At 55.3% G+C, this 91489-nt stretch carries 71 protein-coding genes; 8 read left to right on the plus strand and 63 right to left on the minus strand.

Going from position 1 to position 91489, the window contains the following annotated elements:
* Window positions 1-79 precede the first annotated feature (79 nt).
* The 9 genes from ACFFIY_RS07385 to ACFFIY_RS07425 all read right to left on the minus strand — a co-directional run bounded on the left by ACFFIY_RS07385 (window position 80) and on the right by ACFFIY_RS07425 (window position 15998).
* Window positions 80-724, minus strand: a complete 645-nt coding sequence (locus ACFFIY_RS07385) for a hypothetical protein (RefSeq protein ID WP_354196510.1) — start codon at window positions 722-724, stop codon at window positions 80-82.
* Between the two features lie 130 nt (window positions 725-854).
* Window positions 855-1925 (minus strand): SEC-C metal-binding domain-containing protein, encoded by a 1071-nt coding sequence (locus tag ACFFIY_RS07390; protein ID WP_354196511.1) that lies wholly within the window; start codon window positions 1923-1925, stop codon window positions 855-857.
* A 437-nt stretch (window positions 1926-2362) separates the two neighbouring features.
* Window positions 2363-6253, minus strand: coding sequence for a S8 family serine peptidase (locus ACFFIY_RS07395; protein ID WP_354196513.1), 3891 nt, complete (start codon window positions 6251-6253; stop codon window positions 2363-2365).
* Between the two features lie 381 nt (window positions 6254-6634).
* Window positions 6635-8239, minus strand: coding sequence for a SulP family inorganic anion transporter (locus ACFFIY_RS07400; RefSeq protein ID WP_354196515.1), 1605 nt, complete (start codon window positions 8237-8239; stop codon window positions 6635-6637).
* A gap of 129 nt (window positions 8240-8368) precedes the next feature.
* The gene (gene murJ, locus ACFFIY_RS07405; RefSeq protein ID WP_354196517.1) at window positions 8369-9877 is read right to left on the minus strand and encodes a murein biosynthesis integral membrane protein MurJ; all 1509 of its coding nucleotides are present in this window, start codon (window positions 9875-9877) and stop codon (window positions 8369-8371) included.
* Window positions 9874-10968 carry a glycosyltransferase gene (locus ACFFIY_RS07410; protein ID WP_354196519.1) on the minus strand — a complete coding sequence of 365 codons (1095 nt, stop codon included), beginning with the start codon at window positions 10966-10968 and terminating at the stop codon, window positions 9874-9876. The genes murJ (ACFFIY_RS07405) and ACFFIY_RS07410 overlap by 4 nt, the downstream gene beginning before the upstream one ends.
* A complete protein-coding gene (locus tag ACFFIY_RS07415; RefSeq protein ID WP_354196521.1) occupies window positions 10965-12122 on the minus strand; it encodes a polysaccharide pyruvyl transferase family protein in 1158 nt (385 codons plus the stop codon). Before ACFFIY_RS07415 ends, ACFFIY_RS07410 begins: the two co-directional genes overlap by 4 nt.
* Window positions 12123-12317: 195 nt before the next feature.
* On the minus strand, window positions 12318-13409 hold the full coding sequence (locus tag ACFFIY_RS07420; RefSeq protein WP_354196523.1) for an acyltransferase: 1092 nt from the start codon (window positions 13407-13409) through the stop codon (window positions 12318-12320).
* Between the two features lie 93 nt (window positions 13410-13502).
* Complete coding sequence (locus ACFFIY_RS07425; RefSeq protein ID WP_354196525.1) at window positions 13503-15998, minus strand: phosphodiester glycosidase family protein; 2496 nt, start codon at window positions 15996-15998, stop codon at window positions 13503-13505.
* A 391-nt stretch (window positions 15999-16389) separates the two neighbouring features.
* On the opposite strand from ACFFIY_RS07425, the gene ACFFIY_RS07430 reads away from it, so the two are divergent.
* Together ACFFIY_RS07430 and ACFFIY_RS07435 are read left to right on the plus strand one after the other, a co-directional pair.
* On the plus strand, window positions 16390-17325 hold the full coding sequence (locus tag ACFFIY_RS07430) for a C40 family peptidase (RefSeq protein WP_354196527.1): 936 nt from the start codon (window positions 16390-16392) through the stop codon (window positions 17323-17325).
* 147 nt (window positions 17326-17472) lie between these two features.
* Window positions 17473-19371, plus strand: a complete 1899-nt coding sequence (locus ACFFIY_RS07435) for an N-acetylmuramoyl-L-alanine amidase (protein ID WP_354196529.1) — start codon at window positions 17473-17475, stop codon at window positions 19369-19371.
* Between the two features lie 138 nt (window positions 19372-19509).
* Here ACFFIY_RS07435 and ACFFIY_RS07440 read toward each other — a convergent pair whose 3' ends face one another.
* On the minus strand, window positions 19510-20703 hold the full coding sequence (locus ACFFIY_RS07440) for a polysaccharide deacetylase family protein (RefSeq protein WP_354196531.1): 1194 nt from the start codon (window positions 20701-20703) through the stop codon (window positions 19510-19512).
* A gap of 258 nt (window positions 20704-20961) precedes the next feature.
* Window positions 20962-23139 carry a 5'-nucleotidase C-terminal domain-containing protein gene (locus tag ACFFIY_RS07445; protein WP_354196533.1) on the minus strand — a complete coding sequence of 726 codons (2178 nt, stop codon included), beginning with the start codon at window positions 23137-23139 and terminating at the stop codon, window positions 20962-20964.
* Window positions 23140-23421: 282 nt separating this feature from the next.
* Between ACFFIY_RS07445 and ACFFIY_RS07450 the strand changes: the two genes are divergently transcribed.
* A complete protein-coding gene (locus tag ACFFIY_RS07450; protein WP_354196535.1) occupies window positions 23422-24738 on the plus strand; it encodes a C40 family peptidase in 1317 nt (438 codons plus the stop codon).
* A gap of 149 nt (window positions 24739-24887) precedes the next feature.
* Here the strand turns inward: ACFFIY_RS07450 and ACFFIY_RS07455 are convergent, their stop codons facing one another.
* From ACFFIY_RS07455 to ACFFIY_RS07530, 16 genes are all read right to left on the minus strand, one after another.
* A complete protein-coding gene (locus tag ACFFIY_RS07455) occupies window positions 24888-26753 on the minus strand; it encodes an LTA synthase family protein (RefSeq protein ID WP_354196537.1) in 1866 nt (621 codons plus the stop codon).
* Between the two features lie 63 nt (window positions 26754-26816).
* Entirely contained in the window at window positions 26817-28133 is a 1317-nt protein-coding gene (locus tag ACFFIY_RS07460; protein WP_354196539.1) for an ArnT family glycosyltransferase, read from the minus strand.
* Window positions 28134-28148: 15 nt separating this feature from the next.
* Entirely contained in the window at window positions 28149-28490 is a 342-nt protein-coding gene (locus ACFFIY_RS07465) for an EamA family transporter (protein WP_040227717.1), read from the minus strand.
* A gap of 4 nt (window positions 28491-28494) precedes the next feature.
* A complete protein-coding gene (locus ACFFIY_RS07470) occupies window positions 28495-28833 on the minus strand; it encodes a DUF2304 domain-containing protein (RefSeq protein WP_354196541.1) in 339 nt (112 codons plus the stop codon).
* Window position 28834: 1 nt separating this feature from the next.
* Entirely contained in the window at window positions 28835-29569 is a 735-nt protein-coding gene (locus ACFFIY_RS07475) for a glycosyltransferase family 2 protein (protein WP_354196543.1), read from the minus strand.
* 346 nt (window positions 29570-29915) lie between these two features.
* Window positions 29916-31892 carry an S-layer homology domain-containing protein gene (locus tag ACFFIY_RS07480; RefSeq protein WP_354196545.1) on the minus strand — a complete coding sequence of 659 codons (1977 nt, stop codon included), beginning with the start codon at window positions 31890-31892 and terminating at the stop codon, window positions 29916-29918.
* Between the two features lie 148 nt (window positions 31893-32040).
* Complete coding sequence (locus tag ACFFIY_RS07485; RefSeq protein WP_354196547.1) at window positions 32041-33150, minus strand: S-layer homology domain-containing protein; 1110 nt, start codon at window positions 33148-33150, stop codon at window positions 32041-32043.
* A gap of 187 nt (window positions 33151-33337) precedes the next feature.
* The gene (locus ACFFIY_RS07490; protein WP_354196549.1) at window positions 33338-33952 is read right to left on the minus strand and encodes an S-layer homology domain-containing protein; all 615 of its coding nucleotides are present in this window, start codon (window positions 33950-33952) and stop codon (window positions 33338-33340) included.
* Between the two features lie 232 nt (window positions 33953-34184).
* Entirely contained in the window at window positions 34185-38723 is a 4539-nt protein-coding gene (locus ACFFIY_RS07495; RefSeq protein WP_354196551.1) for an endonuclease, read from the minus strand.
* A gap of 184 nt (window positions 38724-38907) precedes the next feature.
* A complete protein-coding gene (locus ACFFIY_RS07500) occupies window positions 38908-41205 on the minus strand; it encodes an S-layer homology domain-containing protein (RefSeq protein WP_354196553.1) in 2298 nt (765 codons plus the stop codon).
* Between the two features lie 307 nt (window positions 41206-41512).
* Window positions 41513-44572 (minus strand): S-layer homology domain-containing protein, encoded by a 3060-nt coding sequence (locus ACFFIY_RS07505; protein ID WP_354196555.1) that lies wholly within the window; start codon window positions 44570-44572, stop codon window positions 41513-41515.
* A gap of 448 nt (window positions 44573-45020) precedes the next feature.
* Window positions 45021-46313, minus strand: a complete 1293-nt coding sequence (locus ACFFIY_RS07510; RefSeq protein WP_354196557.1) for an oligosaccharide repeat unit polymerase — start codon at window positions 46311-46313, stop codon at window positions 45021-45023.
* A gap of 13 nt (window positions 46314-46326) precedes the next feature.
* Window positions 46327-47856, minus strand: a complete 1530-nt coding sequence (gene murJ, locus ACFFIY_RS07515; RefSeq protein WP_354196559.1) for a murein biosynthesis integral membrane protein MurJ — start codon at window positions 47854-47856, stop codon at window positions 46327-46329.
* Window positions 47849-48589, minus strand: coding sequence for a WecB/TagA/CpsF family glycosyltransferase (locus ACFFIY_RS07520; protein ID WP_354196561.1), 741 nt, complete (start codon window positions 48587-48589; stop codon window positions 47849-47851). The genes murJ (ACFFIY_RS07515) and ACFFIY_RS07520 overlap by 8 nt, the downstream gene beginning before the upstream one ends.
* Before the next feature lie 27 nt (window positions 48590-48616).
* On the minus strand, window positions 48617-49894 hold the full coding sequence (locus ACFFIY_RS07525) for a nucleotide sugar dehydrogenase (RefSeq protein WP_354196563.1): 1278 nt from the start codon (window positions 49892-49894) through the stop codon (window positions 48617-48619).
* Between the two features lie 193 nt (window positions 49895-50087).
* Window positions 50088-51272, minus strand: a complete 1185-nt coding sequence (locus tag ACFFIY_RS07530) for a S41 family peptidase (RefSeq protein WP_354196565.1) — start codon at window positions 51270-51272, stop codon at window positions 50088-50090.
* Between the two features lie 276 nt (window positions 51273-51548).
* On the opposite strand from ACFFIY_RS07530, the gene ACFFIY_RS07535 reads away from it, so the two are divergent.
* The gene (locus tag ACFFIY_RS07535) at window positions 51549-52406 is read left to right on the plus strand and encodes a hypothetical protein (protein WP_354196567.1); all 858 of its coding nucleotides are present in this window, start codon (window positions 51549-51551) and stop codon (window positions 52404-52406) included.
* A gap of 31 nt (window positions 52407-52437) precedes the next feature.
* Here ACFFIY_RS07535 and ACFFIY_RS07540 read toward each other — a convergent pair whose 3' ends face one another.
* The 13 genes from ACFFIY_RS07540 to ACFFIY_RS07600 all read right to left on the minus strand — a co-directional run bounded on the left by ACFFIY_RS07540 (window position 52438) and on the right by ACFFIY_RS07600 (window position 67529).
* Window positions 52438-52929: a VanZ family protein gene (locus ACFFIY_RS07540; protein ID WP_354196569.1), complete on the minus strand. Its 492-nt coding sequence runs from the start codon at window positions 52927-52929 to the stop codon at window positions 52438-52440.
* Between the two features lie 51 nt (window positions 52930-52980).
* On the minus strand, window positions 52981-54081 hold the full coding sequence (locus ACFFIY_RS07545) for a CAP and S-layer homology domain-containing protein (RefSeq protein ID WP_354196571.1): 1101 nt from the start codon (window positions 54079-54081) through the stop codon (window positions 52981-52983).
* 161 nt (window positions 54082-54242) lie between these two features.
* Entirely contained in the window at window positions 54243-55445 is a 1203-nt protein-coding gene (locus ACFFIY_RS07550) for an aminotransferase class I/II-fold pyridoxal phosphate-dependent enzyme (protein WP_354196573.1), read from the minus strand.
* A 120-nt stretch (window positions 55446-55565) separates the two neighbouring features.
* Window positions 55566-56642, minus strand: a complete 1077-nt coding sequence (locus ACFFIY_RS07555; RefSeq protein ID WP_354196575.1) for a nuclease-related domain-containing protein — start codon at window positions 56640-56642, stop codon at window positions 55566-55568.
* A gap of 251 nt (window positions 56643-56893) precedes the next feature.
* Window positions 56894-57817 (minus strand): DMT family transporter, encoded by a 924-nt coding sequence (locus ACFFIY_RS07560; RefSeq protein WP_354196577.1) that lies wholly within the window; start codon window positions 57815-57817, stop codon window positions 56894-56896.
* Window positions 57818-57945: 128 nt separating this feature from the next.
* Complete coding sequence (locus ACFFIY_RS07565) at window positions 57946-58563, minus strand: 3'-5' exonuclease (protein ID WP_354196579.1); 618 nt, start codon at window positions 58561-58563, stop codon at window positions 57946-57948.
* A 124-nt stretch (window positions 58564-58687) separates the two neighbouring features.
* A complete protein-coding gene (locus ACFFIY_RS07570; RefSeq protein WP_354196581.1) occupies window positions 58688-62296 on the minus strand; it encodes a S8 family serine peptidase in 3609 nt (1202 codons plus the stop codon).
* Between the two features lie 149 nt (window positions 62297-62445).
* Complete coding sequence (locus ACFFIY_RS07575; RefSeq protein ID WP_354196583.1) at window positions 62446-63150, minus strand: YetF domain-containing protein; 705 nt, start codon at window positions 63148-63150, stop codon at window positions 62446-62448.
* Between the two features lie 112 nt (window positions 63151-63262).
* Window positions 63263-63811, minus strand: coding sequence for a general stress protein (locus ACFFIY_RS07580; RefSeq protein WP_354196585.1), 549 nt, complete (start codon window positions 63809-63811; stop codon window positions 63263-63265).
* Window positions 63812-64318: 507 nt separating this feature from the next.
* Entirely contained in the window at window positions 64319-65638 is a 1320-nt protein-coding gene (locus ACFFIY_RS07585; RefSeq protein ID WP_354196587.1) for an HlyD family secretion protein, read from the minus strand.
* On the minus strand, window positions 65631-66323 hold the full coding sequence (locus ACFFIY_RS07590; protein ID WP_354196589.1) for a hypothetical protein: 693 nt from the start codon (window positions 66321-66323) through the stop codon (window positions 65631-65633). The genes ACFFIY_RS07585 and ACFFIY_RS07590 overlap by 8 nt, the downstream gene beginning before the upstream one ends.
* Window positions 66324-66615: 292 nt before the next feature.
* The gene (locus ACFFIY_RS07595) at window positions 66616-67065 is read right to left on the minus strand and encodes an IDEAL domain-containing protein (RefSeq protein ID WP_354196590.1); all 450 of its coding nucleotides are present in this window, start codon (window positions 67063-67065) and stop codon (window positions 66616-66618) included.
* A gap of 110 nt (window positions 67066-67175) precedes the next feature.
* On the minus strand, window positions 67176-67529 hold the full coding sequence (locus tag ACFFIY_RS07600) for a hypothetical protein (protein ID WP_354196592.1): 354 nt from the start codon (window positions 67527-67529) through the stop codon (window positions 67176-67178).
* A gap of 171 nt (window positions 67530-67700) precedes the next feature.
* On the opposite strand from ACFFIY_RS07600, the gene ACFFIY_RS07605 reads away from it, so the two are divergent.
* The 3 genes from ACFFIY_RS07605 (at window position 67701) to ACFFIY_RS07615 (ending at window position 72603) form a co-directional block, all read left to right on the plus strand.
* Window positions 67701-68141, plus strand: a complete 441-nt coding sequence (locus tag ACFFIY_RS07605; protein ID WP_354196594.1) for a helix-turn-helix domain-containing protein — start codon at window positions 67701-67703, stop codon at window positions 68139-68141.
* Window positions 68142-68227: 86 nt separating this feature from the next.
* A complete protein-coding gene (locus ACFFIY_RS07610) occupies window positions 68228-69850 on the plus strand; it encodes a hypothetical protein (protein WP_354196596.1) in 1623 nt (540 codons plus the stop codon).
* Complete coding sequence (locus ACFFIY_RS07615; protein WP_354196598.1) at window positions 69847-72603, plus strand: DEAD/DEAH box helicase; 2757 nt, start codon at window positions 69847-69849, stop codon at window positions 72601-72603. Before ACFFIY_RS07610 ends, ACFFIY_RS07615 begins: the two co-directional genes overlap by 4 nt.
* A gap of 81 nt (window positions 72604-72684) precedes the next feature.
* Here ACFFIY_RS07615 and ACFFIY_RS07620 read toward each other — a convergent pair whose 3' ends face one another.
* Both ACFFIY_RS07620 and ACFFIY_RS07625 read right to left on the minus strand, forming a co-directional pair.
* The gene (locus ACFFIY_RS07620) at window positions 72685-72849 is read right to left on the minus strand and encodes a hypothetical protein (protein WP_354196600.1); all 165 of its coding nucleotides are present in this window, start codon (window positions 72847-72849) and stop codon (window positions 72685-72687) included.
* A 139-nt stretch (window positions 72850-72988) separates the two neighbouring features.
* Window positions 72989-73687 (minus strand): single-stranded DNA-binding protein, encoded by a 699-nt coding sequence (locus tag ACFFIY_RS07625; protein WP_354196602.1) that lies wholly within the window; start codon window positions 73685-73687, stop codon window positions 72989-72991.
* Between the two features lie 323 nt (window positions 73688-74010).
* Here ACFFIY_RS07625 and ACFFIY_RS07630 point away from each other — a divergent pair, with 323 nt between their 5' ends.
* Entirely contained in the window at window positions 74011-74460 is a 450-nt protein-coding gene (locus ACFFIY_RS07630) for a YwpF family protein (RefSeq protein WP_354196604.1), read from the plus strand.
* Window positions 74461-74518: 58 nt separating this feature from the next.
* Here ACFFIY_RS07630 and ACFFIY_RS07635 read toward each other — a convergent pair whose 3' ends face one another.
* The 21 genes from ACFFIY_RS07635 to upp form a co-directional block, all read right to left on the minus strand.
* The gene (locus ACFFIY_RS07635) at window positions 74519-74881 is read right to left on the minus strand and encodes a hypothetical protein (RefSeq protein ID WP_354196606.1); all 363 of its coding nucleotides are present in this window, start codon (window positions 74879-74881) and stop codon (window positions 74519-74521) included.
* A gap of 93 nt (window positions 74882-74974) precedes the next feature.
* Window positions 74975-75358 carry a hypothetical protein gene (locus tag ACFFIY_RS07640; protein WP_354196608.1) on the minus strand — a complete coding sequence of 128 codons (384 nt, stop codon included), beginning with the start codon at window positions 75356-75358 and terminating at the stop codon, window positions 74975-74977.
* Complete coding sequence (fabZ, locus tag ACFFIY_RS07645; protein WP_354196610.1) at window positions 75358-75807, minus strand: 3-hydroxyacyl-ACP dehydratase FabZ; 450 nt, start codon at window positions 75805-75807, stop codon at window positions 75358-75360. The genes ACFFIY_RS07640 and fabZ overlap by 1 nt, the downstream gene beginning before the upstream one ends.
* Window positions 75808-75845: 38 nt before the next feature.
* Window positions 75846-76292 (minus strand): DNA-directed RNA polymerase subunit beta, encoded by a 447-nt coding sequence (locus ACFFIY_RS07650; RefSeq protein WP_354196612.1) that lies wholly within the window; start codon window positions 76290-76292, stop codon window positions 75846-75848.
* 66 nt (window positions 76293-76358) lie between these two features.
* Window positions 76359-77354 carry a rod shape-determining protein gene (locus ACFFIY_RS07655; RefSeq protein WP_354196614.1) on the minus strand — a complete coding sequence of 332 codons (996 nt, stop codon included), beginning with the start codon at window positions 77352-77354 and terminating at the stop codon, window positions 76359-76361.
* A gap of 247 nt (window positions 77355-77601) precedes the next feature.
* The gene (locus ACFFIY_RS07660; RefSeq protein WP_354196616.1) at window positions 77602-77886 is read right to left on the minus strand and encodes a sporulation transcriptional regulator SpoIIID; all 285 of its coding nucleotides are present in this window, start codon (window positions 77884-77886) and stop codon (window positions 77602-77604) included.
* Between the two features lie 303 nt (window positions 77887-78189).
* Entirely contained in the window at window positions 78190-78855 is a 666-nt protein-coding gene (locus ACFFIY_RS07665) for a peptidoglycan DD-metalloendopeptidase family protein (protein ID WP_354196618.1), read from the minus strand.
* Window positions 78856-78885: 30 nt separating this feature from the next.
* A complete protein-coding gene (gene spoIID / locus ACFFIY_RS07670) occupies window positions 78886-79818 on the minus strand; it encodes a stage II sporulation protein D (RefSeq protein WP_354196644.1) in 933 nt (310 codons plus the stop codon).
* Window positions 79819-80168: 350 nt separating this feature from the next.
* Complete coding sequence (murA, locus tag ACFFIY_RS07675) at window positions 80169-81470, minus strand: UDP-N-acetylglucosamine 1-carboxyvinyltransferase (RefSeq protein ID WP_354196620.1); 1302 nt, start codon at window positions 81468-81470, stop codon at window positions 80169-80171.
* Between the two features lie 402 nt (window positions 81471-81872).
* Window positions 81873-82109 carry a DUF1146 family protein gene (locus ACFFIY_RS07680; protein ID WP_354196646.1) on the minus strand — a complete coding sequence of 79 codons (237 nt, stop codon included), beginning with the start codon at window positions 82107-82109 and terminating at the stop codon, window positions 81873-81875.
* Window positions 82110-82210: 101 nt separating this feature from the next.
* Entirely contained in the window at window positions 82211-82615 is a 405-nt protein-coding gene (locus ACFFIY_RS07685; RefSeq protein WP_354196622.1) for a F0F1 ATP synthase subunit epsilon, read from the minus strand.
* A gap of 24 nt (window positions 82616-82639) precedes the next feature.
* Window positions 82640-84055, minus strand: a complete 1416-nt coding sequence (gene atpD, locus ACFFIY_RS07690; RefSeq protein WP_354196624.1) for a F0F1 ATP synthase subunit beta — start codon at window positions 84053-84055, stop codon at window positions 82640-82642.
* 57 nt (window positions 84056-84112) lie between these two features.
* The gene (gene atpG, locus ACFFIY_RS07695) at window positions 84113-84970 is read right to left on the minus strand and encodes an ATP synthase F1 subunit gamma (protein ID WP_354196626.1); all 858 of its coding nucleotides are present in this window, start codon (window positions 84968-84970) and stop codon (window positions 84113-84115) included.
* A gap of 42 nt (window positions 84971-85012) precedes the next feature.
* Window positions 85013-86524, minus strand: a complete 1512-nt coding sequence (gene atpA / locus ACFFIY_RS07700; protein WP_354196628.1) for a F0F1 ATP synthase subunit alpha — start codon at window positions 86522-86524, stop codon at window positions 85013-85015.
* A gap of 27 nt (window positions 86525-86551) precedes the next feature.
* Window positions 86552-87091: a F0F1 ATP synthase subunit delta gene (locus tag ACFFIY_RS07705; RefSeq protein WP_354196630.1), complete on the minus strand. Its 540-nt coding sequence runs from the start codon at window positions 87089-87091 to the stop codon at window positions 86552-86554.
* Window positions 87088-87624 carry a F0F1 ATP synthase subunit B gene (atpF, locus tag ACFFIY_RS07710; protein ID WP_354196632.1) on the minus strand — a complete coding sequence of 179 codons (537 nt, stop codon included), beginning with the start codon at window positions 87622-87624 and terminating at the stop codon, window positions 87088-87090. Before atpF ends, ACFFIY_RS07705 begins: the two co-directional genes overlap by 4 nt.
* A 141-nt stretch (window positions 87625-87765) precedes the next feature.
* The gene (atpE, locus tag ACFFIY_RS07715; protein ID WP_354196634.1) at window positions 87766-87978 is read right to left on the minus strand and encodes a F0F1 ATP synthase subunit C; all 213 of its coding nucleotides are present in this window, start codon (window positions 87976-87978) and stop codon (window positions 87766-87768) included.
* A gap of 62 nt (window positions 87979-88040) precedes the next feature.
* Entirely contained in the window at window positions 88041-88751 is a 711-nt protein-coding gene (atpB, locus tag ACFFIY_RS07720) for a F0F1 ATP synthase subunit A (protein ID WP_354196636.1), read from the minus strand.
* 8 nt (window positions 88752-88759) lie between these two features.
* Entirely contained in the window at window positions 88760-89152 is a 393-nt protein-coding gene (locus ACFFIY_RS07725; RefSeq protein ID WP_354196638.1) for an ATP synthase subunit I, read from the minus strand.
* A gap of 362 nt (window positions 89153-89514) precedes the next feature.
* Window positions 89515-90636 carry a non-hydrolyzing UDP-N-acetylglucosamine 2-epimerase gene (wecB, locus tag ACFFIY_RS07730; RefSeq protein WP_354196640.1) on the minus strand — a complete coding sequence of 374 codons (1122 nt, stop codon included), beginning with the start codon at window positions 90634-90636 and terminating at the stop codon, window positions 89515-89517.
* A gap of 35 nt (window positions 90637-90671) precedes the next feature.
* Window positions 90672-91301 (minus strand): uracil phosphoribosyltransferase, encoded by a 630-nt coding sequence (gene upp / locus ACFFIY_RS07735; protein WP_354196642.1) that lies wholly within the window; start codon window positions 91299-91301, stop codon window positions 90672-90674.
* Window positions 91302-91489: the final 188 nt, after the last annotated feature.

Here is a 91489-nt window from a genome sequence, read left to right on the forward strand (position 1 = left end):
TTGGAAATTCATGTGGCCTAAAAAAGAGTGAGGACGATGTCCTCACCCCAACAATTGACGTAGGGCCCTTTTTTCGAGGTTACATGAACCGTTCCCGATGACGGTCGTCGATATGGTCGCGTGCGGGGCTTCGGTCCACTTCATCCACGGCCGGATCGCCAAACGGTGCAGGGCCGAGGTTAGGGTCTGCCGCTCCCGTGCGAACGCCGGAAAACGGTTCCTCCTCTCCGCCCATTTCAGGCGGCAGCCTGCCTTCTGATACGGCATTGTCGGCCCCGCGATTCAACTCTTCATTTTTCAGTTCCCGGTAATCCGCACCGATACTGACAGAGCCGTCGTCCGGCCGGCGATCAACGCCCCTGGAGTTGACCGACCCGTCATCGATGCCGATCACCTCGTCGTCCAAATGTTCGGCGTCTCTTTCATGAAGGCGGACTTTCCGGTTCCCGCGGGCAACGGCATCAGGTTCTGCCGCAACAGCGCTTTCTCGCCCGGCAGTTCCTTCCACATAGTCTCCTTCATCCTCCAGCCGTCCTTCTGCTTCCGCTTCAAGGCGGTCTTCCTCGTTAAAGAATCCCCGCTGGCCGACGCTCTCTTCAAGCACCGCTTCAGACGGAATGACCGAGTCATTGATCTCCCGTTCAAACTCCGGATGACGATCGGCGAACGACTGTCCTTCCAACGAATCGGCTGTTTCTTCGGGGCTGTGATTTTCACGCTTCATCGCAATTCCCTCCTGTTGGGGTAGTATGCATTAAGTACCCTGTAGGGACGGCCGTTAAAACCAAGACGGATTTTCCGGGACTGAAAGCATAAAAAAAACCCGCCCCATTGTTTAATGGAACGGGCTGCGGTCAAAAGACCTTTTCTTCTTCTTTGTGGAACTTCAGCATGTCATCGGCATACTTTTGCACGGTGGAAGGAGAGACATCAAACTCTTCGGCGATTTTCGTCCGGGCGACTTCAAATTCCCCGAGCAGCCCGGTCATCTGGCCAAAGCGGATGGCGCCCGCCGCAACGCCTTCAAGTTTTCGCGCTTTCGGATTCACTTCATCCAGGAAACGTTCCGTCTTTTGCTCCAGCTCTGCCGATTTGATCTGGTTTTCATCCAGGTAACGACCGACAAGGCCGAGGATCGTTTCGTCCGTGTCTGCTGCACCGTTTTCCTTCGGTTCCTCTTTCGGAGCCTTCTCTTCCGGCGAGTCACCGCCCTCATCATGACCGGCAACGATCCGGTCGCCGGCTTCTGACTCGCCGTGGCCGATCATTTCATACAGGTCGAGCATGTACCGCTGGAGGAACCTGCGGCTGTCCAGATGCTTCTTTAATGAGCGGAGACGGGCAGCCTGTTCGGAGATGCCTTCCAGTCCGGGGTCAACGAATGCCAGGCTGTTCATGAGCAGAACGGCCTCTTTTTCGCCCGCGAGCAGGAAGTGGCCGAACACGGATTCACCTTTCACGATCTCCATGTCTTCTGGGACGTTCCAGCGGTAAGTGCCGCCTTGGAGCACGTCGCGGAGGACGGCCACTCCGTCACTGACCGAGTCCACCACCGCGAACAGCGTGAGCGGCTGCTCCCAGTTTGAAAGGATCCGTCGGACTGTCGGCCGTTCCGCCTTCGTCTTGGCAGAACGGATGTGTTCCTGCCAGGCAACCGGCTCTTTGATCAAATAAAGATACTCGATGGCCTGGCTATGTATCGTTTCCCGGTCATAGTAAGGCGCCAGCCGACGCTCCCATTCCGTAAACAGATCTGCGTTTGTCCGGATGTCAGCCGGTTTCGGATGGGTCGTAAAGAACCTGCTGATGACCTGTTCCAACTCCTGGCCGATCAATTGATTGACCGTGGCCTGATCGACCGCGCCATGGCACTTCTTGTACTTTTTACCGCTGCCGCAAGGGCACGGCTGATTGCGTCCCACCATGTTCTCACCTCATTCAACACGATTGTATCATATATCAGAGAATCGGGATGTCTTCCATTCAAGCTCCGTGAAACCTTATTGTACCATATTTCTAAGGACCTGTTCATAGGCACAATTACCCAGCGCCTTCTACCCTCTTATTTCCTGGCCTTTCCGTTCTTCCCCTCTACTGTATCGCCGGCCGGCCGCCGTGTCCATGAGTCGCGGGGGCTATTATTTGTCTTCACGGATCAAGAGCCTTTCCGCCTATCCTTGGTCTCCAGGCAAACTTGCGCCACTCGGAGCCGAACTCGCGCCACTCGGACTTAAACTTGCGCCACTCGAGCTCAAACTTGCGCCACTCAGCGCCAAACTCGCGCCACTCGCCCTTTCCCCCTCTCCTGACTCAAAAAGAAGGAAGCGCCCGGTAATGAGCGCTTCCTTTCTTGATTCCCTTTTTAGAAGAACTGGACTCCCTTGCCGGGTGCACCAGGCAGTCCCGGTTTGCCCGGCTGGACCGGGTTCAGAACCGGTTTGCCCGGGTTTGCCGGCTTCCCTGGAGGGTTGCCCGGCGTCACTGGATTACCGGGGTTGGCCGGTTTTCCAGGAGGCGTCAATGGAGGCGTTCCCGGGTTTGGATTGCCCGGTTTTCCAGGCTTGTCCGGTTTCTCGCCTTTTGGCAGTTTGCGTTCAATGGTGACGGTCTGGACGGTTTCGTGGCCGCCGAGGTCCACCACCTTGAACGTGTAGTCGAACTTGCCTTCAACAAGCGGAACGGTCAGGTCGATCGTCTCGTTGAAGCTCTTTTTGCCGTACGGTTCGCTCAGGTCATTGGCGAACACTTCGCTGTCATTCACATAGATGCGGATGTCGTCGAAGTTGTCTTTCACCTTGAGCGACACGCCGATTTCCGGTTCTTCCGTCTTCTTCGGAAGCTTGGTCAGGATGTCGAGCTCAGCCGGCGTGGAGTCGACGAAGAAGCGGCGCATGATCGACATTTCGTTTCCATGCTCGTCTTTCGCAGCGACTTTCACGGACTGGAACCCGTCTTTGAGCGTCAGCGTGTGGGAGAAGTTGCGGCCGTCGAATTCGGAGGCATTCTCGCCGTTCACCGTTACGGAAACGACTTCGGATTCATCGGTGACATAGCCGCTTACGGTCACTTTGCCGTCGTCATAGACCGAGAAGTTCGTCGGATCATTGATGTAGATGACCGGCGGGTTCGTTTCCGCAGGCTCGTCCTTCAACTCGTAGTCGCGGTGGTTCTTCGCAAAGTCCCAGACGCGTGCAACGAGTTCATCGTCTTCTCCGACTTCCTGGCCGACCGTGAATTCTCTTTCATCAGGAGAAAGCATTTCGACCTCCTCTGTTGCCGGGTCGTCCGTCAGCGATTTGCCGTTCAGGAGGACTTCCCATGCCTCGACGCCCGTTCCTTCGTCACGGAAGTCAGAAGCGGTGATCTTGCCGGTTTTGCTGTCGAAGTCAAAGTCGGCTTCCGGTGCAACCGTGTCGATTTTGACCGGGAACTTGATCGACTGCCATTCGGCGCCGTCAAAGTCGATGACAGCCTTCAGTTCGATGAAGTACTGGCCGTCTTCGGCAACCTGGCCGTTGACCTTGCCGTCCCATGCATAGTTCATGCTGTACGTGTACGGCGGGTTCGTTTCAGAATTGATATAATGCTTGCGAAGATCCGCAGCCGAGCGGATCGTGCGGACTTTTTTGCCGTCCGCGTCCAGCACGTTCACTTCCATCTGCTTGGCGTTCCGGAAGAGGGAGAACACCGGCACCGCCTCATCGCGGAGTCCGTCTCCGTCCGGGGAGATTCCGAAGCGTTCCGGATTGAAGTCTCCGCCGCCGTCGAGGAAGTAGCCCTGCTCATCGGCAAGCGCCGTGTAGCCCCAGTACGTGCGCGCGTCCCATGCAAAGTAGTCAAAGATCGGTGCATCGTCCCAGCTGCCGTCGAATCCGAAGAACGGAACGGAAAGCGGAACGTTGCCAGTGATGTCTTCATCCGGATCTTCAAGGAAGACGAAGCCGTCCACGAAGAGTCCGTTTGTGAAGAACGACTTCAGGTACTCAATGTCCGAGAGGTCAATCGAGACATTGATCGTTGCTTTGCCATTTGCCGGAACCGTCACGGATTCCGGTCCGTCGAATGCCACTTCGTCTGTCAGCACCATCGATCCGATGACATTGGACGCCGTAACGAGGTCATCGTCGAGCTGTGCGAGGTTGTCCGCCTGCACCGCGTACGAGACATTGTACGTCTTTTCTTCATCCGAGAAGTTCTCGGCGGTCAGCTCGAGGCTGATCCGGCTGTTCGTGATTTCTTTGAGTGCGACTTTCGCTTCGCCCGTCGCCTTGTCGGTCACCACGACTTCCGTGTTGAGCGCGTTGGCGAGCTGCATGAGCCCGGCACCCTGCCGGCGAGGGGAAACATAGTCGCCTGATTCCTCATCGAAGACGACCGGCTTGGCCGTGTTCATGAGAAGTTTTTTCGTCATCTCGGAGCGTTCGCGCCCGGTCAAACCGAACTCTTCGTCGATGCGCTCAAAGAGCAACGCCGCTCCGCCCGCAACGTGAGGCGCCGCCATCGACGTACCGCTCATGATGCCGTACTGGTTGTCTTCCAGCGTCGAGAAGATGTTGCCGCCCGGAGCCGTGATTTCCGGCTTGAAGTCCAGGTTCGGCGTCGGACCCCATGAAGTGAAGTCGCTCATCTGGCCGGCCATAGCGTTCGGCGTGTCGACGTACTGGCCGTCGAACGTCACAGTCACGGTCTTGCCTGCCTTGAGTGCATTGGCCATTTCAACGCCTTCGTTTTGCAGGATGGACATGTACGGGATTTTGATTGCCGGATCGGACGCCATGTTGATCGTCCCTGCCGTGTTGTTGTAGATGATGACGCCTGCCGCACCCGCCGCCTGTGCATTCAGGCCCTTTTCCGTGAAGGCGATGTCGCCGCGGGAAATGAGCGCGTATTTGCCGGTGAAGTCTTTTCCTTCGAAGTCTTTCGGATTGCCGAAGCCGGCATCCATCACTTCAATGCCCTTGTGGCCCTTCTTCACCGGATCGGCGTCATTTGCAAGCAGATAGCCGCTGCGCTTTTCTTTGCCATCAATCGTGTAGCCGAAGCTCATCGTGCGGATGGAATCGTTTTCAAACGAAGCCACGCCGAGGGAGTCATACGAGACGCTCGGTGCGCCGGTGAGCCCGTAGTCCTGGTTTTCCGCGTAGTTGTAATAGTATCCGTCGCCGTAGAGCGCGGAGTTGCCCGCCGAAATGGCGACGAGGAGACCGTTTTCAACGGCCCGCTTCACTGCCTGCTGCTCAGGGCTTTCCTCGTCCACGTAGCCGGCCGTCGAGCCGAGCGAAAGGTTCAGGACGTCCGCCCCGAGCTTGATCGCATCGTCCATCGCCTTGACGTAGATGTCCCCGTATGTGGATGGGTAGAGCGGGTCGTTCCCGAACACTTTCAGGGCAAGCAGCTGCGTTTCCGGAGCCACGCCCTGGATGCCGCCGTTTTCTTCGTTGCCGTTCGCACCGACCGTTCCGGCTACGTGCATGCCGTGCATCGAAGCATCCGGCGCGATGTCGCGGATGATGTCGTTTTCATCCATGTAGTTGTAGCCGAACGGAACTTTTTCCGTGTAATACTTTCCGCCTTGCAGATTGCCCGCCGACAGTTCACGGTCGACGTCCGCCTTCGACAGCGCTGCGGTCGAAGGGTCTGTAAGGACCATGTCCTTGTGTGCCGGGTCAATGCCGGTGTCGATGATTCCGACCACCATGCCTTCACCCTTGAAGCCGTATTCCTCCCAGAACTGTCGTGCCTGGATGAGGTCCTTGGACGAGACCATTTCCGGCTTTTCGACCGGACGCTCGTATTCAGTCGCTTCGTGGACCGCCTTGACGCCCGGAAGCGCAGCGATGACTTTCGCTTCCTTCGCCTTGACGCTTGCCGAGAACCCGTTGAATACGGTCGTGAATTCCTTCTTCACCTTCATGCTCGGCGCTTTGAGCTTCGCCGTGTTCATGACATTCTTCTGGGCATTCTTGATCTGCTTCTGCGCCTGTGCCTGCTGGGCTTTCGGCAGATCCTTGTAAAGGATTCCCTTGTCCGTCGCCTGCTCAATCGCCGGCTTTTCATTCAGCTCGACGATGATCCGCACTTCTTCTTCCGGTTTTTCCGGTTTCGCCAGCTTGTCCGGCAGCTTTGTGGCCGGTTTCTCAAGCGTCAGTTTCGGCGATGCTGCCGGGACTTTCCCCGACTGAGGCGCCGCTGCAAATGCCGCCGTACTGAGCGAAAGCACGAAGACCAGTGCCAAAAGCAGGACTCGTTTCATCTTCCTCACTCCTTTTTCCCCCTTGCCGTTCAGATTTCACTCTTTTTAAATAGAGTGGCAATTATGAATTTATCATTATCTGCATATATTTGGTATGCGTCCTTTTAATCAACTTTTTCTCACCCAGCCGGTCTGATAGTCACAAAGCAACGAGCAAGACAGCGCCCAAAGTCCCAACCCAGCAGAAGAAGAACCCTTCCCGCAACAGTCCCCGTTGCCAACGAATCCACCCGGCCGGCCTATGCGCTCACTAAAGGCTCCTATGATTCCACTCGCGCCGTCTATGCGCTCACTCGCAGCTCCTATGATTCCACTCACCTCCCTCCCTCCCTCCTGTTTTCCTCAATGAAAAAACAGCCCGTTCCCGGACTGCTTCCTTGATCACTTCACAATATTCCGTTCCCCGATTTTCTCAATCAACCCGCTTTTCCTGAGCAGCGTCCGTTTCTCCAGCGGCAGGTTCTGCAGCAGGATCCGGATGCCGGTGCGGTCGGCTTTGTCGAGCATTTCCGACATGGCGGCCACACCGCCCGCATCCAGCACGGTCAGGCCTCGCAGGCGGAGAATGAGCGCATCGGGCTTTTTATCCAGCAGCTTTTCCATTTCCCGCTCAAACGTCTGGATGGTGCCGAAAAAGAGCGGACCGTCGACGTTCACTGCCGTGAACGTCAGACCCGGTTCGACATTGCCGTACAAGTAATCATCTTCATTCGCCGGCTTCGCCTTTAAGTTCAGCTTGCCGCTCATTTTCCGCAGGAACATGAGGACGGCGAGGAGGAAGCCGACTTCGACGCCGACGGTCAGATTGACGAACACCGTCAGGAGGAAAGTGGCCCACAGGACAACCGAGTCCCCGGAACGCATTTCAGCAATCTGGACGAACGGCCGGATGCCGCTCATGTTCCAGGCGACGAACATCAGGATCGGCGCCATGCTCGCGAGCGGGACGTGCGAGGCGAACGGGGCGAACAGCAGCAGCACGAGCAAAACAAAGACGCTCTGCACGACGCCGGACATCGGACTGATCGCGCCGGACCGGATGTTCGTCGCCGTCCGGGCAATTGCTCCCGTGGCGGGGATTCCGCCGAACAGCGGCACGGTCATGTTGGCGATTCCCTGGCCGAACAGTTCCCGGTTGGACTTTGTCTGGGAGCCGCCCGCCATGCCGTCCGCCACGACGGCGGACAGCAGCGACTCAATGGCGCCGAGTGCCGCGATGATCAAGGCCGGCTGCCAGAGCTCGACAATCTTCGGGAACGTGATGTGCGGAAAAGCGAATTCCGGCAGTTTCTGCGGAATGCCGCTGTACGCCGTCCCGATGGTCGCCACTTGTCCCGGGAAGAAGAAATACGCGATCAGTGTCGGGATGAGAAGGGCGACGAGGAAAGCGGGAACTTTCGGAGCGAAGCGGGTGAGTACGAGGATCACCGCAAGCCCGATCACGGCCGTGAGGATCGAGAATCCGTTCACCGTTCCGATGTTCCGGAAGATCTCCATCATGTCGAGATGGAAGAATTCCTGCTGCTCGACGCCTTCCAATCCGAGAAAGTTCGCTATCTGTCCGGCGAAGATGATGACGGCGATTCCGGCGGTGAATCCGACCGTCACCGCCCTCGGGACAAAATGGATCAGGTCGCCGATTTTCAAAAACGACATGATGAGCAGAAAGACCCCCGCCATGAATCCGGCGATGAGCAGGTCTTCGTACCCGTACTGGAGGACAATGCCGAGAAGGATCGGGATGAACGCCCCCGTCGGACCCGCAATCTGAAAACGCGAGCCTCCGAGCAGCGCCACGAGCAGTCCTGCGATGATTGTGGTATAAATCCCGTATTCCGGCTTCACGCCGGAGGCAATCGCAAAAGCCATCCCGAGCGGAATGGCCACAATACCGACAGTGATGCCGGCCACAATATCATGCTTGAGCGTCTTTCGGCTCAGCAATTCAAAACGGTTGTCTCTGATGAACATTGCTTCACGCTCCACAAGTTATTTACAGAGCATTCACTCTCTCATCCTATTCTATCGTAGATCAGGAAGTTTGTGCAAAAACTGATTATAACAACAAATGGCGATGTCAGCGGAAGGCAATGGAACTGTCCGGGAGCCTGTTGATCACGCTTTTCCCCGCCGCAAAAGACGACCCAGAAGAAGATCGATTTCCTTCACTCCGGCCAATTTCATCAGAGCCGCCGCAATCACACCGAACACGGCAAGGCCGCCGACCGCGGCAACCAGGTCTCCCGCCCAGCGAAACAACCAGCCTGACAGGGCGCCGGCCGGAACGAGCAACAGGAGGACGAGCGGCAGCCGCCAGCCGGACGCGTGCCGGGAGAAGATCGACAGGCCCATTTTTTTGGATGCATACCCGATCAACAATCCCGAATTCACTGCGGACGACACGCCGGTCCCCCAGGCGACGGCACCGACGCCGAGCGGGCCGATGAGCAGCTTGATGACGGCGATATTCACCGCGAACACGCTCACGATCGAGAACAGGACGGGCACGGCGGAGTTCCCTTCCGCATAGTAAAACCGCGTAATGTACGTATTGAGCGAGATGAAGAAGATCGACAGGCCGAACAGCCTGACGATCGGCGCTGTAAAGGCGACCGATTCCGCGGTGAAACTGCCTCGGCCGAACACGAGACCGGTCACCGGCCCTGCGAAGAACCAGATATAGATCGCCGCCGGAATGAGAAGCAGCGCGAGCAGCCGCAGTCCCCGTCCGTAAAGCGACTCGACCGCCGACCGGTCCCCCTCCCCGACTTTCTGGCTGAGCAGCGGGTAGATCACCGTCGTGACGGCGGTCATGAGGATCGCCTGCGGAAACTGCGTCAGCTTCGACGCGTAGTTCACCGCGGCGACCGCCCCTTCACCGAGCTGTGATGAATAAATCCGGTGGATCAGAAAATAAAACTGCAGTGTCGCCCCGCCGAACATGATCGGGAGCGCCATTTTCCAGAGCAGCTTCTGATCCCCGCCGGACGGACGCTTCGGACGGAACGAGTACCCGCCGAGCCGCCGGAGGCCGAGAAACAGGAACGCCGCCATGACCACCGCCGCAAGCAGCGCCCCGTAACCGTATGCATCCGGGCCAGACGAGCCGGTCAGTGCAAAGGGAATCACGAAGAACAGCGCATTGTAGATCAGGATCGCGACGCTCGACAGATGGAATTTTTGATTTACATTGAGGAGTCCGCTCAGCCAGGTCGACAGGACGAGGAACACGGCGGACGGCATCATCCACAAATACAGGCGCAGCGTCAGCGCGTATTCCGCGTCTTCAAGTCCGCCGAACAGCAGGCGGAGCACAGGTGCCGCCCCGATCATCAGCCCCACTGTCAATAGACCGGTGATCGCCGTGATGCCGGTGAACGTCTCGCGCACAAATGCCCGCCGGTCCCCTTCCGTCCGGTGATACACCGAAATGAACGCCGTCGTCAGCGCACCTCCGACCACGAGATAAATAAAATTCGGAACCGTGTAGGCGGTGATGATGCTGTCCGCCGTCCGGCCGGTTCCGAACTGGTACCCGATGAGCATTTCCCGCGCAAAGCCGAACAGGCGGGCGACAATGTTGATGACGGCAACCGCGCCGATGATTTTCATGAACTTGTTCATCGACCCGCCGCCGCGTCTTCATAGATCTCGAGGAGCTCCCGTAAAATCTGATCCTTGGAATGCCGCGCGACTTCCCGGCGGATTGATTCCCCGTCGAACGCCCGGCTCTCCGGGTCGAGCGCCTCCCGGATCCCGCCGGCAAGCGCGTCAGCGTCCTTTGGCGGAACGGGAATGCCCCGGTCATCGCCGAGCAGGACCGATAAGCCGCCGACACCGCTGCCGACGACCCGGATCCCGCTCGCCATCCCCTCAAGTGCAACCAGGCCAAAGCCCTCATGATAGGAAGGCAACGCCAGAACATCGCACGCATTCATCCATTTCGACAGCCGTTCCTGTGGCTCCGTGCCGACGAAACGCACCCGGTCCAGCCCGAGCCCGGCAATATGCGCCTTCAGCTCGTCCGCATAGCCGGCGTCTTTCGTCGACCCGACCAGATAAACCGTCACCGGTTCCCCTTCACGGTCAAGGATTGCCGCGGCATCCACCAGTTCCCGCGTCCCCTTGGCTCGGATGATGTTTCCGACGAAGAGCACCGCCTTCTCGCCTGCCGGGATGCCAAGCTCCTGTCGGACCGCTTCCCGGTCCCGCAAGCGAAACACTTCCGTGTCGACGCCCATACTGAGGACCGACACACGGGACGCCGGAACGCCGTATCCATCGGTCACTTCCTCATATAGCCGCCGGCCGACCGTCACGACATGGGCCGCTTCCTTCAGTATCCGCTCCGTCATGCGGCGGATCCCCGCACTTTTCCTCGCCATCTGATCCAGATCTCCGCCGTGCACCGTCACCACATACGGAACGCCGAACAGCCTCTTGCCGATGAGAGACAAGAGGCCGGTCGGAAAAGCATAATGCGCATGGGTCACCGTGTAGGATTTACGCCCGCCGATCAGCCGGCGTGCCGTTTCCAGCGCCCAGCCGCCGTATTTCTTCAAGGCGGCCGCCTTCCCTTTGCCGGGATCGGTGATCGCCGCAACATCGACGTCAATCCCGTTCTCCCGCAGAAGCTCCACCTGGTTGCGCACAAAAATGCCGTACGTCGGATGCGATTCGGTCGGATACATGTTGCTCAAAACTAATATTTTCATCTTGCCTTCTCTCCCGCCGCAATCGGAATGAACTGCTTCCGCCCGAGATCCGAACTCGTCTTCAGCCGTTGCCGGAGCTCGCCGGTTTCCCGGACAACAGACGACCAGTCCTGTTCAAGCTCCGTGACGGCTCGCTCGAGGATCCCGGCGTCTTTTGTCAGGGCATCGATCTTGTGGCAACGGCCCCCCATCCCGGCCATGTCCATGAAATCCGCCACCTTGTGGTGATAGGCGATCCCGACGACCGGCGTACCGGCGTTCAGCGCCAGATAAACGGAATGCAGCCGTGTCCCGATGATGAGATCCTGCTCGCCGCTGATGCGGATGATGTCCGCAGGCTTCAGGTTTTCCTCGATGACGACGGTCTTGTCTTTCTGCTTCATCCGGTTCCGCACCTCGACCGACACATCCACGTCATGCGGATATTTCGTCGAAAAGAACGTCAGGAGAAGATCCCGGCCTTCAAGCAGCCGGTCCAGATTGTCCGCCATCCCCTGCACGTAGTTGTCATATTTGATGTCGTTCGCTTCCGGCCAGTACGCCAGGCTGTAATACGGCACGACCGTCACGCCGATCTTTCGGATCGACTCTCCGAACTCCTGCCGTTCGCCCGAAGGAAGGGCAAACGACGGATCGCCGATGATTTCAATCGGCCGGCTGACGCCGATCGACTGAAGCAGCTTCTTGGACTCCGGATCCCGCACCGACGCGCTTGACGCACCCGATACGAGCTTGCGGATAAACCACTTCCCGACGGCCGAATTGATCGGACCCGCTCCGCACGCATAGATGACGTAAGGGACCTTGCCCCACTTCGCCATGAACCCGTAGGATCCGAACAGCTGCGCCTCACGGTTGTAGAAGTCCATCAAGATGCCCCCGCCCCCGATGATCAGGAGGTCGAGCTCGCGGATAAGCGGCGAATTCTTCTTCACCGTCTCCATGAACGTCATCGTGGCCGACGACCGCTTGTAATACAGCGGCGCCGCCTTCACCCCGAACCGGTGAGACGTCTGCGGCGGATTATTGCTGAAGACGGTGATCGAATCCGGCCCGATGCCGTAATGATCCTTCACCTGCTCGATGATCCCCGCAAGGATCGCCTCGTCCCCATTGTTGTTGTTCCCGTAGTTCCCCACAATGCCGATTCTCATTCTGTTCTTCCTTTGCCTGCAATTATGATGTCCGTGTTGAGATTCTCACTTTTGAGAAGGTCGGTTTGACTCTATTTGTTAACTATAACACAGTTGAATGGAGCGGACTATAACCGGATGTGCCCTGCATTCAGCACGGCCGGTTCATGTTTAGTGACGCTTGATTGACGAAAACGTTGCACACATGCCCTGAAATTACTTCTCCGTGGTTCTCGCCGGTGATGGAAGCTTGCCGAAAATGAACCAGGCACCAGGAAACACCAGATGAACTGCGCGGATCAGTCCATAGCAGCTTGCCATGACCAGGACATATCGTAGGAATATGAGCGCGTGGAAAGTCCATCCACCCTCTGACGGCAACCACATCTCCCATAAATACAAGAGGAATGGATGAACCAGATAAAATCCGAACGAGTAAATCCGAAGCTGCTCAGCACCATTCCGGATCCGCTCAGAAGCAACCTGCTCCAGCCTGATCCCCAGCTTAAACAGCAGATAGCACGCGAGCAGATAATAAAACATCGCAATGAACTTGAACGGTGCATACGGCATCACCGGTTCTTTTAGAATGTTATGTTTCAGATAAAGCTCCATATAGAGAATGCCGATCACGAACGTTGCGGCCGACACGGCCAAATATTTGCCGGCGGACCATGGGTTTTTCAGCTTCTGGTAGTGGATGCCCGTCCATCCGCCCATCAGGAAACTGGCAAGATAGACCATGAAAAACGGGAAGTCAATCCAGCCATATGTACGGTTCAGCACCTGGTAAATTAATTCGGCCAGAAAACCGAGCAGAAACAGCCACTTTCGGACGAACGGAACTTTTCTCACCAGGTAAACAAACACCGGCATCAGGAAATACAGCTGAACCAGAATCATGATAAAGTACAGTTGATAGTTTGCGCCGCCGTCCAGCAGATCACTGAACAATTGCCCGATGCCGTCGAAGTTCCGGTAGCCCATGGCGTGCCCGAACCATTCGTAGAACACGGACCAGACAATGTACGGTGCCAGGATGTAAAGGAACCGTCTTCGGTAAAACCCGAGCCACGTCTTCGCGGTGAACGGCTTTTCCTCGTAGTTATAGAAAAGCAACATGCCGCTCAAAAACACGAATACCGATCCTTCAAAACGGGTGAACCGGTTCAAAAACAGGTAAACCTGATAAAGGGGGCTATCCGTCGGGACATGGAAAAACGCCACGCCCGTTGTATGGATCAGGACGACGAGAGACATCGCCACGACCCTCATATATTTTAGCGATTCAATCCGTTCTTTTTTCATCTGTGTCCCCCGCTCATTTGATGCCTGAACCCTTATTATACATGAACGTCAAAACAAGACCCTGAGCCATGAAGCGCCCCGGGTCTTGTTGTTTTACTTCTCCATACTTTCTGCGCGGGCAATGAATGCCGCAAATTGGGTACGCGATACAAATGAATTCGGCCGGTAAGTGTTATTTTCGCCGAGCACGGTCAGTCCGTGGCTGGCAATCGTCGAAATTGGCCCGTACGACCAGTTATTTTTATCGATGTCCGAGATTTCGGGCACCGGATTTTTGGGTTGCAGCTTGTAGGTTTGCTGAAGAACCTTCGCCATCTGAGCCCGCGACAGCTTCGCCTGTGGCTTGAAGTTGCCGTTTTCATCGCCGGTCATGATTCCGAGCTCTTTCATGAGTGCAATTTCTCCGGCATATCCGTAGTCTTTGGATACATCCTTGAATGGGTCTTCATTGACCACACTGCCTTTTCGGCCCAGAGTCCGGCTGATCAGGAGGGCGGCATGCGCACGCGTGATATGGTCGGCAGGCCGATAGGTACCGTCCGGGTAACCATTGATCCAGCCGTTTTCAACCGCCATCCTGATCTCATTGATATGCCAGAAATCAAGCGGAATGTCATTGAACGGCTGCTCGACATGCCGGCCGTCATAATCAGCAATGAGTCGGTCAAGGTAGATGGTGCCTTTATTTTTGTTGTTGTCCAAAGGCTCGGCTACATAGAACTTCTGCACAGAGATCGGGCTCACGGCCCCTGCCGGCAGATTGGCCGTCACGTAGCGCCAGCCATCCCAGTCGAGGCCGCCCTGTTCAGTAAAGTCGATCGTGTATTCCTTGCCTGCACCGTCTTTGATGGTGCCACGGAGCCAGTGTTTTGCCTCGTCACCAAATACCCATAGACCGAGACGTTCCGGCTTGGAAGCCAAGTTAATGGAATTTGTGACCGCGTAAGAAGCGGAAGTTCCTTTTTGGCCGGTGAAGTCATATTGCAGGCCGAGCGAGGTTTTTCCTTCCTTCACAGGAGATTTCGGCCCGTCGAAACGGAGAGCCGTTTTTGCCCGGACAGACTCCGCTTTCCAGTCTGCCGCTCGTTCAAACCCGGTGACCATGCCGTTTGGCTCTGCCTTTAGAACTTCGACAGGGAACGACTTTGAAGCATTGCCATAACGGACGGTGACCGTACCTTTGCCGGTATTGGACGCAGTAAAGTCCCCGTTGGCAGAAATGGTTCCGATGTTCCCTTCAACCGAATACTGGAGTTTTGCCGCGTCCACCTTTACCGGATGGTAATTGCGGTCTGTCGCCCAATTGACGGATACCTTCGCCCGTCCACCCTTTGCCACAGAAGAGGAAGAGATTTTGGCATCCAGGAAGACAGGTGTTCCGGTCGCCTCGTAAGACACTGCACTTAAGATCGTGGAAACACGGCGTTCGGCACCGTCCGACAACCGGTTAAACACGACCGGATATTGAGCGCCCCGCTCGCGGACTGCCATTGTAGTCGATCCTCCGCCGTCTAGGTTGAGCGCATTATAAGCACCGATAGATACGAGGTACTGCGCAAATTCCGGCAGTTTCATTCCCCGGCTGACCGAGCTTCGCCCGTCTACCGTGATGAGGTATACTTCACTGCCGTCCGCATTTGTTGCAACAGCCGTGCGGGGAGCGATTTCATTTGCCCGGGCGCTCTTTGGATCCATTTCAAGTTTGACTTTCCCGTTCTGCACGAGAAGCGGACCGCTTGCCAGAACAAATTTCGCATCATTCCACGGCTTCGTCAAATTAATTTTCAGGGAGACCTGTTCCCCTTTTTTTAGACCCGAAAAGCGCTGGACATTTTCGGGGCCGTGGATGGACAGGACCGCGCCGCCTTCAGGAATTGCCGTGTAACCTCCCGGCCCGACACTGGCAACGGTGGCCTGGACTTGATCGCCCAGTTTATAGCCCTCTTCAAACGGCTTGGAGAAACCATTTAGAACGATCTCCATCCCGTATTTGTTTTGGTGGGTGTCCCTGTAGCTGAAAGTATCTGTATAAAGGATGATTTCATTTTCTTCCCGTTGTTGCTTGTTGATCGAATCAATCGTTGTTGGTATTCCGTTCACAGAAACCTCGGCATCATATCCGAAAAGACCGATATGTCCCTTTCCTTCCTTGGTCACTGCAAACGCCGAGGGCCGGTTCATGAACTGGTCCCGGTCTTTTTCAATCGCACCATATGTATTGACTTCGCCGTCCTGCATGAGGAGGTAAGCAGGCATTCCTTTGTTCAGCGGGTTGTATTTCGGGTTGATGTGGAAGATGGACCCATTGATGCTTCCTACAATTTGATGACCTTCAATTGATAATTTTTTCGATAGGACCGACGTCTGCAGCAGGCTGTCAATCGGATCATTGGTCAATGCTTCAACTGAGACGCCCGGCTTCTGCATGTCAATCGTCAGTCGGTTTGCGCCCGGCTTCTGCCCCGTTTCTGAATCATATTCCACCCCCGGCGTAACGGTAAATGTACGTGCCTGCGCAGGAACAGCCGCCGACGATAGCAGAATAATAGAAGCAAACGTCGCGGCAGCGGTGGCTTTCATGCTTTTCATAATTTCACTCACTCCATCCTGAAATCTACCCTTTACTCTAATGGTAGATTAATTGGATGGCAAGACTATTTTTGATAGGCTGGAAGGCTTCCGGAAAAGAGGCGGATGCTTTATTCCGATAACGGTAAATGCCGCGCCGCCGTTTTACCGGCATGACGGTCAACCTTATTACAGAACGGATTAAGCATGGTTAATATAAAAAACCGGCCTTTTTAGCAGGTTTTTGTTTATTTCAAATGGGTCAAAGGTCTTTCGAACTGTAATACCATTGTAATGTAACTGTAACCTTACCACGCATGATCCTATGCTAAACTCATTTTGTGAGAAAAATATAAAGAGATTATTCCAAAGCAGGAACGGAAAAGTCTGAAAGGGGAACTATCGAACCACTATGAAACGTCTCTTGTTCATACTCTCAGCCGTCCTAGTCATTTCAGGAGTTACACCGCACGCCACAGAGGCAGCTACTACGGCAACGCAAGATACCGTGATCAGCACGGCGAAGAAATACTTGGGAGTTCCCTACAAATACGGCGGCACCACGACAGCCGGCATTGACTGCTCGGCCTACACCCAGCTCGTGTACAAAAACGTAGGTGTCAGCATCCCCCGCACAAGCGGAGCCCAGTACAACTCGGGAAAAGCAGTCGCAAAATCCAATCTTCAAGTCGGTGACCTTGTATTCTTCAATACTTCCGGCAAAGGCGTCTCGCACGTCGGGATTTACATCGGCTCCAATAGTTTCATCCAGGCATCGACAAGCCGAGGTGTAACGATCACATCTCTCAGTGACCCTTACTACTGGGGCAGCAAGTATATCGGCGCGCGCCGGATTGTAAGCTTCCCTGAAAAGGCGCCGGTTGAAAAAGCACCGGACGTCGCCCAGACAGCGGCCCCAAATCCTGCTGCAAAGCCAATCACACGACTTCAAGCTGCTGAAGCCATCGTAAAGGAACTTGGAATCAAAGCGAAATATCCAACTGCCACTTACTTCAAAGACATCCCTGGCAACCACCCGCAACTTGCTGTCATCAATGCAGTTTACGAAGCCGGCATCTTCACCGGATCCGAAGGAAACTTCAACCCGGACAGCGGTCTCAGCCGTGCTCAAATGGCAAAGATTTTAGTTGAATCCTTCCATCTTGAAGGATCCGTAAAAGCACCTTTCAAAGACGTACCAGCTGATAGCTGGGCAGCACCTTACGTCAATACACTTTATTACAACAACGTAACGACCGGTTATACGAACGGTCCTAAAGCCGGCACATACGGCCTCAACGAGAAAGTTTCACGCACGCAGCTCGGCAAGTTTATGGATCGCCTCTAAAAACACGAATACCCAAAAGACCATCCTTCCAAACGGAAAGGATGGTCTTTTTTTCTTATGATGAGAAAAAAAGCCGAATAGTGATAGAATAATAGACTTCTCTTTGATATGATGGTGTCGAATAAGAAAGATTAATAGGAGGAAAATATGAAGATTAATCCACGTCTCCTGCTACCGTTTTTATCTGTTCTGTTGATTTTGGGGGTTCCTCTTCAAACAAGTGCAGCCGGCAAGTTTGTCGACACCGGCAATACAGAGTTTGAGCAGCACGTTGACTTCATCGCCGGCAAGGGCATCATCAGCGGCTACGAAGAAAACGGCAAATCCCTCTTCAAGCCGAATCAGCCGGTCACCCGTTTCCAGGCAGCCAAAATGCTCGTGATTGCAACAGGCAATGAGAATATGGATGCCTCGGAATACACGTTCCCCGACCTCAAGTCGGATGAAGCAAAAAAATACGTCGGCATCGCGACAAAGCTCGGATTTTTCTCGGGCTATTCGGATGGCACGTTCAAGCCGATGCGAACACTGAAGCGCGGCCAAATGATCAAGGTCTTGGCCAATGCATTCAACGTGGAGGAACCGATTACCGTTGAAAAACCACTGATGTTTTCTGACGTTGAGATCGGCTATGAAAATGCCTCCAAACTGAATGGACTTTATTACAATGGAATCGCCCAGGGATCCCTAGGCGAATTCCGAACCGGCTCCGAACTTTCCCGCGCGCAGTTCTCCATGTTCCTTGCCCGTGCGATGGATGCGAAGTTCCGCCTCAAAGTTGCACCGGTAAACAACACCGTGATTGCCAATGCCCGTGTGCATAAAAACCTGGGGAGCTCGCTGAATATCCGAAGCACTCCTTCAACAAACGGCAAGGTAATCGGTAAGCTGGCGCCGGACTCCCTCGTCGCCATCGTTAAAAACAATAACTTGAAGACGAGCGAATGGGTGCAGATCCGCTACGAAAAAGGGCCGGCCTATATTAACGCCGGTTCTGACTACGTCTCCATGCTGGACTCGGACAGCCAGGAAATCGGGTCCGCAACGCATGCCGTCAAAGTGAACACGAAAGATGCATCAGATCCAGTTCTTAACGTCCGTTCTCAGCCTTCCATCAGCGGCATCGTCATCGGTCAGCTGAAAAACGGTGATGTCATTGACGTGTATGGCGCTAAAGCGGGCTGGAATCTCGTAATTTACAATGGCCTGCCAGGCTATATCCAATCGGCATACACGGAAAAGGTAGAAGCACCGCCCGCTCCTCCAAAACCGCCGGTCGCTCCTGCCGGCAATGTCGTCGGCAAAGTGACGGTCAATAGTCTCAATGTGCGCCAGGGGCCTTCAGATTCTTCCGCTTCTCTCGGAACGCTTGGCAAAGGTGCCCAAGTCTCTGTGAAAAAGATTGACGGCTGGTGGGCACAGATTGACTACAACGGCCGCACCGCCTATGTACACAAGACATTCCTGAAACTGAAGAATACGACAGGCTCGATCCTGCAAAACCGTATCTTCGTAGTGGACGCCGGCCATGGCGGCTCCGATCCGGGCACATCCAAGAATAATGTCACCGAGAAAGCCATTACGCTAAAAGTTTCCAAGAAGGTCGAACAGAAACTGAAGGCTGCAGGAGCTACAGTCTATATGACACGCACGGGTGACACTTATCCGTCGCTTAAGGACCGGGTCAATTATGCCAATCAGAAGCTGGCTGAAACGTTCGTCAGCATCCATGTGAACTCTGCAGGTGCAACGTCTGCAAAAGGTTCGGAGGTATTTTTCAACACATCCAAGAACATGAATGCCTCTGAAAGCAGCTTCCTTGCCTATGACGTCCAGCAGCGCCTCGTTAAAGACGTCGGCATGCTGAACCGTGGAAGCAAAGACAGTGAATTTTACGTCGTCAAGAACAACAATATGCCGGCCATCCTCGTGGAACTGGGCTTCATCACGAACCCTCAAGATTTCGCAAAGCTGACAAGCGACGCATACCTCGAAAAGTATGCGCAGGCAATTTACAACGGGATTGTGGATTACTACAACCGTTAAAAAGAAAAGGCGAGATTGCACCCGGTAAACGGGTTGCCATCTCGCCTTTTTCTATTGAATCCATCACACGATAATCAGCCTGTCCTCCTCCACGGCAACACAATAAGAGCCACTACTCTACTATGCCGGAGTCTCGGCTTAAAACTCTACTTCTTTCCATTCAGTTGTCTTTGTTCCGTCTTTCCTTGTGAAGATTACTTTCAATTCATACTTTCCGCTCAGTCCTTCACCATTATCCTTCTCTATCACCATTTGATTATCGTCTATTGATGTATGGGCACTTTCTCCAAAATTCCTGACAAACCTTTCATCTCTCCATAGTTCATAGCGGACCTCAGACAGACTGGTGCCGTTTTGGTAAGCGTCATTCTGTAGGAATGACGCAGCCACCCAGTCTCCTTCGTACTGGAATAAGGACACACGCGGTTCGTTCGGCTTCTCTTCCTTTTTAAATTCGGCAAACTGATCTGTATACCAGAGCGGATCTTTCATGGATGAGCCATTGAACCGCTTGAGCTGCATCTTATTCGAATTAAACGTGTTCACGCCTGTCACTGTAGTATAGACCATTGTAAAACCGGATTCTTTTACTGCCTCCGCAGAGATGTCATCATATGCACCAAACGGATAGGCGAACGCTCTTGGCGGAGCGCCGAGTTCTCTTTCAATAATTTCATTGGACAGAGCCAAATCATCCAAAATCATTTTCTTTCGCCGGGCATCCGTGATTTCTTTCCCGTCGGTGTCCAGGTTTGTGATGAAGGCTTCTTTTCCGCTTTCATTGTCATGGCGCAGATGAAGCGCATTTGTATGGTTCCCGATTTCAAAGACTCCGGAATCCCGCATTTCCTTGATCTGTTCCCAAGATGCCATTGGGAGGCCTACGCGTTCTCCTTTTTCAACATTGTCAGTGATGACAAACATAATCGCCTTGAATCCTTCTTCTTTTAAAATCGGATAAGCGGTTTTATAGACGCTTTCGTATCCATCATCCACTGTGATTAAAATTGGATTTGGAGGGAGCCATGCCTCACCGTTCAAATAAGCCTCCAGCTCGGTATTGCTGATGCTGGTATACCCCATTGCCTTGAAGTGTCTTAGCTGTGCCCTGAAATCTTCGGCTCGGGTGTTGATGGAAACGTGGTCGGATTCTTCATCGAACATATGGTAATTCACCACGGGGATGACCGTGTTGCTGTCCGTTATATGACTGAGCACTTTTTCCTCTCCCGCTTCGTTTTTGGGAGCATCTTTTTTGCTCCCCATCAATCCGATCCCTGCAATTAAAAGAGCTGCCATGAAGACCGGGATCACAATCTTGAGTTTGTTCATTTCATAATCCTCTTTTCGTCCGTGCTTTTTACCATTAAATCAGGAAGGTTTTAAATCTCCTGCCTCCTGGATCATGCCTGCGATATCTTCTCTGTCCCCCTTTGATGAATGCCTGGCATGATTTTCCCTTAAACCATATAAAGTGTATCACTTTTTGGTCCCGCGGAGCTTGGCGGGGATAAAAAAGAAGATTGCAGCCCAACAGCGGGCGCAATCTTCTTTTTTTCACTTCGATCATTACAGCGTTTGAACAACAGTTTAATCTTCTTTTACAATCAATCCACGGCCGTTAGAGAAAATTTTGGCAGCCTGCGCCCGGCTTGTTGATTCGAGCGGCCGGAACTTCGTGCCGTTATGAGAGCCGTCGACAATCCCATTCTCATAGAGGAATGCGATGGCATCCAATGTCTCTTCATCCGATCCGCCGATGTCTTCGAATGGAACTTTTGAAAGGTCTCCTTCATACGTCTTTCCGTTCTGAAGCTCATACACCCGCTTCAGCATGAGGGCGAGCTGGGCACGCTTCACCGGTTCGTTAGGCATGAAATTGCCATTGGAACCTTTGATAATTCCATATTCCTGTGCCGCCGCCACTTCGGCTTTTGTCTCCGGTCTCATGTTTCCAAGATCCTTAAAGTCCGACGTCTTGCCCTCTGTTTCAAGACCGAGTGCACGGACGAGGATGCTCGTTGCCTGGGTCCTGGAAAGGACCTTGTTTGTCCCATAAGTCGTGGCCGTATTCCCCTGAATGATATCACGGTAGTAGAGATCTCGGATGAACGGTGTGAATTCATTGTTTGGATCCACATCCGTGAACGGCATGCTTGCAACAATGCGATTCTCCTTTTCCGGTGAAACCTTGTCGAATTGCTGGATATAGTCAATGAACATCTCCCAGTCGACATTGCCCGGCTCACTCACGCGGCCTTCTTCATATGCTTTGGCGAACATGTCGTAGCCGTCGCCGCCTGCTGCGGTGAATGTGTTGGTGGCAACATAATAATCCGCTTTTGGATCGATTGCCTTGTAGCCGTCTTTCGTGTGGACCTGCACGTCACGGACACGCTTGCCCGGTTCCGCCTTGCCGTCAAAGCTGTATTTCATCCCGGAAACATGCAGGAATCCGCCGTTCTCTTTCGGGAACATACGGACGCTGTGTTCCAGTGCAGCCGTGATTTCCGCTCCTGACAGCTTGGCTATGCCGAGCGTGTTGCCAAACGGCATGACGGTCATGACTTCTCCGACTGTAATTGGCCCTTCATTGATGCCGGCACGGATTCCACCGCCGTTCGTCATGGCAATGGTCACATCCGGATTAATGGCTTTTGCTGTTTCCAGCATGCCGTCTGTAATCAGGTTTCCGAGGTTTGTTTCTCCTGCACGGACACCCCAGAGACCGCGAGAACCGTCCAGCGGCACAGTGGCATTCACGCCAGTGGATTCGTTCATTGTCTCTGCAATGGCTTCATCGTATTCTTTCAGAAGTTCGGCAGCTTCTGCATCGTCTTCTGCCTCTTTTGTCGGATGAAGACCACCGTCAACCTGGGTGATGACGCCGTTTTCATCAAATGTCACGTTAAGCTCACCGATATTGTCGGCATATTGACCTGTCTGGACAATAACCGTTGGTTTGCCATGATTGTCCACTTTGACCGGCTCTTTGAGTGCCGTGTGGGAGTGGCCGCCAACGATGATGTCGATGCCCTGGACTTTTTCGGCAAGAAGCTTGTCATTGCCGAACTCCGGATTGCTTTCAAAGCCCATGTGTGTGATGGCGATGATTTTGTTGACGCCTTTTTCTTCGAACTTGGCGACGACTTCATTTGCGGCTTTTTCATAATTGCTGAACTTAACATCATTGGAGCTGGAGATTGTCGGCGTCTCCTCGGTGGTCAATCCGAAAATCCCCACCTTTTCCCCCCCTACTTCCTTGATGATGCCTTTATAAAACTTACCGCCTTCAAATTCTTCAGTGACATCTCCGCCGATCAGGTCCTTGAAAGTGCCATAAGCAGAGAAGTCCGTATTGGCACTGACAATCGGGAATTCAGTTTGGCTGACAAAGTCTGCAAGCGTCTTGTGGTCTTCCTCAACAGAACCCCGGTCAAACTCATGGTTTCCAAATGTCATTGCATCGTAACCGAGGTAGTTCATGAGCTTCAAATCAGCAAGCCCGTGGAACTGGTTGAAGTAAAGTGTGCCCGAGAATACGTCCCCTGCATCGAGAAGCACGTTGTTCGAATTTTCCTTCTTCAACTGCTTGATAATCGTTGCCCGTTTCGCTCCATTCTCCAAATGGGCGTGCGTATCGTTCGTGTGAATGACAGTCAGCTCGAAGTCTCCTCCGGCAGCCTTTGTCTGGGCCGGAGCCTGAACGCCGAAAAGCGCTAATGCGAGTGCTGCGGACGCCGTTGCCTTGATCCATTTTCCGTTCATCCTACACCATCCTATCTTTTTATTTTCCCGCTTCTATTTATAAAGCGGTCACTCGCTTTCATTCTACCATTCGGGCAATAGTTTGAATATGAGCAATTGCACGGTTAGCAGTAAAAGTATGGAATGAACACAGTGTTTTGGACCTAAATGACAACATATTTCGGAACACTTCAGGTTTGTAATCTATTTGTAATCAAAACGTAATCTATCAGACTATTGTTTGGGGCAGGGTGAACAGATACAATGGGAATCAGGTGAATTCGTGAAAAAGGAGAATCAGTGATGAAAAAGATCGCATTTTCGGTGTTGACGACGTCTGCACTTGCAGTCATCATTGCAACACCGGGCGAAGCGGAAGCCGCTTCGGACTCGTACGCGGTACAATCGGGCGACTCTCTCTGGAAGATCGCATCGAAGCATCAGATCTCCATCGCTCAGCTGAAAACATTGAACAACCTTTCCACAGACGTCATTTATCCGGGCCAGAAGCTCACCATCAGTCTTCCGGCAGAAGCAGCCACTGCCGCCGGGCACTCGAAGGCGCAGGAAGTCGCAATGGCATCTCCGCCCAAGACGGCCGTGTCCGACTCGTTTGTCTACACCGTCAAAGGCGGAGACTCCCTCAGCAAAATTGCTTCCATACATAAGACGACAGTCACCAAGCTGAAGGAATTGAACGGACTGTCCGGCGATCTGATCCTCGTCGGCCAGAAATTGAAAGTGGCAGGCACCCCTGTCCAGCAGGCAGCCAAGCCTGCGGCAAAACCGGTCCAGAAACCGGCGCAAAAACCTTCTGCCTCTGCCCCGTCCGGTACCTACATCGTCCAAAGCGGTGATACCCTGTCGGCAATCGGCATGGCTACGGGAGCTTCGGTCGATCAGTTGATGAAGTGGAACGGGCTCACCTCCCACATCATCCGTGTTGGCCAGAAACTGAAGGTGGACGGCAGCTCTGCTTCCGCGAAACCTGAAAGCAGCGGCAACATCGTGCAGACATCCAAGCCGGTCACCAAGCCGAAACCGGCTCCTGCGGCGGACACTTACACGATCCAGAGCGGGGACACGCTTTCCGCGATCGGGCAAAAGTACGGTGTCACGGTCACGGACCTGATGACCTGGAACAATCTGTCGAATTACAACATCCATGTGGGACAAAAGCTGAAAGTGAAAGGCGGCTCCGTCTCAACCAGCAAGCCGCCGCAGGGCAACCAGTCTTCAGCCGCTCCTCCTGCCGCATCCGCATCTTCACCTGTCGACGCAGCGATGGCGGTCATCGGCACGCCTTACCTGTGGGCAGGAACCACGCCTGCCGGGTTCGACTGCAGCGGCTTCATCTGGTATGCATTCAAGACCGGAGGCGCTGATATCGCCCGTACGAACGTCGAAGGCTACTTCAGCCGCTCGTTTTACGTTGACAGCCCGCAGCCCGGAGATCTCGTCTTCTTCAACAACACTTACAAAAAAGGCCTTTCCCATATGGGCATCTATCTCGGCGGGGGCAAATTTGTCCATGCCAGCACATCCCAGGGCGTCACCATCTCTCATATAAATGATGCCTACTGGAAAGACAAGTTCGACAGTTTCAAGAGGTTCTATTGATCCAAGAAGCAGGCGCACCCCACTGCGGGATGCGCCTGCTTTTTTTTTGGTATTTTCGAGCAAAACAACTGCTTCAAGAAAGGCCGGAACTTTTCGGGGAACCAAAGGAACGCTCGGCTGTGCAGCGTCCTGCCATCCACTTCGCTTTCTTACTTTATAGGCTCAAACAATTTCTTCTTCGAGTATTGATCGCCGAAGAGAATGTCGTATTGGATCATGCGGTAATCCGTCTCATACACACGATCCCCCTTCGGTGTATTCGGATGCAGGCCGCCTTCTTTATCCACCTTGATCTCCCGCGAGAACCCTGGAAGATTTTCTGACATCCTGCCCAGGAATTCATGGAAGAGGGGCCTTGGAAGGCCCGCCATTTTGAGTGCCTCCGGACCTACAAATGCCGCGCTCAGCGTATCGATATCCGGTTGAGGAGCTCCGAAGTTGTTCCAAAAGACGAGCGGCGTGCGTCTCATCTTGAATGTCTGTTCAATCGGCCATCCCTCTTCCCCTTTGCCTGGAGGGACATAGCCTGCTTCCCGGTATGCCTGAAAGTCCAGGCCGAGTGAAGGCATATGGTCACCGAAGAAGACAACGACTGTTGGCTCGCCGGACTCTTCAAGGTGCGCCAGCAGATCGGCCAAAGCCTGGTCAGCATCGGAAACCCCCTGTGCATACAGATCGACAATCGATCGCATCTCAGGGGACAATCCTCCACCTTCTGACTTGATCCGCTCTTCTTCGTAGCGGCCCGGGTTATAGGAAATATGGTTCTGCATCGTCACGGCATACAAGAAGAGCGGGTCATCGGATGCTTCCACCTGACGGATGATCTCTCTCGTCACTTCCACATCGCCGACATACGGACCAACATACTCAGGGTTGTCGAGCCTGTCAATATCCAGGAAATCATCAAACCCGAAATGCTCGTACACGTTCTCGCGGTTCCAGAACCACTTTGGATAAGGATGAACAGCCAGGGTGCGGTACCCGAAAGACTTCAGGTAGGTCGGCAATGCCGGAATATCGCGCGTGACATATTGCTGGTAGGGAACAGAGCCATTCGGAAGGAAGGTGTTCGTCATTCCCGTGAGCACTTCAAATTCTGAGTTCGCGGTGCCCCCGCCGAACACCGGCGCCAGGAACCAGCCGCTCTGCAGGTCACGGACGTGTGGCATCGGATCTTGGTTGAACTTCAGGTCCTCGCTCAGCTTTGTCGGATCCCAATACGCTTCATTCATGATCATAATGATGTTCGGTTTCACTTCGGGATCGCCCGCCGCCGCTTCACCGGCATCATTCCCGATTTCTTTTCCGATGTCTGCCATCTTGTCTTTGCCGTAGCCGGACGGCGGCAGGACGATTGCGCTCTGTGCATTTAGAAGAAAGGCAACAAAAAATCCGTTCGTCGTGTAGTTGTCATTCTGGTTCCATGTCCTGTTCAGAATGCCGAGCCGGTCTTCAAGCATCTCCCCCGCTGCCGGTACACTGCGGTAAAAGACGAAAGCTGACAAGAACAAAAGTCCCACGATCCCCATAGTAAGCCGGCCCCACCACGGAAACTTCACCAGGCGAGGCGGCTTTTTCAGACGGATGATCACAACGAGTGCCACGATGGCCAGCAGGATGACCACGGCTATTGTGATCAGCCTCGGTATATTGATTTGCTCGGCCAGATTCGGCAACAGATTGATGACATTGTTATATAGGAAGAGATCCCACGGATACAGGTTCTCACCCAGAAAGCCAAACTTAAAGTAAGACACGGCGGCAAGTCCGGCTGCGACCAGATTTGTAAAGATAAAGCTGATCATGAACCGGTTTGTTACAGCTAACAAAATCAAAAATAGCATGAATACGATCAGGACATTGAGCAGAAAAGCAGTGGTGCCCGTCGTTTTCAACCATTCGATCCGCTCTTCCGCATTTTGGTGAAGCTTCGCCTCAAGCATGATGACAAGAACACTGCTGTATAGTGCCATAGCGGCAAGCACAAGTCCATTTTTCACATATTTATTCATTTACTGCCACTTCCTTTCAGAGAAAAGCCGAGCCGTCTGACCGGCCCGGCCTCTTGTGAACGTTTATTGCAGAGACTCCTTCATGCGAAATGCACGCCACCTGCCGACGATAAAGCCGACTGCCTGTACCATGCCGTAAGCGCCGATGATGGCGAGAAGCGGCATGATCAGCAGGCCATACCGAGGCAAGGCCAGGAATATATTCGAAGCAATGATGTAAATCAGCACAAGTACGCTTAAATACATGACTGGGCGGTGCCTGCGGCAAAGGAAAGCGGATAGCAGGCCTACACCTGCCAGGAACATGTTCTGATACTTGAAAAATCTGCGAAGGAAACCCGGGATATACTGAGAGTATGGTCCAAGACCATCCGGTGTCAAATTGTTGTCAACGAAGAGCCACATTGTCTTGCCCATCGTGAACCAGGTGAACCAAAGCGGAAAGTCTTCCTTAAAACCTTGCGGGATGAGAATCTTCGCATACTGTTCCTGGTTATAACCTTTTGCGACCGCTTCATGCACCAAATCCTCAGGAGGAACCCGATAAAACGGGTTGGCCCCACCAAGTAGCGGACCGCCGGCATGGCTTGAGAACAGGTACATCTCACCAAACTGGATGTAGTTCCGCACTGCCCAGGGTCCCATGACGAGTAGCGGTCCGATGCACCAGATCAGGCCGGTCTTGATGCCGTCTTTTAATCCGTAACGGACAGCGACAAGCAGCCAGGCGAACAGCAGCATCGGTGCCGGCGTAGCACGGAACATGAGCATCAGAGAGGCAATGATGCCAAACGCGATATGCCACTTGATATCTTTCGTTCTGATGGCGATGATAAAGATGTAAATCGACAGAAGCAGAAGGAATATGCTCGGAATCTCTGTGAGCGCTGCTCTGAAGTAATGAAGCGGAGCGATATGAGTCATGTAAAGAATCGATGCGATATTCGAAATCCACCGGTTTCGGAACAGACTCCACGCAATTGCATAAATGAGAACGACAATCCCTAAATTCAGAAACATGTTGGCGAGCCTGTAAAGCATCAGATGGTTGGTATTGAGCACTTCCGCTGTTTTAAAGATAGCCGCCAGATAAAACGGCTGCCCGTATGTAACGTAAGCATTCGGCTTGCCGGCTGCATTGGGGCTGTATTCATAGCCGTAAACCCCGTCATCGATCAGCTGCCAGGCCATCTTGGAGTAGAGGGCAGCGTCACGGGAGCCGTATGTGGAAATTTCTTCTCCGAATGTTCCGGGACTGTTATAGATCGATCCCGGGTGTGTGTAAAGGAAAAATAAATTCACGCCGGCATAGATCACCAAAAGCACAGTGATGATGAAATGCCGTTTGAAAAACGGGCCAAGCTTGTTCAATTTGGACATGGATCCGTCTCCTATTTATTTGGCGACCAGATAGACGCCGAAGATGATGACCGCCATGCCGACCCACTGGGTAGGCTGGACAGTTTCGCGAAACGCCAGGATGGCGATAATCGCGGCAAGAATGTAGCTGATGCTCTGACTTGGATATGCGACACTTAGCGGAAGCTTGCTGAGCACGTAGAGCCAAAGGCCGGTGGCAATCACATAAAGCGAGGCCCCGCCGATAAAGAGCGGCGACAGAACAAGACGCACGGCGGCCTGCAGGCTCCATGCATCGATGTTTGACACCGCCAGCTTCCAGAGCACCTGCCCCGTGACGAGGAGCAGGATGTTCGCGACTAAAACGAGATAAACCATTGAATTATTCCTTCTCTTCTAGTTTTTTCTTCAGGATCGAGTATTCCTGGGTCAGGTTGACCATTGCCTTGTTCAGCTTGGAAATCCTCCGGGTCAGGTCAAACACGAGGATGATCACAAACAAGAGACCGAACAGGAACAGGAGCGACGGCGGATAAAAGACGCCGAGCAGCCTGCCGAGACGGTTGATGAACGTCTCGCTGATGCTGAAGAATCCCATGAACAGGCAAGTGATGATCCAGAGAAGCGAATACTTCGTCTCAAGAATTCCCCTGCGGACAGACTCAATCACAATCAAAAACAGGATGATGACAAGAATGAACGAGAAAATACTGATGTCCATGTCACGCCCTCCCGCCGACAAGGCGCTGCATGACGATGGACAGTGTTACCTTCGCCATGTAATACATCGATTTGAACGGAGTGATCGATGATTCGCCGCCCTGGCGGGAATGCATCTGGACTGCTCGTTCTTCGATTCTTTTTTTCTTCCGGCGAAGATAAATGATCACTTCCGGCTCAGGATAATCACTCGGATACGCTTCTGAGAACAGAAGGATCACATCACGGTTGACTGCCCGGAAGCCGGATGTCGGATCAGTGATGCGCTGGCCGGACATGGCCCGGATCAGCCGTTCAAAATAGAAGATTCCCATCCGGCGGAAGGGGCTGCCCGAGTAATCCGTTTTCTCCACAAAACGGGAGCCGATGCACATGTCGCACATTCCCTCTGCGACCGGAGAGATGATTGTCTCCAGTTCCTTGGCGCTGTGCTGGCCGTCCGCATCAAACTGAACGGCAATATCATAGCCGTTGTAATCCGCGTACTTGTAGCCCGTCTGTACGGCTCCGCCGATGCCGAGATTATTCGGCAAATCCAGCAGAACCACTTCCGAATACTGTCGCACAATGTCGGCCGTATGGTCCTTGGATCCGTCATTGACCACGCAAATATCGAGCCCCGGCATCTGGCTGCGAAGCCTGAGCAGACCTTCGATGGTCAGCCCGATCGCCTCTTCTTCATTGTAAGCCGGTACGATGATCAACACTTTCAGGTTTTCGAGCTGATTTTGATTCATGTAGATAAACCTCCAAAATTGCCTACCGCTATCATACCTTATTGGTGATAGGCAATCAAACAGAGTTGGGAATTATCGGGGAGCACCTGCCCTGTAAGTCTTAAACCCTGCTGAATATGAAAAGACACCGCCGGGATAGAATCCAAGAATTTAATCAAGAGTAACACCAATAACGGTTTGCTCTTTTTACAATCCTTGAGACGTGAAGTTGATTTCCGTTGCGGAGGCTTGCTTTCCGCCGGCGGTCCGCGAGCCTCTTCCGCTCAAACAACTTCTAATGAAGAGGGAGATAAAAAACGAGATTGCAACCCAATAAGCGGATGCAATCTCGCCTCTTCTTTTTTACTCATGGCTGGTGAATGATATCCACATATTCTCCTGCCAAATGAACCGAATAGCGGCCATTGTCGTCTGATAGGACGTTCTGCCAAGTGCGTTTTTCTGCTTCATTGTAGTTGGATCCGATGATGACGACCGGCATGCCCGCCCTCTTATACGAGAAGAGGATATTATTGCCGACTTCCGGAGAAGTTCTGGCTTTCAGGTCGTCCGCTTTCGTCACCCCGAGCGTGTAACGGCCGTAGTCGCGTCCGCCCATTTCCTTGTCGGCCCGGTAGGCATGTCCTGCCGCCTTCGCGCCCCAGTAAGGATCCGAAGCATACTTCACATTGAACCCGACAGCCTTCGTGCCGAATGCCGATCCGTTGGCATAAGAGCCGGTCGGCGGAATGTAATTCTTATTCCAATACTGGTCGGCGAGTGTATTCACATTTTCCTCAATCGACTTGTACTTATGGAACGTATGGTTTTTATCCAGATCATCATACACGGCCAGGCCAAACAGGTTATTGTAAAGCTGGGCCTTGTCGCTCATCCCGTAGTTGCTTTCATGCTGGGCGAGCGCCAGGATCATGAGGGCGTTGATCCCTTTTTCTTCTTCGGCATTCTTCAAAACCTTGCCAATGCCGATCAGTTTGCTTTTCTTGGAAGCATCTGTGTAAGCGGCATTTTTCGTTTCTTCCAGCGCCTTTAACTTTTTCATGACATAGGCGTCGATGTCCTCCGCCGAGTAGACGGTTTTCGTGCGTGCAGGCAGGAACTGATAATAGTTATAATTCGTCAGTGCCGGCTTGCCGTTTGCATCTGCGAAATGAATCTGATCCCATGACGTATACTTGGTGCCCGGTGTCATGCCGTCAGGTGCTTTGCCAGTCGGATAAGACAGGTAGCCGCCGGTCCGGTTGGAGAAGATATAGTGGACCAGGTTGCCTGCACCGTCGGCAGTGTAGTACGACCGGCCCTTCAACATGTTCCAGGTTTTCAAGTCTGCATTTTCATGTTTGATATAGCCATCTTTTCCGGAAAGCCGGACTTTCACATACTGTGAATTGGACTCAAGGTATTCCAGCTCCGAGTCGCTCGTCACGTAAGTAAATGCCGTCTTGAAATCAGGCTTTTCGTAAACGTTTGTGAGCGTGGAACCCGTAAGCGCCGGCTTGGTGATGACCACTCCGCTCTGCATCTTGACGATCGAGCTCTTGTATAGAACGACTTGGCCGCTTGCCAACGCCTTGGCCGCTTCATCGAATGATTTGAACTTGCGGAGAGTCGTGTAATTTCCCTTCGAGTCAACGACTGCCGTAGCGTAGTCCATTTGCGGGGAAGGTGACGGCGATGGAACTTCCTCATCCTCAATCTTCTCCGCCAACTTAATGAGCCGTGTGATGACGGTCGCCGCCTCCCAACGGTGTGCTTCATTCATCGGGCGGAACAGATAGCTTCCATCCGGTTGCTTGGAACCGGTGAAGATCCCGGCCCCGGCAAGATCATAGACCATTGAGCGGTAGGAGGGCAGCATCTCTCTTTCGTCGGTGAACTTGTAGCCAGGACTTTTTCCCTCCAGCTTGAGATAGTCCATCGCACGCTTCATCATGACGGCCATGTGCTGGCGTTTGATCTTGTCACTCGGCCGGAAAGTTCCGTCCGGGTATCCGTCGATGATTCCGGCATTTGCCGCTGCGAGCAGCTCTGCCAGATAGCCGCTTCGATTGTCCACATCGGTGAATGTAATATCCCCCGGCGCTTGCTCCAGCTTCAACGCACGGGCGAGCAGCACAGCAAACTGTCCTCGGGTGATGACTTTGTTCGGGTGATAACCCGTGTCATCCCCCTGCAGGACTCCCCGGTCAATGAGGAAACGCATGTCCTTTTCTGCCCAGTGGCCGGTGACGTCGTCTGCTGCTGCGGATGCAGGAATGGCTGCCATGAATATAATCGAGGCGACCAGCAACCAGGCTGCGGAATGCTTCAACTTCTTACCCACTCTTTCAACTCCTTATTCCAAAGATAGGTTGGTAGATTCAGGTTCATCGTATCACAGAAAAAAGAATGTCGAAACGTCTGCCAGGAACTTTTTTCTATCGGAAAACGTAAACAGCCCCGGAATCCCGGGGCTGCATGAGTTTCAAATCTTATTCGAATGAACCCATCGGTGTTTCAGTGGAAACATTCAGTTTGAACGGTTGCTCAAACTCATAGCCGCCGCTTTGTACTTTCAGGTTCACCGGCAAGTCAGTCACTCTGGCACCCTTTCCGTCCGCCTTCAGTTCACTGAACGCCTGCTTGATCAGGATTTCTTTGGCTGCCGCCATATCTTTCGTGATGTCCACTGCTGCGTTGTCGCCAATTTTGATGGATGTCACGCCAAGTCGCGGCATTTTATCGGAGAAGAAGCCGGTGTTTTGAATGTCGGCGAATGCTCCGTCGATGCTGTTCACTTTAATCGTGTAAGCGCCGCTCTTTCTGTCAAAGGAAGTCACAAGGCTCGCTTCGCCATTCGTGTCCTGGAAGAGATCGTCTTCCAACGCACGGAAGAGCTTTTCGCGGCCTTCGGTAACCGCATCACGGCGTCCTTCATCCTGGATCTTGGCACGGTCGATGAACAAGGCCATCTGTCCGCGTGTGACCGGGTTATTTTCGCCGTAAATGCCCGGGCGCTGACCTTGCGTCACTTTTGCATCATAGATTGCCTGTACAAACTTGGCATGCCATTCATTCGCTGTTACATCTTTGAATGGAGCTGTGTACGGCTTGTCTGTCGGAAGTTCATAGGCAAGTGCAATGATCTGGGACATTTGAGCCCGGGAAAGTGTGTTTGCCGGTTTAAATACTTTTTTGCCGTTCACGACGGAGCCGCCGACAATGCCCGCTTTTGTAAGGGCTGCGATCGGACCGTAGTACTCACTCTTTTTATCCAGATCCGTGTAACCGGGATCCGGCACGTTTTTCGTGTCAAGGCCGAGTGAGCCTGCAATAATTTTCGCAGCTTGCTGGCGTGTGATCGGCTTACCCGGCTTGAACGTGCCATCCGGATATCCGACGATGATGCCTTCCGCCGCAAGCGCCAGGATGCTCGCATAGTCATCGCCTTTAGGGTCCAGATCTTTGAAAGTCTGGTTTTGCTGAACTGCCGCATGGGCAGTTGTCTGAAGCGGAGTCGCCGTAAACAGAGTGCCGGCCGCGAGTGAAACGGTCAGGGCCGCCCCGATCACTTTCTTTTTTGCATTGGTTGATTTGTTCATTCTAAAACCTCCATCCATTTAATAAGGGTGGAACCAGTTGTTGCGCATAAATAGAAATTCATGTGTAGTTTATCATTGTGAAACTATTCATTCAACAAATTTCAGGGAATTTTGATAGAATCAGTTCGAATGTTGGATGTTTTTGTCTCATCTTGTACACGACAAACTACAAACAGGTGCTAAATACCTACTCGCTCACTTCAACACCGATCACTTCCGGCGGCGGATATTCATCGTGGACCGCATGGTAGGAAGCTACAAGGAAGGAGGCGAACTGCCCGCGGCTCGTCGTCTCCCTCGGCCGGAACTCACTCACTGATGTAATGCGGTGTTTCGACAAGATATGGATCGCCCGCCGATCCTCCTCGCCAAATTCGGGACTCAGGTCGGTTACTTTGGATTTGACATCCGGCAGATCCGGCAGGTCAAAAGCACGCACGAGCACCATCGCCATCTGGCGGCGTGAAATGAATTCAGCGGGCATCAGACGGTTTTTCGACCCCTGAAAGATTCCTTCCTTCTTTACGAGAAGAGAGTATTGATAGAGTTCCTGATCACGCGAATCAGGCGGCACATCCGAAAACGGTTCGACGCCGGACAGATCATACTCAGACACCTTCTTGCCCGTGGTCTGCTCGATATACTTGCCGAACGCCTTCACGACGTTCGCCCGGTTCAGCTTGACGGAAGGACCGAATCGGTTCTCAGGATAGCCCGTCATGAGGCCCAGCGTGCGTGCCTCCATGATGTTTTGAAAATGACTGCTATCGATCGGCACATCTGCATACAGCATGGTGTTCATCTGCACGTCCCCTTCAGCTTCTCCGCCCGGAAAAAGAATCAGGGAACCTGCAAGAAAGAGTAAGGCCCCCGCTCCAGCCAACCACCTTTTCATCATCACACGCCCCCTTCCTTTCAATCTATTATAGCGTGTATTCAGGCCTCCGGCCGTAAAAATTCAAGAGACACGGAAAATAAGCTGTGAAACAACCAGAAAACACCGGAAGAGCAAATGCCCTCCCGGTGCTTCTCATTCAGGATGCCTTCTGGAGGCCGCCCGCCGCTCCGCTCCCGAAGACCGATTCCACCCATTCCGGATGGTCGATGAACGGATTGCGATTGCCTTGAACACTGAAGATCTTTTCGTTGCGGTTCTGCTCGAATTCGCTCACCGGATCCTGCTCGTGCCATTTCAGCAGGGTCGACAGTTTGCCGTGATACGGCGCGGTTCCGTTTCCGAGTTTTTCGTTCAGTTCCAGGTCGACCCGGTCGTCTTCGCCGTAGCGGGTCGCCATGTAAAACAGCATGCGGGCCACGTCGCCTTTCACTTCATCTGGCGGTTCGAAGGAGTTCGCCGTCTTGAAGCAGCCGTCGCAGCCTTTCACCGGGCTGCCGCCTTCATCGAAGTCGAGGTTGCCGCGGGAACTGTTCACCTGGACATCGGTCGGCCGGAGGTGATGGATGTCGGTGCCCGGGCCGTTGGACGTGCCGAAGTTGCCGTGGGACTTCGCCCAGACGTGCTCGCGGTTCCAGTCGCCGACGTTCCCACCGTTTCGGTCCTTCGAACGGGATTCCTGCGAATAAAGGAGAATGACGTTGTCCGGATTGGCCGGGTCTTCATCAGTCTCTTTGAGGGCATCCCAGACGTCCCCGTACGACAGGACATACTGCTCGGAGATGATGTCGTGGAGTGCGTCCTTCAGTGCATCGCCCTGAAGCCCTTCTGCATCCGCGTAGTAGCCGTCTCCTTCACCCGGCTCCTCCGGCTCTTCCGGCTGGTCGGCCGCTTCCACCGTCAAGGTGAATCGGGTTGTGACAGATGCCTTGCCGTCTCTTGCCGTCACGCCGACAATGTGGGTGCCTTCATCAAGGCTGAGCGTCAGGACCGATCCATTGACCGTCCCTTTCGTCGCCGAGTAAGTGAGCTTGTCCCCGTCCGGATCGCGGAAATGACCGGACAGGTCGACGGTGACCGTTTCCCCTGCCGTCACTTTCTGATCCGGGATCGGCGCACTCACGACAGGTGCAAAATTGCGCTCCCCCGGAAGGCCGATGATCCGGCCTTTCGAGTCATAAAGCGTCAAGTATTCCTTGGAAGCCTTCTTTTCAAATGTGATTTTCCGGATGTTCTCCCCGCCGCGCACTTGGATCGGCTTGGCTCCTTCTATCACCAGTTCCTTCACTTCGGTGCCTTTCGCGTCGATGATGGTGCCGTCCTGCTTTGGCTTTACGTAGACGACCTGGTTCTTGAAGCCTTCGCCGTGCAGTTCCGCGTACCGGCCGTTCAGGTGGAGGCCGTCAGGGAAATGGGCATTGGCCCCCATCGTGACCGATACGCTTTGCTTGCCGATCGTTTCTTTCTTCTTGCCCGGCTTGTCGAAGACAAAGTGGTCTTCCGCCTTGATCGGTTCGAATTTCTGCCCCTTCACGAGGTCGACCTGCACCATGAGCGGGTCATGGTCGCTTGCGCGGCCGGCCATGTCGGTGAAGTCGGCGTTCACGTGCAGGATGTCGATTTCCGTGTCATCGACAAGGTTGTTCGATACGACAATATGGTCAAGCACCTGGGAGTTGCCTTGGTACACATACGTGTACCGGTCCGGCGCGTCCACGCGGTTGATCATGTTTGTCATGTGCTCGCCTTCAAACAGGCGAAGCGGTGCGGAGAACTGGTAGTCATTGTAGTCGCCGACCGAAACGATGTTCGCGTCCGGATTGTCGGCCTTCACTTCTTCCGTGAAATCTCGGACGAGCTTGGCGATTTCCAGACGTTGCTTTTCACTCTTGAGCACAGGCGGCTGGATTTTGCCGAAGATCGGCGTGTCTCCGCTCTTGGAGTTCCAGTGGTTCGCAATCACGACGACGCTCTCGCCCTGGAAGTCGAACTGGGCCGCAAGCGGCTTCCGGCTGCTTTCAAATGCCGGGTCTTGAGGCGAAATGCGGCCGGGGTTCAGCGTCAGCTTGCCGTTTTCATAGCCGACCGCGGTTGTCGCGTCCCCGTGCGGGATTCCCTCGGTGAGCGACACGCGCTGCGGATTGTAGAGGAAACCGACGCGGATGTTCGCATTCGGCTGGCCGCCGTCTTCGTTGTTCACCGGATTGATGTTCACATATTCATAGCGAACACCGCCGGCTTCGGCGATTGCATCGATCAGGCGCTGATATGACTGGGATGCATCCGAGTCACCGGCGTCCGGGCCGTTGTTGTCCTGGACTTCCGTCACGCCGACAATGTCCGGGTTCTGCATGTCGACCGCGAACGCGCGTGCGAGCTTGCGCGCCTTGTCATCGGATGTCGTCTTTTTATTGTTCGAGAAGTTCTCGAGGTTGTACGACGCGATCGTCAGCTTGTCCTCGTCCTTCTTGATCGTCGTCGTCTCCGGACGCGCTTCGCCCTTCACGTGGGCTTCCTGCATGTCCTCAAGAGACGCAAAAATCTTATAGTTCTGGAACGAATAGCCGACGACTCCCTCAATCGGGCCTTCGAACTTGTCGCCCGTTGCGACTTCAAAGTCACGCGCAGCCCCGTTCGGCTCCATGCGGAACTGGATGCGCTCCGGGTTCTGGTCGCCTTCCTTGTACAGGATGCCGCCGTGGATCGTCTCCGCCGGCCAGCTTTCAAGAACCGTCACGATGTCCCCGTGCTCCTGCGGACCGACCGCCCGAACGGTGCCAACCGACACGCGCATCCCTTCGAGGCTCTCCCAGAAGTCGATTGCATCGACGTCCGGATTGAACACAGTCAGGTTGTCGCTGTCGACGTGTTCCGTCGGGAGGTTGCTTTCATCGATGACGATCGGAAGCGGCAGCTCGACGCCCCGCTCGAGGATCTTGACGTCCCCTCCGCGGTCATCGCGGACATTAATCTGCGTCACCGGCAGATCCGTGTCTGCACGGTCTGCATAACCGTCGATTGCATACTCGCTTACCTGTCCCTTCACCGAGACGAGGTCTCCGATCTGAAGAGACCAGTCGTTCCGGCCGGCGTACAGCGTTACCGCTTCCGACGTCCGCGGATCATCATCCGCTTCGTCGTCCGGCGTCTGGATATGATAATAGTGGGAGCCGTTCAGCTCATAATGATACGTCACGATCCCCTCGACGCCTTCTACAACCTGCCCTTCATAAGGACTGAAGTGGTCGGCTCCCTGGATGTCATGGATTCTTAGGGCATCCGTGATCTGGTAGTCGTATGCCGTGATGTCCCCGAATTCTCCGTCCGCATTGCGGACAACTGTCTTCAGCACTGTACTTTCTTTGACGACAATCGGACCTTCATACAGGATTCCGTTTGTTTTCGGATCCGAGTTGTCCACCGTGTAAAGGATGTCGGCATCTTTCGTAGTCGTCGAAAGCGTCACTCTCTGCTCACCGACGTACGTTCCGCTCCCCGGCTCGGCGATCGCCGGCTGGAGGACCGAAGAGTCGATGACGATATCCTCCGCCCTGCGAGGAATCACCTGGTATTCATCGTCAAACTGCTGGACGATGCCGGTGATCGACTCATACGTCATCCCTTCGGACAATCCGAGCTGCATCTGCTCGTCGCGCACGACAAAGTTGCCGGTGCCGTCCGTCGCCCCAAAATTCGCCCAGCCGCTGCCCGTGACCGAAGAAATCAGTTCCACTCCTTCGACCGTGACCAGCCGGGATTCCAGCTCCTCGCCGATCTCACTGCCTTTTACAACAGCAGCAGAAGGTGCTTCCGAATCAGTGCGCTTCTCCACTTTCGCCCCGTCCAGCTGAAGCAGACCGCGATAATCCGCCAGCTTGCCGGTGAGCGTCACTTCCTCCCCGACCTTCAGTCCAAGGGACGTTGGACGGACCGCAATCCCCCCGGTCTCATCCTGCACGGAAATCGTGTTCTTTAAGTTCGCTGCCACAATTCCTTTGATCGTCACTGTTTCACCGACAGGAAGCGTGCGTGCTTCACCGATAGAAATCGTTTCGATCGGGGTTTCAGGTGTACCCGGTTCCCCGGAGCCGTCCATCTCATGCCAGCCGAGATTAGAGAAGTCGTCTTTCGGGAACGAATTCCACTCCGTATTCCGGTCGAACGAATCATCAATCACCGTGTCACCGGATGTGATATTCGATTTTCGCACGAGCGTCACGTCAGTCCCGAAATTCTCTCGTGCCCCGACTTGTCCGAACGAATCCACCACTTCCCCATTTTTGCGGAGGACGAGCGCATCATCGCCGTTGAAGTTGATCGCCGACTGATTCAGCACATCCGCTTTTTCTGCCAGTTCCGCAACCGACTGATTATGCGCAAGCACATACGTTTCTCCAGTTTTCAAAGTTCCGGACAGCTGCTGTTTGCCGGTCGGCGTCTTGGAACCGTTTGCATACAGCTCCAGCGTATAGGCGCCGAGATCCACGTCCTTCCCCGTCCCGTTGTACAGCTCGACGGCCTTGTTAAAGCTGCTGCCCTCGACATATTCTGAAATCAGCAGGTCTGAGGCAGCAGACACCGCTTGCACAGGAGCCGGTATGGCAGGCAGGAACAGACTGATGGCCAGCCCGGCAGACAGCAGACCGTTCAACGGCCTTCGCCACTTCATAGAGTTCATTCATCTACTCTCCTTTTAATATAGTTTTCTAAAAATAGACTGGTACTTCTCTATCATGAGGCGAAAGACGGATAAAAACAATAGATTTCGGACACTATGGAATAAACGGTTCTTTGGTCACAGATAGACAGAAAAAAGACCAGGAGCGGAAACGCTCCTAGCACAAAACTTTTGTTTGATGGAATTAGCTTGCTGGGGTGGTATCCTCATTTTTAAGATCAACGGTCACTGTCTGGCTGCCAAGAACATTCGTACCGTTCATAACACGGATAGCAAATGTTCCTTCATCCCCATCTTTGAGGCCCGTTAATTCAATGTCACCTTCGGCATTCTCTACGAACTTAAGATCTGCCAATCCTGAGTCTGCAGAAACAGCTTCAACGGTTCCCAGAATGAGATCGCCTTCTGTATATCCGGCAGCCTCAGTACCATCTACATCCACATATATAGTTGGCTTTTCATTGATCATGGCGACCGATACATCCGCATCGGAAGAAAGAATGACACCTTCTGTACTGAGAAGATCAGAAAGCATAACAGGTGTTTTCGTGATTATGTCTGTCTTAAAGTTGACCGACTGGATGGATGGCGTCGTATCTTCAACTGTCACAGCAAAGTTTTCACGAGGCACATCACCTTGATAAATGGTAATTGTAGCTTTACCCGCTTTTTTAGCGGTCACCACAATGTCATTTCCTTGGTAGCTTACTTCAACATTGTCATTGTTGGATTTCGCCTGGTATTTACCGTTTTGCCCAACTTCTTGAGACTGACCAATGTAGAGGCCGTCCTTATTGTATTCATTGAACGCAAGTGTCAGGCTCTGGTCTTTTTGAACGGGGCTCAGATCCAGGTTGGCATCTGATTGTCCGTCAGCCAGTTCAAGCTTACGGCTTGCCACATCGCGGTCTGTCCCGACCGTTAACGGAATGCTGAGGAGATTCTTGTCGGTTGCTTTAATTTGAATCGTCCCGGAACCAGCATTGTTTTTAGCCGTAACCGTCGCCACGTAGCTTCCCTTTTCTTTTCCTTCTTCAACGGAAACACTGCCGATCACTTGACCGTCTGAATTTTTGATCTCGGTGTCATTTTGAGTGAAGCCTGCGAAAGGCATCCCGTATTGGTCAGTGACGTCAAAATTAAAACTGCGCGTCTGCCCGGCGATGAGACCAAGATTCTTGATTTCAGCAGCAGCATTCCCAGCGGCTCTTGCTTCCGCAGATACAGTGATTGGCACATCTAACGTGGCACCGGAATCTTTGTGAGTTACTGTGATAGTCGCTTTTCCTGCTTTCACAGGTTGAACCGTACCATCCTTCCCGACAAGAACAACGCCATTATCAGAAGAGGAATAAGTCAAGCCTTCAGTCACAGTTAGCTCTTCACCTGATTTGGATTTCCCTTTGATATTGGTGATTTTCGCACTCTCGTTGGAAACAAGCGTATTGTTGGCAACTTTGTTTTGTTCCATCAGCAATTCATATTGATCAAGCGAAGCAACGGTTGTCTTGAAATCTTGCAAAGTAAGGGTTGCATCCGCCGAAGTGAAGGTTTGATCGCCTTTTGTGATTTTCACCTGATACACAATCTTGTTTGGCGCAGTTTCGAGTTTTTCCTGATCCAGTTCTCCGGTTTCTTTATCCTTAAAGATTCCAGGGGACGTGGAAAGAAATTCAATTTCATACCCTGCCTCTTTCAGTTGCTCAGGGGACATCTTTTTACCGCCGTTCACCGTAAAAGCAGCGAACTGGGCTTGTTCGGCTGTCCGGTCAACTGCACTGTCCGAACCCTCGACAGAAGTCACTTCAACCGTTTCATCTACGGTCGCATCATAAGAACGAACGAGGAATGTCGCAAATTGCGCACGGCTTGTCGAAGAAAGCGGACGGTATGGGTTTTGGTCAGTGATGCCGTTCTCATACAAAATCTCAATCGACTTGGCATACGCTGAGTCACCCGCATCTTTGATGACCGTATCACCCTCTTTGTCTTCAAAACCAAATGCCCGTACAAGCACTTCTGCCATTTGGTCGCGCTTAATCAGTCGAGTGGCCATCAGATTATTATTCGATCCCTCGAAAATTTTAGCTTCCTTGACGATTTTCGAATAGACAACGAGTTCCGGGTCACGTGAGTTGTCGGGAACATCGGTGAAATTCTCAACTGCATTAATGTTTTTTGATTTCACATACTCATCACGTGTCATGCCACTTTGTGCTACAACAAACTTCCCTAAAGCCTTTGTCACATCTCCGCGGTTCAACAGCTTATTAGGCTTAAATGATTTATCGTCGTAACCGGTCATAATGCCAAGTTCATTTGCACGTACGATGTTATCAAAGTGGGAACTCGTCTTCGGCACATCTGTAAACGGTGAATCCGAGTTATCTGCAGGCGCTGCCGCCACCGGAACAACCGCCGAGGCCACCATTGCCGTTGTTGCTGTTGCTACTGCTAATTTGTTGTGCCTGTTTGTTTTCAAGAAATGACCTCCTGAATCTTATGATAGAAAGGGTAATGGTAATCCCTTCAACTTTGTTTACCACAGATATACTGAGTAAAACATTAGTGTGAAGGTTTCTATGTCAAGGAATTATTTCTACTGAAGATATTTAACGTAAGTCAATTTAGTTTCCCTTCTTAGTGATTTTGAATTAATAATTGTCAAGCATTTCATCGCTAACGCCATTTGAGTATATGAAAGGATGATTCTCTTTTCAAAAAAAGTGCGCAGAGTCATTAAAAAGAGGGATGAAGAGTAAACTCACTCTTCATCCCTTCAGTTTCAATTATTGTGGTTGAACCATGGACTTCTGAATCCCTTGGATAGTTTGAGCAGAAGATTTGTTCCCTACTTCATCACGGACATACGTTGTTGTTCCTGGACGGTAATCTACCGTAGCACCGTATAGATCGTTGACAATGCTACCTGCAAACGGCTTTTCAAAACGGAGAACAAGCATGTTATGAGGCGTTTGATTAATAGGCTGTGCAGTTTCGCCCACAGAAGAATTAGCTACTGTGCCTCCTGTACGGAACAACGGAGCTACATCTCCTTCTGTAAATACGCCTTCGCTGTAAGTCAGAAGTACATCCGTATTATTACCCCACGCCTGAGCACTAAGAATAATAGGTGCTGCGTTGTCTTCAACATCATCAGCTACAACACCTGTACCACCAATTGCGACTTGGGATTCTTTTGCCACCAACGCATTTTGATCGAAAGATACAATATTATCAATTGCACTTGTTACGAATTTAATATCGTTCTGTGCTGGTGTAATGGTCAGTGTATTTCCGCTGACAGTCGCTTTAAGATCGCGGCTTCCTTTAAGATTCGTCTGAGCAGAATAGAAACCATTCCGATCAGCAACAAATCCTTGGACACTAATCTTGCTAAGATCAATTGTCGGATCAAGATCTTCTGCAAATTCTACAGTAATTTTCTCGGCAGAGTCGAGTGTGACGCCATCAACCATCGGAGCTGAAACCGATACTCCAGTTGCTGTAGCGGTAAGTGCAGATTGGTTAGTCAGTTTTGGCGTTGTTCCAAACGCATCAACTGCTACTGCCCCAGGAAGAGCAATGATAGTGTAGTTCGATCCTTTTGTAGGAACGAAATCGAAATCAGTTGAGCCTGCAGCAAACTTATTGTTAACCCCTTCGATAACAACTGTTTTTCCAGTTGCATCACTACCTACATATTTCACATTGAAGGTAGCACCAGCTTTTGGTTGATATGTTGTAGCACCTTCACGAATTCTGAGCGTACCATCCGCAAGGGCCTTTTGAAGGCTTTCCAGTGTTGGACGCTGATCAAATGTCAGAACAAGATCAGCAGACTCACGGTCTTTTGCATCAACTTGAAGACTAGCAGTCATTGATTTAACTTGGACATTGTCTTGTGCTGTAGCTTTGACCCCAGTCGTTGCCTGGTTTGTAGCGTTAGGGAAAACAGCGTTTTTAACAAGGTTGGCAGGAATGCCCACGTTGTATGTCAAAGCTTGATCGAGATTAGCTTCTGGAAGAGTCAGTGTAACCTCGTTTGCTTCCACTGCTTGGTCTGCTGTCATTTTAGCAGTTTCTACAGTTTTGCCAGTCGAAGTTGTAACGGTAACAAGGCTTGCAAGATCATCGAGATTCTGTTTAGAAACATCTTTATCAAATACAAGAACAATATTCTTAGTTCCTGTTACACGAGCCATTGTCGCCTTAGGAGTTGCTTCAGCAACAGTTGGGGTAGTTACAGTCGCAACTTTTGTATCCTTATTGAGATACTTTCCGGAAGCTGTTGGAACGTTTGTCTTCACTCGGATTTGATATGTTTGACCAGCAAGGAGCTTCTTAGTCGCATCAGGGCTTAGTGTAAAGACCGCGCGGTTTTTAGTAATTGCATTTGTCCATTCCGAAGCAACTGCACTGTTGCCATTTGTATACTGATCAAGTGTTCCCAAAAGTTGACCTGCATTGTCGTAAACCTCGAAGTTTGTTGCTGCCAGAGCAGCATCAGTCATTTTTTCTGAAAATTCGATGTATACTTTATCAGAAACTGCACTCACGCTGTAATCAGGTGTAGTCGATGCTTCGCGAAGAATTACTGGACCGAATGTATGAAGTTCTTTTGCAACGCTCATATTCGAACCATCAAGGAGGGAAACATAGTACCGCTCGCCCGGCTCGAAATCACGTTTCATTACAACTTCAGCAGTCTTTCCGTCAGCAGAAAAGTTAACTTGTGCAGATTGAACTGCATTTGTGCTTCTCACTGTATCGCCGAATTTGTAGGTAGCAAAGTAGCCGCCATTTTGTTCAGCTTCACGAATAAAGTCTTTATCAAGCGCTTTGCTGAAAGTCACTTCAACTGTGTTGGGATTAATAGCCTTAACGTCAGAAATACCGCTGTCAACAGATGCTTGTTGAACAATTACATTAACTGTAGCATCAATGTCTGTTCCTGCTACGTCACCTGTCAACTTGTAAGTCCCAACTTTTGTGTTATCAAGGTTTTTAGTATCCCATTTTACAAGAGCTGTAGACTTTTTGCCATTTTCAAGCGTAACGCCAACACGTGTTGGAAGGTTTGGAGTTTCGCCAACTTTGATTGTAATATCGTTGACTGCATCCACAGACGCGATTGGAGAAAGCGGCAGGGATGGATCCATACCCATTGATACTTTGTATGCACGGACGAGGAACGATGCAAATTGTGCACGGCTTGTCTTGTTGAATGGCTTGTAAGGATTGGCGTCAGATACACCGTTTTCGAGAAGGATTGCGATCTCTTTCTCGTAAGCGGAACCTTTGCCATCGATTACTTTGGTGTCGCCTGCTTTTTCTTTCAGGTCAAATGCACGAACGAGAACAACTGCGATTTGGTCGCGGTTCATTTCTTTTGTAGCCATGAGGTTGTTGTTCGAACCTTCGAAAATGCCAGCTTCTTTTACAATCTTTGAGTATGTTACAAGTTCTTTGTCACGAGCATCGTTTGGAACGTCAGTGAAGTTTGGAACATCTGCGATTTTGTTGTCTTTCACATACTCAGAAAGAGTCTTTCCGCTTGTAGCTACAACGTATTTCCCAAGCATTTTCGTAACATCGCCACGATTGAGGATTTTGTTCGGCTTGAATGTGCCGTCGTCATAACCGGAGAGGAATCCGAGTTCGCGAGCTTCTTGTACGTTGACAAAGTGGGAGCTCGATGGCCCGATGTCAGTGAACGAGGAGTTAGCTTCTGCTGCTACGTCCTTGTCTTGTCCTGCTGCTGCTACTGGTGCAACTGCGGAAGCGACCATTGCTGCTGTAACCGCGCCAGTCATGAACTTGCTATAAGACTTGGTCTTCATTGCCATAGAATATGTTCCTCCTTAGTGTTTGAAAAAGGTGATTGCCCCGTTCTACCGACGCACATAGAAAACGAGTCTGATAGAACGTTCACTGCTTATTATAGAGTATTACAAAGACATGTCAACGGATTTCCTAATGATTTCATTTCAATTACGCGTTTTTTGCAAAAGAAAGCAGAATAGTATCACAACCGATCGTATTTTACAGGCATTGGATGGCATGAGGGTCGTTTGGTGTAAGATTCTCTCCTTCTTACCGTACCCCTCTTCATTCGTGGGCATTACGGCCCTGGTTAGCAATCTACTTTCCGGGACTTCCCCTTCTCCCCTTAATTAATAATAAGAAAGCAAAAAAACGGGCCGGCATCAGTATATGACGCCGGCCCGTTTTCTTATGACCCGAATATAAAGTAACGAGGAACTATTCTATGTGCCCCTATAGCATAACGGTTGCTCACAAAGTTTTCAAGCTTTTCTTTTGACTTCTGTCCAGTTCGATCGCCGCGGTCAGGATGACGAAGCCGATCATGAGGAAGAAAATGATGTCGAGCAGTCCTGTATGAAGAGAGACGGTGAAGATCGTCATGACGAATGCGTAGGCAACGGTTTGGTAGCTGCGCACTCCGGCCCGCTTCATCTGGTTGTACAGCATCGAAATGATCGCACCGAACAGGAAGAAGCCGATTGCGACGAGCAAGTATCCGCCGTCTAGGAATAGTTGGCCGATGTAGGTCGGCGTCGTGGTCCGGTTCGGGCGGGTAATGTAGCGGCCGCCCTCAACGCTGAGTGAGTTGACGACTTCAGTCACTTTCACGCGCGGGAAGACTTGATTGCCCGGAAGGATGCTACCAAATGTGCCGGCGATGAGCTGTCCTTTCAGATAGCCTTCCTCTTGCGTGTATTCCATGATTTTTGACAACACAATATGTCCGTTGACCATTTCACCGTTGAGTGAGCGGATCCACTCCGGGGTCTCTTCCATGATTTCCTGGTCGGTCTTCAGCTTGTTCTCCTGCTGGTCGGACAGTTCGACGTCCGGCTGCTCCCGGCTGTTGAATGCTTCATCGGGGTCTTCCGACATGAAGCGGATGAAGCCGAAGATCGAGAAGAACAGCGCGACGACGACCATTCCGCCGAGAAGCCAGCTCAGGTTGATGCGACGGATGATGTAATGGAAGATAATGACGCCGGTGAACATCATGACGGCGATCGGCGTGCGGTAGCCCATGAGGAGGAACAGCACCATCGCGCCGAAATAGACGGCACCGTATTCGACGGCTTTTCTTTTCGTCAGCTGGTCTTCTTTCATGATCCTCAGTGCAAGAAGCAGGACGACGCCGAACCAAAGCAACTGACTGAGCAGGTTCAGCTTCGGATCGAGGTTGCGCCGGACGGATTCGTCGGTGAGCCCGATCTGGCCGGTAGCGAGCATTCCGGCATAGGCGATGGCGCCGATCATCGTGAGGATCCAGATGAACCAGACGGTCTTGCCTTTCAGGAAGCCGAACCCGAAGTTCGGGAACACCCACAGCCGCTTGTCCGCAAGCCAGACGCCGACATAGTAAGCGATGAGCGATACGATGACCGCCGGCCAGACCGACACGGAGATGTTGAAGTAGGCGAACCGGTGGAAGTCGAACGTGCTGACGAGAAAGTACAGGATGAGCACGAACGGCAAAAAGAAATAGGGCGAGAATGCGCCGATCCGGTTGAGTCCGGCGACGCCATTTTTAAGCGTTGTTTTCATAATGAGTGGTTCATCATCGCTTGGATGATGGCGTTCCTCCTTTGGCAAGCATCTCTTTCACGAATTCGTTGCGGAACAGCGCCATGACGGCAAAGTAGACGACGGCGCCCGAGACGCCGAGGACGACGAGCCGGAACATCCGGTGCCAGTCTTCCGCCCCCGGCACGAGCCGGTCGAATCCGAAAAGGAAAGCCATCATGACGAGGACGCCGACGATGATCTGGGCGGTGTTCTTGAGCAGGTACGAGCCGTCCATGCCGCCGACTTCCTTCCACAGGGTCGTAAACGTGATGGCACAGTACAAAAGTGCGACGATCGATGCGGAAAGCGCAATCCCCTGCGCCCCGTAAAATTGCGAGAAGATCCAGTTCGAGACGATGTTCAGGATGATCGAAATCAGCCCGATCCGCATCATGTAGTGCCCTTTTTCGAGTGTGTAGAATCCTTTGGCGGTGACCGCCTGGATGCTGTAGAAGAACGCCGAACCGATGTACAGCACCGCGTAGGACGAGGTCAGGTCGGTGGCGCTGGCCGTGAAGGCGCCGCGCTCGTACACCGTTCCGACCAGTTCGTGCATGAGGTACCACATGCCGGCGAGCATCGGCGTCAGGAACACGAGCAGGTACAGATAGCCTTTCTCGAGTCCCCGCTTGAACAGGCCGGGGTTCTTTTTCGTATGGGCTTCGGCGATGATCGGGAAGGCAATCGTCGCGATCGTGACGCCGAATATCGCCTGGGGGATGTTGACGAGCCGGAACGCATAGTTCAGGTTCGAGACAACCCCCTCACCGAGGTCCGCGGCGAAGAATGTGTTCACCATCAGGTTGATCTGACCGACGGCGATTGTCAGTCCGACCGGCCAGAAGATGTGGTAGAACGCGGACACTTCCTCGCGGTCGAGCTTCTGGCTCCAGATGATGAACTTCTTCGGCGTGCGGTAGATCAGCTTGATGAGCAGGCTCAGGATCGTCCCGACGAAATAGCCGAGCGGGACGGCGATGATGCCGATCTGTTTATGAAATAATAGCGCGAAGACGATCGTCATGAGGACGACGCTCGTCTGCGAGAACACACTGAATGAAAATTTCTTTTTGGCGTCGAAGAAGCCTTCGAACACGGCGTTGACGCCGACCATCATGAGCGAGGCGAAGTAAATCGCCGCCGTCCAGGAAGCGATCGCGAAGCCGTGTTCGAATTCGCCGAAGTTCGGATAAAACAGCCGGACGATCGGCGAACTGAGGAGCACCCCGAGGATCGAGACGCCGAGCGTCAGCCAGAACGTCCCTTTGACGATGTTCGTCAGGTGCTCCTCTCCCCTGCCGAGTGCCGAATACTTATAGTAGCTCGGCAGGAAGGCGTCTTTCATGCCGGTGAGCAGGAACAGGACGAACGCATTCGGGATCGTCATCGCGGCGAGGTAGGCGTCCGCCTCGTAGGAGTCGCCGAACAAACCGGCGATGACGAGGTCGCGGATCATGCTCGAGAACTTCAGGACGAACGTCGAGAACAGGAACAGGATCGACGCGACCTTCAGTTTACTCATGGGCGCCGCCGCCTTTTCCGTTTCGTTCCCCGGCGAGGACCGCGAGGAGGAATTTCGGCAGTTCGAGCTGCCTCTTCCAGCGGGCCGGCTCTTTCAGCAGGCGGTACAGCCATTCCAGGCCCGCCTTGCGGTAGAAGGCCGGCGCCCGCTTGATGTTGCCGGAGAATACGTCGAACGATCCGCCGACGCCCTGGAAGACGGACACCGAAAGGCGCTCTTTGTTGCGGATGATGAAGTTTTCCTGCGTCGGCGAGCCGAGTGCGACGAACAGGATGTCCGCGCCGGATTCGTTGATCGTGCGGATGATTTCTTCTTCATCCTTCACGTATCCGTCGAGCGTGCCGGCCACTTTGAGTCCCGGGAACGTCATCTGAAGGTTCCCGGCGGCCTGCGCGGCGACGCCCGGCTTGGCGCCGTAGAGGAAGACGCCGCTGCCTTCTTCGGACGCGCGGCGGCAAAGCTGTTCCATCATGTCGACGCCCGTGATGCGGTCACGGATCTGCCCTTTTTGAAGACGCGAGGCGATGAGCACGCCGACGCCGTCGGGAATCTGGAAGTCTGCAGTGTTGAGGATGTTGTGCAGTTCCGGATTCTTTTTCGCCTTCATGAGCTTTTCGGGGTTGATCGCGACGATGAACGACTTCTTTCCGTCCCGGATGCGGGCGAAGATGAGGTCGAGCATGTCGTCAAACCGCTCCGTATTCACCTGTACTCCGAAAAAATGTTCTTTCATTTGGATTCACCCGTATGTTTGAGACGATTACTCGTTCGTATTTTCTTTATGGTCTCCGAGGAGGTGCGTCTTGAATCCCGCGGCTTTCCATGCCGGGAGATCCAGGCAGTTCTTCGTGTCATACACGATCGGTTCCGCCATGCGGCCCTTCACGTCTGCCGGCGCAAGCTTCATGAACTCCCGGTGATTCGTAAGCACAAGGATCATCGATGCCCCGTCCGCCGCCTCTTCGATCGTGTTCACCTGCGTGCGGTGGCTGCCTTCGTTGACATGCGGATCGTAAGAGGCGACCGTGAAGCCTTTCGCCTCAAGGCTGTGGATGACGTCGATCGACGGGCTTTGGCGCATGTCGTCGACGTCCGCTTTGAACGACAGGCCGAGAACGGCAATTTTGCGGTCGGTGTCGCCGATGAACTGCAGGACGCGGTCTGCGACGAATTGCGGCATGCCGTCGTTCGTCTTGCGCGAAAGATGGATAATGTTCGACTGCTCCGGTGCGAGTTCGACGAGGAACCACGGGTCGACCGCGATGCAGTGGCCGCCGACGCCGGGGCCCGGCTGGTGGATGTTCACCCGCGGGTGGAAATTGGCGAACCGGATCGCATCCCAGATGTTCACGTCGAGATGCTCACCGATTTTCGCCATTTCATTGGCGAATGCAATGTTCACGTCGCGGTAGGTGTTTTCCATCACCTTGACGAGTTCAGCGGTCGTCGCGTCGGTGAGTTCGATCGGCCCTTTGACGAACGCTTCGTAAAGGTCTTTCGTCAATTCGGCGGATTTTTCGTTGATGCCGCCGATGATGCGGCCGTTCTGTTCGAGTTCCTCGAAGATCCGGCCCGGGATGACCCGCTCCGGCGAGTGGGCGACGAACAGCTCTTCCCCGATTTTAAGACCGGACTTTTCGAGCTCCGGCAGCATGACGTGTTCCACCGTTTTTGGCGGAACCGTCGATTCGAGGATGACAAGGTTGCCTTTCTTCAAGTAAGGCACGATTGATGCGGTCGCCTTCCGGACGTATTCGAGATCGGCGGTGCGGTCTTCGCGGATCGGGGACGGGACGGCGACGATGAACACGTCGGCTTCAACCGGTTCGGTCGAAACGTCGAGCATGCCGCTGTCGACCGCTTTGTCGAGCCGCTCCTGCAGGCCGTTCTCCTCGATGTGGAGTTGTTTGTTCCGGATCATATTCACCGCGCGCTCGTTCACATCGACGCCGTGGACAGGCACGCCGTGGTTGGCGAACATGACCGCGGTCGGGAGTCCGATGTAGCCGAGGCCGACGACACAAAGTTTCTTCGTCATGAGATGGTCTTCCTTTCCTGATGCATGGATTGCAAGTTTAAGTTGAACGCATTGCGTTTCTAGACAAATCAATTTTCCCATTATAGCATATCCGCCGGCAGAACGTTCCGCCGCCCGGTAACTTCCTATTCAGAAGATGATGGAAACGGCTGCGGGTGCGCGCCGGCGTGCGCAACAGGTGCCGCACCACCCGTTAATTGGCAGTGGTCTTGATGAACAGATAGGCGCCTTTTCGCATGTAGATGCCGTCTTTGTCCGCGAATCTCGGATTGACGGACAGCACGTATTTCGCATCGCGCTCAAGCGGGCGTTCCGGCTCGATGCGCAGCGAGCGGCCGTCATCCCCCGGTTTGACGGTGACTTTTACGGGCTGGGCGTTCCCTAGACGGATGAGCTCCACCCGATTGGACGCGGCAGGCGCGGAAAAGTTCATGTCCTGTGAGAACCGGATCGTGATCGGCTTCGTGCCGGCGGTTGTTTCCACGTCGGGAAACTGTGTGTAGTCCCAAGTGGCGAGTTCGCGTCTTGCGAGTGCCTCGTGCGCAAACTCGAGCTCCTTGCCGGGCGGGGTCACTTCGTCCGGCTGAATGCCGAGTCCGTGGATCTTCGTGCCGCCCGGTCCGGAAAAGTGGGCCGTCGTCAGTTTGAGCGCCCCTCCGTCCGATAGTTCAAAGAAGCTTTGGACACTTCCCTTGCCGTACGTTTTCTGTCCCACAAGGATTCCGGCTTTCTGGTCCTTGACCGCTGCGGACACGAGCTCCGAAGCGGATGCAGAGTATTTATTCACGAGCACGTACGGTTTGGCGGGGAATTTTACGGATGACGGGCGGGCGTTCACATGCAGCGTCTTGTCCCGCTCAAACCGCGTGTAGGCCTTCGGCGCATTCTGGAACATCCCGATGATCGCCTCGGCGCTGGACACGGTGCCCCCGCCGTTGAAGCGGAAGTCCAGGATAAGCTGGCGGGCGCCGAGTTTCTTCATCTTCTCCCATTCGCGGATGACGGCCTGTGGCGTTTCCACCTGGAAGCTCTCGATATGGATGACGGCGGTGTTGCCGAACAAGTACTCGGACCTCACCTTTGCCGGGGCCGCGTAGATCTGCGTGTCGGCGGAGAGCGTTTCGCCGAGTCCCGGAATGTGGATCGTCTTCAAGTACGCTTCATACTCCGCCTTCGTCATGTAGGTCGAGTACTCATCCAGCTTGCTGGTCACTTCTTTGATCGTCTTGTAGTCGTCGATTCCGAGCGGCACATCGCCGTAGTAATAATTCTTCACGTAAAATTTAATGTCTTTGAGCACATCCCCCGACGCCGCTGCGGGCTGTGCGCCGATCAGCAGCATGACGGCCAGGATGACGGCCACTTGAAGTCTGCGCATCCACGATTCCCCCATTTCATGAAGAAGCAAGTATTCCATTAATTATACCCTACGAAAAGAAGAGCGGACAGATGGCGGGAATAAAAAATCAAAGAGTGCGACTTACGGACCAAGGCGCGTGGAAAGAGGTGCTTTCCTGGCAGATTGCCGGGGCCGAAGCGACTATTCTTGTCGAAATTTGCGTGTGATGATTCCAACAGTTCCAGAATTGTGTTAACCTATTCAAAAACTTACCTGAAAGATTGGCGGAAAGAATTGCAGGTTGGGAGGGACATCATGAAGAGACATTGGAAAAAGATCGTTCTCGGGCTGTTTGCCGTGGTTCTCGTGGTCGGCGGCTATTTGCTTTATTTGTTCCAGTTCAAGGATTACGATGTCGCGGACGAGGAAATCGATAAAATCACAAAAGAAGACTATCAGATCGAACTGCCGGACGGCTCGACGGTCGGCGGGGATGAAGACGGTGAGGATGCCGGTGAGCCGGCTGAAGGCGACGCGGATGAGGGCGGTTCGGTCGCTGGTGCGGCCGGAGATTCCTCGTCCGGAGATTCGGCTTCCGGCAGCAGCAGCGCGTCCGCCGGCAATGCCGTCACTTCTTCGGGCGGCGGCCAGGTGGCCGGCGCCAGCACATCTGGCGGCGGTGCCGGAGACGCGAGCGTCGGCGGCACGTCCGGCAAGCCGGGTGAATCCGGCGGAAAAGGCAATGCTTCACCGGGAGGCTCCCAGACAGGCGGCGCAGGCGGTTCCCCCGCCGGTTCCGGCAATTCGGGCGGCAGCCAGTTGTCCGTAGCCGACATCAAAAGCAAGTACACTCCGTCATTTGCAAGCCTCCAGTCACAGGCGAACGGCCGCATTGATTCGCTCATCGGCCGGGCGGCCAGCGAATACAGCACGAAAAAGCAGAACGGCGAGTCGATCAGCTACAGCTATTTCTATCAGAAATACATGGGCGCCGCCTCTTCTCTCGAGAGCCAGACCGACGCCGCCTTCAACAAGCTGATTGGCGCGCTGGAAGGCGAACTGCAGAAGAACGGCTACAACAAGTCGTACTCACAGAGCTTCCGCGATCAGTACAATGCAGAAAAAGAAGCCCGCCGAAGCAGCATCATCAAAAAAGCGATGGATCAAATGTAACGAAACGGCAAACCGCCGCACAACCGGATCATCATCCGGCCGTGCGGCGGTTATTTTTTTGATCGGCGGATCTTGTCAGCATGCGGAACAGCGCAATGAGCGTGAGTGCCATCAGTCCGCCCGCCGCATCCAGAACGACATCTCCGATATACGGCGTTCTTCCGCCGGTGAGCATCTGGTGGATCTCGTCTGCGCTCGCCGCGATGACCGTCAGGATAAATGCATAGGCGTAACGCAGCCGGTGCTTCGGCAGGACAAAGAAAATCGCCGAAGCGAGCAGTCCGAACGAAGCGAGATGCGCTCCCTTGCGGATCAAGAATTCCAGGAAATAGTAGTAGCCGCGGGATTCAACAGACACGGTCCTGCCCCAGTACGGGACTTGGATCTTTGAGAGCGTGTTTTCCAGCGGTTTGTCCGGCAGCCACTCCTGCAGCCGCGGGATGAGCGACTGCTGCTCGTACGTCTGGCCGGACGAAACGAACAGCGCCGCCAAGATGATAAGGAGAAACAGGTATTTTTTCATAGGTTCATTGTAGCTTTTTGGTCAGGGCGTGACCAGGATTTTCGGCGAGGGTCACTTTTTCGAAAACATCTGCACCCAGTACGTCTCCCCCGCCTTGTTCATCGCGAACCCGGCGCCGATGTTCGTGAAGCGGGGATCCAGTATGTTGGCGCGGTGGCCTTTTGAAGCCATCCAGTCGGCGGTGACTTCTTCGGCGGAATGCTGGTTCCATGCGATGTTCTCGCCGATCCGGCTGAACGAATAGCCGAACATGGCGGCCATCTCATTCACATGTCCGTACGTCGGCGACTTGTGGTCGAAGTAGCCTTTCTCGGCCATTTCCTCCGCTTTGAGCTGGGCCATCGCGTCCAGGTTGGAGTCTTCCTGGAGCGGGGCCACGCCGTGCTGATTCCTTTCCTTGTTCACCAGGCTGATCGACTCCTTGCCGACCTGCGCCGACGGGTTGCTGCGGGTGAGGGATTCCCCCGTCAAGTCGACGTACAGCTTGTCTTCTTCGTCGTAGATGATCTGCCCGTCCCGGCGCTTTTGATCGAATTCCAGCGCGCGGCTCGCGAATGCGGTGAACTGGGCGCGGGAGACGGGGCCGTTCGGGTCGAAGCGGCCGCCGGGGCGTCCTTCGGTGATGCCGAGTTCGCCGAGTGTCGTGATGTAGCCGTGGTATTCCCCCGCCGGTGTATCGACGAAGTGGGCGAGGTCATTGTCGTCGACTTTGATATGAAAGGCTTCGATGATGATTTTCGCCATCTGGGCGCGCGACAGGTGTTCCTGGGGGCGGAACCGATCGGCATTGTTGAAGACGCCGTTGTATGTGAGTTCACGGATATACGGATAGGCCCAGTGGGTCGGCTGCACGTCGCGGAAATGCGTTTGGAAGGAGGCCGGCGCTTCTGCATGGGTGACGGCCTGGAGAACCTTTGCCCCCTGCGCGCGCGTCAGCAAAGCGTTCGGCTTGAAGCGTCCGTCCGGGTACCCTTCCAGTGCGCCGAGCTGCGTGAGCTCCATGATTTCATCGTGCGCCCAGAAAGTGTGCGGCACGTCGGTGAATGAGTGAGCGGTCTGTGCGGCCTCGGCAGGTTGTGCCGGCAAGGTGGCGGCAGCGGGCGTCAAAAGCAGTGCGGCGGTGATCAGAAAGGCGGGTCGTCTCTTGGTCATGGGCGTCATCGGGCTCCCTTCTGTATAGATCTTGTATCTACTATTCTACCCTTTCCTGCTTGTAATAATAGGATTTTCGGCAAAGAAAAAGGACCCATTTTTCGGACGGATCCCGACAGATTTCTTTGATTTTCTTGGGCGGATGGTCACGGGCGGAGCGGTCAGATCTGCTTCGCGTCCGGTCCGGCATGGCGGGTTTCATCGCGCAGCCGATCGACAAATCCGGCCATCCGCTCCATCGCGGTCGCGAGGTCGGCCATCGACTTCGCGTAGGAAATGCGGATGTAGCCTTCCCCGTACCGGGTGAACGCGCTCCCGTGGACCGCCGCGACGCCCGCTTCCTCCAGCATCCGGACGGCGAACGTTTTCGAGTCAAGCGGGAATTCGAGGACCGACGGGAACGCATAGAACGCCCCGTCCGGTTTGACGACCGGCAAGTTCATCCGTCTCAGGGAATCAAGGATGAAATCCCGCCGCCCGACGTAGGCCCGGTTCATCCCGGCCGGCGCGTCCGCCGATCCGGTGAGTGCCTCGATGGCCGCGTGCTGCGACGGGGTCGGCGCACAGATCGTGTTGTACGCATGGATCCGGACGATGTACTGCATGATGTGCGCCGGTCCGAACAGGAATCCGACCCGCCACCCGGTCATCGAGTGGGACTTCGACAGGCCGTGGATGAGGAACAGCTTGTCGCGCAGCGCCGGATACCGGCCGAATGAACTGTGCGGCGCGTCGAACGTGTTCTCGCTGTAGATGTCGTCGGACAGGATGAACACGTCATGCCTGGCGAGGACGGCGGCGAGTGCGTCCATTTCATGCGGCGGGATCGTCACGCCTGTCGGGTTCGACGGATTGTTGAAAATGACGACTTTCGTCTTCGGCGTGATGAGCGCCTCGAGCTGCCGGGCATCCGGCACGAACCCGGTCGGCCGCGTGTCGAGGTAGACGGGCGTCGCGCCGGTGAGCCGGATGAGCGGTTCGTATCCTGCGAAGATCGGTACCGGCACGATCACTTCATCGCCCGGCTCAAGCAGTGTCCGGAGCACCGCATCCATCGCCCCGCTCGCTCCCGCCGTCACCACCGTCTCGGTCAGCGGATCGTAGCGAAAGTGATACTTGTTTCCGTAGAAATCGGCGGCCGCCTTACGCAGCTCGGGCAGCCCCGCATTGTGCGAGTAGCCCGTCAGATTGTTTTGGATCGCCCGTTCCGCCGCCGCCTTCACCGCATCCGGCACCGGAAAATCCGGCTGCCCGACCGTCAGATTGACCGCCCCCGGATGGTCCGGTATCCGGTTCGCAATCTGCCGGATCCCCGACAACTCCGTCGCCTCCGCGAGCGGGTTAATGGAAAGTGGTGGTGCCATATGCGTCATCCTTTCAGGAGTGGAGTGATATTGCGGAAACGTTGATTGTATTCGCCCAAGCGTTGATTGTATCGGAGGAAACGTTGATTGTATTCCTTAAAACGTTGATGAATGATCCCCCTACCCTTTCCATCTTAAAGGCCGAGACTCTTTTTTCCTGTAAAGCGTCGCCGGCGGGTTCCCGGTTCTGATCAGATCCAGGTCATTGAGGATGCGGGAAACATCTGAGCTGTGCTTCATTCCGAGAAAGTCCCGGGCTTCCGGGTTATTGATCGTGGGCTTGATCAAAGTCAGACGGTCGTCAACAGCTTGCCGTACCGCTTCCTTTCCCGGCAGATCGCAGCTTTTGCAGTACCAGCCGATTCTCGGGAACCGGCCGATCGCCTGATTGCATGCCAGGCAGAGGACGCCCTTCCTCAGGAGTGCAGCATCGATGCCCAATTTGTCACAGAATGCTTCACCGGCCGGGTGAGGCGCTGAATGACGGATTGCGCTTGCGAGCCAGTCAACCGTCTCTTGGTGAAGTGGCGAGTTTGCCGGTGGCAGTGCACGAACATACCTCGCCAGTTGTTTTCGGTATATCACCCGGTAAGTGTCCGGCCGCTGCTTGATCACCGTGTTCTGGTTGGATAGCACGACGACACCGTGAACCGGAAGCGAGATATGTCTCTCCTGGAGAAACTGCTGAAGGCCCTCGGTTTGCCGGTCTAGCTGATGGATGAAGCAGTCGAACTCATCGATTTCTCCGTTGTTTCGAACCCGTGTCGTTTTTCCTTCACTCTCTTTGAAGAAGAGCGAACCGGGCACGTTTTTGATTTCCAGGATCAGCATAAAGGACGGGGACAGGATGAGCGTGTCCACTTCAATCTGGTACCCGTTCCTGATTGTAATCCGGGCATTCCTTAATACATATGTGCCAGGCGGCATGAGAATTTCACTGAGCGAACGGTCGACTGCATCCTCGCCGGCACGCCCCGCCTTGATCCGGTAAAGTTGGTCAGAGACTTGGACAAGCGCCTTTTTCCGCCGGAGATGCAATTCATTCTCCGCCGGCGGCATTCCGAGCATTTCTTCGACAGTCGGCGGGCTATATAAGTTTTCGTTGCGGGAAAATGCTGCAGATCCAAGACGGACCTCCATGCGCGTGAGGCAGTCGATCTCCCAGTCAATCGCCCGATAATGAGAAGTGCGGATCATGCGAAATCTCCTCTCGGGCCGGAGGGGGATCGCTATAAGAAAAAGCGTCCGGCAAGTGTTTCCTTAACCATAGGACAACGGACTGCCGAACGCAATAGTTCGTTTTTCAATTTTCGGTCTTCGGAGGGGGTTTGTCTGATACCATCAACGTTTTCGCCGATACCATCAACGTTTCACCGAATACCATCAACGTTTCATCAAATACAATCAACGTTCCTCCGAATACAATCAACGTTCCCCCACTCCCCGCCTCACCCGCATTCCTCCGCTTTCACCGCCGCCCGTTCTTTCCGTTTTCTCCAAACATCCTCTGCGGCGCCGCTGCCGAGGAGGACGCCGGTGATGATGAAGAGCAGGCCGGCGAGGTGGCGGGCGGTGATGGCTTCGCCGAGGAAGAGGGCGGAGCCGGCGAGGGCGACGACGGTGTTGAGGTTCATGAAGATGGCGGCTTTTGTCGGGCCGGCCTTGCCGACGGAGTAGTTGTAGAGCATGTGGCTCACCGCGGTGCCGAAGATGGCGCTCAGTGCGAAGATCAGCCAAAATGTCGGCGGCACGCTTGCAAAAGCCGCAAACTCACCCGGCTCCGCGGCGAGGCTGAGCATGAACAAGGTGCTGCCGCCGAGGATCAGCATGTAGGCAGTGAGCAGCCGGGGATCCAGCGTGGCGGCGGCTTTGGCGACGATGAGAAAGCTGAGGACCTGGACGACGATCGACAGGAAGACGTATGCGTCGCCTCGCGAAATGCCGGAGAGACCGCCGTCGGCCAGGACGACGGATGACACGCCTGCCAGCCCGAGGAACACGCCGAGCCACTGGATTTTCGTCGGGAACACGCGGATCAGGATCGAGGAAAAGACGGCGGTCAGGAACGGACCGGTGCCGAGGATAAGGCCGGCGTTCGTGCCGCTTGTCATCGTCAGCCCGTTGTTCAGGAAGTAATGGTGGCCGACCACATTCAGCAGCATGCCGGGGATGATGTATTTCCACTCGGCCCGGCGCGGCATCCGGACGATCCGCAAGGCGCAGAGGATGAGGAACACCGTGACGCCGGCGGTGAAAATGCGGACGGACGTCATCGTGACGGGGCCGACGTACTGCAGCAGGTACTTCAGCATCGGCAGGTTCAGGCCCCACATCACCATGACGAATGTCAGCATGCCGTATATTTTCCACATGAGCCTTCTCCCCCTGCCGTTTGCAATATTCATTCACTATAACAAATAAATCCCGGGCATTCGACGCCAAACTCAAAAAAACGCCCTGCCGGCAGGACGTTTCTCAATTCGTTTCGTATTAAGATTCGTTATTTCCTTACGCCCAGGCAATACTGATAGATCGCCGCAGTGGCGAGGCAGTCGCCGATCGCATCGTGCGCGTGATGTTCCAGACGCAGGTAATGGGCCAGTGTCCCGAGTTTGTGGTTTGCCGTTTCCGTAATGACTTTCCGGGCAAGCCGGACGGTGTCGATGACCGTATATTCGGGGATCGTGATGCCCTCGATATGATCCAGCGCGTACAGGAAGCCCATGTCAAATGAGGCATTGTGCGCCACGATCGGGAAATCGTCGATGAATTCGATCAAGTCTCCGACGACTTCTTCGATCACCGGGGCGCCGGCGACCTGATCGTTTGAGATGCCGGTGAGCCGGGTGATGGTCGGCGAGATGTGGCGCAGCGGGTTGACGAGCGTCTCGAAGCGGTCCTGCTGTTCATGGCTGACGTATTTGACGGCGCCGATCTGGATGATCTTGTCGGCTCCGGAGCGGAACCCGGTCGTCTCAAAGTCCAGGACCACGTAGTCGGCCGCTTTGCGGACGGATGACTTGTATTTCTTCGGTCGCGCGGGCGGCCGCATGCGTTTTTTCTGTTGCTCGACTTTTTCGTCCAGCAGCTGTTCGACTGACCTTTTCTGCTCATCCATGGGGTCCACCGCCTTCTCTTTCTACTAGTCTTCTTTCCCCGATTATAATGGGTTGTAACCCTTTTGCAACAACAAAGAAACCGCCGCGGGATTCGCTTCCCGCGGCGGCCTGCCTTGCATGGAATTAATTAAACGCCGTGAACGTACCCGGCCCGTCCGCAGTGAACGCCGCCTCTCCGTTCTTCACTTTCAGCTTGTAGACATTGCCCGATTCGCTGTCTTTGACGGTGAGCTTGTTCGTCTTGCCGACGCCGCTCAGATCCACCGGCAGGGTCACGTCAAACTTGTCCTTGTTTTTGCCGGTGTTCACTTCATTGCCCGACTTGTCGAGGAAATGAATCGAATACGAATCGGAAATCGTGGACTTTTCATCCGTCGCAGATTTGCCGAGCGCGATTGTGATGCCGCCGGCTGCCGCTCCCATCCGCTCGACGAGTTTCTTGTCGGCCGTGAAGCTCAGTCCTTCGGCGCTGACGGTGATTCCCTTCTTCGCAGCAATAATCCGGTCAAGCTGGTCTTCGCCGAGCGCGATGTCCAGTTTTCCGTTTCCGCCGAATTCCGCAACGTCCACCGTCACTTCTTTCGCCTTCTTGTCCACGAGCTGCGCATTCAGATCCTGATCCGGAACCGTGACGACCGGTGATTCAGGCTGTTCCGGCTGCTCCGGTTCTTCCGGCGCATCTTCCTTCTCAAAGACGACCGATTCCGTGGTGTTGCCGGCTGCGTCCGCAACCGTCATGACGGCCTTTTTGCCGGACTCTGCCGCTGCTCCGAGATCGACGGAGAACGTGCCGTCCTGGTTGAATGTCACCATTTCAAATGAAATATTGTCCCCCTGCGCATCCGTCACTTCGATGAAGCCGCCGAGCTTGGAGTTGAGGTTGACCGTGACGCCATATTCGGCGAGCAGCGCCTTGTAGTCGAGATACTTGTCGATCACACGGCCTGAAACGACCGTGCCGTCGACTGATGTTTCGACTTCAGGGGCGGTTGACTTCACGAAAATCGGCCCGACAGAATTGTCGACGAGCGGCGGGTTGCCCGACACCGTCTGTGCTGTCATGTCAATCGTGTACACGCCGTCCGGAATGATGGCCGGCGCATCTTCGCCCCACGGGAAGTATTGACCGTCGATTCCGAGCCGATAGGAGCCTGCCGGGAGCGAGTTGCCTGCATGGAGATAGCCGATGTAGCCGTCACCATAGGCACCGCCATCCGGATCTGCCAGATCCCAAAGCTCAATGTAGTTGACACCGAGGTCCCCGGTCACCTTGAACGTCAGATCCGCCGTGTCATTCACTCCATCGCCGTTGAACGACAGATCGGTTTTCGTGATGTTCATCGATTCGATGGCCGTCGGCGGTGTCGGGGCGAACGATGCCGCGAATGGAAGCGACAGTTCGGTGCCCGGTCCGCTGATCACGATGTAGCCGAGGAGTTCGTCTCCGGCTTTCGTTGCCGCTTTCGGCGCAGTGAGCGTAACGGTCAGTTCCTGTTCACCGTTCAGCTTGAACGAGGACTTGTCGACCGAAACGGCTGCCTGTCCGAATGCCTTTGTCGTCCGGACATCCACCGAATAGTCTCCGCCGTTGCCCTTGACGTCCTTCACTTTGACCGTCTTCTTCACCGTGACGTCACGGTCCTTCACTTCTGTCAGGGTTCCGAATGTAACGGTTCCCTTCACGTTGTCGACGATCGTGCCCTTGCCGTCGGCGTCGGTCTGGTCATAGGAATAAGCCAGTGCTTCAGGGAATGCGGCTTCATACGGCTGTACGCGGCCCGCCCCCTGCGAGAACACATCGTATTTCTTCACATCCAGCAGTTTTGCCGTGTTGGAAAGCGCGACTTTCACGTCAAACGGAGTCCAGTCAGGGTTGGCCTGCTTGATGAGCGCCGCGACGCCCGCCACTTGAGGGGTCGCCATCGATGTGCCGGTCTTGCGTCCAAATGCCTTGGAATAGTCGGCATCCGGGAAGTCCGATTTGTATGCCGGAATGGCGGCCATGATGTTCGTGCCCGGTGCCGAGACGTCCGGCTTGATGTCGAATGTCGGAACGGACGGACCGCGTGAGCTCGAGCTGTTCACTTCGTCGCCCGCCGTCTTCGTTTCTTGGACGGCGCCGAATGTGACGGTTCCCTTGCCGCCTGCAAGCGCCGCCCGGAAAGCGTCGCCGTCGGTCTGGCTCATGTCGAATGTCGGGATGAAGTCAAAGTCATCGCCGAGATAAACATCGGAAATGCCCGGTGCGTTCGAGCCGCCCGCAAAGTTGTGGATCAGGACGGCGGCCGCCCCGTGGTTTTTCGCCGCTTCGATTTTGTCGACAAACGGAATTTCTCCGCGGGAAACGAGCGCGACTTTGCCGGCTACGTCAACACCCGCATAGTCGGTTTCCTTGCCAAATCCAGGAATGGCTGCGACTGCAAACTCACCCTGCAGCTTCTCATCCGGATCGGTGCCAAATTCGGTTGCCATGAGATTCATGTGGACGGTTTTCGCAAATCCGTCCGCCTTCATGTTCACGTCCGCCGAGAAATGGCTTTCCGGCTGTGTGGTGTTGCCGACCGCGATGCCGAGCGTCGATGTGGCCGGCGTGCCCATCGTTCCGCGGTTCGGTCCGGAGTTGCCGGTCGCGATGACGGCAATCGTGCCTTTCAGCATCGCGTTGTTGATGGCGAACGAGTCGGCGGAGATGGACGTGTTGCTGCCGCCGCCGAGCGACAGGTTGATGACGTCCATGCCTTCTTCCACCGATTTCTCGATTGCGGCGATGATGCCGTCAGTCGAGCCGCTGCCGTACCCGCCGAGAACGCGGTAGGCGTGAAGCTCCACTTCCGGCGCGATTCCCGCCACGCCGTAGGCATTGTTCGCCTGGCCGGCGATGATGCCGGCGACGTGCGTGCCGTGGGATGTGTAGAACGAGCTGCCGGTGGAGTTGAACTCCGGCGTGCCCGATGCACGGTCTTTCGGCGTCGTTTCCATCGGGTCATTATCCGCCCGAGGACGCGCATAGCGCTGGTCGTGCGGCACGAAGTTCCAGCCGCCCGCATAGTTGTCCTTGAACGCCGGGTGGTTGTAATCAATGCCGGTGTCCAGGACGCCGACTTTGACCGTCTGCCCTTTCAGGCCCTTGTCCCAAAGACGGCCGATTTCAAGGAATGAATTGCTTTCATCCGCCGTTCCGTCCGGAGAGCCGGCATCCGCCGGGACTTCCAGCGCTTCCCGGACCGCGTTCGGCTCGACAAGACGGATGCCCGGAATGTCGAGCAGTTTGTCGAGGTCATCCGCCTTGACGGTCGCCGAGAAGCCGTTCAGCACCGTTTCGTAGGAATAGCCTTCCTTGACGAGGAGCTTTTTCGCCTTCATCGCTTTTTTGGCCGTTGCCTGCTCCGCCTTGATGGCATGAACCTGCTTGGCCCGCTCGGATGCCTGGTACGGAAGCTTTTTCAGCTTTTTCTTGCCTTCCGCCACCGCCACCGGGTCTTCCGACAGCTGGATGATGACGCTGACTTCCTGGCTGCCGGACAGTTTCTGCAAGTCCGGATGCAGTCTCGGCAGGCCGGTTTTCGCAGCCTGCTGTTCCGCAATCACCTGTTTTTGCAACAGGGTGCTTTCGCTTTGCTTCGGTCCTTTCGGAAGCCCGTCCGCCGATTTGGCGAATGCGCCTGCCGGCAGGATGAGTGACAACACCATGAGCACAACCAGGAACAGGCTGAGCCGCTTTGTTTTCTTCATTTCCCCCAACTTGCATTTCCCCTTACATGATTAAAATTTTGAAACACTCTTAATATATCATTTTTCCCTGAATAAGTAACTCTCTTTTTTCCGAAAATTAAAACCGCCTTTTCCGGACGATTCATCCGAAAAAAGCGGCTTTCAGCTTGTCATGACTGTTCTTTCACATTCACATCGAGCGTCCCGTCTTCCTGCAACTGTGCGAAGAAGACCTGCTCCGGCCTGGAGACTCCGTGCTTGCCGAGTTCCTTTTGCAGCCATTCTTCCGTCAGGTTGTACTCCTTGAGGTTTTTCTTGACGATCTTCCCGTCGGAAATGATCTCCGCCGGCAAAAACTTGGACGGGCCGGAGCCGACGTTCACGTCCTTTTTTGTCGCCGGCAAATTCTGGCCCTTGAGCAGCACGCTGAGCGCCCCGTTCGTCTCCAGGATGGCATAACGGACATCCTTCACGACGAACACCCCGTTTTCGCGCAACATCATGTTCAGGTCGTCCAGATGGAGCTGGACGGACTTCATCGCCTTTTCATCAAGCCGGCCGTCCTTGATGACGATTGTCGGCTCGTTGTCGAGCATGACCCGCGCGCCCGGCCACTTGAGCGAAATGAGGCTGAGCACCACGGTCAGCAACGTCCAGGTGACGAGCGAGACGAGCCCGTCGAAAAACGGCGTCTCGCTCTCACCCGCGATGTTCCCCGCAATCGATCCGATCGTAATCCCGGTCACATAGTTGAAGAAAGTCAGCTGGCTCATCTGTTTTTTTCCGAGCAGCCGGGTCAGCAGGAGCAGGACTCCAAACGTTGCCGCCGACCGGAGCACCATTTCCCAAAAATCCACTTTCAGCCAATCATCCATCTTCCACCCTCCCGAAAAAACTCCTCTTTCCATCCTGCCTGACGGGAAAGGGGATTATTCAAGGAAAGCGGAAAAAACCGCCGCCCCCAAAGGAGCAGCGGTTCAAAGTGCATCAGATCAGCGGATCGTTGAAGCGGTCGCGGTCAAGAGTCTCCCGGTCACGCGCCATATCGTTGACGTCATTCGTCAGCGGGCGGCGGCTCGCAAAGTAGCTGTCTTCCACATCCGCACTGCGGTCAACGAGAACAAGGATCTTGCCTTCATTGAAGTACGTTTCGTAGCGCTCGGCTTCATCTTCCGGAACACCCATCCCGATGAGCGCACCGGCCAGGCCGCCGACTCCGGCACCCGCCGCCGCGCCGGTCAAGCCGGCGACAATCGGTCCGGCTGCGACAATCGGTCCGATTCCCGGAATCGCGAGCGCCCCGAGACCGGCAAGCACGCCGCCGAGACCGCCGAGCACACCGCCCGTCGCAGCACCTGTTGCTGCGCCCTCGGCCGCCTTCGTGCCGGTTTCGTCCGCAATCGCATCCACCTGATCGTTATTCTGGGAGATGACCGAAATATCTTCCGAACGGTACCCCTGTCTTTTCAGATCTTCAATCGCGTCAATTGCTTGCTGTTCCGTATCATAATAACCAACTACTCTGCGTTCTGCCATTTTGCAACGCCTCCTTTTGGTCTAGTCTGAGATTACCCGGTAGAGAGACTCATAAACCTGAAAGAGCGATTGACAGAGGGGGAGCGGTGTGTGGAAATTATAACCTGTCCGACTCAGAACCGGATCCGTACGACTCAACGCGGGATCCGTACGGCTCGAGGGCCGATCCGTCCGACTCGCCCCAAAGCTCACCCGATTCCACAGCATCCGACGTTGGAAAATATAACCTGTCCGACTCAGGGCCGGATCCGTACGGTTCAACGCGGAATCCGTACGGCTCGAGGCCCGATCCGTCCGGCTCGCCCCAAAGCTCACCCGATTCCACAGCATCCGCCGGTGGAAAATAAAACCTGTCCGACTCAGAACCGGATCCGTACGACTCAACGCGGGATCCGTACGGCTCAAGGCCCGATCCGTCCGACTCGCCCCAGTTTGGACCGCTCCCCCCTTCCCGCGCCGATTCCCACACGAAAAAGCCGCCCGCATCGGCGGACGGCCCGGCTTCTTTTATTCGACCCCGAACAGGGTGTAGCGCACGTAGTCCTGCCAACTGGTGGATTTCCATGTCGCTTTTTCCGGCCATTCGAGCGGCATCGGCAGGATGACGGCCGGGGCGGACGGGAATCCTTCGATCCTCGGTTCGTCGATGACGAGGTCGCCTTCGTAAAGGCCGTCGGTGACGATGCTGTAGCCTTTCCAGTCGAACGGCGTCATGACCGGAATTTTCACTGCGTAGCCGTTCTGGTCGATGATCGTTGCGAGTGCTTCGTTCAGGTATTTGCCTTCAAGCGCCTTGGAGCGGACGGCAATGGCCGATGGCGCTTCTTCGGTATGGATGATCGCATTCGCGTTGTTGGCGAACGGCAGACGGCTGACGTCCGCATCGGTGGCGATCCTCACTTCATAGTACGCGAGCGGATTGTTCACTTTTTCCTTGTCCAGTTTTCGGTAAGCATCGAGCCACTTCGAATCTGGCGCTTCCACAGGGGAGACGGAGACGACAGTGCCTTCGACCGCGCCTTCCGTGCCGGGCGCCTGGATGAAGACCCGGTCGTCCGGCGCAATCCGCTGCCATTCCTCGCCTTTTGCGTAAGTGAGGAACTGGCGGTCATTCGTGTAAATCTCGACGGCAAGTTGTTCGCCGAGCCGGTGCACTTCCGAAATCGTGCCGTCGACCGGAGAAACGAGCGCCGGCGATGTCGGGCTCTGGGCGAGCTGCGCCTCGACGACGGTGAGCTGGCGCTGGACGTCGGCGAGTGCGTTGTCCACTGCCGTCATCGCGTGCGCATAGGCGCCGTCCTGCGACACGTCGACATTCACGTCAACGTTCAGACCGACTTCCACTTTGTCCGAATCCGAATTGCCGGTGCCCGTCGTTCCGTCCACCCGGTCACTCCGGTTGGAAGAAGAACGTGCGTCCGACTTTGCCGAACGGCGGGCCTGTTCCAGCTCGCTCTTCGTTGCGTTCAGTTCGGATTCCTGTTCCTTCAGCGCGTCCCTCTCCGACTCCCATACGGATCGCTGGCTTTCCGCGCGTTCCGAGTTGAGCGTGGCGATTTCCTGCCCGGCGCTCACCGGATCGCCTTCTTTGACGAGCCATTGCTGGACGGTCGAATCATTGTCGACATACGCGGTGTAAATATCTCCCGGCACAACGAGCGATTCTTTGGCCAGCTTGTCCGAGTAATCGGCAGTGGTCATCCGCTCCGTGCCGTGTACGTACACGTACTTCGGGATCGAACTTTTGTCGCCGAATAAAAGCAGTGCGTTCGTGGCGATGAACGCAGTGATCGCGATCGCCACTGCGAGATTCCCGAGCTTATTCAACAGCGGCACCTCCCCCGAATAACTCCGTGAACCAGCGGTCTGCCGGAATCAGGCCGACGAGCGATGTGATGAGTGCCATCGCGATGTGCAGCCCGAGCAGAATCCAGAGCAGGTTGCGGTTCGCTTCGGGCTGGAAGAACCGGATGAACCGGAACTGGAACGCGATGACGATCGCCGTCCCGATCGACAGCTGATTGAGGAAGTAGATCAGGAACGGATAAGTGAGGAACGTCGCCGCAAGCGGTCCGAACGACAGGAATGACACCGGAGCAGCCTTCCCGTTCACGAGGAAAACGATGAAGACGATCGCCTTCTCAAGGAGAAGGATCGCCGTGACGAACAGTTGAAGCACGACCAGTTTCCGGTAGTCGATCGCCGTCAGCTTATGTAGGATGAACGAAATCCCGTAAAGATGGAACGCCGTATAGACGAGCGCCCACAGGATGGAACCGGCGAGCGACAGGATCCGCGCAAGTGCGAATGTCTCCTCGCTGCCCATCGCGGTGATCGGCGTCAGATCCCGCGTGCCGATCCCCCACATATTCATAAGTGCATAAAGAAGCACGGCCGAAACGAACAGCCCGATGACCCGCAATCGGAAGCCCCGCATCGCGCTGCCGCCCAGCCGCTCCATCAAGGTGCGCTGGTCGGTCAAATACCGCCAGAACTTGAAATCGAAAAACATAGGTTCATTTCCCTTCCGGCCTGCAAGGTTGATAGTTTGCCATAACAACCACTTTACCAAATCTCGACGCCTTTGTAACCCTTCAACCGACATCGTTCGGCAGGACTATTGACGGATTTTCTCAGAATGACAAGATTTGGCGTTTCGCTTGAGTGAAAGGGTGAGCAGTGGGAGAGCGGACTTCTGCGACTCTTCCCTCCCTTCCGCCCATCATAAAAGCCCGTCGGCTGTCCGTCGGGCTTTGGTCTGGATCGGTGGGTTGGCTTCTGCAGCATCGGTTTGGATGTCCGGGTCATTGGGCATTCAGCTGGCCGGCAAGGCGATGGAAGCCGTCGCGGTCGCCCTCTGCGAGTGCCCGGTCGATCAGGTTCATGAGGTTGGTGCGCTCGAGCTCGGCGATGATGGCTTCCACTTCGCCGGGTTCGGTGAACATCGGATCGCTTTCCATGATGTCCGCCCCTTGGAGGATGTCTTTCAGATGGGTGTGGATGTCAGAAATGAGCAGCAGTTGGTACAGCGGGAGCCGGATGAACCGGCTGCCTTTCTGGAATACGAAGATTTCGCCGAGGTTTTCAACTTGAAGGTTTTGGAGATTGATGTGGATCTCCTTGCCTTCCGACGGGATAAAATGGAACAGTTCTTCCCCTTTTTTTATCGTGAAGTACTGATATTCAAAAACGAGTCTCACCCGGGATTGTTCCTGCGACATGTAAAACGGCTTCATTCGTTGGATGTGCAGCATGGGGCTCCCTCCTTTTTCGAAATATTCGGCTACTTCCATCTTACCATAATTATATGAAAGCGCATACAAAAAAATCCGGGCTTTTCCGCCAATCCCGCCCCGTGCCCCTTTTATTCTTCTTCCGTCACTTTCCGGTCGGGCCGCCGGCTGCCGTCCAGGAAAAAGCCGAACCGGTCGTCTCCAAAGTCCAATACGTAGGAAGACATGAACTGCGGTCCGTATTTCCGGAAGCCCTCCAGGCTGGCTGCCTGCTTGTCAAACGCCACCTTGCCGCTTCCAAGGTCGATCTCCACATTTTTCAGCATGAACGGACCGTAGGGAAGATAAGTGAACTTGCCGACCGCCGTGCGACTTTCCTGTATGACCACCGGCCCTCCGCTGCCTGTTCCCCACTGGACCAGGCGCCAGCTGCCGGCAGTCCATCCGGCGGCCGGAGGGTTGATTTTGATTTCATAGCGTGCCATGCCCATGCCTCCTTTTCAATTCAACACAGATTTCCTATTATTTTTACAATCTTCCATTAAGAAAAGCCGAGAATCGACAATTTGTCGTTTATTCCGTCGACATTTTGTTGATTCGGCCGCCTCCGCCCTTCCGAACCGCTATTTTGGGCACAAGAGAAGGGGGACGGACCATTGGCAATCCACGAGAAGTTCAAGGAGTTCCGGGAAGATGTGCTTCAGATCAGGCAGCGGGAGGCGGCCAGGCGGCTCGGCATCGATCCCGCCGCCCTCTCGAATTATGAGCTCGGCAAGCGGGATTTCCCGTACGACCTGCTCCTCAAGGCGAAAGAGGCGTTCAATATGACCGATGAGCAGTACCTGGCGATGTTGCTCGGCCGCCCCTACGGAAAGGGGCGCAAAGATGCCGAGCGGTTGTCCGCAGAGACGAATGAGGCGAAGGCCCGGTACTATTCGCGCTTCGCGGATGCATATGGTGACTTGATCCGCGATTCTCCGGAACTGCGGGAACTCATTGTCCTGCTTGCAGCCCAGGAACCCGCGGTGCGGCGGGAGATGCTCAACCTCGTGAAGGGCATGGTGGAGATGTACAGAAAGATGAACCGGCTGCCATAAGGTTTTCGGCTCCGTTTACGATTCGCTCCCCGAGTCGTATAATGGAGGGAAAGCCTTTTTTTATTGTGAAGGACGGGGGTTCTCCCATGAATACATTGTTGCCGGCGTTCGCCGGACTCTACGAAAACGAAATCAACGGTGCACTGGACCGGCTGAAGTTGATCGCCGATCCGTCTTCGGAACCGGCGGAGCGGATGATCCGTGAAGCGGCGATGCTCGTGCGCAATGACCGCCTCCGGCTCGTCGATACGGATGAACGGTACGGAACGGTGCGTTTCACGACGCGGGATTTCCCGTTCGCCGAGATCATGCTCATGCTGCCCGCGCAGCGGGCGGCTTGCAGCATTCACGGGGACCGCGGCTGCGAGCATACGGCAGCCGCCTGGTTCACGGCCTATCAGCACATCGGCTCGCTGTCGGACTGGCTGCGCGAGTGGCGGCAGTCGGGCGTTTCCCGCTATCAGCCGAATCGCGCGCTTGAACAGACGCCGCAGGCCTGGCGCGGGATGCTCGACCGGCTCACGGAACGGTTCCATTCATTCGGCGAATCGGTTCCGTACCATATCATATCCGAGGAGCTCGGCCTGTTTCGGCAGCAACTCCGCTCTGTTGAGCCGATCGAGCAGGAATGGAAGCCGCTGTTCCGGCTGTACGCCTCGCTTTATGCGCTTCATGCGGTGACAGCCGGCTTTTCCGGGCGGGGGTTCTCGATCGGATACGACCGGTGGCAGTTCAGCCGGATGCTCGACAGCCTGATCGACGACATCCGCGACAGCCTCGCCCGTCTGTCGACTTCACGCCGTTTGTTCGCGGCGGACCCGTTTTATGCAGATCTTGAGGAACTGGTCCGTTCGTTCACGCTTCGTTCCGCACATGCCCGGCAAATGTGGATCACCATCTACCGGAATGTGTGGACTTCGCTGTTCACCGGACAGAGCGCACGCGAGCGTGAACTGGAAGTGCTCACCGGCCTGTCCGTAGAAAGGGAAGCAACCGATGGCAAGTCGATAAACCCGGCCGGATCTCCGCTTCCGCTCATGAAGGCATGGATCGCCGTCCTGCTCGGTCGTCCGGCAGACGAAATCGGCATGCCGGACGGTTCAGAAGTGCCCGGTGCCGCGCTGCAGTTCACTTCCTGGCTTGATCTGGCGGGCTACCTGGCGAAAAATGACGAACCGGAAAAGGCACGGGACATCATCGTGTCGCTCTCCCCCCTCATCACGCCTTACATGGAGTCTGTTTCGTTCATCGAGCAGCGCAAGACGGCGGCGGAACTTTCGGATCTGTGCCGGGAGACGGACATGCCGGAAGAAGAGACGGCCGCAATGCTGCTCCGGTGCGGCTCGGCCGCGGAGGCGGAATATGCGGAATTCCTTATTGGCCGCGGCCGCTACCGCGAGTGGGCCGCCTGGCATCTCCTGAACCGTTCGAGTTTTGACCGTGTGGAAATGTCGGGACTGAAGACGCTCATCGATGAAGCGCCGATGGAGGCGATATCCCTTTGCCACACCCATGTCACCGACCAGATCGCCCTGAAAAGCAGGGGCAACTACCGGGAGGCCGTCCGGATTTTGAAGAAGATGAAAAGGGCGGCCAAGAAGGCGGGCCGGACCGACTGGTGGAATGATTATCTGTCCGTTTTGCGCAGCAGGCACTCCCGCCTGCGCGCGCTCATGGAAGAGATGGAAAGAGGGAAGCTGACGCTATGAAACCGATGACGCTGAACCGGACAATCCGACTGTCCGTGCGGGAACTCCCGGACGGGCGCTTCGCCCTGTCCGCTGCCACTGAAGGCGGAGAACCGATCTCCGTCCCCCGGCTGAAGGAACTGCTGTTCTTCAGCCATGCCAGGTCGTTTTTCGGCCTTGACGCGCCCGCCGATCCGGATGCGGTCCTCCTCACTCCTCGCGAAGCGGTCGAGACGCTCGGTGCGGATTTTCCGTTCGTTGAGCTCGAAGGCGCATTTGAACGGGACGCCGAACTCCTTGCGGCCTTGAAAGAAGCGGCAGAAATCTGGAACAGCCCGGGGCTTCCCCGCATCGCAGGAGCCGAGGGGGGCGAATTGTTGTTTGCGGATGACCGGGTGTCGGACGGGGCCAGGGCGGTCCTGGACGGTGCGTTCCGTGAACTGCTTGCCGAAGGCGGAATCGGGGCCGACCGTCTCGGTGACGTGATCGGTTTCCGCCGCACCGAAACCGAAGATGCCGCTGTCGGTGAATCGCTTCCGTTCCGGATGGCCGTGCGCCTGTCGGAACCGGAAAGCGGCGAAGACGAGTGGATGTTGGAAACGGTCCTTGTGAACAAGCGCGGCGGCACCCACTGGACGCCGGCCGCCCGGAAGACCGGCCTGCACCCTTCCGGTTCCCTGCCGAAGAAATGGAAAGAATTCGCCGATCCGGTCGCAGCCATGCAGGATCGGATTGCGGGACTGCTTTTTCGGGACGACGAAGCATCCGCCTCCCGGACGCCCGGCTCGTTCCTTTCCGAGCCGCTCGAGGATGCGGAAGTCCGCCGGTTTCTCGCCGAAGACTTGCCGGTGCTCCAGTCGCTCGGCATCGACGTCATCATTCCCGCCTGGCTGAGAGACGCGGCGGAGCGGAAAGTCCGGGTGCGCGCGAAGACGTCCGCCGGTTCATCCGGCACTGCACGGCTTGACGATGCGCTCGACTTCAACTGGTCGTTTTCGCTCGGCGGCGAAGAGATTGCGCCCGAGCAGTTCCGCCGGCTCGTCGAGGAAAAGCGCGAGTTCATCCGTGCGGGAGAAGACTGGTTCCGCCTCGACGCCGCCTGGCTCGCCCGGATCCGCGCCATGATGGAAGAAGCGGAACGCGGCGGCCTGACGGTGAAGGATCTGCTGTTCAGGGATCTCGAAGAAGAGCTGGGCGTATCTGCCGGCGGGATGGATGACGACGAGGAAGACGAGGATCCGCTGTTCGCATTTTCTTTGCAGCAGTCGCTGAAGGAAGCGGTCAGCCGCATCCGGAGCAAGGAAGGCATCCCTTCCGCTCCCGTGCCGGAAGGCCTGCAGGCCGTGCTGCGGCCGTATCAGAAGGACGGCTATGACTGGCTTGTCTTCATGCGCGAGAACGGCTTCGGCGCCATCCTTGCCGATGATATGGGGCTCGGCAAAACGGTCCAGCTCATCGCTTACCTCCTCCATCTTCAGGAGACGGAAAAGGACCGGACGGAAGGCGCCTCGCTCATCATCTGCCCGACATCGGTCATCGGCAACTGGCAGCGGGAACTCGCCCGGTTTGCACCGGATCTTCCGGTGCTCGTCCATTACGGGACCGGACGGCTCAAGGGCGAGTCTCTGGAAGATGCGATCAACCGCACCGGCAGCGGGCTCGTCATCACGACGTACGGCACGTTCATGCAGGACAGCGAGGAACTGTCGGCCCGCAACTGGTCTTCCGTCACGCTCGATGAAGCCCAGAACATCAAAAACATGCAGACAAAGCAATCGCGGGCAATCCGCAAGCTGCATGGACGGCACCATATCGCACTCACCGGCACCCCCGTCGAAAACCGGCTCGCGGAGCTGTGGGCAATCTTCGACTTCATCCATAAAGGGTACCTCGGGCGGTTTTCGTCGTTTGCCGAGGAATTCATCAGCCCGATTGAGAAAGAGGGATCGGAATCCCGCAAACAGAAGCTGCGGGCCAAAATTGCCCCGTTCCTGCTGAGGCGGACGAAATCCGATCCCGCCCTCATGCTCAACCTTCCCGACAAGCTGGAGGAAAATGAATACGTCCCGCTCACCGAGGAGCAGGCCGCCCTGTATGAAAGCTACATCCGGGAAACGAAGGCCGGCCTCATGGAAACGGAAGGCTTCCGCCGAAAGGGCATCATCCTGAAGATGCTCAGCCGGCTCAAGCAGCTGTGCAACCACCCTGCGCTGTTCCTTAAAGAGCCGTTTTCGGAGCCTGCGGACATGATGGTGCGTTCAAAGAAGCTCGAGCGGATCATCGGACTCACCGCGGACATCGCGGAGCGCGGCGAGCAGGTGCTCATCTTCACACAGTACATCGGCATGGGCGAACTGATCCGCCACTGCCTGTCCGGCCTGCACGGCATCGAGGCACCGTTCCTCACCGGCAGCATGCCGAAAAGCAGCCGAGACCGCCTGGTGGAAGATTTCCAGCGTGGCGAGTTCCCCGTGTTCATCCTGTCCCTGAAGGCGGGCGGCACGGGGCTCAACCTCACCGGCGCCAACCATGTCCTGCATGCCGACCGCTGGTGGAACCCGGCCGTCGAAAACCAGGCGACCGACCGGGCCTACCGGATCGGCCAGGAGCGGTTTGTCCACGTCCGGAAATTCGTCACCCTCGGAACAGTCGAGGAAAAGATCGACCGGATGATTTCGGAAAAAGCGGCGTTGTCGTCAGAGCTCATCCAATCGGGGGCCTGGATCACAGACCTCACCGAAGCCGAGCTCGACGACTTGTTCACGATCGGCTGAAGCGGATCAACCCGATAGCAGACGGCCCGGCCACCCCCATGGCCGGGCCGTCTTTTCCTGTATGCAGTGCCAAGCTCTCACTCAACGCTTCACGACGAGATTCAGGATGTCGGATTCCTGCCGAAACCGGTCGTCCAGCTGCGTTTCCAGATGCACCACCCGTTCATTCATGTGGGCGACAATCCGGATCAGCTGCTCGATCTGCCGTTCGGACTTGACAAGCTGATCTTCAATACGCTTCATCATTCGCTCGTTATCCTTTCGGTTAGGTGGTGGACCGGCCGTGTGCCCTCCGGCCGGACGGTGCAGCGGTCGCACCCATCCGGATCTTCGGGCAGATTGGGCCGGCCGGTTCAGCGGCCGTTGCCGTTCTTTCAGGCTTTCTTCAATGGCGGACGGGCAGATCCGGTGATTCTTCCGCGGGAAGCGCCAGCCCGTCCGGAAGCTCTCCCGTCCCGCGGGCGATCCGGCCGGGACTCACGGCGGCTGCGGCGGGGCCGTGGACAAAGGCGTGGGCGGCGGGCGGTTCATGTCCCTGTACATGGCCGTTATGTACAGGCCGGGTGTCTTGTGCAGCAGAATCCGTGTCGTGCCGGTCGTGCGGAGCCTGTGTGCCCGGCGGGGCGGAGTCATGCCCGACGGACGAAGAACCTTCTTCCCGTGCACGGGGTTGTCCGGAAGCCGGGGCGGCGGGATCCGGATTGCCGGAAGCGGCACCGGTCTCCCGGTCGAACTTGGCTGACAGCATCTCTTCCGCATGCTGTTCCTCGCTTTTGGCGGGCGGCTTCAGCTGCAGGAACTTCAGCTCATCGCACAGCACTTCCGTCACGAACACCCGGGCATCGCCTTTCATGTACGACCGGGACTGCAACCGGCCGCAGACACTGATGAGGGAGCCCTTGCCGCAGTATTCCACGGTGCTCTGGGCCTGCTTGCCCCAGATGGAGCAAAGAACGAAATCAGCTTCTTTGTCCTTGAACTTTTTCTCGACGGCGAGGACGAAGCCGGCCTGGACCGCTCCCCCGGCGAATTTCCGGAGCTCCGGATCTTTGGTGAGCCGGCCGATCAATGCCACCTGGTTCACTTGTTCACCTCCTTCCCTGATTCGTAAATCGAGCATACCCGATGACGGCCGGATCAGGCAAAGCGCCATTTTTCAATTTTGATGGCCCTTTTTGCTTCAAAATTGAATTATGCGCCATGCGGATTTTCTGCGCTTTTTGGAGAATCTCCATGAGGCATGCGGCTTTGTGGCTGTTTTGGCGGGCCTTCATTTTGGAGTTTTGGCAGTTCGGGGATTTATTTTTCCGGAAGGAGACCGGGGGGCGGTCTTTGCAGCCGGCCGGTGGAGAAAATGCCCGGTATGATATACTGGGAAAAGAAGAAATGCATCTGGAGGTGCGGTGCGTGAAATCGTTTAAAATGATCTCGACTTCCTTCGTCAAGGACGGCCATGTTGTCCGTTATCCGCTCATCGACGGCATCATCATCAACCAGGAAGACAGCCATCGTTCATGGATCCTGGAGATGTTCATCGAGAAAAAACATAAGGCTGCGTTTGACACGCTGCTGGAGTCGGGCGAGCTGCTCGACGCCAAAGCCGTCATTTCCTATCCGGAAAACGAACCGGCCGCATTCAAGGTCGCCGTCTATGCGGTGAAGGAGATCGGCGACAACATTTCGGTTTTGATGAAAGGCACGCTGAAGCGGATCCGTTCGCAGTATGCCGAGCAGCTGCTCGAGGAGCTGGTCAACCAGGGGCTTGAAGGACAGGCCCTCGTGGAGCGCTTCACCCGGGACATGAAGACCCGTCCCCAGCTTCGCCGGGACCGGGACTCCGACCGGACGACGGATTAAAAAAACGGATAAAGAAACACCCCGGCAAGAGCGCGGTCGCCTTTGCCGGGGTGTTTTGTCATTTCCCGTTGCCGTTGCGGTTCAGGTCGTCTTCCATGATCCGGTTCTGGTCGTTGTTCATCGTGCCGTTGTTCGTGTCGGTGTCGTTGAACTCACCGAATCCCGGACCGGTGCCGTCGCGGTCGATCGGACCGTTCGTGCCCCCGTTGTTGTTGTTCCGGTCGATCCCGCCGGTGCCGGTGCCATTGTTGTCCATGCCGTTGTTTCCGTTGTTGTTGCGGTCGTTCGGCATCATGTCATTGCCGTTGTTGATGTCCTCCATCGGCGTTTCATTGTCCGGTGGCAGGGCGTCGTTGTTCGTGTTGCAGCCGCCAAGTATGGCCGCCGTAGCAAGAAGTGCCGGTGCCGCTTTCTTCCACATTAAAAAACCTCCCAAGGCTTTTTTCATCACACGGGCCCATGCGATGATTTAGGTTGGCCGTTTGCGGGAGGTTCTATCAACATTTGCGCTTTCCTATTTCAGCCTGCCGGCGAGCAGGCTGTGAACGTATGTTGCTTCCGATCGGCACGCATACTGATATTGCGTGTCGAGTTTTTCCTGCATCCATTCGATTTCGGCGATCAGGTCTTCGGAAGGCGGCTCTTCCACGACAGAAGAGACCGTCTCGTTGATCAGCTGGGCGACCGACGCATGGAATCCCGCATTCGCCCTCAGGCTTTTCGGCAGCTCTTCCAGCAGCTCGGTCTCGAACGTGACATACCTTTTCCAATAAGCGAGAAAGTCCTCTGAATCAAAGGCCTCCTCATTCCATCTGCGCTGATCCATGTACCGGATAAACGAATTGCGGATGGATTTCTTGAGCGCCGGCAGAAGGCCGGGGCCAAGGGACAGCGCCATCAGGCGTCCTTCCCTTCGCCGGCGACCGGTCCGAGGGCGAAAAGGATGTCGGCTTCACATGCAATTTCACCGTCGACTTTGGCGATGGCATGGCCTTTGCCCATCGAGCCGCGCAAACGGGTGAGTTCGACTTCCAGATCGAGCCGGTCGCCCGGCTTCACCTGGCGCTTGAAGCGGCAGTTGTCGATGCCCGTGAAAAAGGCGAGGCGCCCGGCATTTCCTTCGATGGACAGGACGGCGACCGCGCCGACCTGGGCAAGCGCTTCGACAATGAGCACGCCCGGCATGACCGGATACCCGGGAAAATGCCCGTTGAAAAAGTCTTCGTTGATCGTGACATTTTTAAAGCCCGCCGCCCGCTTGCCTTCTTCGATCTCCGTTATCCGGTCCACAAGCAAAAATGGATAGCGGTGCGGCAGAAGCGCCTGGATCTGTTCTGTTGTCAGCATTCGATTTCCCCCTTATGTATGTGCGGATCGGACCGCAATCATTCCTCGCCCTTGATGATGTCGAGGATATGTTTCCATGTGTCCGGCTTCAATGCATCGACCGGCTTGCCGTCTCCGAGGATGCCGTAGCCGAACATGAGGCCGAGGGCGGCTGCGGCCGCGACGGCCAGGATGACGAGGATCACCCGCAGCCAGATCGGGATCATGCGGATCCGGACCCACCGAGTGCCGGAACCGCCCGTTTCTTTTTCTTTCTCGGCCGTGCCGGCCCCGCGCTCCGCTTTTTGTGCGGCGGCTGTCCGGCGTTTTTCGATTTTGCGCTTTTTCCGTTCCTCGGCGCGTGCCTGCTCACGCTCCGCCGCCGCATTGGTGGCGCGGAGCACGCGCCCTTTTTCCGCAGGGACGCCGGCCGCCTTTGCGGTTCTCCGCGCGGTGCGACTGTTTTCTGCCGATGTATTCATTTCGGTTTTTCGGTTTTCATTCATTGCAATGGCTCCCTGTTCGCCGGTGCGGTCTGATCAGGCCTGGGCCGTCCGTCCGTTCCGTTGGATTCATTTCTTCTGGAAATTGGCCCGGCGGTGGTCAAGCAAGATGCCGGTGCCGGCAACTACGCAGGTGAGCGGATTCTCCGCCAGATACACCGGGACTTTCAGTTCTTCGGACAGCAGCTTGTCCAGCCCGTCCAGCAGCGCACCGCCGCCGGTCAGCGTGATGCCGCGGTCGATGATGTCCGCGGACAGTTCCGGCGGGGTCTGTTCCAAAACGTTTTTCGCCCCCTGGACGATCGTTCCGAGCGACTCTCGGATCGCCTCGTACACTTGCGGCGTCGTGACCGTGACCGCCTTCGGAAGCCCTGTCGCGAGGTCACGTCCCCGGATGTCGATCGACTTCTCCTCACTTCCCGGAAATGCAGTGCCGATCTCCTTTTTAACGAGTTCTGCGGTGGCTTCCCCGATGAGCAGCCGCTCATTCTTTTTGATCGACTGCAAAATATTCCGGTCGAATGTATTGCCTGCCACTTTCACTGATTCTGATGTGACGATGCCGCCCATCGACAGCACGGCGATGTCGCTCGTCCCCCCGCCGATGTCGATGATCATATTGCCGCTCGGCTGGTAAATGTCCATTCCGGCCCCGATCGCCGCAACTTTCGGCTCTTCCTCGATATAGACCCGTCTGGCGCCCGCCTTGACCGATGCATCCTGGATCGCCTTCTGCTCGACCGCCGTCACTTTGACCGGGCAGCAGATGAGGATCCTCGGCTTCGTCAGGAACCCCTTCACACCGAGACGGTCAATGAACTTCGTCAGCATTTTTTCGGTCATGTCAAAATCGGCGATGACGCCTTCCTTCAGAGGGCGCACAGTCTCAATCGTGCCCGGGGCCCGGCCGATCATGCGGTGTGCCTCCGCTCCGACCGCCAGCACCCGTTTCGTCTTCGGCTCGATCGCCACGACAGACGGCTCGTCCAGCACGATTCCCTTGCCTTTCACGTGAATGAGCACATTCGCCGTTCCGAGATCGATCCCGATATCCTTAGAAAACATATCCGCGCCCCTTCCGCCCGGCTTCACGCCCGGGTTGATGCTATCTGTACCATTCTATCATAGCGGAAAGCGGTTGAACATAGCGGCGCCGGACGGTTTGCGCGCTGATCCGGGGGCGTGAAGATCTGACGATCCCCCGCTTTTCCCGGCCGGTTCCGGCTCCTTAAGCTGCGGGGAGCTGCTTTGATTTCCATCAAAAAAATACGCCCGCCCACCCCGGAATCGGTCTCCGGGAGGACGGGTGGCATCAGTCGGATTCGGCGTGCTGCCCGTCCTCCCGGGCGGGACCGCTCCGCCATTTCCTGCGGGTGGCTTCCCCGCCGCGCAGATGGCGGATGGCTTTGTGGTAGGCGAGCACCCTGGCGACTTCTTTTGCCAGGTCCCCGTTCACGTCCGGGAGCCGCTCCGTCAGATCCTTGTGTACCGTACTTTTGGAATAACCGGTCGTCCGCGCGAGGGCACGGACGGTGGAACCGGTCTCCAGCAGCAGTTCCCCGAGCATGAGGCATCGGCGCCGGATATGTTCGTGCACGTTCTCTTCCTTTCCTCTTGTCGGAACGCTTTCCACAACGTATGCGAGCAAGAAGACGTTCAGACCGCAAAACCGCACAGACGGCGGTTTTTGCCCGGAAATTCATGAAACCTGCGTCGGAAGAACGGCTTTCCGGGGAGCGTTGCTTTTATCCGCAGGAGCGTTATCTTTATCCGGGGGAGCGTTGCTTTTATCCGCAGGAGCGTTATCTTTATCCGGCAAAACGTTATCTTTATCACCTGGACCCGAACTGTAAGGATAAGCAGCAAAAAAGACGGGAGGCCCCGCCTTCCCGTCTCTGGTTCAGAACGCCAAGTATTCCCCAGGGTTCACGGCCACGCCGTCCTTGGTTACTTCAAAGTGCAGATGGTTGCCGGCTGTCGGGTTCCATTCGTTGGAAGTGGTCGTCGCAATGACGTCTCCCTGGCTGACCGCATCGCCTTTTTCGACAAGGATGCCGGTGACGGATCCGTAGGTCGTCTGAAGCCCGTTGGCATGCTTGATCGTCACACGGTTGCCGGTGAACTCATCAAGCACGATGTCCTCGACCGTTCCGCTGAGGGCGGCCACGACTTCAAACGGTTCTTCCCCGTTTGACAGGGACATGCCGCTGTTCGTCACGTACGACTGGTGGAAGACGAGAAGCGCCTTCTCCCGCTGTTCTGAATCTGCTTCCATGTCATAGAACTCCTGTACGACCTGCATGCTGTCGACGAGCGCTTCATCGAACGGGAACTTCATCATCTCGTTCTCGGCGTTTGTTTCGATCGTCACCTCGCCGCCCTTTTCGGAACCGGACTTGGCGACTTCCTGCTGTTCTGCCTGATCATCTTTTACGACTGCCTGATACGTCCAGACCATCCCGACAAATAAAAGCGCGAAACCGGAATAAATGGCCGGCCAAAACCAGGCGGACTTCCTGCTTTTCTTCTTCTGAGAAGGAGTAGACGGTTTGTTCTCTTCTCTCATGTTCATCACCTCAACCGCAGTGTCGGCAGGTTAAGGTAATTTTAAACATGCGGGATCATCAGGATTCAACTTTTTTATCTCGGTCCCGCTGTAATAATGAGAGAGGATCTTGTCGGCCTCCCAGCCCGCTTTGGCATAGGCCTCCGCGCCGTACTGGCTCATGCCGACACCGTGCCCGAATCCTTTCGTGAACACGTGGACCACCTTCAGGTCGGGATCAAACGCGATGTCAAAGTCGGTGGACCGCAATCCGAGCTTTTCCCTCACGTCGCGGCCGGACATTTCAAAGTTGTCGGCCACCGCCGACTGAACGCGGCCGGTCTCGTTTCTTTTCAGCTTCAGGGTCCGGAACCGGTCCGCCGTCCATTCGGATCCGAGGGCTTTATTCCACGCCTGCAGCGTGACGGTGACCGAGTCTTCAAACGCCGGGGCGACCGCCTCCTCCCCGATACTCTCGACGCTCTGCAGGTAAGGGATGTCATTTCCTCCGTAGTTCTTCGCCGTCTCGGTCCGTCCGTTGCTTGTCGAGAAGAACATGGCGGAGATGAGCTCCCCTTCATGGATGAGCACGCGCCCCGCGGTTTCCTCCACTGCCCTCCTCACTTTGCGCTCATTTTCGGCGAATGACTTGTCCCACAGCTTCCGGCGCTCGGACTCCGTCTTGTACACCTGGTGGGCGGTGCTCGTCTTGATCGCCCCCTGGCTGCTCCCTGCGAGCCGCAGTGCATAAGTACGGGCAGCGACCGCCTGCGCCTTCAGCGCCTCCTCGTGGAAATTGACTGGCATTTCCCCGGCGACGACGCCGACCACATACTCCTCGAGCGGGACAGGCTGCGGCTCCCCCTCCACCTGCAGGACCGCCTCACAGACCGCCCCTTCCTCCGCGGCCGGATCCTCCGTCCCGGACCCCGCCGTCTGCTCCGGCGCGTCGGGCTTGTCCGCCGTCTCCTCCCACGATCCCATCAGCAAAATCGGAATGAAAAACAATAAAGCGACTATAAGGACTCCCCATAATTTGTTCATAGCCGATTGTATGAGGAAACAGGGGCGGATATGAAGGAAGGCCGGTCCCCGGATGCGTACGGCTCAAGGCCCGATGCGTACGGCTCAGCGCCGGATCCGTACGGTTCAAGCCCGGATCCGTACGACTCGCGGCCATAAAAGAAAACCCGTACGGCTCAAGGCCCGATGCGTACGGCTCGGCGCCGGATGCGTACGGTTCAAACCCGGATCCGTACGACTCGCGGCAAACCCTGCCGTACCACAACACAAAAAAAGCACCCCGTCGCCAGGGTGCTCGTTCATCAATATGATCAAACCGTTTCGGTCACGCGCTCTTCGGCGTGGGATTCGTCGTTGACCCGGCAGATGTCTGCGCCGAGGTCGGCGAGTTTGCCGTGGAAATTGACGTAGCCGCGGTCGAGATGGATAAGTTCTGTGACGCGTGTGATGCCGTCGGCTGCGAGGCCGGCGAGGATGAGTGCCGCGGCGGCGCGCAGGTCGGTAGCGGCGACTTCTGCGCCTTGAAGTTCGGACGGGCCGTCCATGATGACGGAACGTCCTTCGATTTTGACGGAAGCGTTCATGCGCCGGAATTCTTCGACATGCATGAAGCGGTTCTCGAATACAGTCTCAGTGAGGACGCCGGTTCCTTCAGCCGTCAGCATGAGCGCCATCATCTGCGACTGCATGTCGGTCGGGAAGCCGGGATACGGCATCGTCTTCAGGTCGACCGACTTGAGCGGCTTGTCTGCACGGATGCGCAGGCCGTCGTCGGTGTCGTCGATGTCGATGTTCATTTCCTTCAGCTTGGCGATGAGCGCCGCGCTGTGTTCCGGCACGGCGTTTTCGATCGTCACGTCTCCGCGCGTGATGGCGGCGGCGACCATGAACGTGCCGGTTTCGATGCGGTCCGGGATGATGTGGTGGACGGAGGCACGGAGCCGGTCGACCCCTTCGATCCGGATGGTATCGGTTCCTGCCCCGACGATGCGCCCGCCCATCTCGTTGATGTAGTTGGCGAGGTCGACGATTTCAGGTTCTTTCGCCGCGTTCTCGATGATCGTCGTTCCATCGGCGAGGGCTGCGGCGGACATGATGTTCTCCGTCGCTCCGACGCTCGGGAAGTCCAGATAGATCCTGGCACCCTTCAGGCGGCCGTCAACCTTCGCCTCGACATAACCGTTGCCGAACGAAATGGACGCGCCCATCGCCTCGAACCCCTTCAGGTGCTGTTCGATCGGGCGGGAGCCGATTGCGCATCCGCCCGGCTGTGCCACGCGGGCAAAGCCGTTGCGGGCGAGCAGCGGGCCCATGACAAGGATCGATGCGCGCATCTTCCGGACATATTCGAACTGGGCTTCGCTTGAAAGCGGCATCGACGCGTTAATGCGCACTTCGTTCAACTCGGGTTCGAATTCCACGTCGGCGTTGAGGCTTCTCAAAACTTCGTTGATCGTGTATACATCGGTCAGAATCGGGACATCCTTGATGATGTTCGTCCCTTCGGATGACAGGAGCGCGGCTGCGAGAATCGGGAGCACCGCATTCTTCGCTCCTTCTACACGGACGGTCCCTTTGAGCGGGCGTCCGCCTTTTACAATAATCTTATCCAATATAAGTCCCTCCGGCTTCTCTCTTCTTTAAGTCGGTCCATTGCCTGTTCATCAGTGCGGCCCTGTTTCGGGCTGCCTGAATTGCGGCGCCCCCGGGTCCGGTAACTTTCTTCTAAAAAAGCTCACACAACATCAAGTGTACAATGGTTCACCATCTGTTTCAAGTGGTGGCCGCGCCATTCGCCATGATTCGGGCCCATTCCGCACACATTACCTTTAATGTACGCACCCGAAGGTGTTTTGGTGTCGGTCCATGACCCGGAGCGACCGGGTCTTCCGTCCTAATTTGTCATTCCCTATCCCTTTTACTTGCAAACTTTCAGAAGGAAAGTTGTTTTGCCCTGCATGGACGCAAACAGGAAAAAGGCGCCGGCCTGTGCACGTCGATGCAGGACATCCGTTTCAGCTGAATAGACCCGGAAGCTGCCTTGACCAATAGGATATGTCCAGAAAGAAATTCGATACTGCCGAACCGATGGCGATACTTAACAAAATAAACAGCAGCTGAGCTTGGAATACCCGATTTTTCCGAATCCATGCATCCGGCATGACCGCCTGCAGTGCATAAAATGAAATGCCGATGAAAAAGATGTGGGAAATGAGCCCCGTCGCCGACTGGAATGCAAAATAATGATCCATCATCACCGTTCACTCCGCTTCATAAAAAATAATTCAAAATAAAAAAACAGGCGGGCAGGAGTTGATTCTCCTGCCCGCCTGATCTGTCTGGCCTTGTCGGATCAAAAGTTTCCTTTTGCGACATTCAAGCGGTTCATCGCCCGTTTGAGGGACAGTTCGGCACGCTTGAAATCAGTGTCATCCTGTTTGGCCTGGAGCCGGCCCTCGGCGCGTTTCTTCGCCTCGATGGCGCGATCCGCGTCGATGTCTTCGGACAGCTCTGCGGCCTGGGCAAGGATGGTGACCTTGTCCGGACGGACTTCCAGGAAGCCGCCGCTCACGGCAACGCGCTCAGTGCCATTTTCTTTGTTCAGGCGTACAGCGCCGATCTCAAGCGGCGCCACCATCGGGATGTGGCCGGGGAGAATCCCGAGCTCACCGGTCGAAGTGACCGCGATGACCATGTTCGCTTCCGAGTCATACACCGGACCGTCGGGAGTGACGATATTCACTTTGATTGTGCTCATTGTTTCCCCTCCTGGTCAGGGTAATTAGACTTCAACGCCCATGCCCTTCGCTTTTTCAACGACTTCCTCGATGCGGCCGACAAGTCGGAATGCATCTTCCGGAAGGTGGTCATAGCGTCCGTCAAGAATTTCACGGAAGCCTTTGATCGTTTCGGCGACCGGTACGTATGAACCCTTCTGGCCGGTGAATTGCTCCGCAACGTGGAAGTTCTGCGAAAGGAAGAACTGGATGCGGCGTGCGCGGTCAACGATCATTTTGTCATCATCGCTCAGCTCGTCCATGCCGAGGATGGCGATGATGTCCTGTAGCTCTCGGTAGCGCTGGAGTGTCTGCTGGACTTCACGGGCAACCGCATAGTGCTCTTCGCCGACGATTTCAGGAGAAAGCGCACGGGAGGAAGATGCGAGCGGGTCAACCGCAGGGTAGATCCCCATCTCGGAGAGGCTCCGCTCCAGGTTCGTCGTCGCGTCAAGGTGAGCGAACGTCGTGGCAGGAGCCGGGTCGGTGTAGTCATCCGCAGGGACGTAGATCGCCTGGATGGATGTGACGGACCCTTTGTTCGTGGAAGTGATCCGCTCCTGCAGCTTGCCCATCTCGGTTGCCAGCGTCGGCTGGTAACCAACCGCGGAAGGCATGCGGCCGAGAAGTGCGGATACTTCGGAACCGGCCTGTGTGAACCGGAAGATGTTGTCGATGAAGAGAAGAACGTCCGCGCCTTTTTCGTCACGGAAATATTCAGCCATCGTGAGGCCGGTGAGCGCAACGCGCATCCGGGCACCCGGCGGCTCGTTCATTTGCCCGAAGACCATCGCCGTTTTCTTGATGACACCGGAATCGGTCATCTCGAAGTACAGGTCGTTCCCTTCACGGGTACGCTCGCCGACACCTGCGAAGACCGAGATCCCGCCGTGTTCCTGGGCGATGTTGTTGATCAGTTCCTGGATGAGGACCGTCTTGCCGACGCCCGCGCCGCCGAAGAGGCCGATCTTGCCGCCCTTGATGTAAGGGGCAAGGAGGTCGACGACTTTGATGCCGGTCTCGAGGATCTGGACATCTGTCGTCAGTTCTTCGAATTTAGGCGGTTCACGGTGGATCGGGTCACGGCGCTCGCCTGCAGGGATTTCTTCTGCAAGGTCGATTGTGTCGCCGAGTACGTTGAATACGCGGCCAAGTGTGATATCGCCGACAGGGACCGAGATCGGTGCCCCCATGTCGGTTACTTCCGCACCGCGCTTCAGGCCGTCCGTGGAGGACATGGCGATGGCGCGAACGGAATCGTCGCCGAGGTGAAGGGCGACTTCGAGCGTCAGCGTCTGAGACGCTTCGTTTGGACGCTCGATCTGGACTGTAAGGGCATTAAAGATTTCAGGCATGTTGCCGCCGTCGAACTTCACGTCGACGACAGGACCCATAACCTGGAGGATATGTCCTTTGTTCATGCTGTTCCCTCCTGTCTGAGTGCTGCCGTGAGGTCACGCACGGAAAGGGGTGCGCGCTTATTCGAGCGCGGCAACCCCGCCGACGATCTCCGTAATTTCCTGGGTGATCGCCGCCTGGCGTGCACGGTTGTATGTGAGTGTCAGATTATCGATCAGTTCCATCGCGTTGTCGGTCGCGCTCTTCATCGCCGTCATGGAGGATGCGTGCTCGGAGGCCTTGCCGTCAAGCAGCGCACCGTAAATCAGGCTTTCCGCATATTGCGGGAGGAGCACTTCGAGGATGGCTTCCGCGTCCGGTTCGAACTCATAGGAAGCCGTCGCCGTCACCGCGGCCATATCCGTCAGCGGAAGGACCTTTTTCTCGGTCACTTCCTGGCTGATGGCGCTGATATAGTGGTTGTAGAACATATACAGCTCGTCATATGTGCCGTCGATGAAGTTTCCGACAGCGTCGCGGGCGACATCTTTGATCTCGGCGAATGACGGGTGATCCGAGATGCCGAGGACGCTGGCGGCCACATTGTAGCCGAGTTTCGTAAAGAAATCGACACCGTGGCGCCCGATGGAAAGGATGACGACTTCATCTTTGGATGCATGCCGTTCCTTGATCTTGTTCAGAGCCGCCTTGAGGACGTGGGAGTTGTACGCCCCTACGAGCCCGCGGTCGGAAGTGATGACGAGATAGGCGGTCTTCTTGACCGGCCGGGTCTCGAGCATCGGGTGGGTCGCGTCAGGCGCACCGGCTGCAATCGCCCCGATCACTTCCTGGATCTTCTCCATGTACGGGTTGAACGATTTCGCGTTCAGCTCCGCCTTGGTCAGCTTGGAAGCCGATACCATGTGCATCGCCTTCGTGATCTGGCTCGTCTTTTTCGTGGAGGTGATCCGGCTCTTGATTTCGCGTAATGATGCCATCGGTTGTTCACCACCTTATCGTTTTTGGATCAGATCCGTGACTCAGTCTTCGGAACGGACGAATGTCTTCTTGAAGTCGTTGATGGCAGAAGCCATATCTTCGTCCGCAGGAAGTGCCTTCGTCGTGCGGATTGTATCCAGAACGTCCGCGCGGTTGGCGTCCAGCCAGCTGTAGAATTCGGATTCGAAGCGGAGGATATCCTGAACCGGAACGTCATCGAGGAAGCCGCGGGTCAGCGCATAAAGGATCGCCACTTGCTTTTCGACTTTGATCGGCTTGTTCAGGTCCTGCTTCAGCACTTCAACGGTGCGGGCACCGCGGTCGAGCTTCGCTTTTGTCGCCGGATCAAGATCCGATCCGAACTGGGCGAAGGCTTCGAGTTCACGGAAAGCCGCAAGGTCAAGACGCAGCGTACCGGCAACTTTCTTCATCGCCTTGATCTGCGCGGAACCGCCGACGCGGGAAACGGAGAGGCCGGCGTTGATCGCCGGGCGCACGCCGGAGAAGAACAGGTCGGACTGAAGGAAGATCTGTCCGTCCGTGATCGAGATGACGTTCGTCGGAATGTAGGCGGAGATGTCCCCTGCCTGTGTTTCAACGAATGGCAGCGCCGTGATGGAGCCGCCGCCGAGGTCGTCGTTCAGCTTCGCTGCACGCTCAAGAAGGCGCGAGTGGAGGTAGAAGACGTCACCCGGATAAGCTTCGCGGCCCGGAGGACGGCGGAGCAGGAGGGAAAGTTCACGGTAGGCAGCCGCCTGCTTCGAAAGGTCGTCATAGACGACGAGGACGTGCTTGCCCTGGAACATGAATTCTTCGCCCATCGTGACACCTGCATACGGAGCCAGGTAGAGAAGCGGTGCAGGGTCGGAAGCGCCTGCGGACACGACGATCGTGTAGTCGAGCGCGCCGTTTTTGCGGAGCGTTTCAACGAGGCCGCGCACCGTGGACTCTTTCTGTCCGATGGCGACGTAGATGCAGATCATGTCCTGGTCTGCCTGGTTGAGGATCGTATCGACTGCTACCGATGTTTTCCCGGTCTGGCGGTCACCGATGATGAGTTCCCGCTGGCCGCGGCCGATCGGAACGAGTGCGTCGATCGCCTTGATGCCTGTCTGGAGCGGTTCGTCGACGGATTTACGGGCCATGACGCCTTGTGCCGGGCTTTCAATCGGACGTGTTTTTCCTGTTTCGATCGGGCCCATGCCGTCAAGCGGCATGCCGAGCGGGTTGACGACGCGGCCGATCAGCTCATCGCCGACCGGTACTTCCATGATGCGGCCGGTGCGGCGCACTTCGTCGCCTTCCTTGATCTCGGTGTATGGTCCGAGGATTACGATACCGACGTTGTTCTCTTCAAGGTTCTGGGCAAGGCCCATGATGCCGTTGGAGAACTCGAGCAGTTCGCCGGCCATGACGTTGTCGAGGCCATGCGCGCGGGCGATCCCGTCACCGACGGTAATGACGGTGCCGACATCGCTGACTTCCAACTCAGATTGGTAGTCCGCAATCTGCTGTTTGATGAGAGCACTGATTTCTTCAGCTTTGATGCTCATGCATGTCACCCCTTCATTTCAAAAGATTTATGCGTTGACCAGATCACGCTTCAGGTGATCCAGCTTTGTTTTGAGGCTGTTGTCGTAGATGCGGTTTCCGATGCGGATCCGCACGCCGCCGATGAGCGACGGGTCGACGATGTTCTCGATTTGGAGCGAGCCTTTGCCGATTTTGGAGGCAAAGACGGTCGACAGCTCCTGCTGTTCCCCTTCGGTGAGCGGCCGGGTCGAGTAGACTTTCGCTTCCGCGATGCCTGCCGACTCATTGGCCATCCGGATGAATTCATCCGCCACATCCGCTGCTTCACCGATGCGCTGGGCATCGGTGAGGACGAGCAGCAGATTGACCGTCAGGATGTCCGCACCCGCGAACATTTCCTTCAGCATTTCCTTTTTCTTCGTTCCGGTGATTTTCGGCGAGCCGAGGAGCGCCCGGAGATCCGCAGATCCCCTGAACACTTTCCGGAGTTCCCTCATATCATCCTGGATCAATTCAAGCTTGCCCTGCTGGCGTGCCACTTCAAACAGTGCGAGGGCGTAGCGGTTCGCAGCCACGGAACGGCTCATTGGCCTTCCCCTGCCTTTTGGATTGTCTCTTCAATGAGGGCACGGTTGTCCTCTTCGGAGATTTCCTTGCCGAGCACTTTCTCCGCCGCGAGGATGGACATCGAGACGAATTCTTCTCGGACGGCCTGGATGGCCTTTTCTTTTTCGTTTGCGATTTCCGCCGCTGCGTTGTCGCGCATGCGGACGGCTTCGGCACGGGCGGTCTCCATGATTTCAGCACGCTGGGCATCGCCCTGCTGCTTTGCATTTTCAACAATCGCCTGTGCTTCCGTGCGTGCTTCCTTCAACAGTGCGCGCTGCTCTTCAAGCAGGTTCGCGGATTCGGCGCGGCTCTTTTCGGCTTCTTCGATTTCGGAAGCGATGAGCTCCGCACGCTGATCCATGATGCCCATGAGCGGGCCCCACGCGAACTTCTTGAGGAGGAGCATGAGCAGCAGGAAGAAAACGATGGTGACGATGATGTCACCCGTGTTCAGTCGTTCAAAAAATCCTTCGCCGGCTGTAGCGGCCAGGACGAAATGGTCCAAAGACACGATTGTCTCACTCCCTTCGGAAACTTGGGGGAGCCTGTTTGCGGCCCACCCTGCAGATGGTCATGCATGCTTATGTCTGTACATAAAGGAATGGCGAAAAGATTCAACCGATGCTCTTCGCCATTTTCAGATCTGCTATGATTATTTGTTCATGACGATGAACGCGATGACTGTCGCGATGATCGGAAGGGCCTCGACGAGTGCGACCCCGATGAACATTGTCGTCTGCAGGACACCGCGTGCCTCTGGTTGACGTGCGATACCTTCTACTGTGCGGGAAACGATCAGACCGTTACCGATACCGGCGCCGAGGGCACCCAAACCGACTGCGATTGCTGCTGCCAAAAGACCCATTTTATAATTTCCTCCTAAGTGTTTGTTTTGTTTTGTCAGCCCGATTTTCGGGCATCATATGATCAATGGTCCGTGCTCACTTTGTGAGACATGTACACCATCGTCAACATAACGAAGATGAACGACTGGATCGCCCCGATAAAGATCGAGAAGCCCTGCCATGCCATCGCTGGAACGATTGCTCCGAGGAATCCGACGAAACTTGCGGAACCAAGGCCTGCGAGAAGCCCGATGAGGATCTCCCCCGCGTAGATGTTCCCGTAAAGACGGAGACCGAGCGTCAGCGTGTTTGCAAATTCCTCGATGACCTTAAGCGGTGCGAGGAACGGCATCGGCTGAGCGAATCCGCCGAGGTACTTCTTGAAGCCGAGCATTTTGACTCCATAGTAGTTGGTCAGAACGACGACCATGACTGCAAGCGTCATCGTGATGGTCGGGTCTGCAGTCGGCGACTTCCACCACAGTTTGTGGTCCCAGACGACCGAGAATGGCAGCCCCAGCATGTTCGCGACGAAGATGAACATGATGAGCGTCAGGCCGAGCAGGTGGAAACGTCCGCCTGTCTTCCAGTCCATGTTGCTCTTGACGATTCCCTTGACGAAGTCCATGACCCACTCCATGAAGTTCTGCATGCCGGTCGGCTTCAGACTCAGATTTCGGGTCGAGATGAACGCAATGAGAAAGACGATTAGGCATGTAACCCCGAGCATAAGAATATTCGATGGGTTGAACGTCAGTCCGAGCCATTCGAATTGGGGGTTTTCATGGTTCATTTATTGGTTCACCTCTCTTTCTCCCCAGGATCCTGGTGTTTCAGATGATAAATGATCCGTTCTGCCAGCATGAGGCCATACGGGATCATTAAACCGATCACCGTGGCGATCAGGTCAAATGTCTCCGGCAGCGAAATGGCGATGGCCGCCGCCGCGACGCCCGAAGCGAATCGGATGCCGGAACCGAGCGAGGGCGCCCGGGTCCCGGCCGTCAGCGTCCGGTCGAACTTCTCCATCCTCCTGACGAGGATCCAGAAGTTGTACAATCCGAAGAGAATCCCGAGAATGAGCCCGGCAAACACTTTCGGCCATGGGGCGAATCCCCACCCGAGGACAAGCAAAGCAAGCAAAAAAAAGAGAGCCCTCTTCTGCCTATTGTGGATCTGCCGCAAATTCTCCATTGTCGAGGTCTCCCGCATCGTATTTCCGGCCGGTTTCTGCCTGTCGGAGCGAGTATAATAGAATGCAGTAACAGCAAGCGCACGCAGCGTCCGAAAACGCCTGTAACCCTTGTCATTCTTACCCTTTGCAAGCATACAACAGGGGCGAGAATGATGTCAATTGATTCCCGTGAAATTCTTCACAAGCCGCTATTTTTGTCAAAGATTCGACATACTTCAGAAAGCGTCCGGAATGGTGAGAGATTCACCCGGTTCCGGATGATTTTTTGGGTGGCCCAGGACAAAAATCAACCCGCCCGGCACACTCGGCTTTTGCCAAGTATTGCCGGACGGGCTGCAATTTTATACATATTTTTCTGAAATCATTTTTGTTTTTCCATATAATCGATCAGGGCACTGACGATTCTCTCCGACGCGTGTCCGTCACCGTACGGATTGGCCGCCTTTGCCATGGACGCATAGGCGGCTTCGTCTGACAGCAGCTCATCGGCCAGGCGGAAGATCGTTTCCTCGTCGGTCCCCGCCAGCTTCAGTGTGCCTGCCTCGATCCCTTCCGGACGCTCGGTCGTGTCACGCAGGACGAGGACCGGCTTTCCGAGCGACGGGGCCTCTTCCTGTATGCCGCCGGAGTCGGTGAGGATGAGATGAGACCGTGCCGCGAAGTTGTGGAAATCGACCACTTCAAGCGGATCGATGAGCCGGACGCGCGGATTGTCGCCGAGGATCTCATCCGCGACTTCCCGGACGGCCGGGTTCAGATGCACCGGATAAATGACACGTGTGTCTTCATGCTTTTCAAGCAGCCGGCTGATCGCCCGGAACATATGGCGCATCGGTTCTCCCAGGTTTTCGCGCCGGTGGGCCGTCAGCAGGATGATCCGGTCCCCTTCCGCCTCATCCAGGATCGGGCTTTCGTATGATTCGTCGACAGTCGTCTTCAGCGCGTCGATTGCCGTGTTGCCCGTGATGAAGATCCGGTCTTCCGGCTTGCCTTCCGCGATCAGGTTCGCCGCGGACTTTTCGGTCGGGGCGAAATGAAGATCGGCAAGGACACCGGTCAACTGGCGGTTCATCTCCTCCGGGAACGGCGAATACTTGTCCCATGTCCGGAGGCCCGCCTCAACATGGCCGACCGTGATGCCGTTATAGAATGCGGCAAGACCTGCGATGAATGTCGTCGAGGTGTCGCCGTGTACGAGGACGACGTCCGGCTTCGCCTCCTTCATGATCCGGTCAAGTCCTTCGAGTCCGCGTGTGGCGACGTCGATGAGCGTCTGCCGGCTCTTCATGATGTTCAGGTCAAAGTCCGGCTCGATCCCGAACGCATGAAGTACTTGGTCGAGCATCTCCCGGTGCTGTGCGGTCACCGTCACGATCGGCTCGATTTGTTCCGGATGCTTGTTCAGTTCCAGAACGAGCGGCGCCATTTTGATCGCTTCGGGCCGCGTGCCGAAAATGGTCATCACTTTCCATCTCTTAGTCAATCTGTGTCACCATCCAACATTATTTTGTGCTGTTCTTATTTGGTGCCGAACAGCCGGTCGCCCGCGTCGCCGAGCCCGGGAACGATATAGCCGTGGTCATTCAGTTTTTCATCAAGCGCCGCGATGTAGATATCGACGTCCGGATGTGCATCTGCCAGCGCCTTCACGCCTTCGGGTGCGGCGATGAGGCACATGAACCGGATATGCGTCGCACCCCGCGTTTTCAGCGAATCGATTGCCGCGATGGCCGAGCCGCCGGTTGCGAGCATCGGGTCGACGACGATGAACTCCCGCTCGCCGACATCCGAAGGAAGCTTCGCGTAATATTCGATGGGCTTGAGTGTTTCCGGATCGCGGTAAAGCCCGATGTGCCCTACCTTGGCTGTCGGAATCAGCTTCAGGATTCCATCCATCATGCCGATGCCGGCACGGAGGATCGGCACAATGCCGAGTTTCTTGCCTGCCAGGACATACGATTCCGCCATCTGGACCGGCGTCTCGACTTCCGTTTTGCGCAGCGGAAGGTCCCTCGTGATTTCATAGGCCATGAGCGTCGCCACTTCGTCGACCAGCTCCCGGAATTCCTTCGTCCCGGTGTTCACGTCGCGGATGAATGTCAATTTATGCTGAATGAGCGGGTGGTCAAATACATGCACTTTCCCCATCGTTTTCACTCTCCTGTTCACCGGCCGGGTGAGTCCCGGCCGCCTGTATATGTTCTCAACCTGTTCATTATAACAATGATTCATCCGCGGCGCACCGGCGGAAGGCTTTGTCATGAAAATGGGCCCTACGTCAATTGTTGGGGTGAGGACATCGTCCTCACTCTTTTTTAGGCCACATGAATTTCCAA

It is taken from the genome of Bhargavaea ullalensis (assembly GCF_042432615.1).
Classification (GTDB): domain Bacteria; phylum Bacillota; class Bacilli; order Bacillales_A; family Planococcaceae; genus Bhargavaea; species Bhargavaea ullalensis.

What these genes read in the sequence shown, in the direction of transcription:
- ACFFIY_RS07680 (WP_354196646.1), bottom strand. Translation starts at nt 82,109, where the DNA reads ATGGATCATTATTTTGCATTCCAGTCGGCGACGGGGCTCATTTCCCAC.
- ACFFIY_RS07525 (WP_354196563.1), bottom strand. Translation starts at nt 49,894, where the DNA reads ATGACGAAGAAACTTTGTGTCGTCGGCCTCGGCTACATCGGACTCCCG.
- ACFFIY_RS07565 (WP_354196579.1), bottom strand. Translation starts at nt 58,563, where the DNA reads ATGGATGAGCAGAAAAGGTCAGTCGAACAGCTGCTGGACGAAAAAGTC.
- upp (WP_354196642.1), bottom strand. Translation starts at nt 91,301, where the DNA reads ATGGGGAAAGTGCATGTATTTGACCACCCGCTCATTCAGCATAAATTG.
- ACFFIY_RS07415 (WP_354196521.1), bottom strand. Translation starts at nt 12,122, where the DNA reads ATGAGAATCGGCATTGTGGGGAACTACGGGAACAACAACAATGGGGAC.
- atpD (WP_354196624.1), bottom strand. Translation starts at nt 84,055, where the DNA reads ATGAACAAAGGACATATCCTCCAGGTTATGGGTCCTGTCGTCGACGTG.
- ACFFIY_RS07395 (WP_354196513.1), bottom strand. Translation starts at nt 6,253, where the DNA reads ATGAAACGAGTCCTGCTTTTGGCACTGGTCTTCGTGCTTTCGCTCAGT.
- ACFFIY_RS07610 (WP_354196596.1), top strand. Translation starts at nt 68,228, where the DNA reads ATGAATACATTGTTGCCGGCGTTCGCCGGACTCTACGAAAACGAAATC.
- ACFFIY_RS07485 (WP_354196547.1), bottom strand. Translation starts at nt 33,150, where the DNA reads ATGAACAAATCAACCAATGCAAAAAAGAAAGTGATCGGGGCGGCCCTG.
- ACFFIY_RS07410 (WP_354196519.1), bottom strand. Translation starts at nt 10,968, where the DNA reads ATGAAAATATTAGTTTTGAGCAACATGTATCCGACCGAATCGCATCCG.
- ACFFIY_RS07420 (WP_354196523.1), bottom strand. Translation starts at nt 13,409, where the DNA reads ATGAAAAAAGAACGGATTGAATCGCTAAAATATATGAGGGTCGTGGCG.
- ACFFIY_RS07435 (WP_354196529.1), top strand. Translation starts at nt 17,473, where the DNA reads ATGAAGATTAATCCACGTCTCCTGCTACCGTTTTTATCTGTTCTGTTG.
- ACFFIY_RS07590 (WP_354196589.1), bottom strand. Translation starts at nt 66,323, where the DNA reads ATGTTTTTCGATTTCAAGTTCTGGCGGTATTTGACCGACCAGCGCACC.
- ACFFIY_RS07545 (WP_354196571.1), bottom strand. Translation starts at nt 54,081, where the DNA reads ATGACCAAGAGACGACCCGCCTTTCTGATCACCGCCGCACTGCTTTTG.
- ACFFIY_RS07540 (WP_354196569.1), bottom strand. Translation starts at nt 52,929, where the DNA reads ATGAAAAAATACCTGTTTCTCCTTATCATCTTGGCGGCGCTGTTCGTT.
- ACFFIY_RS07505 (WP_354196555.1), bottom strand. Translation starts at nt 44,572, where the DNA reads ATGGCAATGAAGACCAAGTCTTATAGCAAGTTCATGACTGGCGCGGTT.
- ACFFIY_RS07490 (WP_354196549.1), bottom strand. Translation starts at nt 33,952, where the DNA reads ATGAACACCATGCTGTATGCAGATGTGCCGATCGATAGCAGTCATTTT.
- ACFFIY_RS07470 (WP_354196541.1), bottom strand. Translation starts at nt 28,833, where the DNA reads ATGGACATCAGTATTTTCTCGTTCATTCTTGTCATCATCCTGTTTTTG.
- ACFFIY_RS07385 (WP_354196510.1), bottom strand. Translation starts at nt 724, where the DNA reads ATGAAGCGTGAAAATCACAGCCCCGAAGAAACAGCCGATTCGTTGGAA.
- ACFFIY_RS07520 (WP_354196561.1), bottom strand. Translation starts at nt 48,589, where the DNA reads ATGAAAGAACATTTTTTCGGAGTACAGGTGAATACGGAGCGGTTTGAC.
- ACFFIY_RS07575 (WP_354196583.1), bottom strand. Translation starts at nt 63,150, where the DNA reads ATGGATGATTGGCTGAAAGTGGATTTTTGGGAAATGGTGCTCCGGTCG.
- ACFFIY_RS07430 (WP_354196527.1), top strand. Translation starts at nt 16,390, where the DNA reads ATGAAACGTCTCTTGTTCATACTCTCAGCCGTCCTAGTCATTTCAGGA.
- ACFFIY_RS07465 (WP_040227717.1), bottom strand. Translation starts at nt 28,490, where the DNA reads ATGGTTTATCTCGTTTTAGTCGCGAACATCCTGCTCCTCGTCACGGGG.
- ACFFIY_RS07705 (WP_354196630.1), bottom strand. Translation starts at nt 87,091, where the DNA reads ATGAGCCGTTCCGTGGCTGCGAACCGCTACGCCCTCGCACTGTTTGAA.
- atpE (WP_354196634.1), bottom strand. Translation starts at nt 87,978, where the DNA reads ATGGGTCTTTTGGCAGCAGCAATCGCAGTCGGTTTGGGTGCCCTCGGC.
- ACFFIY_RS07450 (WP_354196535.1), top strand. Translation starts at nt 23,422, where the DNA reads ATGAAAAAGATCGCATTTTCGGTGTTGACGACGTCTGCACTTGCAGTC.
- ACFFIY_RS07580 (WP_354196585.1), bottom strand. Translation starts at nt 63,811, where the DNA reads ATGGCAGAACGCAGAGTAGTTGGTTATTATGATACGGAACAGCAAGCA.
- ACFFIY_RS07685 (WP_354196622.1), bottom strand. Translation starts at nt 82,615, where the DNA reads ATGAGCACAATCAAAGTGAATATCGTCACTCCCGACGGTCCGGTGTAT.
- ACFFIY_RS07440 (WP_354196531.1), bottom strand. Translation starts at nt 20,703, where the DNA reads ATGAACAAACTCAAGATTGTGATCCCGGTCTTCATGGCAGCTCTTTTA.
- ACFFIY_RS07655 (WP_354196614.1), bottom strand. Translation starts at nt 77,354, where the DNA reads ATGTTTTCTAAGGATATCGGGATCGATCTCGGAACGGCGAATGTGCTC.
- ACFFIY_RS07595 (WP_354196590.1), bottom strand. Translation starts at nt 67,065, where the DNA reads ATGCTGCACATCCAACGAATGAAGCCGTTTTACATGTCGCAGGAACAA.
- ACFFIY_RS07445 (WP_354196533.1), bottom strand. Translation starts at nt 23,139, where the DNA reads ATGAACGGAAAATGGATCAAGGCAACGGCGTCCGCAGCACTCGCATTA.
- ACFFIY_RS07510 (WP_354196557.1), bottom strand. Translation starts at nt 46,313, where the DNA reads ATGAAAACAACGCTTAAAAATGGCGTCGCCGGACTCAACCGGATCGGC.
- ACFFIY_RS07530 (WP_354196565.1), bottom strand. Translation starts at nt 51,272, where the DNA reads ATGCGCAGACTTCAAGTGGCCGTCATCCTGGCCGTCATGCTGCTGATC.
- ACFFIY_RS07425 (WP_354196525.1), bottom strand. Translation starts at nt 15,998, where the DNA reads ATGAAAAGCATGAAAGCCACCGCTGCCGCGACGTTTGCTTCTATTATT.
- atpA (WP_354196628.1), bottom strand. Translation starts at nt 86,524, where the DNA reads ATGAGCATCAAAGCTGAAGAAATCAGTGCTCTCATCAAACAGCAGATT.
- ACFFIY_RS07555 (WP_354196575.1), bottom strand. Translation starts at nt 56,642, where the DNA reads ATGATCCGCACTTCTCATTATCGGGCGATTGACTGGGAGATCGACTGC.
- fabZ (WP_354196610.1), bottom strand. Translation starts at nt 75,807, where the DNA reads ATGCTGACAACAGAACAGATCCAGGCGCTTCTGCCGCACCGCTATCCA.
- ACFFIY_RS07560 (WP_354196577.1), bottom strand. Translation starts at nt 57,817, where the DNA reads ATGTGGAAAATATACGGCATGCTGACATTCGTCATGGTGATGTGGGGC.
- ACFFIY_RS07550 (WP_354196573.1), bottom strand. Translation starts at nt 55,445, where the DNA reads ATGGCACCACCACTTTCCATTAACCCGCTCGCGGAGGCGACGGAGTTG.
- ACFFIY_RS07615 (WP_354196598.1), top strand. Translation starts at nt 69,847, where the DNA reads ATGAAACCGATGACGCTGAACCGGACAATCCGACTGTCCGTGCGGGAA.
- ACFFIY_RS07475 (WP_354196543.1), bottom strand. Translation starts at nt 29,569, where the DNA reads ATGAATCAAAATCAGCTCGAAAACCTGAAAGTGTTGATCATCGTACCG.
- ACFFIY_RS07635 (WP_354196606.1), bottom strand. Translation starts at nt 74,881, where the DNA reads ATGTGGAAGAAAGCGGCACCGGCACTTCTTGCTACGGCGGCCATACTT.
- murJ (WP_354196559.1), bottom strand. Translation starts at nt 47,856, where the DNA reads ATGAGTAAACTGAAGGTCGCGTCGATCCTGTTCCTGTTCTCGACGTTC.
- ACFFIY_RS07390 (WP_354196511.1), bottom strand. Translation starts at nt 1,925, where the DNA reads ATGGTGGGACGCAATCAGCCGTGCCCTTGCGGCAGCGGTAAAAAGTAC.
- atpG (WP_354196626.1), bottom strand. Translation starts at nt 84,970, where the DNA reads ATGGCATCATTACGCGAAATCAAGAGCCGGATCACCTCCACGAAAAAG.
- ACFFIY_RS07725 (WP_354196638.1), bottom strand. Translation starts at nt 89,152, where the DNA reads ATGGAGAATTTGCGGCAGATCCACAATAGGCAGAAGAGGGCTCTCTTT.
- ACFFIY_RS07665 (WP_354196618.1), bottom strand. Translation starts at nt 78,855, where the DNA reads ATGAGAGAAGAGAACAAACCGTCTACTCCTTCTCAGAAGAAGAAAAGC.
- ACFFIY_RS07600 (WP_354196592.1), bottom strand. Translation starts at nt 67,529, where the DNA reads ATGGCACGCTATGAAATCAAAATCAACCCTCCGGCCGCCGGATGGACT.
- ACFFIY_RS07620 (WP_354196600.1), bottom strand. Translation starts at nt 72,849, where the DNA reads ATGATGAAGCGTATTGAAGATCAGCTTGTCAAGTCCGAACGGCAGATC.
- spoIID (WP_354196644.1), bottom strand. Translation starts at nt 79,818, where the DNA reads ATGGGATCGTGGGAGGAGACGGCGGACAAGCCCGACGCGCCGGAGCAG.
- ACFFIY_RS07455 (WP_354196537.1), bottom strand. Translation starts at nt 26,753, where the DNA reads ATGAATAAATATGTGAAAAATGGACTTGTGCTTGCCGCTATGGCACTA.
- ACFFIY_RS07570 (WP_354196581.1), bottom strand. Translation starts at nt 62,296, where the DNA reads ATGAAGAAAACAAAGCGGCTCAGCCTGTTCCTGGTTGTGCTCATGGTG.
- atpB (WP_354196636.1), bottom strand. Translation starts at nt 88,751, where the DNA reads ATGAACCATGAAAACCCCCAATTCGAATGGCTCGGACTGACGTTCAAC.
- ACFFIY_RS07495 (WP_354196551.1), bottom strand. Translation starts at nt 38,723, where the DNA reads ATGAACTCTATGAAGTGGCGAAGGCCGTTGAACGGTCTGCTGTCTGCC.
- ACFFIY_RS07640 (WP_354196608.1), bottom strand. Translation starts at nt 75,358, where the DNA reads ATGGCGCTGTCCCTTGGCCCCGGCCTTCTGCCGGCGCTCAAGAAATCC.
- ACFFIY_RS07650 (WP_354196612.1), bottom strand. Translation starts at nt 76,292, where the DNA reads ATGAATGAAAACCGAAAAACCGAAATGAATACATCGGCAGAAAACAGT.
- murJ (WP_354196517.1), bottom strand. Translation starts at nt 9,877, where the DNA reads ATGAACAAGTTCATGAAAATCATCGGCGCGGTTGCCGTCATCAACATT.
- ACFFIY_RS07460 (WP_354196539.1), bottom strand. Translation starts at nt 28,133, where the DNA reads ATGTCCAAATTGAACAAGCTTGGCCCGTTTTTCAAACGGCATTTCATC.
- ACFFIY_RS07535 (WP_354196567.1), top strand. Translation starts at nt 51,549, where the DNA reads ATGAAGAGACATTGGAAAAAGATCGTTCTCGGGCTGTTTGCCGTGGTT.